The 109808-nt window shown below is 66.7% G+C and carries 88 protein-coding genes and 6 pseudogenes; 43 read left to right on the top strand and 51 right to left on the bottom strand.

Annotated features, from left to right (window positions below; translation table 11 throughout):
- Positions 1–371: 371 nt before the first annotated feature.
- The 6 genes from ASG63_RS11970 to mnhG all read left to right on the top strand — a co-directional run bounded on the left by ASG63_RS11970 (position 372) and on the right by mnhG (position 6467).
- Complete coding sequence (locus ASG63_RS11970; RefSeq protein ID WP_056216343.1) at positions 372–3305, top strand: monovalent cation/H+ antiporter subunit A; 2934 nt, start codon at positions 372–374, stop codon at positions 3303–3305.
- The gene (locus ASG63_RS11965) at positions 3305–3673 is read left to right on the top strand and encodes a Na+/H+ antiporter subunit C (RefSeq protein WP_056216341.1); all 369 of its coding nucleotides are present in this window, start codon (positions 3305–3307) and stop codon (positions 3671–3673) included. The genes ASG63_RS11970 and ASG63_RS11965 overlap by 1 nt, the downstream gene beginning before the upstream one ends.
- Before the next feature lie 82 nt (positions 3674–3755).
- Complete coding sequence (locus tag ASG63_RS11960) at positions 3756–5363, top strand: monovalent cation/H+ antiporter subunit D (protein ID WP_056216339.1); 1608 nt, start codon at positions 3756–3758, stop codon at positions 5361–5363.
- Complete coding sequence (locus tag ASG63_RS11955; RefSeq protein WP_056216337.1) at positions 5360–5848, top strand: Na+/H+ antiporter subunit E; 489 nt, start codon at positions 5360–5362, stop codon at positions 5846–5848. Before ASG63_RS11960 ends, ASG63_RS11955 begins: the two co-directional genes overlap by 4 nt.
- A complete protein-coding gene (locus ASG63_RS11950) occupies positions 5845–6129 on the top strand; it encodes a K+/H+ antiporter subunit F (RefSeq protein WP_056216335.1) in 285 nt (94 codons plus the stop codon). Before ASG63_RS11955 ends, ASG63_RS11950 begins: the two co-directional genes overlap by 4 nt.
- Complete coding sequence (gene mnhG, locus ASG63_RS11945) at positions 6126–6467, top strand: monovalent cation/H(+) antiporter subunit G (RefSeq protein WP_056216333.1); 342 nt, start codon at positions 6126–6128, stop codon at positions 6465–6467. Before ASG63_RS11950 ends, mnhG begins: the two co-directional genes overlap by 4 nt.
- A 196-nt stretch (positions 6468–6663) precedes the next feature.
- Here mnhG and ASG63_RS11940 read toward each other — a convergent pair whose 3' ends face one another.
- The 4 genes from ASG63_RS11940 to ASG63_RS11925 all read right to left on the bottom strand — a co-directional run bounded on the left by ASG63_RS11940 (position 6664) and on the right by ASG63_RS11925 (position 12474).
- Complete coding sequence (locus tag ASG63_RS11940; RefSeq protein ID WP_056216331.1) at positions 6664–6969, bottom strand: hypothetical protein; 306 nt, start codon at positions 6967–6969, stop codon at positions 6664–6666.
- A 7-nt stretch (positions 6970–6976) separates the two neighbouring features.
- Complete coding sequence (locus tag ASG63_RS11935) at positions 6977–8851, bottom strand: methyl-accepting chemotaxis protein (RefSeq protein WP_056216328.1); 1875 nt, start codon at positions 8849–8851, stop codon at positions 6977–6979.
- Positions 8852–9442: 591 nt separating this feature from the next.
- Positions 9443–11950 carry a putative bifunctional diguanylate cyclase/phosphodiesterase gene (locus tag ASG63_RS11930; RefSeq protein ID WP_082559281.1) on the bottom strand — a complete coding sequence of 836 codons (2508 nt, stop codon included), beginning with the start codon at positions 11948–11950 and terminating at the stop codon, positions 9443–9445.
- The gene (locus ASG63_RS11925) at positions 11950–12474 is read right to left on the bottom strand and encodes a methyl-accepting chemotaxis protein (RefSeq protein WP_056216326.1); all 525 of its coding nucleotides are present in this window, start codon (positions 12472–12474) and stop codon (positions 11950–11952) included. The genes ASG63_RS11930 and ASG63_RS11925 overlap by 1 nt, the downstream gene beginning before the upstream one ends.
- Positions 12475–12687: 213 nt before the next feature.
- On the opposite strand from ASG63_RS11925, the gene ASG63_RS11920 reads away from it, so the two are divergent.
- Positions 12688–14064, top strand: coding sequence for a PAS domain-containing protein (locus tag ASG63_RS11920; protein ID WP_244479886.1), 1377 nt, complete (start codon positions 12688–12690; stop codon positions 14062–14064).
- Between the two features lie 42 nt (positions 14065–14106).
- On the opposite strand, the gene ASG63_RS11915 is transcribed toward ASG63_RS11920, so the two are convergent.
- Entirely contained in the window at positions 14107–14289 is a 183-nt protein-coding gene (locus tag ASG63_RS11915; RefSeq protein WP_056216322.1) for a hypothetical protein, read from the bottom strand.
- A 320-nt stretch (positions 14290–14609) separates the two neighbouring features.
- Here ASG63_RS11915 and soxC point away from each other — a divergent pair, with 320 nt between their 5' ends.
- Both soxC and ASG63_RS11905 read left to right on the top strand, forming a co-directional pair.
- The gene (gene soxC, locus ASG63_RS11910) at positions 14610–15914 is read left to right on the top strand and encodes a sulfite dehydrogenase (RefSeq protein ID WP_056216320.1); all 1305 of its coding nucleotides are present in this window, start codon (positions 14610–14612) and stop codon (positions 15912–15914) included.
- A complete protein-coding gene (locus tag ASG63_RS11905; RefSeq protein ID WP_082559279.1) occupies positions 15895–16503 on the top strand; it encodes a c-type cytochrome in 609 nt (202 codons plus the stop codon). The genes soxC and ASG63_RS11905 overlap by 20 nt, the downstream gene beginning before the upstream one ends.
- A 36-nt stretch (positions 16504–16539) precedes the next feature.
- On the opposite strand, the gene ASG63_RS11900 is transcribed toward ASG63_RS11905, so the two are convergent.
- From ASG63_RS11900 to ASG63_RS11860, 9 genes are read right to left on the bottom strand one after another with little or no spacing between them, the layout of a single operon-like run.
- The gene (locus tag ASG63_RS11900; RefSeq protein ID WP_056216316.1) at positions 16540–17556 is read right to left on the bottom strand and encodes an ABC transporter substrate-binding protein; all 1017 of its coding nucleotides are present in this window, start codon (positions 17554–17556) and stop codon (positions 16540–16542) included.
- A gap of 49 nt (positions 17557–17605) precedes the next feature.
- The gene (locus ASG63_RS11895; protein ID WP_056216314.1) at positions 17606–19264 is read right to left on the bottom strand and encodes a thiamine pyrophosphate-binding protein; all 1659 of its coding nucleotides are present in this window, start codon (positions 19262–19264) and stop codon (positions 17606–17608) included.
- Between the two features lie 39 nt (positions 19265–19303).
- On the bottom strand, positions 19304–21034 hold the full coding sequence (locus tag ASG63_RS11890; RefSeq protein WP_056216312.1) for an L-aspartate oxidase: 1731 nt from the start codon (positions 21032–21034) through the stop codon (positions 19304–19306).
- A complete protein-coding gene (locus ASG63_RS11885) occupies positions 21034–21639 on the bottom strand; it encodes a fumarate hydratase C-terminal domain-containing protein (RefSeq protein ID WP_056216309.1) in 606 nt (201 codons plus the stop codon). The genes ASG63_RS11890 and ASG63_RS11885 overlap by 1 nt, the downstream gene beginning before the upstream one ends.
- Before the next feature lie 28 nt (positions 21640–21667).
- Entirely contained in the window at positions 21668–22540 is an 873-nt protein-coding gene (locus tag ASG63_RS11880) for a fumarate hydratase (protein WP_056216307.1), read from the bottom strand.
- Between the two features lie 24 nt (positions 22541–22564).
- Positions 22565–22945 (bottom strand): succinate dehydrogenase, cytochrome b556 subunit, encoded by a 381-nt coding sequence (sdhC, locus tag ASG63_RS11875; protein WP_056216305.1) that lies wholly within the window; start codon positions 22943–22945, stop codon positions 22565–22567.
- Positions 22942–23271 carry a succinate dehydrogenase gene (locus tag ASG63_RS11870; protein WP_056216303.1) on the bottom strand — a complete coding sequence of 110 codons (330 nt, stop codon included), beginning with the start codon at positions 23269–23271 and terminating at the stop codon, positions 22942–22944. The genes sdhC and ASG63_RS11870 overlap by 4 nt, the downstream gene beginning before the upstream one ends.
- Entirely contained in the window at positions 23268–24053 is a 786-nt protein-coding gene (locus ASG63_RS11865) for a succinate dehydrogenase/fumarate reductase iron-sulfur subunit (protein WP_156394175.1), read from the bottom strand. Before ASG63_RS11865 ends, ASG63_RS11870 begins: the two co-directional genes overlap by 4 nt.
- Positions 24054–24056: 3 nt before the next feature.
- A complete protein-coding gene (locus ASG63_RS11860) occupies positions 24057–25088 on the bottom strand; it encodes an ABC transporter substrate-binding protein (protein ID WP_056216300.1) in 1032 nt (343 codons plus the stop codon).
- 106 nt (positions 25089–25194) lie between these two features.
- Between ASG63_RS11860 and ASG63_RS11855 the strand changes: the two genes are divergently transcribed.
- The gene (locus ASG63_RS11855) at positions 25195–26031 is read left to right on the top strand and encodes a GntR family transcriptional regulator (protein ID WP_056216298.1); all 837 of its coding nucleotides are present in this window, start codon (positions 25195–25197) and stop codon (positions 26029–26031) included.
- 30 nt (positions 26032–26061) lie between these two features.
- Here ASG63_RS11855 and ASG63_RS11850 read toward each other — a convergent pair whose 3' ends face one another.
- Both ASG63_RS11850 and ASG63_RS11845 read right to left on the bottom strand, forming a co-directional pair.
- Positions 26062–26961, bottom strand: a complete 900-nt coding sequence (locus ASG63_RS11850) for an ABC transporter permease (RefSeq protein WP_056216296.1) — start codon at positions 26959–26961, stop codon at positions 26062–26064.
- Entirely contained in the window at positions 26954–27748 is a 795-nt protein-coding gene (locus ASG63_RS11845) for an ABC transporter ATP-binding protein (protein ID WP_056216294.1), read from the bottom strand. Before ASG63_RS11845 ends, ASG63_RS11850 begins: the two co-directional genes overlap by 8 nt.
- A gap of 655 nt (positions 27749–28403) precedes the next feature.
- Here ASG63_RS11845 and ASG63_RS11840 point away from each other — a divergent pair.
- The 4 genes from ASG63_RS11840 (at position 28404) to ASG63_RS11825 (ending at position 32494) form a co-directional block, all read left to right on the top strand.
- Positions 28404–29069, top strand: coding sequence for a tripartite tricarboxylate transporter TctB family protein (locus ASG63_RS11840; RefSeq protein WP_056216292.1), 666 nt, complete (start codon positions 28404–28406; stop codon positions 29067–29069).
- 14 nt (positions 29070–29083) lie between these two features.
- Positions 29084–30589 (top strand): tripartite tricarboxylate transporter permease, encoded by a 1506-nt coding sequence (locus tag ASG63_RS11835; protein WP_056216290.1) that lies wholly within the window; start codon positions 29084–29086, stop codon positions 30587–30589.
- A gap of 66 nt (positions 30590–30655) precedes the next feature.
- Positions 30656–31627, top strand: coding sequence for a tripartite tricarboxylate transporter substrate-binding protein (locus ASG63_RS11830; protein ID WP_082501458.1), 972 nt, complete (start codon positions 30656–30658; stop codon positions 31625–31627).
- A 114-nt stretch (positions 31628–31741) separates the two neighbouring features.
- Complete coding sequence (locus tag ASG63_RS11825) at positions 31742–32494, top strand: TerC family protein (RefSeq protein ID WP_056216287.1); 753 nt, start codon at positions 31742–31744, stop codon at positions 32492–32494.
- A 100-nt stretch (positions 32495–32594) separates the two neighbouring features.
- Here the strand turns inward: ASG63_RS11825 and ASG63_RS25955 are convergent, their stop codons facing one another.
- Entirely contained in the window at positions 32595–32762 is a 168-nt protein-coding gene (locus ASG63_RS25955; RefSeq protein WP_200957545.1) for a hypothetical protein, read from the bottom strand.
- 367 nt (positions 32763–33129) lie between these two features.
- Complete coding sequence (locus tag ASG63_RS11820; protein ID WP_056216285.1) at positions 33130–34146, bottom strand: NAD(P)H-binding protein; 1017 nt, start codon at positions 34144–34146, stop codon at positions 33130–33132.
- A 409-nt stretch (positions 34147–34555) separates the two neighbouring features.
- Between ASG63_RS11820 and ASG63_RS11815 the strand changes: the two genes are divergently transcribed.
- Genes ASG63_RS11815 through ASG63_RS11805 form a run of 3 tightly spaced genes read left to right on the top strand, consistent with a single transcriptional unit; the run spans position 34556 to position 37249 of the window.
- Positions 34556–35320: an NUDIX hydrolase gene (locus ASG63_RS11815; RefSeq protein ID WP_056216283.1), complete on the top strand. Its 765-nt coding sequence runs from the start codon at positions 34556–34558 to the stop codon at positions 35318–35320.
- 30 nt (positions 35321–35350) lie between these two features.
- Positions 35351–36346, top strand: a complete 996-nt coding sequence (locus ASG63_RS11810) for an SPFH domain-containing protein (RefSeq protein WP_056216281.1) — start codon at positions 35351–35353, stop codon at positions 36344–36346.
- Positions 36347–36355: 9 nt separating this feature from the next.
- Positions 36356–37249, top strand: a complete 894-nt coding sequence (locus tag ASG63_RS11805) for an NAD(+)/NADH kinase (RefSeq protein WP_056216279.1) — start codon at positions 36356–36358, stop codon at positions 37247–37249.
- An 86-nt stretch (positions 37250–37335) separates the two neighbouring features.
- On the opposite strand, the gene ASG63_RS11800 is transcribed toward ASG63_RS11805, so the two are convergent.
- Positions 37336–38025, bottom strand: coding sequence for a hypothetical protein (locus ASG63_RS11800; protein WP_056216277.1), 690 nt, complete (start codon positions 38023–38025; stop codon positions 37336–37338).
- 28 nt (positions 38026–38053) lie between these two features.
- Entirely contained in the window at positions 38054–38704 is a 651-nt protein-coding gene (locus ASG63_RS11795; RefSeq protein ID WP_156394173.1) for a hypothetical protein, read from the bottom strand.
- 150 nt (positions 38705–38854) lie between these two features.
- Here ASG63_RS11795 and ASG63_RS11790 point away from each other — a divergent pair, with 150 nt between their 5' ends.
- On the top strand, positions 38855–39862 hold the full coding sequence (locus tag ASG63_RS11790; protein ID WP_056216353.1) for a hypothetical protein: 1008 nt from the start codon (positions 38855–38857) through the stop codon (positions 39860–39862).
- Here the strand turns inward: ASG63_RS11790 and ASG63_RS11785 are convergent.
- The gene (locus ASG63_RS11785) at positions 39850–41067 is read right to left on the bottom strand and encodes a glycosyltransferase family 4 protein (protein ID WP_056216275.1); all 1218 of its coding nucleotides are present in this window, start codon (positions 41065–41067) and stop codon (positions 39850–39852) included. The genes ASG63_RS11790 and ASG63_RS11785 overlap by 13 nt on opposite strands.
- A complete protein-coding gene (locus ASG63_RS11780) occupies positions 41067–42107 on the bottom strand; it encodes a glycosyltransferase family 4 protein (protein WP_056216273.1) in 1041 nt (346 codons plus the stop codon). The genes ASG63_RS11785 and ASG63_RS11780 overlap by 1 nt, the downstream gene beginning before the upstream one ends.
- A gap of 75 nt (positions 42108–42182) precedes the next feature.
- Here ASG63_RS11780 and ASG63_RS11775 point away from each other — a divergent pair, with 75 nt between their 5' ends.
- From ASG63_RS11775 to ASG63_RS11745, 7 genes are all read left to right on the top strand, one after another.
- Positions 42183–44237 (top strand): HAD-IIB family hydrolase, encoded by a 2055-nt coding sequence (locus ASG63_RS11775; RefSeq protein ID WP_056216271.1) that lies wholly within the window; start codon positions 42183–42185, stop codon positions 44235–44237.
- On the top strand, positions 44227–45138 hold the full coding sequence (locus ASG63_RS11770) for a glycosyltransferase family 2 protein (protein WP_056216269.1): 912 nt from the start codon (positions 44227–44229) through the stop codon (positions 45136–45138). Before ASG63_RS11775 ends, ASG63_RS11770 begins: the two co-directional genes overlap by 11 nt.
- 21 nt (positions 45139–45159) lie before the next feature.
- Positions 45160–46311: a glycosyltransferase gene (locus tag ASG63_RS11765; protein WP_056216267.1), complete on the top strand. Its 1152-nt coding sequence runs from the start codon at positions 45160–45162 to the stop codon at positions 46309–46311.
- A 46-nt stretch (positions 46312–46357) separates the two neighbouring features.
- On the top strand, positions 46358–47278 hold the full coding sequence (locus ASG63_RS11760) for a glycosyltransferase family 2 protein (protein WP_056216265.1): 921 nt from the start codon (positions 46358–46360) through the stop codon (positions 47276–47278).
- Positions 47275–48339, top strand: a complete 1065-nt coding sequence (locus tag ASG63_RS11755) for a glycosyltransferase (RefSeq protein ID WP_056216263.1) — start codon at positions 47275–47277, stop codon at positions 48337–48339. The genes ASG63_RS11760 and ASG63_RS11755 overlap by 4 nt, the downstream gene beginning before the upstream one ends.
- A 57-nt stretch (positions 48340–48396) precedes the next feature.
- Positions 48397–49080: a class I SAM-dependent methyltransferase gene (locus ASG63_RS11750; RefSeq protein ID WP_056216261.1), complete on the top strand. Its 684-nt coding sequence runs from the start codon at positions 48397–48399 to the stop codon at positions 49078–49080.
- A 286-nt stretch (positions 49081–49366) separates the two neighbouring features.
- Positions 49367–50920 carry an FAD-dependent oxidoreductase gene (locus ASG63_RS11745; protein ID WP_056216259.1) on the top strand — a complete coding sequence of 518 codons (1554 nt, stop codon included), beginning with the start codon at positions 49367–49369 and terminating at the stop codon, positions 50918–50920.
- A 968-nt stretch (positions 50921–51888) separates the two neighbouring features.
- Here ASG63_RS11745 and ASG63_RS26450 read toward each other — a convergent pair.
- From ASG63_RS26450 to ASG63_RS11720, 6 genes and pseudogenes are all read right to left on the bottom strand, one after another.
- Positions 51889–52095, bottom strand: a pseudogene (locus tag ASG63_RS26450) (porin family protein); the annotation flags it as partial.
- A 1-nt stretch (position 52096) separates the two neighbouring features.
- Positions 52097–52862: pseudogene (locus ASG63_RS11740) on the bottom strand (outer membrane protein); the annotation flags it as partial.
- Positions 52863–53243: 381 nt separating this feature from the next.
- Positions 53244–53810: pseudogene (locus ASG63_RS11735) on the bottom strand (response regulator transcription factor); the annotation flags it as partial.
- 156 nt (positions 53811–53966) lie between these two features.
- Positions 53967–54139 (bottom strand): annotated as a pseudogene (locus ASG63_RS27020) (response regulator); the annotation flags it as partial.
- Positions 54140–54627: 488 nt separating this feature from the next.
- Positions 54628–55095: a MucR family transcriptional regulator gene (locus ASG63_RS11725; protein WP_056216256.1), complete on the bottom strand. Its 468-nt coding sequence runs from the start codon at positions 55093–55095 to the stop codon at positions 54628–54630.
- A gap of 272 nt (positions 55096–55367) precedes the next feature.
- Positions 55368–55637: a hypothetical protein gene (locus tag ASG63_RS11720; RefSeq protein ID WP_056216254.1), complete on the bottom strand. Its 270-nt coding sequence runs from the start codon at positions 55635–55637 to the stop codon at positions 55368–55370.
- 153 nt (positions 55638–55790) lie between these two features.
- Between ASG63_RS11720 and ASG63_RS11715 the strand changes: the two genes are divergently transcribed.
- Positions 55791–56132 carry a hypothetical protein gene (locus ASG63_RS11715; protein ID WP_082487243.1) on the top strand — a complete coding sequence of 114 codons (342 nt, stop codon included), beginning with the start codon at positions 55791–55793 and terminating at the stop codon, positions 56130–56132.
- 200 nt (positions 56133–56332) lie between these two features.
- On the opposite strand, the gene ASG63_RS11710 is transcribed toward ASG63_RS11715, so the two are convergent.
- From ASG63_RS11710 to ASG63_RS11695, 4 genes are all read right to left on the bottom strand, one after another.
- Positions 56333–56575: a hypothetical protein gene (locus tag ASG63_RS11710; protein ID WP_056216251.1), complete on the bottom strand. Its 243-nt coding sequence runs from the start codon at positions 56573–56575 to the stop codon at positions 56333–56335.
- A gap of 75 nt (positions 56576–56650) precedes the next feature.
- Entirely contained in the window at positions 56651–57553 is a 903-nt protein-coding gene (locus ASG63_RS11705) for an extracellular catalytic domain type 1 short-chain-length polyhydroxyalkanoate depolymerase (protein ID WP_056216249.1), read from the bottom strand.
- Between the two features lie 46 nt (positions 57554–57599).
- Positions 57600–57950, bottom strand: a complete 351-nt coding sequence (locus ASG63_RS11700; protein ID WP_056216247.1) for a hypothetical protein — start codon at positions 57948–57950, stop codon at positions 57600–57602.
- A 363-nt stretch (positions 57951–58313) separates the two neighbouring features.
- Positions 58314–58499 (bottom strand): hypothetical protein, encoded by a 186-nt coding sequence (locus ASG63_RS11695; RefSeq protein ID WP_056216245.1) that lies wholly within the window; start codon positions 58497–58499, stop codon positions 58314–58316.
- A gap of 563 nt (positions 58500–59062) precedes the next feature.
- Here ASG63_RS11695 and ASG63_RS11690 point away from each other — a divergent pair.
- Both ASG63_RS11690 and ASG63_RS11685 read left to right on the top strand, forming a co-directional pair.
- Entirely contained in the window at positions 59063–60241 is a 1179-nt protein-coding gene (locus tag ASG63_RS11690; RefSeq protein ID WP_056216243.1) for a zinc-dependent alcohol dehydrogenase, read from the top strand.
- A 78-nt stretch (positions 60242–60319) separates the two neighbouring features.
- Entirely contained in the window at positions 60320–60781 is a 462-nt protein-coding gene (locus tag ASG63_RS11685; protein WP_056216240.1) for a hypothetical protein, read from the top strand.
- A 496-nt stretch (positions 60782–61277) separates the two neighbouring features.
- Here the strand turns inward: ASG63_RS11685 and ASG63_RS11680 are convergent, their stop codons facing one another.
- Both ASG63_RS11680 and ASG63_RS11675 read right to left on the bottom strand, forming a co-directional pair.
- Positions 61278–61553 carry a hypothetical protein gene (locus ASG63_RS11680; RefSeq protein ID WP_056494321.1) on the bottom strand — a complete coding sequence of 92 codons (276 nt, stop codon included), beginning with the start codon at positions 61551–61553 and terminating at the stop codon, positions 61278–61280.
- A 521-nt stretch (positions 61554–62074) separates the two neighbouring features.
- On the bottom strand, positions 62075–62341 hold the full coding sequence (locus ASG63_RS11675) for a hypothetical protein (RefSeq protein WP_056216237.1): 267 nt from the start codon (positions 62339–62341) through the stop codon (positions 62075–62077).
- Positions 62342–63052: 711 nt separating this feature from the next.
- Here ASG63_RS11675 and ASG63_RS11670 point away from each other — a divergent pair.
- Complete coding sequence (locus ASG63_RS11670) at positions 63053–63787, top strand: Crp/Fnr family transcriptional regulator (protein ID WP_056216235.1); 735 nt, start codon at positions 63053–63055, stop codon at positions 63785–63787.
- Positions 63788–63912: 125 nt separating this feature from the next.
- Entirely contained in the window at positions 63913–64185 is a 273-nt protein-coding gene (locus ASG63_RS11665) for a DUF6894 family protein (RefSeq protein WP_244479885.1), read from the top strand.
- A gap of 499 nt (positions 64186–64684) precedes the next feature.
- Here ASG63_RS11665 and ASG63_RS11660 read toward each other — a convergent pair whose 3' ends face one another.
- Positions 64685–70069, bottom strand: a complete 5385-nt coding sequence (locus tag ASG63_RS11660) for a beta strand repeat-containing protein (protein WP_056216233.1) — start codon at positions 70067–70069, stop codon at positions 64685–64687.
- Positions 70070–70879: 810 nt separating this feature from the next.
- Between ASG63_RS11660 and ASG63_RS11655 the strand changes: the two genes are divergently transcribed.
- Positions 70880–71605, top strand: coding sequence for a Crp/Fnr family transcriptional regulator (locus tag ASG63_RS11655; protein ID WP_056216231.1), 726 nt, complete (start codon positions 70880–70882; stop codon positions 71603–71605).
- A gap of 158 nt (positions 71606–71763) precedes the next feature.
- A complete protein-coding gene (locus ASG63_RS24195) occupies positions 71764–72003 on the top strand; it encodes a DUF6894 family protein (protein WP_082487324.1) in 240 nt (79 codons plus the stop codon).
- A gap of 174 nt (positions 72004–72177) precedes the next feature.
- Here the strand turns inward: ASG63_RS24195 and ASG63_RS27015 are convergent.
- Positions 72178–72458: pseudogene (locus tag ASG63_RS27015) on the bottom strand (transposase); the annotation flags it as partial.
- Positions 72459–73145: 687 nt separating this feature from the next.
- Between ASG63_RS27015 and ASG63_RS11650 the strand changes: the two are divergent.
- The 3 genes from ASG63_RS11650 (at position 73146) to ASG63_RS11640 (ending at position 77627) form a co-directional block, all read left to right on the top strand.
- Positions 73146–74129 carry a DctP family TRAP transporter solute-binding subunit gene (locus ASG63_RS11650; protein WP_244479884.1) on the top strand — a complete coding sequence of 328 codons (984 nt, stop codon included), beginning with the start codon at positions 73146–73148 and terminating at the stop codon, positions 74127–74129.
- Positions 74130–74149: 20 nt separating this feature from the next.
- Complete coding sequence (locus tag ASG63_RS11645; RefSeq protein ID WP_056216226.1) at positions 74150–76135, top strand: methyl-accepting chemotaxis protein; 1986 nt, start codon at positions 74150–74152, stop codon at positions 76133–76135.
- A 163-nt stretch (positions 76136–76298) separates the two neighbouring features.
- Positions 76299–77627 carry an alpha-amylase family protein gene (locus ASG63_RS11640; protein ID WP_056216347.1) on the top strand — a complete coding sequence of 443 codons (1329 nt, stop codon included), beginning with the start codon at positions 76299–76301 and terminating at the stop codon, positions 77625–77627.
- Between the two features lie 135 nt (positions 77628–77762).
- Here ASG63_RS11640 and ASG63_RS11635 read toward each other — a convergent pair whose 3' ends face one another.
- Positions 77763–77996 (bottom strand): tyrosine-type recombinase/integrase, encoded by a 234-nt coding sequence (locus ASG63_RS11635; protein ID WP_056216224.1) that lies wholly within the window; start codon positions 77994–77996, stop codon positions 77763–77765.
- Between the two features lie 482 nt (positions 77997–78478).
- On the opposite strand from ASG63_RS11635, the gene ASG63_RS24185 reads away from it, so the two are divergent.
- A complete protein-coding gene (locus ASG63_RS24185) occupies positions 78479–78859 on the top strand; it encodes a DUF1476 domain-containing protein (protein ID WP_244476513.1) in 381 nt (126 codons plus the stop codon).
- A 62-nt stretch (positions 78860–78921) separates the two neighbouring features.
- Here ASG63_RS24185 and ASG63_RS11630 read toward each other — a convergent pair whose 3' ends face one another.
- The gene (locus ASG63_RS11630) at positions 78922–79575 is read right to left on the bottom strand and encodes a hypothetical protein (RefSeq protein WP_056216221.1); all 654 of its coding nucleotides are present in this window, start codon (positions 79573–79575) and stop codon (positions 78922–78924) included.
- A 311-nt stretch (positions 79576–79886) separates the two neighbouring features.
- On the opposite strand from ASG63_RS11630, the gene ASG63_RS11625 reads away from it, so the two are divergent.
- From ASG63_RS11625 to ASG63_RS25260, 4 genes are all read left to right on the top strand, one after another.
- Positions 79887–81095 carry a tyrosine-type recombinase/integrase gene (locus ASG63_RS11625; RefSeq protein ID WP_056216219.1) on the top strand — a complete coding sequence of 403 codons (1209 nt, stop codon included), beginning with the start codon at positions 79887–79889 and terminating at the stop codon, positions 81093–81095.
- 39 nt (positions 81096–81134) lie between these two features.
- On the top strand, positions 81135–82127 hold the full coding sequence (locus tag ASG63_RS11620) for a hypothetical protein (protein WP_156394171.1): 993 nt from the start codon (positions 81135–81137) through the stop codon (positions 82125–82127).
- A 356-nt stretch (positions 82128–82483) separates the two neighbouring features.
- Positions 82484–83326 carry a hypothetical protein gene (locus ASG63_RS11615; RefSeq protein ID WP_056216215.1) on the top strand — a complete coding sequence of 281 codons (843 nt, stop codon included), beginning with the start codon at positions 82484–82486 and terminating at the stop codon, positions 83324–83326.
- A gap of 307 nt (positions 83327–83633) precedes the next feature.
- Positions 83634–84497: a hypothetical protein gene (locus tag ASG63_RS25260; RefSeq protein ID WP_156394170.1), complete on the top strand. Its 864-nt coding sequence runs from the start codon at positions 83634–83636 to the stop codon at positions 84495–84497.
- A gap of 155 nt (positions 84498–84652) precedes the next feature.
- Here the strand turns inward: ASG63_RS25260 and ASG63_RS11610 are convergent, their stop codons facing one another.
- Positions 84653–85711, bottom strand: a complete 1059-nt coding sequence (locus tag ASG63_RS11610; RefSeq protein WP_056216345.1) for a hypothetical protein — start codon at positions 85709–85711, stop codon at positions 84653–84655.
- 391 nt (positions 85712–86102) lie between these two features.
- On the opposite strand from ASG63_RS11610, the gene ASG63_RS11605 reads away from it, so the two are divergent.
- Complete coding sequence (locus tag ASG63_RS11605; protein ID WP_056216213.1) at positions 86103–86786, top strand: hypothetical protein; 684 nt, start codon at positions 86103–86105, stop codon at positions 86784–86786.
- A 175-nt stretch (positions 86787–86961) separates the two neighbouring features.
- Here ASG63_RS11605 and ASG63_RS11600 read toward each other — a convergent pair whose 3' ends face one another.
- Complete coding sequence (locus tag ASG63_RS11600; RefSeq protein ID WP_056216212.1) at positions 86962–87249, bottom strand: helix-turn-helix domain-containing protein; 288 nt, start codon at positions 87247–87249, stop codon at positions 86962–86964.
- Between the two features lie 114 nt (positions 87250–87363).
- On the opposite strand from ASG63_RS11600, the gene ASG63_RS25255 reads away from it, so the two are divergent.
- Positions 87364–89760 carry a hypothetical protein gene (locus tag ASG63_RS25255; RefSeq protein WP_156394169.1) on the top strand — a complete coding sequence of 799 codons (2397 nt, stop codon included), beginning with the start codon at positions 87364–87366 and terminating at the stop codon, positions 89758–89760.
- 18 nt (positions 89761–89778) lie between these two features.
- Here ASG63_RS25255 and ASG63_RS24175 read toward each other — a convergent pair.
- From ASG63_RS24175 to ASG63_RS11565, 9 genes and pseudogenes are all read right to left on the bottom strand, one after another.
- Positions 89779–89970: pseudogene (locus ASG63_RS24175) on the bottom strand (transposase); the annotation flags it as partial.
- Positions 89971–90018: 48 nt separating this feature from the next.
- Complete coding sequence (locus ASG63_RS24170; protein ID WP_082559274.1) at positions 90019–91881, bottom strand: DUF262 domain-containing protein; 1863 nt, start codon at positions 91879–91881, stop codon at positions 90019–90021.
- Positions 91882–92270: 389 nt separating this feature from the next.
- Positions 92271–92816, bottom strand: coding sequence for a recombinase family protein (locus ASG63_RS11590; RefSeq protein ID WP_056216209.1), 546 nt, complete (start codon positions 92814–92816; stop codon positions 92271–92273).
- A gap of 215 nt (positions 92817–93031) precedes the next feature.
- Complete coding sequence (locus ASG63_RS11585) at positions 93032–95884, bottom strand: ATP-binding protein (protein ID WP_244479882.1); 2853 nt, start codon at positions 95882–95884, stop codon at positions 93032–93034.
- On the bottom strand, positions 95881–98790 hold the full coding sequence (locus ASG63_RS24165) for a DUF1156 domain-containing protein (RefSeq protein ID WP_082559282.1): 2910 nt from the start codon (positions 98788–98790) through the stop codon (positions 95881–95883). The genes ASG63_RS11585 and ASG63_RS24165 overlap by 4 nt, the downstream gene beginning before the upstream one ends.
- 2 nt (positions 98791–98792) lie before the next feature.
- Positions 98793–99434: a retron system putative HNH endonuclease gene (locus ASG63_RS24160; protein ID WP_082559273.1), complete on the bottom strand. Its 642-nt coding sequence runs from the start codon at positions 99432–99434 to the stop codon at positions 98793–98795.
- Between the two features lies 1 nt (position 99435).
- Positions 99436–100767 carry an AAA family ATPase gene (locus ASG63_RS11575; RefSeq protein ID WP_056216202.1) on the bottom strand — a complete coding sequence of 444 codons (1332 nt, stop codon included), beginning with the start codon at positions 100765–100767 and terminating at the stop codon, positions 99436–99438.
- The gene (locus ASG63_RS11570) at positions 100767–104276 is read right to left on the bottom strand and encodes a helicase-related protein (protein WP_056216200.1); all 3510 of its coding nucleotides are present in this window, start codon (positions 104274–104276) and stop codon (positions 100767–100769) included. Before ASG63_RS11570 ends, ASG63_RS11575 begins: the two co-directional genes overlap by 1 nt.
- Positions 104266–104469, bottom strand: a complete 204-nt coding sequence (locus ASG63_RS11565) for a hypothetical protein (RefSeq protein WP_056216198.1) — start codon at positions 104467–104469, stop codon at positions 104266–104268. The genes ASG63_RS11570 and ASG63_RS11565 overlap by 11 nt, the downstream gene beginning before the upstream one ends.
- 1672 nt (positions 104470–106141) lie before the next feature.
- Between ASG63_RS11565 and ASG63_RS11560 the strand changes: the two genes are divergently transcribed.
- Positions 106142–106999, top strand: a complete 858-nt coding sequence (locus tag ASG63_RS11560) for a hypothetical protein (protein ID WP_056216196.1) — start codon at positions 106142–106144, stop codon at positions 106997–106999.
- Between the two features lie 174 nt (positions 107000–107173).
- Here the strand turns inward: ASG63_RS11560 and ASG63_RS11555 are convergent, their stop codons facing one another.
- Positions 107174–108307 (bottom strand): hypothetical protein, encoded by a 1134-nt coding sequence (locus tag ASG63_RS11555; protein WP_156394168.1) that lies wholly within the window; start codon positions 108305–108307, stop codon positions 107174–107176.
- Between the two features lie 183 nt (positions 108308–108490).
- Entirely contained in the window at positions 108491–109633 is a 1143-nt protein-coding gene (locus tag ASG63_RS25250; protein WP_156394167.1) for a hypothetical protein, read from the bottom strand.
- Positions 109634–109808: the final 175 nt, after the last annotated feature.

Here is a 109808-nt window from a genome sequence, read left to right as displayed (position 1 = left end):
CCGCTGCTGATCGGACACCCCAACCCGACCGGACACCCCGAGGAGACCCCCATGCTGCTGAAAGGCTTCTCCTACGCCATGATCGCCGCCTTCGCCGGTGGACTCGTCTTCACCCTCGTCGGCTCGGCCCAGACCTTTCTCAACCTCTGAGCCGTTCCCGACCGACAAGATCTCACACCGACCCGCCCGGCCTCCGCCGTGGCGGGTCGCGTCGTGGGTTCGGGAAGCTCCCGCCGGGCGGCGCTCGCCACCCGGTCTCCCGGAGGCTATAGCCGTGTGGCGTGCGTCGGCGCGTCCCCGCTCGCGGAGGGGCGCCTCCGGCCGATCGCGAGGCTGCCCGTGTCCGCCCGTTCCTCTCATCGCCCGAGCTGATGCCGCCTCAACTTCTCCTTGCCATCGCGGCGATCCTTCCTTTTCTCGGCAGCGCGGCCGTGATCAGCCTGCCCGGACATGCGCGCAATGCCGCCGCGATCCTGGCCGGGTCGACCCTGGTGGCGTGCCTCGCCTGCATCGGGGTTCTCTACCCAATGGTGTCCGCGCCCGGCGGCAGCCTGGTCTGGGCGGTGGACTGGCTTCCGACGCTCGGCGTCCAGTTCGTCCTGCGGCTCGATGGCCTGGCCTGGCTGTTCGCAGTCCTCGTGCTCGGGATCGGCGCGCTCGTCGTCCTGTACGCGCGCTACTACATGGCCGCCGAAGATCCGGTCCCGCGCCTGTTCAGCTATCTCCTCGCTTTCGTCGGCGCGATGCTGGGGATCGTGCTCTCGGGCAACCTGATCCAGCTAGTCGTGTTCTGGGAACTGACGAGCATCGTGTCCTTCCTGCTGATCGGCTACTGGACCGACAATGCGTCCGCCCGCGACGGGGCTCGGATGGCCCTCACCATCACGGCGGCCGGCGGTCTCTGCCTGTTCGTCGGCATGGTGCTGATCGGGCAGATCGTCGGGAGCTACGACCTGGCGGTGGTCCTGGCCTCGGGTGACACGATCCGCTCCAGCCCGCTCTACCTCCCGGCCCTGGTGCTCGTGCTCGCGGGTGCCCTCACCAAGTCGGCGCAGTTCCCCTTCCATATCTGGCTGCCGCGCGCGATGGCGGCCCCGACGCCGATCAGCGCGTACCTACATTCCGCCACCATGGTGAAGGCCGGCATCTTCCTGATGATCCGGTTCTGGCCCGTGCTGGCCGGCACCGAGACCTGGTACTGGATCGTCGGCACCGCCGGCATGGCGACGATGCTGGTGGGCGCCTGGAGCGCGATCTTCCAGCACGACCTCAAGGGCCTGCTCGCCTACTCCACGATCAGCCATCTCGGGCTGATCACCCTCCTGCTCGGTCTCGACTCGCCCCTCGCCGTCGTGGCGGCGATCTTCCACACCGTGAACCACGCGACCTTCAAGGCCTCGCTCTTCATGGCGGCCGGGATCATCGACCACGAGACGGGCACGCGGGACATGCGCCGCCTCAGCGGGCTGTGGCGGGCGATGCCCTACACGGCGACGCTGGCGATGGTGGCCGCCGCCGCGATGGCGGGCGTGCCCCTCCTCAACGGCTTCCTCTCGAAGGAGATGTTCCTGGCCGAGGCGGTCGACAATGCGGGCGAGCACGGGCTGAACCTCGCCCTGCCGATCCTGGCGACGCTCGCGAGCGCCTTCACCATGCTCTACTCGGTGCGCTTCATCCGCCAGACCTTCTTCGGGCCCGCCCCCCACGACCTGCCGCAGGTGCCCCATGAGCCGGTCCGCTGGATGCGCATCCCGATCGAACTGCTCGTCCTGGTCTGCATCGCCATCGGCCTCGTGCCGAATCTCACCATCGGGCCCGCCCTCGCGGGCGCGGTCCGGTCGGTCCTCGGGGCGCGGACGCCGGACTACGACCTCGCGATCTGGCACGGCTTCAACGCGCCGCTGGCCCTGAGCGTCGTGGCGCTGGTAGGGGGCGTCGCGCTCTACGGCGTGTTCGGGCGGCGGATCAACGCCAATCCCCGCGGCGGCCCCTGGCTGATGGACCGGCTCGACGGCGGCCGGCTGTTCGAACGGGCGATGACCGGGCTCGTGACCGGTGCCCGCCGGTTGGAGGGGCACCTGGGCAGCGAGCGCCTCCAGGTGCAGTTGCGCATCCTCTTCCTGACCGTGCTCCTGGCCGCCATGCTGGCCGGAGCCGTGCGGGGGCTCGACCTCTTCGCACCGGGACGCGCCACGACGTTCGACCCCGCCTTCGCCCTGATGTGGCTGGTCGGTGCGGCCTGCGCCGTGGGGGCGGCCGAACGGGCGAAGTATCATCGCCTCTCGGCCGCCATCTTCGTCGGCGGAGCCGGACTCGTCAGCAGCCTGACCTTCCTCTGGCTCTCGGCGCCCGACCTCGCGGTCACGCAGATCCTCGTGGAGATCGTCACCACGGTGATGCTGCTGCTGGGCTTGCGCTGGCTGCCCAAGCGCGACGCCGCGATTCCGGCTCCGGCCTCCGAGGCGGCGCGGGCCCGGCGGCGGCGCATCGTCGACCTCTGCATCGCGGCCTTCGCGGGCCTCGGCCTCGCCGGCCTGGCCTACGCGGTGATGACCCGGCCGGCGGTCGACGGCATCGCGCGCTGGTTCGTCGAGGAGGCCTACCCGCAGGCGGGCGGGCGCAACGTGGTCAACGTCCTGCTGGTCGATTTCCGTGCGTTCGACACCCTGGGCGAGATCTGCGTGCTCGGCATCGTCGGGCTCACGGTGTTCGCGCTGCTGCGCCGCTTCCGCCCGGCCTCGGACAGTCTCGGACGTCCCAAGCAGCAGGTCAGGCACGATGCCTACGACGCGGCACGGGCCGGCCGCAGCCCCGGCGACACCGCCGCCGATGCCCTGCTGGTTCCCCGCGTGGTGATGACGTGGCTGTTCCCCTTCATCGTCCTGCTCGCCCTGCACCTGTTCCTGCGGGGACACGACCTGCCCGGCGGGGGCTTCGCGGGCGGCATCGCGCTGACCATCGCCTTCGTGCTGCAATACATGGCCCAGGGGGCCGAGTGGGTGGAGGAGCGCCTGCGCATCCGGCCGATCGCCTGGATCGGCGTCGGCCTGCTGGTCGCCGTCCTGGCGGGCGCGGGATCCTGGCTGTTCGGGCGCCCGTTCCTCACCGCCTCCTTCGCCTACTGGGAGCCGCCGCTGCTCGGAAAGGTGCCGGTCGCGAGCGCACTGGTGTTCGATCTCGGGATCATGGTCCTGGTGGTGGGCGCGAGCGCGCTGATGCTCGTCGCCCTGGCGCACCAGTCCGTGCGCCGGACGCGGGCGGCCGAAGCCGAGGCGGAGCGCGCCGCCGAGAGGGAGCCGGCCTGATGGAACTCGTCCTGTCGCTGGGCATCGGCGTCTTCGCCGCCTCGGGCATCTGGCTGATGTTGCGCCCGCGCACCTTCCAGGTCGCCCTCGGCATCTCGCTGCTGAGCTACGCCGTGAACCTCTTCATCTTCGCCATGGGCCGTCTGACGGTCGGGGCGCCGCCGGTGCTCGGGGCCGGCGCTGAGGTGGTCTCCGTCGACGATCCGGTCCCGCAGGCCCTGGTCCTCACCGCCCTGGTGATCGGCTTCGCGCTGACGGCGCTCTTCCTCGTCGTCCTGCTGGCCGCCCGCGGCATCACCGGCAGCGATCACGTGGATGGCCGCGAGCCTGGCGAGGGCGAACCGCAGCCCGGGAATCCGCACCCATGAGACGCTTCCTCAGCGTGACGCCCTTCCCCGGCCGGACGCGCTCCCCCAGCATGAGGCGTTCCTCCGCGATGACCCGTTGCCGATGACCCCATCCGTCCTGACTGCCACCGCCGAGACCACCTGGTCGGACCACCTCGTGGTGCTGCCGATCGTGCTGCCGATCGCCGTGGCCGGGGTGATGTTCCTGTTGGACGAGCGGCGGCGCCGGCTGAAATCGGGGCTCAGCCTCGTCACCGTGCTTCTCCTTCTCGGCATCGCCCTGGTGCTGGCCCTGCGCGCCGAGGCAGCGGCCCAGGTCTATCGCCTCGGCAATTGGGACGCGCCCTACGGCATCGTCCTGGTGGCCGACCGGCTCTCGGCGCTGATGCTGGTGCTGGCGAGCGTGCTCGGCCTGTGCGCCCTCGTCTTCTCCTTCGCCCGCTGGGGCCGGGCGGGACCCCGCTTCCACGGCCTGTTCCTACTGCTCCTGATGGGCGTGAACGGGGCCTTCCTCACCGGCGACCTGTTCAACCTGTTCGTCTTCTTCGAGGTGATGCTGGCCGCCTCCTACGGCCTCGTCCTGCACGGCTCGGGCGAGATGCGGATCCGGGCCGGCCTCGGCTACATCGCCGTGAACCTGGTCGCCTCGCTGTTCTTCCTCGTCGGCGTCAGCCTGATCTACGGAACCATGGGGACGCTCAACATGGCGGACCTCGCGCGGCGGCTCGCGGCGCCGGCGGCCGCCGAACCGGCCCTGTTCGAGATCGGCTGCGCCGTGCTCGGCATCGCCTTCCTGATCAAGTGCAGTGCCTGGCCCCTCGGCTTCTGGCTGCCGACGACCTACGCGGCGGCGAGCGCGCCCGCGGCGGCGATCCTCGCCATCCTGAGCAAGGTCGGCATCTACGTGGTGATCCGCCTCAGTCAGCTCCTGTTCGGTTCGGGCCTGTCCGCCGGCTTCGGCCAGACCTGGATCCTCGCGGCCGGGCTCGCGACCATGGCCTACGGCACCATCGGGATCCTGGCCGCGCGCGAGCTCACCCGGGCGGCGGGCTACGCCGTGATGATCTCGTCCGGCACGATGCTGGCGGTCCTGGGCACCGGCAGCGCCGCAGCGCTCGCGGGCGCCCTGTACTACCTCGTGGGATCGACGCTGGCCGCCGGCGCCCTGTTCCTCCTCGCCGAGATCCTGCAGCGGGGCCGCGCTCCGGGGCAGACCCAGCAGGCGGTCTTCGCCGACGAGTACCGCGACCCCTTCGACGACGCCGACGCGATCGAGATCGGCCGGACGTTTCCGGCGGCGGTCGCGCTCCTGGGAAGCGGCTTTCTCCTCTGCACGCTGATGCTCGCCGGCATTCCGCCGCTGGCCGGGTTCGTCGGCAAGCTCGCGATGTTCACCGCATTGGCCACGGGCCCGATCCCGGCCTCGGCCTGGTGGCTGATCGCCGCCCTGACGCTCTCCAGCTTCGGCACCCTGGCGCCGCTGGTCCGTCTCGGCATCCAGAACCTCTGGGTTCCGAGCGACGACCCGCCCCCGGTGCTCCGCCCGCCCGAGTTCCTGGCTGTGGCCGGATTGCTCGCGGCCTGCCTGGCCCTCGCCCTCTGGGGCGGCCCGGCCCTCGCCTACGCGGACGCCACCGTCCAGTGGCTGGCGCAACCGCAGGATTACGTCCGGGCCGTCCTCGGCGCCGCCCATGGAAGGGCGGGCGCATGAGCCGGTTCCTGCCCTACCCGCTGCTGACGGTCGCCCTCGCCCTGACCTGGCTCCTGCTGAACGCCCCGATCACACCGGGAAGCGCCGCGCTGGCGCTCCTCGTCGGGGTGTCGGTTCCCGCCGTGATGCGGGCGCTGCAGCCCCGCGCCGTCCTCGTGCGCGCGCCGGGCACCCTCGCGCGCCTCGCCGTCGTCGTGCTCTACGACATGGTCCGGTCGAACGTCGACGTCGCCCGGATCATCCTGGGCCTGCGCCGCGGGGAGCGGCGCACCGGGTTCGTGACGATCCCCCTCGACCTGCGCGAGCCCTTCGGCATCACGGTCCTGTCGATCATCCTCACCGGCACCCCCGGCACGCTCTGGGTGCAGTACGATTCGCAGACCGGCTGCCTGCTCCTGCACGTGCTCGACTATACGGGCGGGGACGAATGGGTGCGGCGGGTGAAGGACCGCTACGAGCGCCCCCTGATGGAGGTCTTCGCATGAGCGCCACCGCCGTTCTCGACTGGGGGCTCGGCCTGGCCCAGGGCATGCTCGTGCTGGCGATGGCGCTCGCCGCGTGGCGGATGCTGCGCGGTCCGCGCGCGCAGGACCGCATCCTCGGCCTCGACACCCTCTACCTCAACGGTATGCTGGCGATCGTGGTCCACGGCATGCGCACCGGCAGCGGCCTCTACTTCGAGGCGGCGCTGATCCTCGGCATGATCGGCTTCACCGCCACCGTGGCGCTGGCCAAGTTCCTGATGCAGGGCGAGGTGATCCAATGAGCGGCGCGGAGCTGCCGCTCTGGGCCGCCTGGCTGGTGGTCGCGCTGGCGGTCGTCGGAGCCGCCTTCTCGCTGACCGGAGCCCTCGGCCTCATCCGCCTGCGGACCTTCTACGAGCGCGTCCACGCGCCGACCCTCGGGGCGACGCTGGGCATGGCCCTGATCCTCATCAGTTCCATGCTGCTCCTTTCGCTGCTCGAGGGCCGGCTCGTCCTGCGCGACGCCCTGATCGGCGTGTTCCTCACCGTGTCGACGCCCGTCACGCTCCTGCTCCTCGCGCGGGCCGCGGCACATCGCGACCGCCACGAGGGCACGCCCGACGCGCCGCCGGAGATCTGACGCTCGCGCCGGCCAGCGCCCGGCCGGGACGAACCGAACCGGCCCGGACGGACTTGGCTCGACAGGCTCACGCGCCCCGCCGGAATACGGGTCGCACCGCACCGCGGATCGGTGTTCCCGAGGATGCGTCCTGGGTTCGGGCGACAATCCTGCCGCCCAGGGGCGGGGCGCGTCGACGAGGATCGGCGGCCCCGGCTCAGAGCTCCGGCACGGCGTGAGAGTCGTGGACCGCCCCGTAGGTCAGGACGGCCCGTGCGAGGCGCGTCATGTTCTGCGCGGCCGCGTTGAGCCGGGGGACCATCGGATCGTCGGCCGGCAGCGCGGCGACCAACAGGACGAGTGCGTCCTGAAGGCCCTGCAGCGAGCGCGTGATCGACGCGGAGGTGCCGGCGAGCCGATGGCGGCACCCGCCGGCCTCGAGACCCGCCAGGCCGGCGCGGTTCTCCGCCGGGCCGAAGCGGTGGGCGGACCGGTCGAACGGAAGGCCGGAGGTTTCGCGCATGGCCGCCTCACGCCGTCCGGATCTTGGCGAGGAAGCGGGAGACCTCGCCGTCGAGATGCTCGGACTGGCGCGAGAGGTCCGAGGCGGCGGTGAGGACCTGGGTCGCCGCGCTTCCGGTCTCCTCGGCCGCCCGGGCGACACCGGACATGTTGCTGGTGACCTCGCCGGTCCCGGTGGCGGCCTCGGTCACGTTGCGCACGATCTCCTGGGTCGCCGCCCCCTGCTGCTGCACGGCGGCCGCGATGGACCCCGCGACCGCGTCGATCTCCTTGATGCGCCGACGGATGCCATCGATGGCGCTCACGGCGCCTCCCGTCGCCCCCTGGATCCGCCCGATCTGCCCGGTGATCTCATCGGTCGCCCGGGCCGTCTGGTTGGCGAGTTCCTTGACCTCGGCCGCGACCACCGCGAAGCCGCGTCCGGCCTCGCCGGCCCGGGCCGCCTCGATGGTCGCGTTCAGGGCCAGGAGGTTGGTCTGGCTCGCGATGGCCGAGATCATGGCGACGACGTCGCCGATCCTGCGCACGGCCTCGCTGAGTTCCTGGACCAGGGTCGCCGTCTGTTCCGCCTCGGCGACCGCCTGGCCCGCCAGGTCCTCCGAGCCCGCGACCTGCCGGCTGATCTCGTCGACCGAGGCCCCGAGCTCCTCCGCGGCCGCCGCGACGGTGCCGACATTGGCGGCCGCCTGGCTCGCGGCGGCAGCTACGGCGGTCGATTGCTGTGCGGTCTCCGCCGCGATGCCCGACATGCCGGAGGCGGTCGCCTGCAGCTCAGTCGCCGCGGAGGCGACGGAGGCCAGGACGGCTCCCACCGTCTGCTCGAAGGCGTCGGCCAGTTGCACGCGCTCGGCCCGGTGGCGGGCCTCGGCCTCGACCCGCTCGCGCGCGGAGGCCTCCTCGAGGCGCCGGACCTGTTCCCGCTGCTCGACCTGGGCCGTCACGTCGATGGCGAACTTGGTGATCTGTATGGGTCGTCCGTCGGCGTCGAGCACCGGGTTGTAGCTGGCCTCGATCCAGACCTCGCGCCCCGCCTTGCCGATGCGGCGGAACTGCCCGGCCTGGGACTCGCCGCGGCGCAGGGCTTCCCAGAACCGGGCGTACTCGGCACTCGCGCGGTGGGCAGCGTCGACGAACAGGCCGTGATGCTGGCCGACGACCTCGGCCGCCGTATAGCCGACGGCGGCGAGGAAGTTGGCATTCGCCTCGAGGACGCGGCCGTCGAGGTCGAAGCTGATCACGGCCTGCGACCTGCGGATGGCGTCGACCTGCCCGCGAAGCGCGTTGGTCTCGACGGTCTGCGCCGTGATGTCGGTGGCGTACTTCACCACCCGCGCGACCTGGCCGGCACCGTCGCGGATCGGATTGTACGAGCCCTTGATCCAGACGGCCTTGCCGTCCTTGGCGACCCGCTTGAATTCGGCGACCTCCGCGTGGCCCGCCCGGAGGCCGTCCCAGAAGGCGGCGTAGGCGCGGCTGTCCCGGTAGGCCGCCTCCACGAACAGGCTGTGATGGCGTCCCCGAACCTCGTCGAGGGTGTAGCCCATGACCGCGAGGAAGGCCGCGTTGGCCGACACGATGGTGCCACCCGGGGTGAACTCGATGACGGCCTGGGACGCCTCGATCGCGGCGAGGCGGCGCGCCTGGTCCTCCCGCTCCAGGCGGGGGGTGGCGTCGGTCCATTCCAGGACGTAGCCCGAGATCCTGTGGCCCTCCATCAGCGGCGTGACGGCGACGTCGAAGGGTCGGCCGCCCAGGCGGGCCAGGGCGTCGTGCCGATGGCGCAGCCCGACGGCGACGATGGACTGGCCGGACAGGTCGCGGCAGAGGTCGTCGAGGCGGCGACCCTTATGGTCGGCTCCGCCCGGCCCGAGCAAGTCTTCCATGGCAGGATTCATCGTCGTGACGACCGACAATGCGTCGATCCCAAGAACCGGCATACGCAAGCCGCCAAACACTGCGGCGCCGGACCTCGACTTACGTGACGCTCCCATGAAATCGAACATCGGATATTTCTCCCCTTATGCTGACTTGCTGTTCGAATCTTCGCGATGACCGATCCAGAACATCACATCATTGTGAGACCGCACCACTTGACGATATCTGAATCAGATATTCAGCCCGGCACTGGAAAACTGTCTTTCCGCGGCTCGGACGCCCAAAAAAACCATTCTTTCGTCGTGATACCGACGACCGTGACAGATTTTCTGCCACGCGCGTGCCTTCTTGGCTCTTGGATCAGGCCTGTGCGAAGGGCGTCTGCGAACCGCCGTCACCCCGGCAGAAGGGCCGTCCGACCCGCTCCGGCCCGGCCTGGCTGGGTCCGGCGGGACGACCGAAGGAGGTTCGGGACCGAAGCATCCCTCATCCGCACCAGGTCAGGTCGCTCAGGGCGCGCAGCGGCCGCGTTCCGGGTCGGTCGGCGCCCACGCATCATGGGCGGCCCACGGGGCGACCGCGGTGATCCGCCGCGAGCCTCAGACGATTGCCAGCGCGGTCCGCATCCGTGCCTGATCCGGTACCGGCGAGGACGTCGCCTCGATGCGATCGATCAAGGCCATCACCTCGGAAGCGGGCCGCGCGGGGCTGTAGAGGAAGCCCTGTGCGACGTCGCAGCGCTTGGCGCGGAGGACGTCGAGCTGCGCCTGGGTCTCCACGCCCTCCACCGTCACGTTCATCGAGAGGGCGCGCGCCATCCGGGCGATCGCCTCGACGACGGCGACCTTCTCGGGCCGCCCCTGAAGGTCGCGCACGAAGGAGCGGTCGACCTTCACCTTGTCGAAGGGAAATTCCGTGAGGTAGCTCAGGCTGGAATAGCCCGTGCCGAAATCGTCGAGGGCGATACGCACCCCCTGGGCACGCAGCCGCTTCAGGTTCTCCAGGACCTCGTCGCCGTGGTCGAGCAGGACCGATTCGGTGATCTCGATCTCCAGGCGTTCGGGCGCCAGCCCCGTCTCCCGCAGGATGGCGGCGACCTCCTCGTGGAAGCTCGGCATGCGCATGTGGATGGAGGAGATATTCACCGCGACGCACAGGTCCGGCCATCGGCGCGCGTCGGTGCAGGCGCGGCGCAGGGCCCAGCCGCCGATCTCGACGATGAAGCCGGTGGCTTCCGCGGTGGGGATGATCTCGCCCGGCGAGACCCAGCCGTGCCCGGGCTTGTTCCAGCGCAGGAGCGCCTCGAAGCCCGTGACCCGCCCGCTTCGCATGTCGACCAGCGGCTGGTAGTGCAGTTCCATCGCGTCGGCGGCGAGCGCTTCGCGCATGTCCGTGTCCAGCTGACGCTGACGATGAGCGCGCTCCTCGAGGGACGGATCGAAGCTGTGCCAGCGCCCCTTCCCGGCCGATTTGGCGCTGTAGAGCGCGAGGTCTGCACGGGACAGGAGGCTCGACGGATCGATGGCGTCGTCCGGCACGCAGGCGATGCCGACGCTCACGCCGATCTCCACATGCGCCTCATCGATCCGGAAGGACTGTCGAAGGGTGGATACGATGCCTTTGGCCAGAATCTCGGCCGCAGCCTTGCCGGCCTGTGGGGCGACCACGGCGAACTCGTCGCCGCCGAGGCGGTACGCCGTGGCCTCCGACCCGCAGAGGTCCGTCAGGCGCTGGGCGACCTGCTCGAGAAGACGGTCGCCGATGAGATGCCCGCGGCCGTCGTTCACCGCCTTGAACCCGTCGAGATCGAGGTAGAGCAGTACGCCCCGGCCCGCTCTCGAGGACGCCTCGCCGCAGAGATCCTGAAGGGCCGCCTGGAGCGCCGCGCGGTTGGGCAAGCCGGTCAGATTGTCGTGGCCGGCGAGAAAGGCGATGCGCGCCTGCGCCTCCCGGCTGGCCGTCACGTCCGATCCCACGCCGCGATATCCGACGAAGGTCCCGAGGGCATCGAAGACGGGCCGGCCGTTGAGGGTCAGCCAGCGCCTGCCGTCCCGCGTCCGGAGCCGCACGGTGTGATCGCGGAACGGACTCCGCGCCGCGATGGCGGTCAGGACGGCATCGATCCCGGTCGCGCCCCCGGCCTCGTCGGCGAAGTCCCTCAGGACAGCCTGGAGCGTGCGGTGGCGAAGGGCAACCGGATCGACGCCCAGCAGGCCGGCGATCGGCTCGAGGGAGGGCCTCAGGCGGCCGATGGTGTCGATCTCCCACAGCCAGTCGCTCGTCCCCTCGGCGAAGTCCTTGAGCAGGAGCTCGATCGTCTCGCTCTGGGCCTGCACCACGACGCGGTCCCGGATGCGCTGGTAGGCGTGCCCGCACAAGCGACGCGCGCTGACGAAGACGAAGGTCGCGTAGAGGGTCAGCAGCAGGGCAACGGAGTGGCCGACCGGTCCCTCGCACCCCGCCAGGCCGATGAAGATGCCGGCGACCACCGGGACCACCGCCAGAAGGGCGAGGGAGAAGACGGGGCCGGCGACGTAGGCGTGCGAGATCAGGGCGGCGCAGACGGCGCCGACGACGACCCGATAGGCATTGTCGAGGGTCGGGAGCAGGACGGCCGGCATCGTCGCCCAGGCGAGGCCGCGCCCGAACGCGAGCAGGTGCAGGACCCGGAAGGCGCCGCGGGTGGAGGGGCAGGACGCGCCCCCGCCGATGACACCCCGGTAATGGTGCGTGGCGACGATGGCGGCACCGCAGAGCGTCGTCACCGCCGCGGCCAGCACGGCGAGGTAGGTCTTCGCGGCGATGTCCCAGAAGATGGCGGCGAGCGAAAGCGCCACGGTCGCCTGGGTGAAAGCGGAATAGCGGCCGAGTTGTAGCGTCTCGCCGAGCATCGCCGCGCGGACCGCCGCACCCAGCCGTGCTTCGTCTTGGGAGGGGGAGGCCGGGGTATCGGCCTGCCCCGGAGCGGTCTCGACCCCTTCCGGGCCGGCATCGCCGATCGCACCGGTGGTGCGCCCATCGTCCAGGACCGCGAAGCGATCCCGGGATCCGTCCGGGGATCCGTCCCGTCGACCGGATAGGCCGGGGTGTGCGGAGACGGGCGGCATCAGGCGGCCATGCTGCGAGAGGCTGCGCGGCCTTGCCGGGTCGAGGCGTCGACCTCGCGGGTGGAGACCTTGATCAGACCCCCGTTCTGGCTGAACTCGGTGACGGCGACCGTCATCACCTGCATGCTGGCCGACATCTCCTGGGCCACCGCAGCCTGCTGCTCGACGGCGGTCGAGGAGGCCGCGATGTCGTTCGTCGGCCCGATGGTCTCCCCGATGCGGGCGATCACGGTGGCGGCCCCCCGGGCGGCGGATTGGGTGCCGGTGATCTGGCTTCCGACGCTCGGGGTCGCCTTCGCCGTCTGGGCGGCTAGGCTCTTCACCTCAGCGGCGCCGATGGCGAAGTGCTGCCCCGGCTCCCGGGCCGGCGCCGCCTCGATGGTGGGGTTCCGTGCCAGGCGGCTGGTCCGGCGGGCGATCTCGCCGACGGAGGCAGCGAGGCCGTCGAGGTCGAAATCGATCGACTTTTGGGAAGCATCAAGCGCACCGAGCTTCGATTTCAGTTCATCGCCACCCCAGAACATCGCCATCCCCATGCAACGGACAGGCTGCCGTTACTGGTGCAAACTAGGCATGCGGACATAACGCAAACACAGGCAAATCCCCGAAACTCGGGGGTATCTCCGGGTTTTTGCGTCGCATTTTCTGTCATCCGCGGTCTAACTACCAAGGCCCGCACCCAGCTGAAACGAATTCTGTCATGCTCATCCTCAAGTGCGGCCAACGAGCCGGAACTGATGACCGAGGCGTTGAAGCCGGTCTTCGGGTGGGAAGGCGGGCTCTTCACCGTCGAGGCGCGATTCAATCGTTTGTTTTCGCGCCTGTTTTCGTCCACGCGGAGACGAAGACGCGCATGCCGTCGAATGAGCCGTGCGCCCCTCCCCGCAGCGCATCCCGGGGGGCATCACGGTACGAATGCCAAGCCAGGTGTCTTTTCACCCATTGGCAAGTCGCTTCGGAACTATAAGGACAGCAGGCAGATCGAATCGCTGGAGCCGAAGGGGAAGCCTGTGCCCACGAGAGTTCTCATGCGCCCCCAGACGGCATCCGATGGCAATGGAACCCTGCGGGCGTTCTCCTCCCGGCACTTTCTCAAGCTCATCGAAGACACCGGTAAGGTGGGCTTCTGGTCCGCGGATCTTCGCAAAGAAGAGGTCGACGCGTCGCCGGGACTCTACCGTATTATCGGCCTGGACCCGGCCTCCCGCGTAACCTTCGGGTTCGGCCTGGACATGATCCACCCCGACGACAAGGCCGCCCACGCGGATCAGATCGCGGTGCTGCGGAATGGCCAACCGATCAGCCGCGAGTTCCGGATCATCCGCCCGGACCGCACCCAGCGCTGGCTGTTGCACCATGCCGAGGTGATCCTGGGGCAGGACGGCAAGCCGAACCAGGGCATGGGCGTGGTGTTCGACGTGACGGCGCGTCACGATGCCATGAATGCGGTCATGCAGCGCCACGACCGCCTCAACGCCCTGATCGCCGCGACCGCCGCGGTCTTCTGGCTCAACAAGGCGAACGGCGAACCCAGCGAGATGCCGCAATGGATGGCCCTGACCGGTCAGAGCCACGCGGAGATGGAGGGCATGGGCTGGCTGAACGCCGTCCATCCCGATGATCGCGCCCGGACCCAGGCGGCCTGGATGACGGCGGTCGAGCACACGGCGCCCTACAACACCGACTACCGGGTGCTGTGCGCGGACGGCATCTACCGCTGGTTCAACGCCCGCGGCGCTCCGGTCCTGAACCGCGACGGCTCGGTGCGGGAGTGGGTCGGCGTCTGCCTCAACGTCCCGGGCCGGAATCGATACGGCGCCTCCGGCACCGAGGCGTCGCCGCCGCCCTCCCCGCAGGCGACGGCCACGGCTTCGGCCGAGGCGGGACTGACCTCGGGACAGGTGCGGGCCGCCCGCGGCCTGACCGGCCTGTCGAAGGAGGAACTGGCCAAGCTGGCCAACGTCTCCGTCTCGACCTTGAACCGCCTGGAGGATTCTAATTCCGCCATCCAGCCGCGACCCGACACGATCCTGGCCGTGCGCCGGGCTCTCGAGGGGGTCGGCGTCGAGTTCATCTTCGAGGCGGGGAAGAAGCCGGGCGTTCGCGAGGCGTGAGCATCGCGGGGCGACGGGATCGGGCCGCCCCGGACGGATCGCTCAGTTGGCCGTCCGATGCGACGCGGCCGGCGCGAAGGTCCACCCGTTCAGGGAGCGGGGGATCGGCAAGCGCGCCAGGTCCAGCCCGCACGCGGCTTTGTAGGCGTGCTCCTCGGTCAGCATCCGGAGCCCCTGCTCCGCCGTCTCGCAGGTTCCGAGAACGTCGTGGTCCAGCAGAACCACGTAACAATCCTTCTGCCCCAGGAGCGTTCGCTGGATGCGGAATGCTCCCTGAGGCGTATCACAGAGCCAACAACCACCCATGGCGCGCACCTCCGCCTGAGATCCGGGAGCGAGATCATGCGGCGCGCACCCGATCCCTGTCCAGAACCTTAATGCATACCTTTTGATCTGACATGCAAAATTCCGCTTCCGCTCCCGGCGAGGCCTGCCCGTCGCGACGCTGTGCCGGCGGAGACCCGAAAGGGGATGACGGAATCGGGTGAGCGGTCCTACACTCCGCGCTGCCGACGACGGCCCCGACCCGGTGAAGGAGACGCAGCGTGAGCGGACCAGAATCCGACGAAGACCGCGTCCGGAATACCACGGAGGTCGCGTCGAGGTCGCGCCGATCCTTCCTCGCGCGGGGCACTGCCCTCGTCGGCGGCGGCCTCGTCGCCGCACGCGCAGCGGAACCGGCCGCGGCGGCGTCCCCGGCCGGCGGTCCGCCGGGCGTGCCGCCCTGGATGACGACCCCCGGCGCGGAGACCGGGGCGCAACCCTACGGGACGCCGTCACCGTTCGAGAAGACCGTCGTCAAGAACATTCCGAAGACCCTCAAGCAATACACCTCAGCATCGGTGCGCACGCCGCTGCAGGAGCTCGACGGGATCATCACGCCCAACGGGCTGTTCTACGAGCGCCACCATGGCGGCGTCCCCGCGATCGACCCGGCCCAGCACCGCCTGATGATCCACGGCCTGGTGGAGCGGCCCCTGGTCCTGACCATGGACGACGTCCGGCGCTTCCCGAGCGTGTCGCAGATCCACTTCATCGAGTGCTCGGGCAACCCCGACTTCAAGGCGATCCGGGCGGGCCGCACCGCCTCCGACCTGGTGGGGCTGGTGAGCTGCGCCGAATGGACGGGCGTGCGCCTCAGGACGGTGCTGGAGGAGGCCGGCCTCCAGCCGGGCGCCAAGTGGGTGATCGCCGAGGGCGCGGATGCGGCCGCGCTGACCCGCAGCCTCCCGATCGAGAAGTGTCTCGACGACGCGCTGCTCGTCTACAGCCAGAACGGCGAGCGCCTGCGCCCGCAGCAGGGCTACCCCCTGCGCGTGCTCCTGCCCGGCTACGAGGGCAACATGAGCGTGAAGTGGCTGCGCCGGCTCAACGTGACGGACGCGCCGGCCTATTCCCGCGAGGAGACGGCCAAGTACACCGACCTGATGCCGGACGGGACCGCGCGGCAGTTCACCTTCACCATGGAGGCGAAGTCGGTGATCACGCGGCCGTCGGGGACGCAGCGGATCGTGCCCGGCTTCAACGAGATCACCGGGATCGCCTGGAGCGGGCGGGGCACGATCGCCCGTGTCGAGGTCTCGGTGGACGACGGCCGGAGCTGGCAGGAAGCGCAGCTCCAGGCGCCCGTCCTCGACAAGGCGCTGACCCGGTTCCGCCTGGCCTGGACCTGGAACGGAGAGCCCGCCGTGATCCAGAGCCGGGCCACCGACGAGACCGGCTACGTGCAACCGCTCTTCTCCGAACTGGCCGGGGCCCGGGGCCTGAACTCGTTCTACCACAACAACGCCGTCATCCCCTGGCGCATCGCGAAGAGCGGAGAGGTGTCGAATGGCTATCCCAAGGCGTGACGGCACTGCCCTCCGGATGGGCGCAAGTCCCACGACCGCCCTGGCCGCCATCGCCCTAGCGGCGACAGGGTTGGCCGCGATCGGCTTGGCCGCGATCGCTTCGGCCGGCCCGGCCTCGGCCGAGACCCGCTACGGGATCGGGCGCCCCGCCACCGCGGCGGAGGTCGCCGCCTGGAACATCGACATCGACCGGGACGGCCGGAAGCTTCCCGCCGGCCGCGGCAGCGTCGCCCAGGGCGGCGCCCTCTTCGCCGAGCGCTGCGCGTCCTGCCACGGCGCGAAGGGCGAGGGCGGCCTCGGCGACCGGCTCGTGGGCGGCCAGGGCACCCTCGCCTCGGCCCAGCCGGTGAAGACGGTGGGCAGCTTCTGGCCCTATGCCCCGACGCTGTTCGACTACGTTCGCCGGGCCATGCCGATGGACGCGCCGCAATCGCTCACGGACGACGAGGTCTACGCCGTCGTCGGCTACCTGCTGAACCTGAACGGCCTCCTGCCGGACGACGCCGTCCTGGAGGCGAGGAGCCTCGCCGCCGTGCGGATGCCCAACCGCGACGGCTTCGTGCCGGATCCGCGCCCCGACGTGCCCTGAGGCGCGGTGGACGAGGCCTCGGCTGCCAAGCTGGACTCAGCTGCCGGGTTTGGCGTGGACGTTGGCGAAGAACAGCTCCCGCCAGTCCTGGGCGCCGCGGCGGATCGTTTTCGTGCGGGCCATGAAGGTGACGACGGGCAGGATCGCCTGGGGCGTGGTGGTGAAGCTGACCTGGGGCGAGGCCAGGATCGACGCGATGAGGCCGACGTCGGAGCCGTCGCGGGCGAGGCGCACATAGGCCTGGGCGGCGGCCCGGGGGTCGCCCGCGATGGAGGCGACCGCCTCCTCCAGGGCCGCCGTGAACGCGGCGTGGAGGGTGGGATTGGCCTCCACGAAGGCGGCGGAGGCCCAGACCACGTTGAAGGTCGAGGGTCCGCCGAGCACGTCGAAGGAGTTGAGGATCGTCCGGATGCCGGGCCTGCGCAGCTCCAGCTCCTGGATCGGCGCGGCGGTGAAATGCGCGGTCACCTCCTGGCCGGCCAGGAGGGCGGCCATGCCGTCCGGGTGCGACAGGGTCACGGTCAGGCGGTCGAGGTCGTTGCGCCGCGCCTCCCCGAGCGCCTTCTCGGCCGCCATCTGCAGGAACATGGCCTGAACTGAGACCTTCACGGCCGGCAGGGCGATCTTGTCCCGGTCGGTGAAGTCGGCGAGCGAGCGGATGCGCTCCGCATTGGTGTTCATGAGGAGCGGCATGGCGTTCATCGCCGCCACGCCCTTCACCGCCATGGCGGTGCCCTCGGTCTTGGACCAGAGCAGGACGAGGGGCGGCACGCCGCCGGCCACGAACTGGATCGAGCCGGACAGGAGCGCGTCGTTCATCGCGGCCCCGCCCGCCAGGGTGACGTAGCGGACGCCGAGCCCCGACAGGCCCCGGGCCGCGGCGTGGGTCTGGAGCAGCCCCTGCTCCTCCATGAGCATCAGCGGCAGGTGTCCCAGGCTCGGCTGGCGCGCGATGGTGACCGCCTGCACCTCGGCCCGGGCCGGGCGCAGGCCCCCGAGGAGGGGCAGTCCCGCGCCGAGCAGTCCCCGGGCCAGTACGTCGCGTCGGCGCATGTGAACCTCCCTGGACCGGACTCGCGATGGGGGATGCGGTCGGCCCGCCTTACGGAACGGAAATTTTCGGCCTGCGGATCACCGGGGCGGGCACGCTCTCGATCAGCACGTTGAGGCAGGCCGGCAGGCCGCTGGCCTGCGCCTCCTCCAGGGCCCCGGGCAGGTCCTCGGCCCGAGTGACGAGGGCCCCGTGGCCGCCCAGAGCCGTCACGACGCGGTCGTAGCGGGAACTCAGGAGGTCGCAGTGGCGCGCCCGCGCCGCGCCGTACTGGCGCAGTTGGATCTGGTACTCGGCGTTCCAGCGGGCATCGTTGCCCACCACGGCGATGAAGGGCAGGCCGTAGCGCACGGCGGTGTCGAACTCGGCCATGTGGAAGCCGAAGGTGCCGTCCCCCAGGACCGCCACCACGGGCCCCGCCGGGTCGTGGAGGCGGGCCGCCAGGGCGAAGGGCAGCGACGCGCCGATGGTGCCCGAGACCCCGTTGATGAGGCGCCGGGGGGCCTGCACCAGGGCCTGGGGCCATTGCCCGATCTCGCCCCCGTCGCAGATCAGGGTGCCGCCGGGATGCCGGTCGAGGAAGGCGGCGACGCCGCGGCACAGCTCCACTGGATGGAGGCGGCCCTCGGGGCCGCGCCGGTCGTCCCAGTCCGGGGGCCGGTACGCCACAGCCGCCCGCACGGTGGCCGGCCAGTCCGTCCCCGCGTGCGGGCGCCCCCCGGCGCAGGAGCCGGCCAGGGCCGCGAGGGTCGGCAGCGCATCGGCCGTGCCCGAGACGGCGAGGCGGGCCGGATCGACCCGCGCGACGAGGGCGGGGTCGGGGTCGACGACGACGAAGCGGCAGGCCGGCGCCACCGCGGGCGCCTCGCCGAACTTCAGGGTGAAGTCGAGGGGCTTGCCCACGAGCACGAGGCAGTCGGCCTGGGCCAGCACCTCGGCGAAGGCGCCCAGACTCGGATCGTTGAGGCCGCGCGGGCTCTCCATCCCGAGGACGGGCACGCCCGAGGCCGCCTCCAGCGCCGCCATCCGGGCGCGCCCCTCGGCGCCGCAGGCGACCGGGCCGCACAGGATCAGGGGGCGCTGCGCCCGGCCGAGCTCCGCCGCCACCGCCGCGACGAGGTCGGCGCCGGGCGCGCCGACCCGGATCGCGGCCTCGGCGGGTGCCGGGGGAGCGGCCGAGAGAGCGACCGGGGCCTGCGCTTCCAGGAGGTCGACCGGCAGGCTGAGATGCACGGGCCCCGGCCGGCCCGCGCGGGCGATCCGCAGGGCCCGGGCGACGTCGTCGGCCAGGGTGTCGACGGCAGCCGCCGTCCACGAGGCCTTGGTCATCGGCCGGGCGATGTCGGCCTGGGCGAGTTCCTGGAAGGCGCCGCGCCCGAGCTCCGACAGGCCGGCATGGCCCGAGAGCAGGAGGACGGGGCTCTCCGCAGCCAGCGCCGTGAACAGGGCGGCGGCGCCGTTGGTCTGCCCCTGGCCGCCGGTGACCAGGGCGACCCCGACCTCCCCGGTCAGGCGGCCCCAGGCATCGGCCATGTGCACGCAGGCGGCCTCCTGGCGGACATGCACCACCGCGATGTCCGTGCCCAGCAGGGCATCGAAGATCGGCATGATGTGGTTGCCCGACAGGGTGAAGATGCGGCGCACGCCGAGGCGCTCCAGCGTCTCGACGACGATGTCGGCTCCGCGCGGCCGGCCCCGGGACTGGTCCATGGCGTCTCTCTCGGCGATCCGTCGGGTGGGGGCGCGGCCTCAGGCCGCCGCGTCGAGGAGGGAGGCGCCCGGGCGCACATGGGTGAAGGCGACGGGCTCCAGGGTGACGTCGAGCCCCTCCCCGGCCTGGCGCACCACGGTGTAGTGCGAGGTGGCGAGATCGGAGGCGTCGGGGAAGTCCTCGCGAAAGTGCGCCCCGCGGCTGTCGGTGCGGGCCAGGGCCGCGGCCCGGATCGCCTGGCTGACGCGGACGAGGTTCTCGAGGTTGAGCCGGTCCATCCAGGTCAGGTTGTAGCGGCGGTCGCCGTCGGGGATGCCGGCCTCCGCCACCGCGGCCGCGAGGGCGTCGAGGCGCTCCCCGGCCCGGGCCAGCCCGGCCGCGTCGCGCAGGATGCCGACATCGTCCCACATGGTGGCGTAGAGGGCCTCCCGGATCGCCTCCAGGTCGCCGGCCGGGCGCCCGAGAGGGCCGTAGGCGCGAGCGAGCCCCGCCTCGATCGCGTGAGGATCGGGCTCGGCGAGGCGTCGCACGCCCCGGACGTCGCGGGCCATGGCGGAACCGGCCAGGCCCCCGAACACCGTCGAGTTGGCGACGCCGTTGCCGCCGAGGCGGTTGGCCCCGTGCACCCCGCCGGTATCCTCCCCGGCCGCGTAGAGGCGCGGCAGCTCGGTGCCGCAGCCGGGGCGGAAGGCGACCCCGCCCATCATGTAGTGGGCGGTGGGGATGACCTCGACCAGGCCCCCGGCGAGGTCGAAGCCGCAATCGGCGCAGCGCTCCACCATGCCCTTGAACTTGGCGGCCACGTCCGCGGGCCCGAGATGGCTCATCTGGAGGTAGACGCCGCCATGGGGGGTGGCGTGGCCGTCGCGGATGCGCCGCATGATCGAGCGGCTGACGACGTCGCGGGTCGCCCGCTCCGCCCGCGGGTCGTAGTGCTGCATGAAGCGCTCGCGGGAGGCGTCGAGCAGGTAGCCGCCCGCGCCCCGCAGCCCCTCCTCCAGCACCGTGCCGGTCATCCGCGTGCCCGCGCCCGCCAGCAGGCCGGTGGGATGGAACTGGACCATCTCCATGTCGCGCAAGGGCAGGCCGGCGCGGAGCGCCATGGCGAGGCCGTCGCAGGTCTTGTCGCCGGAGGGCGTGTGGAACTTGTACATGGTCGGGCCGCCGCCCGTGGCGAGCAGGGTCGCCCGGGCGCGGACCAGGACCGGGATTCCGGTCCGCATGTCGAGCATCAGCACGCCGGCGAGGCCGGAGCCGTCGGCGGCCGGGATCAACTCGAGGGCGCGGTGATCCTCCAGGCGCCGGACGTCCCGGCGCCAGACCTGTTCGGACAGGCGGTTGATGATCTCGATGCCGGTGAGGTCGCCCTTGTGCACGGTGCGGTCGAAGGTCTGACCGGCGAAGGCCTTCTGGTGGACGCTGCCGTCGGGGTTGCGGTCGAAGAAGCAGCCGAGCTCGGTCTCCAGTTCGCGGATGCGGACCTGCGCCTCCGTGACCAGGGTCCAGGCCAGCTCCTGGTTGTTCAGCCACTTGCCGCCCTCGATCGTGTCCATGAAGTGGCGCTCGACCGAATCGCCCGGGGCGAGGGCGACGTTGTAGCCGCCCTGGACCATGCGGGTGCAGCCGCACTTGCCGAGCAGGCCCTTCACCGCGACGGTGACCTGGAGGTCGGGGGCGGCCTTCTTGGCGTGGAGGGCGGCGAACAGGCCGGCGCCCCCCGAGCCCAGGATGAGGATGTCGGTCTCGACGGTGGTCGGCACGGCGCGCATCAGGCGGCTCCCAGGCTCTCGATGACGGCATCCCGCCGGCTGGCGACGTCGCGCTGGACGTCGGCGAAGAGCGAGCCGCCGTGGGAATCCATGCCGACCAGGAGGGGGCCGAAGTCGCGGATCGCGAACTTCCACAGGCTCTCGGGGTGGAGATCGTCGAGGTCGATGTCGTCGATCCGCTCGATCCAGGTCGTCTCCAGGGCGGCGGCGCCCCCGACGATGGCGAGGTAGGCGCCGCCGTGTTCGGCGAAGGCCGCGAGGGTCTGGGGGCCCATGCCGCCCTTGCCGACGATGAGGCGCACGCCCTCGCGCCGCATCAGGGCGTCGGTGAAGCGCTCCATCCGCATGGAGGTGGTGGTGCCGATGCAGAACGGCGCGTAGCCCACGGGCGCCTCGGGGGAGACCGGTACGCGGTGGACGTTGGGCGCGGTGTGGATCACCGCGTGGCCGGTGAGATCGAGATGGGTCCGGCGCCCCCGGTCGAACATGTGGATCAGGGTGGCGTCCCGGATGCCGAACAGGGTCTTTCGCAGGGTGACGGTGTCGCCGACCTTCAGGGCGCGGACCTGGGCCGCGTCGACCGGCATGTCGAGAACGTGGTGCATGGCGCAGGCCCTCCCGGAGGCGGCGATTTCAGTCGAAGGCGATACCGCCCGGCGTGAAGGTCGCCCTCGCCCGGCGGGCCGAGTGGCACTGGATGTTCACCGCCACCGGGTTCTGGGTGATGTGGGTGGCGGCGATTTCCACATGCACGGCGAAGCTGGTGGAGCGCCCGCCGAGCCCCTGGGGGCCGATGCCGAGTTCGTTGACGGCGCGCGACAGCTCCGCCTCGATCCGGGCGCCGTCGGGATCGGAACAGGCGGTCCGCAGCTTGCGGGTGGCCGCCACCTTGGCCAGATGCATGCACAGGTCCGAGGTGCCGCCGATGCCGACGCCCACGATGGTGGGCGGGCAGACGCGGCCGCCGAGCTCGATCACGCGGTCGATGACGAAGCGCTTGACCGCGTTGATGCCGTCCGAGGGCAGCAGCATCTGCAGGAACGAGCCGTTCTCCGAGCCCGAGCCCTTCGGGATCATCTCCACCGAGACGGTCTCGGGCCGGTCGTCGAAATCCACATGGATGATCGGCACGCGGATGCCGCAGGAGGTCTGCTCGTTCACGCGGGTGATCGGGTGGACCACGGAGGAGCGTAAGGAATGCTCGGTGGTCGCGCGTTCGCAGCCGCGCCGGATCGCGGCCTTGAGGTCGGCGCCCTCGACGCGCACGTCGCGCCCGATCACCACGTTGTAGATCGGGATGCCGGTGTCCTGGCAGAGGATGTTCTTGGTGCGCTCGGCCACCGCGATGTTCTCCACCATGGTGCCGAGGATCGCCCGGCCGGTGGCGCTGGTCTCGTCGCGGGCAAGATCCGCGAAGCCCGCCTTGATGTCCGGCGGCAGCAGCTTCAGGGCGCGGACGTAGAGGTCCTTGCACACCGCTTCGACTTCGGTGAGGTCGAGATCCATGCCGGTCTCCTTCGAAGGGTTGGCTCAGGCGCCGCCGAGCAGGAACAGGAGCCCCACCGCGAGCCCCGCCGCCACGCAGGCGGAGACGACGAGGGCCGTCCGCTCCCGGGTGACGAACCACTCGAGGGCCAGCACGCGCAGGCCCAGGACCATGTGCAGGGCCAGCGCGCTGACGAGGCCCCATTCGGCCGCGCGCACGAAGCCGTTGTGGGTCAGCCCGAGGAAGCTCTCGAGGCGGTCGGCCCCCTGCAGGGCGGTGCCGAGGGCGATGAAGTGCATCGGCAGGAACAGCGCCAGGGCGATCCCCGAGAGGCGGTGCAGCAGGGCGGCGGCGAAGCCCGCGCGCGGACGGGCGGCGCGGAGGCTCCTTGGCCGCGGGGCGGCGGTCTGCGTCCCGGCGCTCATGCGACGTAGACCGCGAGCGCCGCGCGCAGGCCGAGGACGACGAGGAGCGCCGCGACGGCGAGCATCGCCCCGTCGAGGGAGCGTCCGCGCCAGGGCGTCCACTCCCGCAGGATGCTGCGCAGGCCGATGGGCGCGTGGATCGCCGCCGCCACCACGAAGACGCCGTAGAACACGAGGAAGGCCAGGTTGCCCTGCGTCCGGCCCAGGATCTCCCCGGCGGTGAGCCCGCCGCGCACGGCGTACAGGATCGTGCCGAGATGGACCGCCACCGCCACCGCCAGGATCCCGGCGGTGCCGCGCTGCGCCACGTAGAGGAGCGGGCTCATGCCGACCTCCGGAAATGCCGGGCGCTGAGCCGCTTCAGGGCCGACCGGGCGGTGGCGCGCTTCAGGCCCGCGATGGCGAAGGTCGGCGCCAGGGCCTTGGGGCAGTGCTCGGTGCAGCTCATGTGGGTGTGGCAGGACTGGCAGCCGGCATCCCCGGACACGGCCTCCAGCCGCGCCGCCTGGCCCCGGTCGCGGACGTCGTTCACCAGGGTCCAGGCCCGGTTGAGGGCGGCCGGACCGAGATAGTCCGGGTTCCACGTGACCACGTCGCAGGCGGCGTAGCAGACGCCGCAATTGATGCACTCGATGCCGGCATCCACCGCCCGGCGCGCGGGCGAATCCGGCGCCACCACGGCGAAGTCCGCGGGCGGCGCGTCGCCGGGCTCGAAGGCGCCGTGGGCGGCCGTCCACTTCTCGAAGAACGGCTCCATGTCGACGGCCAGGTCCTTGACCACCGGCAGGTTGCGCAGGGGCTCGAGGGTCAGGCCGTCGTCCTCCGCCACCGCCGCGACCCGCGTGCGGCAGGTCCAGCGCGGGCGCCCGTTCACCGTCATGGCGCAGGAGCCGCACATGCCGACCCGGCAGGCGAAGCGGTAGGCGAGCGTCGGGTCCTGCTCGCGCTGGATCTCGGTGACCACGTCGAGGATGGTCTGGGCCGGGCGCCGCGCCACGGTGAAGGCCTGGAAGCCGCCGTCCCGCCGGATGCGCACTCTCAGCGTCGCGCCGGGCACGGCCTCGACCGTGGGATCGGCCGGGGCGGGGACGGGAACGGACACGCTCATGCCTCAGCGCTCCGCCTTGGCGGCGGCGCCGGGAAAGAACAGCTCGCCCTGGTCGGCGGCCTTGGCGGCCACGAGGCCGGCGCGGTTCATGTAATCGAGATAGGCCAGCATGTTCAGGGGCGCGCTGGTCCACTGGGTCTGCGGCGCGCGGATGATCTCCACCGCCTCCGCCTCGGTGAGCCGGGCGTTCTCGGCCTTGATCCAGAGCGCGGCGACCCGGGCGGGCTCGGCCTTGATCAGCGCCAGGCTCTCCTCCAGGGCGGCCCGGAAGGCGGCCACGATCTTCGGGTTGGCGGTGACGAAGCGGCTGCTCGCCCAGACGAGGTTGAAGGTGTGCGGCCCGCCGAGGACGTCGTAGCTGTCCAGCACCTTGCGGGCCTTGGGGTCCTTCAGCTCCACCTCCTGGAACGGCGGGGCGCCGAAATGCGCCGTGATCTCGGAGCGGCCGCCGAGCATCGCCGTCTGGGCGTCGGGATGGCCCATCGAGACCGTGAGGGGGTCGAGCTTGCCCTGCTGGCCCGGCCCGAAGGCCTTCTCGGCGGCCATCTGCAGGGTGATCGCCTGGATCGAGCTCTTCACCGTGGGCAGGGCGATCTTGTCCTTCTCGGTGAAGTCCTTGATCGAGGAAACGGCCGGGTTCACGGTCACCAGCCAGAGCGGCATCGCGTTGAGGGCCGCCACACCCTTGATCATCAGATTGCCGCGGGTGCGGCCCCAGATCGTCAGCATCGGCCCGACGCCGCCGGCGGCGAAGTCGAGGTTCCCCGAGAGCAGGGCCTCGTTCATGCCCGAGCCGCCGGTGAAGCGCAGCCACTCCGTCTTGAGCTCCAGGCCCTGCTGGCGGGCCTGCTTCTCGAGGAGGTGCTCCTCCTCCATCACCGTGAGGGGCAGGTAGGAGATGCCGAACTGCTTGGCGAGGCGCACCACGGAGGCCTCCGCCCGGGCGGACCCCGCGCCGACCAGAAGGCTCGCCGAGAGCCCCACCGAGATCAGGGCCGCGGCGCCGCAGAGCCGGATGAGACGGCCGAGTGCCATGTGTTCCTCCTGCCTTGAGCCCGAATTCTCTGGTCCGGTGCCGAGGGCCACGATAGCCTCGTGCCGACCGCTGTCAACGGTCATATGTCATATACATGAGTTGCCGATGTCGAACCGCATGCGCGGCGCCCCCACCCCCCAGGCGCATCCCGAAGTCCCGTCGCCGGCCGCGCCCGAGATCGCGCCCGTGACCGGACCTACGAGCGCGCCCACGACCGCCCCCATGACCGCGCCTTTGGCGAGCCATCCACTCTACCTGCAGGCCCGCGACCTGCTGCTGCGCCGGATCGTGGACGGCACCTGGAAGCCGGGCGGCTACCTGCCGAGCGAGCCGCAGCTCGCCCTCGACCTCGGCGTCTCCATCGGGACGATCCGCAAGGCCATGGAGGACCTCGTCGGGCAGGGCCTGCTGGAGCGCCAGCACGGGCGCGGCACGCAGGTGGTGCCCCATTCGAGCGACCGCTCGCGCTTCCGCTTCCTGCGCTTCGTCCACGGCGACGGGCGGCCGTTCCGCCCGGTGGCCCGCGTCCTCGCCGCCGGGACCGCGCGGCCCGACGCGCAGGACCGGGCCGCCCTCGGGCTGGGGGCGGGCGCCAAGGTGCTGGTCCTGCTGCGGACCCGCAGCGAGGACGGCGTGCCGCTGATCTACGAGCGCATCGCGCTGCCGGCCGAGCCCTTCGCCGCGCTGAAGCCGGAGCCCGGCGCCGAGATGCTGGAGGAGATCTACGTGCTCTACCAGGCGCGCTGCGGCCAGACCGTGGCGCGGGCCCGGGACACGATCGCCACCGACCGGGCGAGCCCGGCCATGGCGGACGCCCTCGGCTGTGCGCCGGGGGCGCCCCTGCTGCTGGTGCGCCGGGTCGCCGTCGCCCTCACGGGCGACCCCATCGAGTATCGCCAGAGCTGGACGGCCATGCTCCACTACCGCTCCGACCTCGACTGACGGAGCGGAGGTCCTTCGGGCTGACCCGCCTCAGGCCTGCATGCCCCAACGCTGCAGGGTGTGGCGCTCGATGGTCTGGAAGATCAGGTTCTCGACGCAGAGGCCGATGAGGATCACCGTCAAGAGCCCCGCGAAGACGTTGGGGATGTCGAGCATGTTCTTGTTCTCGAAGATGAACCAGCCCAGCCCCCCCGAGCCCGAGCTGACGCCGAAGACGAGCTCCGCCGCGATCAGGGTGCGCCAGGCGAAGGCCCAGCCGACCTTGAGGCCGGTGAGGATGCTGGGGAAGGCCGCCGGGATCAGGATCTTGGTGATCAGCCGGCTGCCGCGCAGGCCGTAGTTGCGCCCGACCATCTTCAGGGTCCGGCTGACCGAGAGGAAGCCCGAATGGGTGTTGAGGGCGATGGCCCAGGTTACCGAATGGACCAGCACGAAGATCAGGCTGCCGTTGCCCAGCCCGAACCAGATCAGCGCCAGGGGCAGAAGCGCGATGGCCGGCAGGGGATTGAACATCGACGTCATCGTCTCGAGGAAGTCGGTGCCGATGCGCGAGCTGATCGCGATGCCGGTGAGCAGGGTCGCCAGCAGGATCCCGAGGCCGTAGCCGATCAGCAGGACCTTGATCGAGCCCCAGGCCCGCAGCACCAGGGTGCCGTCCGCCACGCCCCGGGCGAAGGCCGTCACGGTGGCGGAGAAGGTCGGGAACAGGAGGTCGTTGTCGAGGTAGCGCCCGTAGGCCTCCCAGATCAGGGCCAGCACCGCCAGGATCACGAGCTTGCGCAGCCAGCCCTGGTTGTAGAGGCGCTCGACGGCCGAGAGCGGCTTCTCGACGACGGCGCCCCCATAGGCGCCGCCGGTCTCGCGGACGATCTCGGGACGGGCGGGCCGGAGGAGGACGGGTGACACGAGCGCCTTCGCGGTCCTAGACATTCTCCGCCTCCTTGATCTCTTCGGAAAACAGCATCCGATGGATGCGCTGCTCCAGGAGCAGGGTCTCCTGCGGCGAGCCGGCCGTGTTGAGCTCGGCCTTGACCTCGCCGGGATGCGGCGAGAGCAGCAGGATGCGCGAGCCGATCTTGATCGCCTCCGGAATCGAGTGCGTGACGAACAGCACCGTGAAGCGCGTCTCCTCCCACAGGGCCAGGAGTTCGTCCTGCATCCGCCGGCGGGTGAGCGCGTCCAGGGCCGCGAAGGGCTCGTCCATGAGCAGGATGTCGGGCTCCATCGCCATGCCGCGGGCGATGGCCACCCGCTGCTTCATGCCGCCCGACAGCATGTGCGGATAGCTGTCGGCGAAGGCCGAGAGGTTGACCTTGTCGATATAGTGCATGGCCCGTTCGTCGGCGGCCCGCCCCGACAGGCGCCCCGACGCCTCGAGGGCGAAGGCGACGTTCTGGCGGACGGTCTTCCAGGGCAGCAGCTGGTCGAATTCCTGGAACACCATCATCCGGTCCGGGCCGGGCTCGGTGATGGCCTGGCCCTTCAGGCGGATCTGGCCCTCCGTCGGCGCCATGTAGCCGCCCACCGACTTCAGAAGGGTGGATTTCCCGCAGCCCGAGGGTCCGAGCAGGACGAACCGATCGCTCGGGAAGACCTGGAAGCCGACCCGGTAGGTCGCCGTGACGAGGTGGTCGGGGGTCTTGTACTGCAGCGTGACGCCGTCGACCTCGAGCAGCGGCCCCGTGACGTTCGAGGGCAAGCCTGTCGCCAAGCTCATCGCATCCTCCCTTTGGCCACGCGCATGGCGGCACTGCTGGTTTTCAGGGGCGGTCTGGAGCCGCTTTGCCTTCGGACGACCGGCTGCCCGAGCCCCGATCCGTCGGCCCTGGCACAATCGTTCGTCCGACCCCTGGATACCAAGCACGATCCTTCCTGTAAATATAATAGCTATCTATTATAAGACAGGTTTTTATTCTTGTTTGGCGGGCCTTTTCGGCTTGGGCCGGGGGCGGCCCGGGGGTGGCCTCGGTCCCGGCCCGCCCCATCGGGGCGCTCTCCGCGGGCGGCGCGTCACCGGCCCGATCCTCATGCCGGAACGCGGTCGCCCCGCAGCACAGCGCGCCCGGACAGGATCCGTCATCGGCGAAGGATTAAAAAGAGGCCGGCAACGTAATCAGGTCTCATGCGACGAGACCTTCGAATCGGTTGATGACGCCGTTACGGGCTCTTGTGGAGACTTGGATTTACGGCATAGGTTCTTATCAGAACCATCTCGGGCGACCCCGCTCCTTCAGGGCGCAGCGTCCAGCGTCAGGGGACGCGCCGACCGCCGCGGGCGTCCTCCCGGCCACGGCCCGGGGGACGAACGGACATCCGACGATCGCCGTGCCACCCGCCCGAGACACGAAGGCGGGGCTCGTAGGGGAGAAACGATGAGCGACGCATCCGACGGTGCGCGGCGGGCGGGGTCCGTGGTCCGCGCGCCGCAGAGCTTCGTGGCCGGCCTCGTGCTGGTCCTGCTCGGGATGTTCGGCGTCTGGGCCGCGAGCGACCTGCCGCGGGGCACCCTCGGCGCCATGGGACCGGGCATGCTGCCGCACTGGGTGGCGATTGGCGTCGCCCTCTGCGGCGGCGTGCTCGCCGCGACGGGCCTGGTCCGCACGGGGGCGGGCCTCCAGACCTTCGGCCTGCGCGGCCCCCTCGTCGTCGTGCTGGCCATCCTCGCCTTCGCGGTCACGATCCGGCCCTTCGCCCTCGGCCCCGTCGCCGGCCCGGGCCTCGGCCTCATCGTCGCGGGCCCGCTGGCGGTGATCGTCGGGGGCTACGCCACACCGGAGGCGCGCTTCCGCGAACTCCTGATCCTGGCCCTGCTCCTCACCGCCGGCTGCATGCTGCTGTTCGGGGACCTCCTGAACCTGCCCATCCCCATCTTCCCCACCGCCGTCATCGAGGCGGCGAGCGGCCGGATTCCGTCGCGGGTGCTGCTGCGACTCGCGGCCGGCGCCCTCGCCCTGGCGGGCCTCGGCCTGCTCGCCCTGGAACGCCGCGCCACCCGCCGGACCCGGACCGACGTCGCCCCGCACGCCATGACGACCTGATCGGGAGCGCGCACGTGACGGATCTCCTCGCCAATCTCGGCCTCGGCTTCGCCGTCGCCCTGAGCCTGCAGAACGTGACGCTCTGCTTCCTGGGCTGCCTCGTCGGCACCCTGATCGGCGTGCTGCCCGGCGTCGGGCCGATCGCCACCATCGCCATGCTCCTGCCGATCACCTTCGGGCTCGATCCCGTGGGCGCCCTCATCATGCTCGCGGGGATCTATTACGGGGCGCAGTACGGCGGCTCCACCACCGCCATCCTGGTGAACATCCCCGGCGAGGCGACCTCGGTCGTCACCACCCTCGACGGCCACCAGATGGCGCGCCAGGGCCGGGCCGGGGTCGCGCTCGGCATCGCCGCCATCGGCTCCTTCTTCGCCGGCACCGTCGCCACCCTGCTGATCGCGGCCCTCGGCACGCCGCTGACCCGCCTCGCGCTGATCTTTGGACCGGCGGAGTACTTCGCCCTGATGGTGATGGGGCTCGCCTTCGCGGTCGTCCTCGCGCACGGCTCGGTGCTCAAGGCCGTGGCGATGATCCTCGTGGGCGTCCTGCTCGCCGCGGTGGGCACGGACCTCGAGACCGGCCAGGAGCGGATGACCTTCGGCCTCGCGTTCCTCACCGACGGCGTCGACTTCTCCGTCCTGGCGATGGGCCTGTTCGGGGTGGCCGAGATCCTGCGCAACCTCGACCAGACCGAGACCCGCGAGATCGCCCGGGCCCGGATCGGCCGCCTCCTGCCCAGCCTCGCGGATCTGCGCCAGGCGGCGCCCGCGACGCTCCGCGGGACCGCGATCGGGGCGATCCTGGGCATCCTGCCCGGCAACGGCGCCGTGCTCGGCCCCTTCGCCGCCTACACGGTGGAGAAGCGCCTCGCGCGCGATCCGAGCCGCTTCGGCCGCGGGGCCATCGAGGGGGTCGCCGGCCCGGAGAGCGCCAACAATGCCGGCGCGCAGACGGCCTTCATCCCGCTCCTCACCCTCGGCATCCCGCCGAACGCCGTGATGGCGCTGATGGTCGGCGCCATGACGATCCACGGCATCGTTCCGGGCCCCGGCGTGATGACCAAGAACCCCAACCTGTTCTGGGGCATGATCGCGTCGATGTGGATCGGCAACCTGATGCTGCTCGTCATCAACCTGCCGCTCGTGGGCCTCTGGGTGCGCCTGCTGCAGGTGCCCTACCGGCTGATGTTCCCCGCGATCCTGATGTTCTGCGCGATCGGCATCTACTCCATCAACGCGCTGCCCACCGACGTCATGCTGATCGCGGCCTTCGGGGTGTTCGGATACGGGCTGATCAAGTTCGGCTTCGAGCCCGCGCCGCTGCTGCTCGGCTTCGTGCTGGGCAAGCTGATGGAGGAATACCTGCGCCGCGCCCTGACCCTGTCGCGGGGCGACGTCCTGGTGTTCCTCGAGCGCCCGGTCTGCGCGGTGCTGTTCCTCGTCGCCGTCACCATCCTGGCGGCGGCGCTGCTGCCGTCGCTGCGGCGCGGCCGCGACGCGGTGTTCACGGAAGCCTGACGGCGGGGGCGCCCGGGCGCCCTCCGGGGACGGACACGACAACCCACAACGAGAAGGATGCGGACCATGAGAACGGCACTCGCCATCGGCCTCCTGTCGGCGCTCGCCGCCTTCGGCGCCGCGGCCGACACCTACCCCCAGCGCCCGATCACCCTGGTGGTGCCCTTCGCGGCCGGCGGACCCACCGACGTGGTGGCGCGGATCGTCGCCGAGCCGATGTCGCGGGCGCTCGGCCAGCAGGTCGTCATCGAGAACGTCACCGGCGCCGGCGGCACCACCGGCATCACGCGCGCGTCCCAGGCCGCGCCCGACGGCTACACCATCATGATGGGCCACATGGGCACGCACGGCGCCGCGCCGGCCCTGTTCAAGGGCCTGAAATACGATCCGGCCAAGAGCTTCGATCCGATCGGCCTCGCCGCCGGCACGCCGATCGTCATCGTCGCCAAGAAGGGCTTCCCGGCCCAGGACCTCAAGGGGTTCGTCGAGGTCCTGAAGGCGCGCGGACCGGCGATCAACCAGGCCCATGCGGGCGTCGGCTCCGTCTCGCATTCCACCGGCGTGCTGTTCGATGCGCTGACCGGCGCCAAGCCGACGCTCGTCGTCTATCGCGGCACGGGGCCTGCGCTGAACGACCTGATGGCCGACCAGGTCGACTTCATGACGGACCAGATCGTCAACGTGGCGCCGCAGATCGCCGGCGGCACGATCAAGGCCTACGCCATCGCGACGCCCGAGCGCTCCCCGAGCCTGCCCGACGTGCCGACCACGAAGGAGGCCGGCCTGCCCGGCTACGAGGTCAGCGCCTGGAACGCGGTGTTCGCGCCCAAGGGCCTGCCGCCGGAGGTCCGGGCCCGGCTCGTGGCCGCCCTCGACGCGGCGCTCAAGGATCCGGGCACGACCAAGCGCATCCTGGAATTGGGTGGTACAGTGCCCAAGGAGGCCGAAGCCGGTCCGGCCGCCCTGCAGGCCCTCGTCGAGCGCGAGGTCGCACGGTGGACGCCCGTGCTCCGCTCCGCCGTCGAAGCCAATCCCTAGGTCCTGTCCGGGGACGGCCCGTCCCGCGAGGGCGGGCCGGTCCCTTCCCCATCCCGACCCGTTGCCGGGTACTCCATCGCTTCGCTGTGTCGGAGCAGCAGAGGCGTCTTCCGCGTGGATTCCTACCTCACCTCCTCCTTCCTGCTGTCGCTCCTCCAGATCGTCTGGATCGACATCATCCTGTCGGGCGACAACGCGGTGGTCATCGCCATGGCCTGCCGGGGCCTGCCCGAGCGGCAGCGGCGGATCGGCGTCTTCGCGGGCGCCCTCGCGGCGGCCCTGCTGCGGATCCTCTTCGCCGTCATCGTCTCGCAACTGCTGGCGGTGCCGCTCCTGAAGGTCGCCGGCGGCCTCATCCTGCTGCACATCGCCGTCAAGCTCGTCTGCGGCGAGGAGGAGGACGAGAGCGCCATCAAGGAGCATTCCAGCCTGCCCAAGGCGATCTGGACCATCGTGGTGGCGGATGCCGTCATGAGCTTCGACAACGTCGTGGCGGTGGCGGGGGCCGCCAAGGGACACGACGAACTCTTCATCATCGGCCTCGCCCTGTCGGTGCCGCTCCTCGTGGTCGGCGCCAGCCTGATCACCCGGCTGATCGACCGGTTCCCGATCCTGATCTGGTTCGGCGGCGGGCTGCTGGGCTGGGTGGCCGGCGAGATGATCGCCACGGACCGGCTGGTTCACCAGCAGATGGTCGAGGTGCTGCCCGCGACCCTGCAGGGCGCCGTCCCGCACGCGATGGGCGCCCTCGGCGCCGCCCTCGTCGTCGGCCTGGGCTTCGCGCTCAAGCGCCGGTCCGACCGGGCGATCGCGCAGCAGCAGGCCGCCGCCGTGGGCCGGGCCGAGGTGGACGTCCTCGGCGGCTGATCCGCGGCGCCCGCGGCAGCGCCGGACCCGGACATGGAAAAGCCCCGCCTCGATGAGGCGGGGCCGATGGGTTCGGACGTCCGAGGGGGCTGAGGGGCCGTCAGGCGGCCAGCTTCACCGCCGAAGCCGGGGCGTTGTCGTTCACGATGGCGAGCTCGCCCGCCGAGATGATGGGGGCCGCGTCCTGCGGGGTCAGCCGGTCGGCCATGAAGGCCACGAGCGCCACGTTGGCGGCACCGGCGAGAGCGACGAGAAGCAGAACGGTCATGTGGGGCGGTCCCGAGTGATTGTTGCGTTGCAACGCATATGACCCGTCCCGCCGCCCTTTGGTATGCCAGATACGATATGCCAGATATACCAGTCTTGCATGGATGACCGCCTCGGCGAGACTGACGCCACGCGTCCCTGCATTATGCTGCGCGACGTCAATGCGACGATAAGGTACTATTCTTCAACAGAACGGGCCGGCCTGTGCTGGTTCCGGGCCGCGCGCCCGCAACGCCGGGCGACCCCGCACCGCCCTGTCGTTCGCGGGCACACGGAGGCCATCCGGGCGCGTCTCACCGACGCTCCACGGACCCTGCCCCGCGGGAGATGGCGCTGCGCGTCGGCCCGCCCCGCGGATTCGCGACGCCTCAGAACACCGCGTGGTCGCCGCGCTCGGCGACCGCTTCGCCGCGGATCAGCTGGGCGTAATAGTCGAACAGCGTCTCCGACCCCGTCGAGGGGGTCATGGCGGCCTCGTATCGGCCGGTCGCGGGGTCGCGCACGAGCATCGACTCGGTGGCGTAGTAGCGGCCGATCCGCGCAAGCTCGGCCTTGGCCGCCAGCCCCGGCACCCACCGCCCGAGGGTCGCCAGGACGGCGACGATCCCGTCGAGCAGGACGACCGGGACGTGCCGGAAACGCGGCTCGCGCCCGAGCAGCGCGAAGAGGCGCTCGCCCTGCGCCAGGGGCGTGATGGCCTCGCCCGGTCCGCCGATCGGCAGCACGCGATTGCGCCGCGCCGGGTCATCGAGGCATGCGGCGAGGTAGCGGCCGAGGTCCCCGTCGCTGATCGGCTTGCAGGCCGTCAGGGTTCCGTCGCCGAAGACCAGGAACGGCTTGCCGCGCTTCAGGCGCTCCACCTGCCCCGAGAGGGATTTGAAGAAGGCCGTCGGCCGAACGATCGTGTAGTCGAGCCCCGAGGCGGTCAGGACCGCTTCGAAGGCCAGCTTGGCCTGCTGGAAGGCGAGGATCGGCTTCTGGACACAGATCGCCGAGAGCAGGACCACATGGGTCACGCCGGCCGCCCGGCTCGCCTGCAGGGCGCGCACCGACACGCCGTAATCGATCGCCCAGGCGTCGTCGGGCAGTCCGGTCCGCGAGGCGAGGCACGAGACCAGGACGTCGAACGGTTCACCGCGGATCCCGTCGCGCGCCAGCGACGCGGGATCCGTGAAGTCCACGATCCGTTCGGTGACGCCCGGGGGCGCTCCGGGCGGGTCCCCCGCACCGGCCGGGGGCGCGGGGCCGGCCGAGCGCCGGACGAGGCAGACGACCGCGTGCCCGCGGGCCGCAAGCGCCCGCGCGGTGGCCCGCCCGATCGTGCCGGTCGCCCCCAGGAGGAGCACGCGGCGCGGTCCCGCGCCGTCCGGTCGATCCAGGCTCATGATCGTTCCCTCCCGACGCGCGGACCTCCTCGGACGACGGCGCGGCCGGCGCCGTCCCGTCGGAGGGAGCCTGGGGGCTGCTTGGCCCCGTGCGCGATCGGGGGCTCGCTCCTCGTCTCCGCCAAGATCCGCACGAATCCGTGCGGGCTGGCAAGAGTACGGGCCGGCAGGAGCACGAACCGGCAAGACCTGCGGCCGCCGAAGGTGCGGGCGCAGACAAGATCCTCTGGACGGATCGCCGGCACGAGCGGACGCGGGCAGCCCGGGACCAACCGATCCAGGGGACCGACGACCACGGGGGCGACGTTGCGACCCGGTGCGGCCGGCCACGCCCGGACCCGGCATCGGGCACTTGACTTATATTCATCTTGCGTCTTAGTTAGATGCAAGTTGGATATAAGGTTGCGCCGTGACCGAGGATGACTTTCTCCGCGCCTACGACCCCGCCGCCTTCGCGCGGCCGGCGCTCACCGTCGATCTCGTCCTGATGGGGCTGCGCGCGGGCCGTCCGGCCGTGCTCTTGGTTCAGCGGACCCAGCATCCCCATGCCGGCCGCTGGGCGCTGCCCGGCAGCTTCGTGCGCCTCGACGAAACCCTGGACGGCGCGGCCGAGCGCGTGCTGCGCGACAAGGCGGGCTTCGCCCCGGCGGAGGTGGCGGAGACCCACCGGGAGCAGCTCTACACCTTCGGCGCCCTCGACCGGGACCCGCGCATGCGCATCGTCACCGTCGCCTACCTCGCGCTGATGCCGGAGGCCGCCTTCGCGGCGGCGCTTGCGCGCGCGGCGGCGGTGGCGGCGGGGCCGTCGGCCGCGCTCCTCGACGTGCCCTGGTCCGGCGAGGCGGAGGGGCCGGTCGCGGCCTTCGCGCCGGGCGACCCCGACCGGAGGACGCCGCTGCGCCTCGCCTTCGACCACGCCGCGATCCTCACCCTGGCGGTGCAGCGGCTGCGGGGAAAGCTCGACTATTCCGACGTCGCCTTCGCGCTGCTGCCCGAGGCCTTCACCCTGCGCCAGCTGCAGGACGTGCACGAGGCGATCCTGGGCACGTCCCTCAACAAGCCCGCCTTCCGCCGCCGGATGCTCGACCGCGGCTGGCTCGCCCCCACGGGCGCGCGGGAGGCCGGCACGTCGTTCCGTCCCGCCGAGCTCTACCGTTTCCAGAAGCCGCTCTGAATCCCAGCGCGCCCCCAACAGGAGGGTCCCATGGCTACGATCCGCAACCTCGGTCCGCTCGCCCAGCTCAGGAGCGAGGCGAGCAGCCACGTCATCCGCTACCGCAACGGTCGCATCCGGCAAAGCGGACGGGGCCTCGTCTTCTGGTTCCGGCCGGAAACCGCGAGCATCAGCGAGGTGCCGATGGACGACCGGGAGATGACCCTGTTCGTGCGCGGCCGCAGCCGGGACTTCCAGACCGTGGTGGTGCAGGGGACGATCGGCTGGCGCGTCGTCGACCCGGAGCTGCTGGCCAGCCGCGTCGACTTCTCGCTCGGGCTTCGCACCGGCCGGCCGCAGGGCGAACCGATCGAGCGGATCGAGGCGCGTCTCGGCGGCATCGCCGGCCAGGCCGTCCTGGAGGTGATCGGCGCCAGCCCGGTGGGCGCGCTCCTCGATGCCGGGCCCGAGCCCCTGCGCCTGAGCCTCGACGCGGCGCTGGGGGCGGCCCCGGCCCTGGTGGAGATCGGCCTCGCGGTGGTCTCGGTGCGACTCACCAACCTCGCGCCGTCGAGCGAGCTGGAGCGCGCCCTGCAGACGCCCACCTTCGAGGCCCTGCAGCAGAAGGCGGATGCGGCGACCTTCGCCCGGCGCGCCCTGGCGGTGGAGAAGGAGCGGGCCATCGCGGAGAACGAGCTGGAGACGCGGACGGAGCTGGCCCGCCAGGAGGCGCTGCTCATCGCGCGGGAGGCGGAGAACGCCCGCGACCGCGCGGTGGGCCTCGCCGAGGCGAGCGGGCTGGAGGCGGCGGCGGAGGCCGAGCGCATCCGCCTCGTGGAGGGCGCCCAGGCCGAGGCCGAGCAGCGCCGCGCCGCCATCTACCGCGACCTTCCGCCGGCCGTGCTCCTGGGCCTCGCCGCCCGCGAGCTCGCGGGCAAGCTCGAGACCATCGAGCACGTCAACGTCACGCCGGACCTGCTGGCGAGTGCCCTCGGCGCGTTCCGCGGGGCGGCCCCGCCGGTCGCTTCCCCCGGCCCGCTGCGCTGAGGACGGGCCATGGCGGTCATCACCCCGCGCGCCGTGTTCGTCGTCCGCGAGACCGATTACGAGGCCCTGCTCGCCCGGCACGCCACCCGCGGCCAGGCCCGGTTCTTCCTGGAGAGCCGCGGCCAGAGCCTCGCGGAGGTCGAGGACCGGCACGCCCGCTTCCACGCCGTGCTCGGCCAGGCGCGGGCCGCGGTGCCGGGGGACTGGCGGCAGGCGCTGGCCCGGCGCGTCGACCTCGACCGCTTCCTGTTCGCCCCCGAGGACGTCGTCGTCACGGTGGGCCAGGACGGCCTCGTCGCCAACGTGGCGAAGTACCTGCGCGCGCAGCCGGTGATCGGCGTCAATCCGGCCCCCGACCTCTACGACGGCGCCCTCGCGCGGGTCGCGGTGGCGGGCCTGCGCGCCCTGCTCCCGGCCAGCGCCGCAGGAGCGGCTCCGGTGGAGCGGCGCACCATGGTGCAGGCCGCCCTCGACGGCGGCCAGCGGCTCGTGGCCCTGAACGAGATCTTCGTCGGCCACCGCAGCCATCAATCCGCACGCTACCGCATCGCGGTCGACGGCACCGCCGAGGACCAGTCGTCGAGCGGCCTCATCGTCGCCTCGGGCACCGGCCTGACCGGCTGGGCCCGCTCGATCGGCGAGGCGACGCATCTCACCGTCGGGATCGGCGCGGAAGAAGCGGCGGTGGGCTACTGGGTGCGCGAGCCGTTTCCGAGCGTGGCCACCGGCACGACCCTTCGGGCGGGCCGGCTCGCCGGGGCCGCCCTCGCGGTCACGTCACGGATGAACGAGGGCGGCGTGGTCTTCGCCGACGGGATCGAGCAGGACTTCCTCGCCTTCGACTGGGGCCGCCGGGTGGACCTCGGGCCCGCGGACCGGACCCTGACCCTGGTGGTCGGCTAAAGCTGCGGCCCGGACGAAGCCGACGCGGAAGCCGCAGGGGCCGGACCGGTTCCGGCACCGTCGCGCGGACGCGCGGTGCCCCCCCGTCAGCGGCGGTCGCGTCCCTGCGCGCCAACGTCGTCCCTCTGCGGCCACGCCCCGTCCCACGCCGTCCGGACCGGACCGGTGGCGGTGTCGGGCTTCGAGGCGCCGATGAAGACGACCACCGGGCCATGCTCGGCCCGCCGGGGGTCGTAGAAGTCGAGCAGGGCCGGGTATCGGTGCTGGAAGAAATCCGGAGCCAGGCCATCCCGGCGCAGCAGGTGGTCGATGACGACTTGGTCCCCGTGCACGGCGTTCGGCACGGGCCCGCAGGAGTCGGGCGCCATCCAGCGCTCCGGCTCGGCCGCGAAGGCGGCGTAGAGGGCATCCAGTTCGCCGCCCTGCCAGCGCAGCAGGGCGCTGGAGAGGCGGCCCTTGTGGAAGTAATCCTCCATGGAGGCGAGGCCCGGCTCGGCCAGGGCGTCCGCCGGCCCGGTCAGGACGGTGTCGAGGTCGCAGAGCAGCGTCGGTCCCTCGGTAAGCCCGGGGCGGAAGGCCTCCATCTTCGACCACCAGGCCGGCCAGTCGTGCCGGAGCGGCACGCGCTCGACGCCCGCCACCGCGAGGGGAAGGTCCGTAAGGCAGAGGATCCGGTCGAAGGCCGGAGCGTGGCGGCGCACGCCCCGGGCGAGGCGCTCGACCCAGGCCGCGTCGTAGCGCCCGCCGCTCTTCAGGACGGTGATGAGAGTCGTCATTGGCGGGGCCTGATTCCGGTCGAAAGGGTCACGGGCGGCACGGATGGAGGCGGAGCTGCCCGGCCGCCTCGGCCTGCCGGAACCAGGCCCGCTCCGCCGCCCAGGGATGCCCGGGCCAGCCGTCGAAGCCGAAGCCGTGCGCCTCGACCGGGCCGCACCGGAGGGGACGGCCGAGGAGGAAGGCCAGCGTCACGAGGAAGCCGGTGCTCGGGTTCGGCCGCCCGCTCGGACCGGATTCATCCGTGCCGGGTTCGGCCGCGCCGGTATCGGCCATGACGGCGGCGAGACGGAGCCGCGCCGCCCGGTGCAGGTCCTCGGGCAGGATGTGGACGGGTTTGCCCAGGGGGGCCAGCAAATCCATCGCCTCGCGGGTCCAGCACACCGGTTCGGGCCGGTTCTGCTCGGCCGGCAGCATCGGGAACGGCAGGATGAAGGCCTGCGCGCACCGGACCACCGGGCGCTCGAGGAAGCGGGGGTCGGCGAGCCATTCGCGCATCTGCCCGCCCCGATTGACCAGGGCGAGATGGGTGACCCGCGCGCCGGCGCGGCCGCCGAAGCCCGGCGCGTTGTTGAAGCGCACGACGCAGGGCGCCGCGTCGATCGCGGCGGCGGCATCGAGCCCCGGGGCGTTGCCGACGAGGGCGAGGGGTCCCGATGCGGAGGGGAACAGGTCGAGCATACGCGGGGAGTCGACCTCGATGTCCAACTGCGGCAGGGGTTCGCGGAGCAGCGGAGGTATGGCGCCGGCCCGGCGCGGCAAGGTCCGTTCGGATCCTTGCGGTGCCGGCGGGATTTCTGCGGCGAGGGACAACGAGGGCCGGGACCGATGATGCGCCGATGCTTCGTCTGCGCGGCCGACATGCTTGGGCCGAGCCGCCGTCACCTCGCCTATCCGAACGGGCGGGTCAGGGCGTTTCCGATCGCCTGCGGCGCCTGCGGCCTCCTGCTGGAGGCGGGGGCCGATCCGGCAGCCTGCCGGGCGCACCTGGCCGAACAGCTCGCCGGCCCGGTCTTCGACCCCGACCCGGACGCGCCCTACGGCCTCGACCTCTACACCCTGCGCAGCGCCGCCACCGGCCACGCCCTCGGCGTCCGGCCCTGCGACGCCGCCGGGCATACGGCCCTGCGCCGACCCCACGACCGGCACGCCGCGCGCGGGGAACTCTACGCGCTCGACGGGGCGGCGGGGCGGCCCGTCTCCCTCGGCCTGCTCTGCCGCCCCGCCGCGCTGGAGGCGGTCCTGGCGGGGCTCGCGGTCCATGCGGACTGGACCGACGACGTCGTGATCCTCCTCGATGCCGAGACACGACCGGCCGCTGCGGTGCCGGCCGCCGGCTTTCCGCGCGGGACCCTGCGGGTGGGGGCCCGGCCCCTGGGGCAGGATCTCGAGCGGGATCTGGGACAGGACTTCGCCGCCCAGCGCAACGCCCTCCAGGACCTCGCCCGCCATCCCTGGATGCTGCAGCTCGACGCCGACGAGACCCTGGCCGTGGACGCCGGCCGGCGGCTGCCGTCCCTGGCGGCCCTGGCGGAAGCGGGGGACGTCGTCTCGATCGGATTGGCGCGCCGGAACCACGTCGACGGCATCCGCTCGGACGTCTACCCGGACGTCCAGTACCGCCTGAACCGCCGGTCCGTGCGCTATGCCGGCCGCGTGCACGAGCGGCCGGTGCTCGACGGCGGCTGGCCGCGCAGCCTCATCGCCCTGCACGGGGCGATCGAGCACCATCTCGACCGGGCCCACGTCCTGGCGCGCTCCCGGCACTACGAGCGCCTCGCGCCCGGGCACGGGCGACCCGAGGAAGAGGCCGCTTTGCTGCGCCCCTACCGGGACTGAGGCGCGGACGCGCGCCGCTTCGGACGGGTCCGGGCCGCCGCGATGGCCCGGGCGTAGAGGGCGAGCGTCTCGCGCCCCAGGACCGCCCGGGTGAAGCGGCCGGACGCCGCCAGCGCCCGGCTCCGGTAAGCTTCGCGCAGCGCCGGATCGGCCAGCAGCGGGCGCAGGGCCTCCGCCAGGGCCGCGCCGGTGGCCTCCCGCGCCAGGGGCCCCGCATCCGGCGCCCCCACGAAGGCGCGGGCGCTGGCGTCCTCGGCGCAGGCCACCACCGGCCGGCCATAGGCGAGGGCCTCCTGGTAGACGAGCCCGAAGCTCTCGTAGCGCGAGGGGGCGAGCACCGCGTGGGCCGCCCCGTAGGCCTGCGCCAGGGCCTCGGCCGGCACCCGGCCGCGGGCGTGGATGCGGGCGCGGGCCGCCTCGGGCAGGTCCCCCGGCAGGTCCTCCGGGGGCACGCCGATCAGGTCCAGGCGGAAGGTGGGACCGGCGCCCCGCTCCGCCGCGTCGGCCAGGATCGCGACCGCGCCGAGGAGCGCGTCGAAGCCCTTGCGCGCCTCCGCCCGGCCCACGAAGAGCAGGCGCACCGGCCCGGTCGCGTCCGGGTAGGCGGCGCCGCGGGCCGCCGCCGTGATCTCCGGCGGAAGGCTGAGGCCGATCACCGCCTCCGGCTGCCGGCCGGACAGGCCGTAGGCCCGGGCGATCACCGCCCCGTGCGCGGCGGTGTTGGCGATGAGCCCGGCGCTGCCCCGGGCCTGGGCGCGTTCCAGGGCGTCGGCGGCCCACCCGTCGAGGCGGTCGCGCAGGGTTTCGGGGGCGTCCCGGGTGAAGGCCGCGGGCGTCGAGCTGCGCGTGACCAGCGGGAGATCCCGGCGCCCGGCCAGCAGGGCGCCGGGGGCGTACCAGTTCGTGGCTTCTGCGACGTCGAAGGGCTGGCGGGCATGGGCCGCCAGGACGGCGCGCCGGAAGGCGAGCGGCGCGGCGAGGTGCCCCGCCGCCCCCCAGCGGCGCAGGCGCGCCAGCCCACCGCCGGGCGGCAGGGCGAAGCCCGCCACCGTGACGCCGCCGCGGCGCTCGCGCCCCGTCCGGTCGAGGCTGAAGACCGTGACGTCGGCGCCGCCCTCGGCGAGGCTCTCGGCGATCTCGCGGGCCGCCGTCGAGAGGCCGCTCGGGGCCGGCGGGTAGTCCCAGGCGAGGAGGGCGACGCGCATCAGGCGGCCAGCAGGCGCTGGTAGAGGGCGAGGTAGTCGGCCGCCATGCGCGCGGCGGTGAAGCGCGCCTCGAAGCGCCGGCGGATCAGGGCCCGGTCGAGCTGATCGATCCGTGCCAGGGCCGCCACCGCCTCCGCCTCGGAGGCGACGATGAAGCCGGTCACGCCCTCCTCGACGATCTCCGGCACGGAGCCGCGGTTCCAGGCCACCACGGGCGTGCCGCAGGCCATCGCCTCGATCATCACCAAGCCGAAGGGCTCCGGCCAGTCGATGGGGAAGAGGAGCGCCCGCGCGCTCCCCAGGAGCTCGGCCTTGCGGGCATCGTCCACGGGGCCGAGATAGACGGCGTCCGCCCCCAGGAGCGGGCGCACCCGGTGCTCGAAATAATCGGGATTGCCGACATCGATCGTGCCGCCGAGGCGGATCGGCAGGCCGGCGGCGCGCGCGACCCGGATCGCGGTGTCCGGCCGCTTCTGGTCGGTCATCCGGCCCACGAAGGCGACGTGCGGGCCGGGCTGCGGGCTCAGGGCGTAGCGGTCCCGCGCGAGGCCGTGATGCACGATCCCGGCCCGGTTCGCCGGCGGGATGCCGGCCGCCTGCGCCGCCGAGATCGCCGCCACCGGCAGGTCGGGGAAGCCCGCGAAGAACAGCGCCCGGTCGAGTTCGTCCACCCGCCAGTGCACCGTCGTGAGGCTGTGGCGCCGGCGCGCGCCGAGGAGCGCCGCATGGGCGAACTCCCCGTGGCCATGCACGATGTCGAACTGGTCCAGCCGGCAGCGCAGCGCTTCCAGCTGCAGGGCGTCCAGGGCTGCCGGGACCCCCGGCGCGACCCGCCCGTGGCGCCGCTCCAGGGCCGCGAGGCTCGGCTGGTCGCCGATGCGCGGCAAGTCTGTCGCACTGTCCGAAGGCGCGAAGAGCGTTACCTCCACACCTAGGTTAACCAGTGCCGTGCTGAGGTCATGTATGACCCTCTCCGTACCGCCGTGGTGCTCAGGGGGAACGGGGAATATGTTGGGGGCGATTTGGGCGACACGAATCACGGTATGTACCTCCCCGGTAACGTTTCTTTGCCTGAATTCTGTTTGTCGGAAGACGCTTGAGCTGCAAGCGGCCTGATGTTTGTCTTGCATGTCGCCCTGCAAGGCTGCCTGCGCGGCGGCGGGGTCGTGTTCGGGCTCACCGCCGATACGGGTGGCCACATCCGCTACCTGCTCGATCTGGTGGCTGCCTCGTCCCAGGATGCCGGGATCGCGCGGATCGTGATCGCGACGCGCCTGTTTCACGGCGCGCTCGGCCCGGATTACGCCGTGCCCGAAGAGCGCATCTCCGACAAGGTCACGCTCGTGCGGCTCCCGAGCGCGTCACCGGATTACCGCGTGAAGGAGGCGATGCACGCGGAGGTCGACAGCTTCGCGCGCAACCTCATGGGCTGGATCGCGGCGCAGCCTCAGCCGCCCGACCTCATCCACGCCCACTACGCCGATGCCGCTTCGGTGGCGACGCTCATCGAGGATGCCCTCGGCATTCCCTTCGTGTTCACGGCCCATTCCCTCGGGCGGGTCAAGGCCGCGATGCTCGGCCACGGCGCCGAAGCCTGCCCTGATCTCGCGCGCCGCATCGCCGCCGAGGAGGGCGCACTCGCGCGCGCGCGTCTCGTCGTCGCCTCGTCCCGCGACGAGGCGGAGGTGCAGTATGCCGGGTATGCGGCCTACGATCCGGGACGCATCCGCGTCCTGCCGCCGGGCAGCGACCTGGCCCGGTTCGCGGCGGCCGAACCCCTGCCGCGCGTGGACGCCACCATCGACCGCTTCCTGCACGAGCCGGGCAAGCCGGCGCTGCTGGCCCTCGCCCGCCCGGTGGCGCGCAAGAACCTCGGCGCCCTGGTGCGGGCCTACGGCGAGAGCCCCGCCCTGCAGGCGCGGGCCAACCTCGTCCTGATGGCCGGGACCCGCGAGGACATCGACGCCCTCGACGGCGACATGGCAGGCACCATGCGGGAGATCCTGGTGTTGATCGACCGCTACGACCTCTACGGGCGGGTGGCCTATCCCAAGACCCACGGGCCGGAGGACGTTCCGGCCCTCTACGCCTATGCCCGCACGCGGGGCGGCCTCTTCGTCAATCCCGCCCTCAACGAGCCCTTCGGCCTGACCCTCCTGGAGGCTTCGGCCGCGGGCCTGCCGCTGGTGGCCACCGACAGCGGCGGCCCCAACGACATCGTGGAGACCTGCGGCAACGGGCTCCTCGTCGATCCGCGCACCCCCGACGCCATCGCGGCGGCGTGCCTGCGCATCCTGGACGATCCCACCCTCTATGCCCGCTGCGTGGCGGGGGGCGCCCGCGCGGCCGCCGCCTATGACTGGGACCGGCACGCCGCGCGCTACCACGACCTGCTGCGGGCGCTGTGCGTCCCGACCCCGCCGCTGGCGGATGCGCGGCAACTCCTCGTCTGCGACATCGACAACACGCTGGTGGGCTGCGAGGCGGCCCTCGGCATCTTCCGGCGCTGGCGCAGCCGGCAGGCGGGTCTCGCCTTCGGAGTCGCCACCGGCCGCTCGTTCCACAGCGCCATGGCGATCCTGGAGCAGCAGGCCAGCCCGCGCCCGCAGGTGATGATCACCTCGGTGGGATCGGAAATCTACCACCTCGACCCCAACGGCGTGACCTACACGGCCGATGCCGCCTGGCGCGCCACCGTGTCGGCGGGCTGGGACCGGGCGGGCGTGCACGCGGCGCTCTCCGATCTCGACGGTCTGGTGCCCCAGGGGCCCCTGGAGCAGCGCGGGCACAAGCTCAGCTATTTCGGGGATGCGGCGACCGCCCAGAGGGTCCGCGCGGCCCTCGTGCGGGCGGGACTCGCCGCGAACGTGATCCACAGCCACGGCCTCTACCTCGACGTCCTGCCGGAGGCGGCCTCGAAGGGCACGGCGGTGGGCCATGTCCGGGCCCTCTACGGCCTGCCGGAGCGGGCCGTGTTCGTGGCCGGCGATTCGGGCAACGACGTCGAGATGCTGCGCGCCCAGGCGCAGGCGATCATCGTGGCCAACTACTCCGACGATCTCGCCAGCAACGCCGCCCTGCAGCACTCCTACGTGGCCCGGGCCTCGCACGCCCGCGGCATCATCGAGGGCGTCGGCCATTTCCGCCGGATGCTGGCCGATGCCGGCTGATCCGTCCGCCGGGTCCTCCGCCGGACCCTCCGCAGATCCTGGCGCCAGCGTCCTCACCCTGGTGCGCGGCCGGGCCGACCGCCTGCGCAACCTCATGGCCGGGCTGGCGCGTCAGTCCGTGCGCCCGCGCGAACTGGTGATCGCCTGGATGCAGCCGGACCGCGCGCCCGACCTGCCGGATCCGGGCTGTCCCGTGCGCCACCGCCACGTGGCGGGGGAACCGATGCCCCTCGCCGCCGCCCGCAACCGCGCGGCCGAGGCCGCCACGGGCGATCTCCTGATCTTCCTCGACGTGGACTGCATCCCCTCCCCCACCGTCGTGGAGGCCTACCGGCATGCGGCCCGGGAAACCGACGGCCTGTTCCTCGGCGAAGTCCTGTACCTGCCCACGGGGCTGAGCCCGGAGGCGGCCGCCGACGAAGCGGCCCTCGCCCGGCTCGGCCGGGCCCATCCGGCCCGCCCCGCGATCCCGCCGGACGCCTTGCGCCGGGAGGCCGATCCCGGCCAGCTCTGGGGGCTGTCCTTCGCGCTCCCGGCCCGGTCCTGGCGCGCCGTCGGCGGCATGGACGAGGCCTATCGCGGCTATGGCGGCGAGGAGACGGACCTCGCCGCGCGCCTGGCCGCCTCCGGGCTGCCGACCTACTGGGTCGGGGGCGCCCGGGCCTACCACCAGCATCATCCCGTCCACGTGCCGCCGCTGCAGCACTTCGACGCCATCCTGGCCAACGCCGCCCGCTTCCGGAACACGCACGGGCGCTGGTGCATGACCTACTGGCTCGGCCAGTTCCGGGACGCCGGGCTGATCGACTGGGCCGACGACGCCCCCGCGATCCGGGTCCTGCGCCGGCCGGGGGGTCCCGAGATCGCCGCCGCCCTGAAGCCCGACGCCCTGTTCTCCTGACGGATCGCGAACCCGACAGCCATGACGAAACCCATTGCGTTCTTCGTCCATCACCAGGGACGGGGCCACGCCAACCGCACGATGGCGGTGGCCGCCGCGTTCGCCCGGGACCGGCCCGTCTCCGTGCTCACCGCGGGCCCGCAGCTCTTCGACGGGTTCTCCCGCGACATCGAGATCGTGCCGCTGCCCGACATGATCGGCGCCGAGGTGCCGACGCCGCGCCTCTACGCGGAGCCGACGCCCCAGGTCATGCACTGCGTGCCGCTGGGCCTCACCCCGATGCGCCGGACCATGCGGCGCATCCTCGACCATCTCGACGAGCGCGACGTCGGCCTGTTCGTGGTTGACGTCTCGGCGGAGATCGCGCTGCTGGCGCGCATCGCCAGCGTGCCGGCGGTGCAGATCCGGATGCATGGCGACCGCGCCGACATCGGCCATGTGGGCGCCTACGAGGCCTGCGTCGGCATGCTGGCCCCCTTCGACGCCCGCCTGGAGCAGGACGACTACCCGGCCGCCCTGCGGGCCAAGACCTTCTACAGCGGCGGCCTCTGCACCAGCGTCGACCGGGTGCCGGATCGAACCGAGGCCCGTGAGCGGCTCGGCCTCGACCCGGACCGCGAGATCGTCGTCGCGGTGACCGGGGGCGGGGGCAGCGGCACGCCCTACGCGCCCCTGACGGTGGCCGCCCGGGCCGCCCCCGAGGCCCTGTGGCTGACCCTGGGGCCGACCCATCGCGAGGGCCACGAGACCGATTTTTCCAACCTGCGCGAACTCGGCTGGGTGCCCTCGGTGACCGACTACCTCGCCGCCGCCGACATCGTGGTGGCCTCCGCCGGCGACAACACCGTCCACGAGGTCGCCCGCGTGGGTGGACGCCTGATCGTGATGCCCGAATGGCGCTATTTCGGCGAGCAGACCCGCAAGGCCGAGGCCCTGGTCCGCCTCGGCGCCGCCGTCCAGGCCCCCGTCTGGCCCGGCGATCTCCAGGGCTGGCGCGACCTCCTCGCCCGGGCCCGCGCCCTCGACACCGCCCCCCTGCGCAGCCTCTACGCGCCGGACGCCGCCGCCCGCGCCGCGGGCTGGCTCGAGGGCCTGACCGACGAACTCTGGCACGGCGCGGCGGAGCCCGTCCCCCTCACGCCCGCCGCCCGCACGGTCGCCGCCGCCGGCTGACCGCCCGCTTCCCCCGCGCTCGAACCTCCCGGAGCCAGACCGCCCCATGTCCACCGTTTCCGTCGTGACCCTGGCCAAGGGACGGCCGGCGCACCTGCGCAACGTACTCCTCGGCCTGGAGCGCCAGACGCAGGTCCCCGCCGAGTTCATCGTGGCGGTGATGCAGGACGCGCCCTACGACCTGCCCGAGGTCGCCTTCCCGGTCCGCCAGATCCGGGTGCCGGGCACCGACTTGCCGCTGGCGGCGGCGCGGAACCGCGGGGTGGCGGCGGCCGGCGGCGACGCCGTCGTCTTCCTCGACGTCGACTGCATCCCGGCCCCCGACCTCGTGGCCGACTACGCGCGCGGCCTCGACGCACTCGACGGCCTGCTGATGGGCGAGGTCCTCCACCTGCCCGAGCGCGCCACCGCGGGGGGCTGGACCTGCGAGGACTTCGCGAAGGTCGCCGAGCGCCATTCCGACCGCCGCGGTCCCCCGGCCTCCGGTCTCGAGATCTGCCCGGATTACCGCTGCTTCTGGTCCCTGAACTTCGCCATCCGGCGCGCCACCTTCCTGGCCACGGGCGGCTTCGACGAGCGCTACACCGGCTATGGCGGCGAGGACACGGATTTCGGCAAGGTCCTCGACCAGGCCGGCATCCCCATCGCCTGGATGAAGGGCGGGCTGGCCTATCACCAGTACCACCCCCATCACATGCCGCCGGTCCACCACCTCGACAGCGTGGTGCGCAACGCTGAGCTGTTCGAGGCCAAGTGGGGCTACCGCACGATGGGCCACTGGCTCTACGCCTTCAAGGTGATGGGGCTGATCGACGACACCCCCGACCGACCGATCCGCATCCTGCGTCGCCCGGAGGCCGGCGACTTCGCGCTCACCGGCCAGCAGAGCCACCAGCCCTACAGCAATTCGGCCTCCGTCATCCGCCACCTCGAGGCCCAGGCGGCCGCCGCGGCGGCGACGGCGTGAGGATCGCGCTCCTCGCCCATCTGCGCCATCCGGTGGCGCGGCCCTTCGCGGGCGGCATGGAGGCCCAGTGCTGGGCGCTGGCCGATGGGTTGACGGCGCGGGGACACGACGTCGTCCTCTTCGCCGCCGGGGACAGCGACCCGCGCTTCCCCGTCGATCCGGTGATCCCGGTCCACCACGAGCGCAGCTTCCCGGGCCTGGAACATCGGGGCGATGCCGGGCTCAAGGCCCACGTGGATGGCGGATACGCCGCCGCCTGCGACCGGATCGCGGCCGGGGGCTTCGACGTGCTGCACAACAATTCCCTGAGCCGCCTGCCCCTGGAGCGCCGGCGTCTCGCGGAGGTGCCCACCGTCACGTCGCTGCACGTGCCGCCCTACGACGCCCTGCGCTGGTTCGTGGCGGACAGCCTGGTGCCCGGGCACCGGATCACCGTGACCTCGGAGGCCCAGCGCGGAACCTGGTGGCCCGAGGGCGCGCCGCCGGAGGTGTCCGTGCTCCACAACGGCGTCGATCCCGCGGCCTGGCCCTTTCGGGACCGGGGCGACGGCGGCGCCGTCTGGTCCGGGCGCATCGCACCCATCAAGGGCACGCATTGCGCCGTCGCGGCAGCCCGGCAGGCCGGTCTTCCCCTCACCCTCTTCGGCCCGATCGAGGACCGGGCCTACTGGGAGGCACGGATCGCCCCGCAGCTCGGCGGGGCGATCCGCTACGGCGGCCATCTCTCCGGCGAGGCCCTGGCGGACGAGATCGGCCGCGCCTCCGTCTTCCTGTTCACGCCCTGCTGGGACGAGCCCTTCGGCCTCGTGGCCATCGAGGCGATGGCCTGCGGCGTGCCGGTGGCGGGCCTTGCCAGGGGGGCGGCCGCGGAGGTGGTCGGCGAGGCCGGACATCTCGCGCCGCCGGACGACGGGCCGGCCCTCGCCCGGGCGATCGGCGAGGCCCTCGCGATTCCGCGCACGGTCCCGCACGCGCGGGTCCTGCGCCTGTTCACCCGCGATCGCTGGCTGACGCGCTGCGAGGAGCTCTACGCGCATGCGCACCGCGCCGCCCATGACTGACGTCCCCAGACGCACCCGATCCCCGGGCGGGCGCGACCCGCAGCGCGAGCCGACACCATGAGCCGTCCCCCGACGACCCGCCGCGCCCTCCTCGAGGCCCTCTGGCACGGCCGCGATCCCTTCGCGAACCCGCCGGCCACCCTGCGTCCCCTGGACCTCCAGCGCTGGCGCAGCGTCCACCCCTATCTCGACGACGCCGTCAGGGCGTTCCGCCCCGAGGTGGTCGTGGAGATCGGCGCCTGGAAGGGCGCCAGCACCCTGCACCTGGCCCGCTCCCTGGCGGCGCACGGCGTCGACGGGACCGTCATCGCGGTCGATACCTGGCTCGGGGCCGTCGACCACTGGGCCGACGCGGACCTGTTCGCCGAACTCGCCACCGAGCACGGCTACCCGAGCCTGTACCGCACCTTCCTGGCCAACGTGCTGCGCGAGGGGCTCGCGGACCGGGTCCTGCCCCTTCCGCTGGACTCGGTGAACGCCGCCGAACTGTTGCGCCTGCGCGGCGTGACCGCGGATGTCATCCATCTCGACGCGGGTCACGAGGAGGCCTCCGTGGCGGCGGATCTCCGGGCCTGGTGGCCGGTCCTGCGCCCGGGCGGCCTCCTCATCGCCGACGATTACGACAGCCTGGGAGGCCGCTTCCCCGGTGTGACCCGCGCGGTCGACGCGTTCTGCGCCGAGGCACGGGTGCAGGGTCCCTGGGCCCAAGGGGGGAAGTGCAAGTTTCTCAAGCCGATCTGAGGCCCCGCCGAGCGGCGTCCGAAAGCGCCGCTCGGCGGGACGCGCCGGTCGGAGACCCGGACAGATCGGCCGGATCGCGTTCGCCCCGATGGCCGCGATCCCCTGGCCGCGATTCCCTGGCCGCGATCTCTTCGCGGGGTCCACGCCCGGTCCGGCCCCGCGCGGCGTGACGGGCGACGCGCCGGCCGACGCAGCCCAAGCCCGCGATGTCGCACGCTGCAACCGGAACGGGTTCGGCGACTTGTCCGGCCGGGCGCGACGACGCCTGCCAGGAGAGACGCCAGCCATGCCCGGAACCGAGATCCGCCTCGCCCTCGACGCGATCCCGATGGGAGGCATGACGGAGGGCGCGGCCGGGGACGAGAAGGTGCTGTTCGTGCGCGACGCCTCCGGCGTGCGGGCGTTCCAGGCCAAGTGCCCGCATCTCGGGGCGCCGCTCGCCAAGGGCGAGATCTGCGGCGGACGCCTCTACTGCCCCTGGCACAAGGCCGCCTTCGCGCTGGCCGACGGGAGCCTGGAGGAGCCGCCGGCCCTCGAGTCCCTGACGCGCTACCCCGTCCGCATCGAGGGGTCCGACGCCGTCGCGACCCTAACGCCGGAGCCGGCGCCGATGCAGACGGCGCACACGCCCGTGGCGCGCGTGCTCATCGTGGGCGCGGGCGCGGCGGCCGTTGCCTGCGTGAAGACCCTGCGCCGCGAAGGCTATGACGGCCACATCACCCTGGTCGGCCGCGAGGCCCACCCGCCCTACGACCGGACCAAGCTCTCGAAGCAGTTCCTGGCCAAGCCGACCCCGCCGGAGAAGGTGCTGATCGAGCCCGACTTCGCGCAGGCCAACAGGGTCGAGCGTGTCACCGGGGACGTCACCCGGGTCGATCCCGCCCGGCGCGCCGTCACCCTGGCGGACGGCCGGACCTTGGAGGCCGACGCGATCCTGGTCGCCACCGGGAGCCGGGCGGTGATGCCGGACTTCCCCGGCAAGGACCTCGGCGGGGTCTTCACCCTGCGCAGCCTCGACGACGCAGTCCGGGTGAGCGAGGCGGCAGGCGAGGCCAAATCCGTCGTCGTCGTGGGCGCCGGGTTCATCGGCCTGGAGGCCGCCGCGTTTCTCACCAAGCGCGGGCTGTCCGTCACCGTGCTGGCGCGCGAGGACATCCCCTTCGCCAAGCGCTTCGGCGAGGCGGTGGGCGCGACGCTGAAGCAGTACCATGCCGGCAACGGCGTCACCTTCGAGACCGGCTCCGTCGCCAGGATCACCGGCACCGACCGCGTCGAAGCGGTCGAGACGGAGGACGGACGACGCCTTCCGGCCGACATCGTCCTCGTCGGCGCGGGCGCCAGGCCGGAGACCGGCCTGATCGGGGGCGTCACCCCCGACGAGGATGGCGGCCTCGCGGTCGGCGGCGACCTCAAGCTCGCGGAGGGCGTCTGGATCGCGGGCGACATCGCCGCGTTCCCGGAGACGGCGAGCGGCGAGACCGCGCGGATCGAGCATTGGCGCCTCGCGCAGCAACACGGCACGCATGTGGCCCATGCCATCCTCGGCCGGGGTGGCGCGTTCGCGGGCGTGCCGTTCTTCTGGAGCAACCAGGGCGACAAGCGGCTCGATTACGGCGGCTATGCCAAGGGTTTCGACCGGATCGTCCTGCAGGGCGACCCCGCCGCCCTCGATTTCATTGCCTACTACGTCAAGGGCGATCGGGTGACCGCCGCCTGCAGCATCGGCCGCAACAAGGCCTTCACCGCCTTCCTGCATCTGCTCGGCCTCGGGCGCCTGCCCTCGGCGGCCGAGATCGAGGCCGGGGCGGACCTGCCCGCCCTTGCGACATCGAGCCCCTAGGCGCGGGACTCCGTCCGCGAGGACGGCGGGTCTGCGCCGTTCTCCAGGACCACGAAGGGGCGTCAGGACCGCGAAGGGGCGTGTCGCACTTCATGGGGGAGATCGCAGACGGCGAACGGCGGGTCCGGCGCGCGACGGGGCGCCGACGAGACCGAAGCTCTTGCCCAGCCGAAGCTCTTGCAGAGCCGGAACTCTCGCACACCCGGAACTCTCGAACACCCGGAACTCTTGCGCAGCCGCACCCGGGCTCGAAGCCCGCGATGGTCCGCCTGGCCGTGCGGAAGGGCGGAAAGCCGCCGAAGCGGCGCTTGGTCGCCGCGACCCGGACCTGTTCGTTTTCGATCCCCGGCTGCAGGTGCGCGATCCCACAGGCGGTGGGGCACCGGCCAAGAGACCGGCGCGCTTGGTGGCGACGATGGCGGGCGGATGGGGGCTGGCACCATCCGGGCCGATCCGGTCAGGCGCGAGCAGCGGCGGCTCGGCGCTCAGCTTCCGGACGACGCGCTGGGCCGCGCCGCGGTCACGGTGATCCGTCGGCAGGGAGTCGACACGTCCGGCACTTCGTCCACGTGCCAAGGCTCGCGATGCCGCCAAACGAAAGCGCCCCGAGGATCTCTCCTCGAGGCGCGTGACGACGAAAGCGGCCAGATGATCGGGGCTGGGGACGCTCAGGCCGAACCGAAAAGTCCCGTCGATCCTACGACGGGCTCTCGACCTTGCCGGCCCGCCCGCAACCCTTCGCCGGCGGGAGATTCATCTTCTNAAACGAAAGCGCCCCGAGGATCTCTCCTCGAGGCGCGTGACGACGAAAGCGGCCAGATGATCGGGGCTGGGGACGCTCAGGCCGAACCGAAAAGTCCCGTCGATCCTAGTAGGAGCCGAACTTGTAGTTCAGGCCGGCGCGGACGACGGCGAACTCGGTGTCGCGCACCTGGCGGCCGCCGCTGACGAGCACGACGCCCNCGATCCTAGTAGGAGCCGAACTTGTAGTTCAGGCCGGCGCGGACGACGGCGAACTCGGTGTCGCGCACCTGGCGGCCGCCGCTGACGAGCACGACGCCCGGGCTGGTGGTGGTGATGACGGTGCCGACGTTGTTGACCGCGAAGGCGCCGTTGTTGCGGTTGCCCTGGTCGAGGTTCACGTACAGACCTTCGACCTTCAGCGTCACGGCCGANATGACGGTGCCGACGTTGTTGACCGCGAAGGCGCCGTTGTTGCGGTTGCCCTGGTCGAGGTTCACGTACAGACCTTCGACCTTCAGCGTCACGGCCGAAGAGCGGAAGAAGTTCAGGAASGAGTCGGTGGGGAGCGCGTACTCGATACCGCCGCCGGCAGCCCAGCCGGTCTGGAAGTCGTCACGGCTGGAGTTGGTCAGACCGAAGTCGCGACCGCCGCCCGAACCGTAGGCGAAGCCGCCGGTGCCGTACACGAGGGTGCGGTCGAAGGCGTAGCCGAGGCGACCGCGGACGGTGCCGAAGTAGTCGAGGAGTCGAGGCCCGAGACGCCGGCCGGGTTGAAGACCTGCTGGGCGGCCAGCGGGCCGGTGGCCGAGAAGCGGTTCCGCTCACGACCGAAGTCGACGTACTGGGCATCGGCCTCGACACCGATCACGACACCGGAGCCCGGGGTGAACTGGTAGTTGTAGCCAATCTGGCCACCGCCGACGAAGCCGTCGTTGCTGCGGCCGTTGCCGAAGGCGATGGCAGCGGTGGTGCCCGGCAGGACCAGGGTGCTGGCGCCGTTCACGCCGATGACGGTCGCCTGGTTGTTGCTGGAGGCGTCGAAGCCGTAACCGGCGTTGAAACCGGCGTAGAAGCCGGTCCAGGTGAACACGGGCACCGGCACGAACACCGGGGGGGCCGCGCGGCGCGGAAGGTCGGCGGCAGAGGCGGTACCGGCGAGAAGGGCCGTGGCGGCGCTGGCGAGGATGAGGGTCTTGATCATGTCTGGTCTACCGGGGGAAAGCTGCCGCGCACTCTCGGTGCGGTGTGAAGAGACCTTACCGACAGGGCAGGTCTGGCCACTAGTGCAGACGCGCAACACCTAGATCAGAATGATGAAGCCCGGATTGGTCAAAGAATGGATTAAGGTTTTACTTACCATAGTATTGGCGGTGGCCCTAACGCCCAGCACGGCTCTTGGTTCCCGGAAAAACAGCCCGCGGGCCGTTAGGCCGCGGGCTGTGCGTGGGCATCGTGCGATCCGAGGATCCCTCGGGGCGGATCTGCCGTCCGAGGCCCTCCCCGGACGGGTTCTGTCGGCCGAAGGAAACGACGCGCCGGGTTGGACATGGATCGACCGGCCGGTGCGCAGCGGGGTCCGTCAACCGGCCAAGGCGCGCATCTCCGAGACACCATCGTGGAGCACGTAACCGCGACCCCAGACGGTCTCGATGTAGTTCTTGCCCGACGAGGCGTTCGCCAGCTTCTTGCGCAGCTTGCAGATGAAGACGTCGATGATCTTCAGCTCGGGCTCGTCCATGCCGCCGTAGAGATGGTTGAGGAACATCTCCTTGGTCAGCGTCGTGCCCTTCCGCAGGGCGAGCAGCTCCAGGATCTGGTACTCCTTGCCCGTGAGCTTCACGTAGCTGCCCGCGATCGCCACCGTCTTCTCGTCGAGGTTCACGATCAGGTCGCCGGTGGTGATCACCGACTGGGCGTGCCCCTTCGAGCGGCGCACGATCGCCTGGATGCGGGCGACGAGCTCGTCCTTGTGGAAGGGCTTGGTCAGGTAGTCGTCGGCGCCGAAGCCGAGGCCCTTCACCTTGTCCTCGATGCCGGCCATGCCGGAGAGGATCAGGATCGGCGTCTTGATCTTCGCGGCCCGCAGCGTGCGCAGCACCTCGTAGCCCGAGATGTCCGGCAGGGTCAGATCCAGCAAGATGATGTCNCGACGAGCTCGTCCTTGTGGAAGGGCTTGGTSAGGTAGTCGTCGGCGCCGAAGCCGAGGCCCTTCACCTTGTCCTCGATGCCGGCCATGCCGGAGAGGATCAGGATCGGCGTCTTGATCTTCGCGGCCCGCAGCGTGCGCAGCACCTCGTAGCCCGAGATGTCCGGCAGGGTCAGATCCAGCAAGATGATGTCGTAGTCGTAGAGCTTGCCGAGATCGATTCCCTCCTCACCCAAATCCGTGGTGTAGGTGTTGAAGCTCTCGGACTTGAGCATCAACTCGATGCTCTGCGCGACAGAGGCGTCGTCCTCAATCAGCAGCACACGCATGGGCCAGGATCCTCCAAAGGTTGAGGCATCCTGAACGCGCATCGGCAACAAACCGTTAAGGTTGCACCGCCGCTCCACAAAACACCGGCTTTGAAGCCCCGATCGGTCGGGTCGTCAGAGGAGGATCGTCCGGATCGTGGTTCATGACGCAGCCCCGCCGCCCGATCTGTTCACGGGCTGGCGGGGAGGATCGTCCATCTCACGGGCGAGCCGGTACGCAACGTGGCTCGCCGTCAGGATGCCGGCCTTCGGTTACCCGAAGGCTCACGGCCAATCCTCGTCCCGCGTGTCGATGTGGGACCGCCAATCGGGGATGCGCGTCCGTCCCGCGCTGCGGGTGCCGTGGCGGCCGAACCCTGCGCCGTTCCCTGAGCGTAGAACGTCGCAGAGCGTCTGATTCCGCCGTCGCCGGCCCGTCTCGGCTGTCGCCGACCGTCGTGAAGCGACCGGCGACCGCGCTGGCGGGCCGCCTTGCAGGCGATTCAGGGCTACGCGGCCTTGCCACGCCCCTTGGCCGTTGGCTGTGGCGCCTCGCTGCGATCGCCGACCCGGCCGAGGCCGATCGACTTTGCCAGGGCTGAACGCTGGGCGGCATAGTCCGGCGCGACCATCGGATAGTCCGCCGGCAGGCCGTAGCGCTGACGGTAGCTGTGCGGATCGAGGCCATGGCCGGTCAGGTGACGCTTGAGCGTCTTGTACGTCTTGCCGTCGAGGAAGCTGACGATACCGGCCGGCGTCACCGATTTGCGGATCTGTGCGGGCGTCGCCTTCTCAGGGGCCTCCTCCGGAACGGGCTCGGCCACCCCGGTGGTGAGCCGCGCGAGCGCCGCATGGACACTCCGAATCAGCCCCGCCAGCTCGGATGTCGGAAGCGAATTGTTCGCGACATAGGCGGAGACGATGTCACCGGCGAGGTCGACAAGATCGGAGTTCTGGTTGTCTGCGCTGTCCGTCATGCTACCATCTGGTTGTAATAAGCTCAGATAAAGGCATGATAGATCTAGGACTGATATTCAAGAGGGATGTGGTCTGCTTGCCCCGTTCGTACACACGCTATGACCTATAGCCTTTCCGAACGCGCTCAAGCTGTGCCATTAGGATCGAGGTACGAAAGGCCTTGGATCAAATATCCGAGACGCGATTCTGCGATGGTCGCTATCGGCCGATCCTTGAAACAAAAACGGCGGGGCTTTCGCCTCGCCGCTGGTCGCATCACAGAGGTGGAGGCTCAGCGAGCCGGGCCGCCCGAGGTCTGACCGTACTGCTGGACGGGGAAGCTCGGCTGGTTGGCGTTGCCCTCCTGGGCCGAGTCGTGGCCACGCACGGTGCGGATCGATCCGGTCGTGATCGCGTCGTAGCTGCGGCCCTCGAGTCCACCGGGCGCCGTCACGGTGGGGATGCCGGCGGGAGCGGTGTAACTCTGGGCCAGGGCGGGCGAAGCCATCGCGCCGACGCTCAGGACGACAGCAGCAACGGCAGAAGCAAGACGCATGTTCATGGCACAATCCACTTGGGTTTGCGCGGTCTCCGTCAAATGGCGGCGGGCCGTGACTTGTTCGGTGACCTTGATTTAGGCCTGCCTCGTCTGGAATGTCGTGCCGTTTGGCACTCAGGTATCGGACCCACCCCTCGGCCTCGGGAGTACGCCGTCATGATCCGCCCACGAACGACCGTGCCGTCCTCCGCCGCACCGCACAGTCCGGCGGCGCCGCCTGCGCCCCCATGGCAGGAGGCCATCGTACCGATCGCGAAGGCCTTGCTGGATCTCGTCGCAGCGGTCGAGAGCGGCCCGACGGCCGGACCCGCGGTGAAGGCCTTCCAGGCCGCGATCCGGCGGAAGGGCGAGGACGCCTCGGCAGCCGGCGGCCCCGAAGCCATGGAGGCCGCGCTGCGCTGCGTCGCCGATGCCGCTCGGGACCGTGCCGCGCGACGCGAGCACATCATCGACGAGGCCTGGGCGGGCTTGACCGGCTGGCGGCCCGACGGTCGCTAGCGCGGAGGCCCGCAGTCGCCGTCGGAGAATCGCCACGGGCGGTCGTCCGGGTCGCCTCCACGGCGGACATAGCCTGCTCCGTCGCCGTACGGCCGTCCCTCCTCGAACCGGCGAGATCCGCATGCCGGGACGCTCGGCGCCGACTCCCTCGTGGGCCGGACAGGCCACCGGCACCGGCCGGCGTCATCCGGCGTGAACCGTCAGAACGACTGAAGCCCGGCGGAGGGGTCGCGGGTTCTCTCGATCGCGGCCTGGATGAGATCCCGGAGCAGGTCGGGCGCGAGCTCCGGATCGTCCTGCGGGATGTCGGCCGCTTCCGAGGCCGACGTCAGACGCTTCAGGACGAGCCCGACGCGTTCTTCGACATGCCCGTTGAAGAAGGGATCGCTCCGGACGTGCTCGCTGATCCAGTCGCGAACGAAATTCGATGGGTTCTCAGCCATGATATGCCTTTGCTGGGCCGAGGGCGGCCCATGAGAGATCGAGGCCGGGCTCGGCGGAGCGTGCACGACCTCCGCTCAGACCGTCGACATTGCGTGGGATTGGAAGAACCGGAGCATCTCACGGCTGGCATCCGGTCCGGCCGGGTCCGTGTAGGAGCCCGCAGGGTTGCCACCCGCCCAGGCGTGACCGCCTCCGTGGAGGACCCATTGTTCCGAGGTCCAGGGGCCGTCGGGCGCCGTCAGGATCGTCCGTGTGTAGGCCATGCCGCCCTCCGATCGCCCCGTGATGGTGCTGGTCTTGAACGGGACGTCCGGCCGAGCCTGCGCCATGGCCTGATCGCCGTTGACGGGCGACACGGTCCTGTCGTTGTCCCCATGGAAGACGATGGTCGGCACTTCATGCGCGAGACGGTGCAGCGCAGGCAGGGCTCCCCGGCGCATCGTCGAGAATGCGGTCGCCATCGACCCCGCCGATCCGCCTGCCAGACCGGAATGAATACCGACCGCCGCGTAAAGGTCCGGATAGGCGAGAGCCATCACGGCCGCCGCGGCGCCCCCCGAAGAGAGACCCGCGACGTAGACCCGTCCGGGGTCGACGCTGAATTCGCTCATGATCTGATGGGTCAGTCCCGCCAGAATGGAGGGCTCACCCCGGTCGCGCTGCTGGTCGCCGTCCCTGAACCAGTTCCAGCTCTTGGCCATGTTGGCGGATCTGGGCTGATCCGGATAGGCGACGAGGAAGCCGTGTTCCTCGGCGAGATGGTCCATCCGTGTTCCGATGGCGAAGTCGCGCGACGTCTGCGAGCAGCCATGCAGCATCACCACGAGGGGAAGGGCCGCTTCGCCATAGCTCGATGGCACGAACAGGTCATAGGCCCGGCTGCCGGCCTCGTTGCCGAACCGCCGCTGCAGCGCTTGCGGCCAGTCGATGGCCCGCTCACGGGTCATCGTTGGGGCCGTGCCGAGATATCCGGTCATGAGAACGCTTTCGCCGGCCAGGCCGCGTGAGGTGGTTCCGGTTCGACTACGGCAGGGCGCCGATCATGCCCTTGGCCTCGCTCATGGTGTTCTCGCAGGCGCGTTGCTGGCCCTGGCGATCCTCGCCGGATGCGCGCGCGATCAGGATGCGGGCTTCAGCGATGTGAGAGGCTGTCGAGAGGGTCTCGGGATCGGTCGGTGCATCGAGACGAACGGCACTGATGCCGCGCGGCGAACCCGTGCGAAGGGTGTGACCTTCCTGGAGGCCCGTAATCTGGATGGCTCCGGCACTGTCGAGCCGACGCTCGATCGTGCCGATCTGCTCCCCGCATGAAGAAGCGAGCGCCGGAAGCGGTGCGAGGGCAACGAAGGAAGCGAGGAGGGCGATCACGCGCATCGGGAGGACCTTTCGGGGTCGGCGCAGCATCGTGGGCGTCGCTCGGCGAGCGAACCGTCGATGCCGTCCCTCACCCGTCGATGCGAGGGTAGCGCCCCATCAACGAGCCACAACAACGTATGTTGCGGCGCAACAGGAAACGCAGGTCAGATGCGCGTTTGCCCGTGTGACGTCGAGGGAACGGCCGGAATCCACCCTGAGCAGGTCCCGGCCCCCTGCCTGGCAACGAAAGACCTTTTTCGATCTTCGGCATGACGCGCACGGGACTGACCGACGACGCGCCGTCTCCCGATCGATGTCGCGCCCTCCGAAGGGCCATCTCGCCCGTCGGTTCTGCGGCTCCTCCGGACCCGGAGGACCAAATCAGCCTTCCCTCTCGGCTTTCTCCTTGGCCAGCCGCAACGCCTTGAGGCGTACCGTTTTGTCCTCGGTGGCCTGCTGGGTCGCGTCGTAGTCAGCGCGGGCCTCGCCCCCGGCGCGCGCCTTTTCCAGGTGCTTCGCAACCTTCGTTTCGCGACGATCCCGGGCGCCGCTGTCGTCGCTCGTCATGATGCTCTGCCTTCCAGCTGGTTCTCGATCGGGACGGGGCTACCGGTGACTGAACCCCGCCGGGCACGCGACCCGGCATGCCTGGCTGCGCTTGCCCTTCGGGACGAGGCGTTCGCCGGCATCAGGGCAGATCACCGCCGCAAGATAGACCCTGAAACCACGACGGCCCCCCAGTCGCCGAACTGGAGGGCCGTGAAAATCGCGTGGCTGTGAGGCAAGGTCACGACCTTCGACAAGGCATACCGCGCCCTCGAGTGTCAAGGGAGAACACCGAGCCTCCCGTCGGGACATCGCGCCTGGACCCGATGGCGGCCCGCGAGGGACCGAGGCGGCCGCGCGAACGCTCGCGCAGCTGGAAGAGGCGTCGCGTCAGGTCCGGCAGAGGCACGGGGTCACGCCCCTTGAGCGTCCCCGAGGCCCGGATCCTGGCCGAAACGCCCCCACGGGCCTGAAGCGGGCACATCCGGCCGGGCGATGAAGCAAACGAGATCCGGCCGGATCATTCGGGAGATTCGGAGGTTGGCTGAGTGAGACCCTTTTCAAAATCTGCGGAGAAACCCCCGATGAAAGCCCTCACATGGCAGAGCAGGGGTAAAATCTCCTGCGAGACCGTCCCCGATCCCAAGATCGAGCATGGCCGCGACGTCATCATCAAGGTGACCGCTTGCGCGATCTGCGGCTCCGACCTCCACCTCATGGGCGGCTTCATGCCCACGATGGAGTGTGGCGACGTCCTCGGCCACGAGACCATGGGCGAGGTCATCGAGGTCGGACGCGACAACCAGAAGCTCAAGGTCGGCGACCGCATCGTGGTGCCCTTCACCATCTGCTGCGGCGAGTGTCGGCAGTGCAAATGGGGCAACTGGAGCTGCTGCGAGCGCACCAACCCGAACGGCAAGCTGCAGGCGGAGACCTACGGCTATCCGCTCGCCGGCCTGTTCGGGTTCTCGCACATCACGGGGGGCTTCGCCGGTGGGCAGGCCGAGTACCTGCGGGTGCCCTACGCCGATGTCGGCCCCATCGTGGTGCCGGAGGGGCTCACCGACGAGCAGGTGCTGTTCCTCAGCGACATCTTCCCGACGGCCTACCAGGCCGCCGAGCACTGCGACATCGGCCCGGAAGACACGGTGGCGATCTGGGGCTGCGGTCCGGTCGGCGTGCTCGCAGTCAAGTGCTGCCTGATGCTGGGCGCCAAGCGCGTCATTGCCATCGACAGCGTCCCCGAGCGCCTGGCTCTCGCGCGGCAGGCGGGTGCCGAGACCATCGATCTGGCCACCGAGAACATCCAGGACACGCTCATGGAGATGACCCACGGCCTGGGTCCCGACTCGGTCATCGAGGCGGTCGGCATGGAGTCCCACGGCGCCGACACGACGCTGCAGAAGGTCTCCTCCGCCATCATGGAGCACACCGTCAGCCTGGAGCGCCCCTTCGCGCTGAACCAGGCGATCCTGGCCTGCCGTCCCGGCGGCAACGTCTCGATGCCGGGCGTCTTCGCCGGTCCGGTCGGTCCCGTCGCCCTGGGCGTCCTGATGAACAAGGGGCTGACCCTGAAGACAGGCCAGACCCACATGGTGCGCTACATGAAACCGCTGATGGAGCGCATCCAGAACGGTGACATCGATCCGTCCTTCATCATCAGCCATCGCTCCAGCAACCTGGAGGACGGCCCGGCCCTGTACGAGATGTTCCGGGACAAGAAGGACAACTGCACCAAGGTCGTGTTCAAGCCGCACGGTTGAGCAGCCAGCGACGGGGCCGGAGCGCCGACGCCATGCGTGCCGGTCCCGAACCAATAAGAACAAGCGGAAGGAAACCGAATGCCGAACTCCACCTTCGATGAGCGCAACATCACGTGGCGGACGTTGGATTGGCTCCCGCACATCGCGTTTTTCGTCTACAAAGTCGACGAGGAGAACCGCATCGTCGACGTCGTGTTCAAGTTCGCGGCGAACCAGCGGGTGATGCTCCATCGGCACAAGTGCCCCTACGTCACCCTGGTGATGCAGGGCGAGCTTCGGTTCTACGGTGAGACTGGCGAGCCGAAAGAAGTTCGCCCCACCGGCAGCTTCGTCTCCGGCGCGGCGAACGGCGAACCGCACATGGAAGGCGGCGGCGATCAGGACGCCATCGTGTTCTTCAGCAACCGCAACATCGAGGACGCGCTCTACGAGTTCCTCGATGAGAGCGGAAACCCGGTCCAGGTCCTTGGTATCGCGGACTTCAAGGCTCAGCTCGAAGACCAGATTGCGACGGGAACGTTCGCGAAGGTCGCGGCCTGAGCGGCGTAGATGTCTCCCCCGTGAAGGGTCCGGCGCTGCGGTCGAGGGGCCAGCGGACAGGCTGCCCATATGGATGGCGTGGCCTGTCCTGCAGCGGGCCGAGAAATCATGCGGGCGAGCGGCCGGCCCGAGGTGTCGGCCTTGCGCGCCTCGGTGCCAACCAGGGTGCGCCTGGTGTTTGGCCGAGCGGGGCTATCGGCTGAGAACGTCGAAGCGTGGGGCCGCAGCGTTCGCGAGGCAGGTCCACCGCATCCCCATCGGAGGGGCCGATCCGGGAATCCCGTAGCGCCTGCGCGCTCGGAAGGCCGGTGCGGTGACGGACCTGTTCAGCGATGCGGCCGACCTGCTTCGGGCCCCAGGCGATGCGGCGGTGGATTGCGGCGGAGGGACCGACACGCCGCGGAGGCCTTCGCTGTGCGGATGGCACATTCCGACGGTCGGCAACGGACGGGGCAGACCTCTATCGACGAGGCCTTTTTCGACCAGGCCATCATCGTCATGGCATGGGCGGGGCTGCCGCAATGGAGCCGGTGACCGCAGGCCGCCAGGCACCTTTCACGAGGGGGATCGGCGCCGGCACGCCAGGAAGACACGCGCGCCGGATGCGAAGCTCGAACAGCTTCGCGGTCAGCTCGAAGAATTCCTTCTCTTCCTGCACCACATCGCAGGAAACCTCGATCGCATCCAAGATATCGCGGATAAGCTGGGAAATTTCTCCTTCGCTTTTTTCAATTTGGCGATCCAAGTCCCAGGCCCGATCTGCGTTGTTCATGCTGATCTCCCATGCCTCGCCAATCGATCAACGTCGAGCCAAATCACCCCACTGTTCGCGTGAGCGTTTCACAGTTTTTGGACGGAAGGAACTGCAATTTTTGCAGATCAGCAAAGTGGGTGAACAGCGACTGACACTGAAACATAGATCAATTTTGAGGCGCAGAGATGATCTGCCGTGGATAGTGCCTCAAGATGCAGCCGACGAGCACTTGCTCAACTCGGTGATGTATCGTTCGCGACATACACCTGACACGTAAGCGGCGCGGCTTTCGCCCCGCCACTGACCGTCGGAAATCCTGCGAGGGGCCGCTCGAGCCGACAGGCCATTCGGGAAAGAAGACCCGCTCCGGTCAAGAGTCGGCGCGGATCACCGAAGGCAGATCGGTGGGTTCGAGCCGTTACAGGCCCAAGAAGGCGTTGGCCGAGCCGACGATGGTGAAGACGAGCCCACCCGCGAAGACGGCGATCATGGCGTAGGAGAAGCCTCTCAGCAGCATGCCGGTGCCCCCCCTCCCGCGCTCAGCAGCGGTTCCCGCCCGAGGTCTGGCCGTATTGCTGGGTAGGGAAGTTCTGCTGGTTGGCATTGCCCTCGGCGGCCGAGCTCATCGGACAACGATCGGGATCGCGCAGCGGCGCGAGGCGGCGGCCGTCCAGAGATCCGGTGGTATCAACGTCGTAGGGCGCGAACGTGGTGTAACGAGAGGTGCTGTCGTAAGCCATCGCGGACGAAATCGAGGCAACGCCAAGGACAAGAGCGGTGGCGAGGGCGGCGATACGGATTTTCATTGAGGCCGACGCGCTCCTTTACAGAACGAACCAAGTCACCGGCTCGTTTCTATTTGTCCGAAAGGAATGTAGGGAGCCCTTGTCATTCTCGACGTGCCAGGAGACACGTGATGCGCCGGATTAAACACGGATGAGGGACATCTGGTCTCGGCTCTTGTGGTACGGACCGCGAAGAAGATTGTCTAAAGGCCTGTTTTCGAACAAGGTATACCAGCGTCGGTGTTCGGGCCGATCGTGGTTCAGGTGGCAGGGCTGGTGGAAGTCCGCGAGGTTTCCAGGTCCTTGTTTCGCCGTGTCGTGATCGCGATGCCCGGTGGCCAAGACCCCGCGCGTGGTTCGGACGGTATCCGACGCGCATGTGGGATCGCGATCCCGGTCCATCTCATCCACCATGAGACTGCGGTTCTAATTTCCCGACAGAAACGAGGCGTCTCGACGTTGCTCGAACCACGCCTCGCGAGGATGCCGGGAAAACGACGGAATCCGAGACACGTCAATAAATAAGACCAATGCCTGACTCGGACGGCTTGCAAACGCTCGCTGGCTGCAGACGGAACGTCAGGACCTAGCATTCCCGAAATCGACCGGCATGCTGTGCGACGATCACATTGCAATGATGTCGGGGATTGTGTTCTAAGCTACGGCGCAACCTTTCCGGTCGAGGCTGCTTAGGTCGACATACTGAGCGCGGGGCATGGCCCAGGAGGGCACATGCTCAATCCGTTCATCCAGAAGCTCGGACGTCGCTTTGCACTCTCCGAGTCTGACGAGCAGGCCCTCAGGAGCGCGAGTGCACACCTTCGTGGGGTTCACGCCCGCACCACCCTCATCTCGGAGGGGGACGTGCCGGATCACGTCCACCTCATCCAGAGAGGGTTTGCCTGCCGCTACAAGGTTCTTCCCGGCGGCGGACGGTCGATCGTCGCCTTTCTGATCCCCGGAGACTTCTGCGACCTGAACGTCTCGATCCTCGGCGCGATGGACCACTGCATCGGAACGATCAGTTCCTGCGACGTGGTGCGGATCCCTCGCTCGGTCGTGAACGATCTCACCGCACGTCACCCGGCCTTGAACCGCGCCCTGCAGTGGGCTGGCCTGGTCGACGAGGCGATCCTCCGGGAGTGGCTGGTTTGCATGGGTCGGCGTTCGGCCGACCGGCAAGTCGCGCATCTGTTCTGTGAGCTCCTGATCCGTCTGCAGACGGTCGGGCTCGCCACGGACAACAGCTACCCGTTCCCTCTCACCCAGCTCGACCTCGGTGATGCCATGGGGCTCTCGAACGTGCACATCAACCGTGTGCTGCAGGAGTTGCGGGGCCTGGGGCTGGTCATCATCAAGGAGCGGCGGGTGACCCTACCGAACGTTGCCGCCATCCAGGGCTATGCGGGCTTCAATCCGAACTACCTTCACCTGCACCCGAAGGCCCCCCCGCACCCGGTGTTGTAGGGCGTCAGCGGCATCCTCAGGGACAAGACGTCACACCCATTTGTTAAATCTTTGGTCGGGCGCGTGGCCTATGCTGCACCGTATCGCGGCCACGTTGTCCCGGCCTTCCGCGCCTGTGAGACCCCGTGTGCTCCCGCCTGCTGCGCGTGGAGAACGCCGTGCCTCGCTACTTCTTCGATATTCACGACGGCAAGACGACGCGCGATGACGAGGGCATGGACCTTCGCGGTCCCGAGGAGGCGGCTCAGTATGCCAAATCGGTCCTGCCGGGGATCGTCGCACACGAGGTCCCCAAGGATGGCGAACACCAGGCCTTCTCGGTGCTCGTGACGGACGAGGACGGGCATCCGATCTACTCGGCCGCCATGACCTACACGGGCACCTGGCTGATCCGATGAACAGGGTCTCGCACGCCGAGTGAAACGCCGTGCCACGCCGCAGCGGTGTACGACGCCCACGGCGATCCGGTGCTGAAGGAGCCCGTTTTCGCCTCCAGGCGACGCGGAACAAGGCATGAGCCCTTGCCGAGGTCGGCCGCCGACCTGGGGGACAGCCTGCGGCGCGTTCATCCGATCGGATCGCTCCATCCCTCTCGATCTGCGCCGAGGGACAGTCGCGGCCGCGCATCCTGTCGCAGAAACATCAGTCGATCATCCAGCCTCCCCGACAGAGAAATTTGAAACAAACAACACCGGCATCGTATCGCGTTCGTCATGCATGACCTTGCACGCGAAACGCCGCCCGTCCGCCTGTGTTGGTGGAGTGAAGCGCTGCGGTCTCGCGCATCGGGTGCTGAGACGAAGCATTGATTGAACCACGCAGCAAACGCCGGCGTCGATTTGATCTTTCGTTTGGCAGCGTCTCTATTTCTTCTTACAGCCCGCGCTGGCAATCGCTTTAGAACTCTCCGGCCAACCCCGCGCGGACGCCCTGCTGATTGGCTTGGCTGTAGCTGTAGCCGGCCGTCAGCGCGATCGGGATCGTGGTATCCAGCCGATGCGCCAGCCCGACTCCTCCGGCCCACTCGCCCCGGAACGTGGCGCCGTTGAGCGTCCAGCTTGTCTTGCCGGGCTGCGACGGCATGGAGGCCGAGGTCATCGCCATGGCGGCAGCGATGCCTTGGCGCGCTTCGCGCCGCGTTGCCGTGGCGTACTGGCCGATGCCGTTGATCTGCGCCCCCAGGGTCTCAACCTGGTTCGCCAAGCCTGCGATATGGCCAGGTCCATAGTCGGAGGTCGCCAGGTTGCCGGCGGCATCGGCGGTCACGAACGCGGTGGCGCCCGTCTGGACCGCCCTACTCTGCGAAGAGCCGACCCCGGCCAAGGTGTAGCTGCTGCGCTGCGAGCCGATGGCGATCTGATTGACCCGAGCCGTGGCGACACCCGCACCGATCGCGATGGCATTGTCCTGCTTCGCCACGGCCCCCCGTCCCAGGGCGATCGCGTCGGAGCCTTGCGCGCTCGCATTCATCCCGACGGCCGTGGCGCCCGCGCCAGCGGCATTTGCCGAGCGGCCAAGGGCCGTGCTGTTCTCCGCCGTCGCGCTGGCGAAGGCACCGAAGGCCGAGGCTTCGTTCCCGCTGGCCAGCGTGTTGTAGCCGACGGCCGTGGTCGGGTCCGCGATCGCCCGTGCCCCGTAGCCGATGGCCGTCGATCCATCCCAGGTCGCCTGAGCCGCCGTGCCGATGGCGGTGGTCGCGGCAGCCATCGCCTGGCTGCCTTGTCCGAAGGCTGCGCTGTCGGCGCCGCTGGCGAGGCTGCTCGCACCGACGGCCGTCGTCCGGTCCCCTGCCGCCGCGCTGTCATGGCCGATGCTGGTCGTGCCTTCGCCCCGTGAGGTGGTCATGGAGCCCACGGCAACGCTCGCGACCCCCACGGCCATGGCCCCGTAACCGCTGGCATAGGCATCGGCGCCGGAGGCGACCGGCTTGACCGCGCCACGGGTGTTGTTCGACCGGACCGGGAAGTCCTGAAGCTTGGCTTCGACGGCCTGCGCCGTCGTGTTGAGCTGGCCAAGGTTGACCGCATCACCCGCGGCCTTGCCGTCGGCGACGCCGCTGACCTGCCGCGGCCCCTCCGTGCCGGACACGCTGACGACGGTTCCACCGGCCTGTGCCGCGACGGTGACGGCTCCTCCCGAGCCCGTCGGCGACAGGCTCACCGAACCGCCGGAGGTGCTGGATTGGAGAGAAGCCATCTGCTGCGCCACCGCCCCGATGTCCGTGGCGTTGCGGGCCAAAGCCGTATCAACGGCGCTGAGGGCGCTGCCGACATCGGTGTAGGTGCTGCCGCGAATGCTGTAGCTCGGCCGGGTCCAGCCACCGACGGCATCGAAGCGCGCCCCGCCCCCCAGCATGCCGGCAAGCTGGGTGTTCGTGGCAAAGAGCTGCCCGCCGTTGATCGCATCGGTGGAACCGCTGCCGAGGCCGCCCCCGGCGACATTGACGATGCGCCGCTCGGCGCCGACGCGTCCGATCGAGAGCGTGTCCGCCTGATCCGCAAGCGCGCCGTTGCCCAGAGCAACGGCGCGCGCTGCCGTGACCGTCGCCCCCTGGCCGAGCGCCAGGGCATCACGGGCCGTCACGGACGGCGCCGCGAGGCCGGACGGGTTGCTCGTGGCCAGCGGCAGATCGCCGATGCGGGCGCCGACCCCCGTCACCGCCGCATCCAGCTGGGCGAGCGTGACGGCATCGTTGCCGGCGGTTCCCGCGGCCAGCCCCCTCAGCGTCCGGGTGCCCTGCGAACCCGTGAGATCGACGACGTTGCCGCCCGTCCGTGCGGCCACCGTGATGCCGCCGCTGGCCCCGTGCTGTTGCACGAGACCGATCGCGCCATCGTCCAGGCTGCCGCGCAGGGCGGTCAGCGACGTCGAGAGCGCACTCACCTGCTGGTTCGTGCTGTAGAGCTGGCCGCCATTGACCGCGTCGGTCGACCCCGAGGCGAGCGTGCCGCCGGCCAGGTTCACGATGCGGCGCTCGGCTCCGGGAGCACCGACCGAGACCGTATCCGCCTGCGTCGCGACCGAGCCGCTGCCGAGCGCCACCGAGCGCGCCGCGCCCGCCGCGGCACCGTAGCCCAGGGCAACCGCATCGCCCCCGGTCGCCGCGGCGATCGGCAGACCGGACTGGCCGTTGATGGCGACGCCTGGGGAACTTCCCGTGCTCACGTTCGTCAGGGCCGCGCTGAGCTGGCCGACATTGACGGCATCGTTGGCGCTCAGGCCGGCGGCCACACCGGTGACGCGCCGATCGCCCGCACGCCCCGACAGGCTGATCTGGGTCCCGTTCGTGGTCGCACCGACGCTGAGATCACGGCTCGCCGGATCCTGCTGAACGAGTCCGAGGGTGCCGTCGGCGAGGCCGGTCTGCAGGCTGGAGAGCCCCGCCGACACGCCCGTCAGATGGGTCGTGTTCGCGGTCACCTGCCCCTGGAGGTTCGTGACCGTGAAGGCATTGGCCGCGCCGGCGCGCTGGAGGGCCGCGATCCCGGTGCTGTTTCCCTCCGTTCGGGCATCGAGGGCGCCGATGGCGCCCGAGACGGTGCCATAGCCGAGCCCGGCCACCGTGAAGGTCGGACCCGTGAAGGTTCCGGTGGCCGGATCGAAGACCGCGCCCCCACCCAGAGCTTGACCGACGCCCGTCAGGCCTCCCTGCACGCCCGTGAGCCGTCCGGTGGTCGCCGCCAGGGCTTCGTTCGTGGCATGGAGCTGCCGTCCGGTGACGGCGTCGCTCGAGGCGGCCGTCAACGCCCCATCGCTGACGTTGACGATGCGGCGGGTCGCTCCGGCCGCGCCGACGGACAGGGTATCGGCGCCATCGGCGATCGAGCCGGCGCCGAGGGCGATGCTGCGCGCGCCCGTGGCCTGTGCGCCGTAGCCGACACCGACCGCGTCACGGCCCGTCGCCAGCGGCAGGGCGCCACCCGAGAGATTGTCGCTCGCGAGCGCCGGCGCTCCACCCCCACCGAGGCCGGCCACGAGGGTATTGAGCTGAGCCAGATTGACGGCGTCATTGGCGCCCGTTGCAGCGGCCACGCCGGTCACACGGCGATCGCCCCCCCGCCCCCCGACGCTGACGAGGCTCCCACCGGTATCGCCGGCAACCGTCACGGTTCCTGCGGCACCATTTTGCTGGACGAGGCCGACGCTGCCGTTGGCCAGCCCGATCTGCAGGTTGGCGAGACTGTTCGCGGTGCCGGCAAGGCCGTTCGCGTTCGTCGTGGTTTGGCCCTGTAGCGTGCTCAGGCTCGCGGTGGTGTTGGCGATCTCGCTCGTGTGGGCACTCACCTGGCCCTGGAGACTGGCGAGGCCGACGGCGTTGCCCGCAACCGCCTGGTTCGTGGCGTGGAGTTGCCCACCGTTGATGGCGTCCGTCGAGTTGGTCGCGACCGTGCCGGCCGCCATGCCCGAGACCTGACGGGGCCCCGCGGTCCCGGCCACGCTGATCCGGCCCCCATCGGTGCCACTGCCGACCGAGAGGTCGCGGGTGATCGCGTTCTGCTGCACGAGACCGATCGTTCCGCTCTGGACACCGGCGCGCAGGCTGGTGAGGTCGCCGGTCGTGCTCGCAAGGGACGTCGCCGTCGTGCCCAGCTGCCCCTGCAGGGTCCCCAGCGAGGCATTGAGGGTGGTGGTCGTACTCGTGAGCTGGCCCTGCACGCTGGTGATGGCCGCGGTGTTGCCCGCAAGGGCCTGGTTCGTGGCGTTGAGCTGCGCGCCGTTCACCGCATCGGTCGAGCCCGCACTCACGGATCCCGACGCGACACCGCTGAGCTGGCGCGCGCCGAGGGTTCCGGCGATGCTCACGCGCGTGCCATCCGTCGCGGCGCCCAGGGTCAGGGTGCGGCTGGTCGGATCCTGGCTGAGGAGCCCGAGGGAACTGCTGCCGACGACGGTCTGCAGGCTGGCGAGGCCAGCGCTGTTCGATGCCAGTTGCTGGTTCGTGGCGTAGAGTTGCGCCCCGTTGACGGCGTCCGTCGAACCACCGGCGACGAGACCGGGCGCCAAGCCATGGATCCCGACGGCGCCGAGCATGCCGCCCTTGCTGAGATCGATCGAGGCGGTCGCCGCACCGCCGCTTCCCGGGACGTACTGGACCGAAAGGGTGTCGAGCGCCCCGAGAGCACCGCCGATTGACGCGTACGCGGTCCCGCCGATGCTGTAGCTCGGAGCCTGATAGCCCCCCGTGACGGCATCGAAGCCGGCGCCGCCGCCCAGGGACGACGCGAGGGCCTGGCCGGACGTGCGCAGCTGCGTGAGAGTGACGGCATCGTTGCCATTGATCCCGGCACTCACACCCGTCACACGCCGGTCTCCACTCAGCCCCGAGAGGCTCAGCAGCGTTCCGTCGGTCCCCTTGCCGATCGTCAGCGTGCGCGCGACGGCATCCTGCTGGACATGGTTGGGCAGGCTCGTGACCTGGTTCTGCAGGGTCTGCAGACCGGCAGCCGTGCTCGTGATCGCCGCGGTGTTGCCGGTAACGCGAAGGTCGAGAGCGCCGAGGGCCTCGCCGACGTTGGTGAAGGAACTGCCCTGGACGGCGAAGCTCGGCGCCGTGAAGAGCCCGGTGGTGGCGTCGAACTTGGCGCCCCCTCCGAGTCCGCTGGCGAGATTGCCGCCGACACTGGAGAGCTGCCGCAGATTGACGGCGTCGGTGGGCTTCGTCCCGCCGGCGACGTTGATGATCTGCCGCTCCGCGCCGGCATCGCCGACCGAGACGGCACCGCTGGTGGAGGCGACCGTGGTCCCGCTGAAGCTCTCGACGGCGCCGCCGAGTCCGGGTCGGTTGGCGACGGATCCGCTGCCGAGGGCGACCGCGCCTGCCGCGCCGACGGTCGTCCGCGCACCCAGAGCGAGGGCGGCGACCGCTGCGCTGTGCGCGTCGGTGCCGAGGGCGATGCCATCGTCGGCGCTGACGCTCCCACGCAACCCGATCGCGAGGGCTTGATTGGCCGTGACGGTGGCGCTCGATCCCAGCGCGATCGCGTTGGCCTTGCCTGCGGCCGTGACGGAGCCGCTCCCCAGGGCGATGGAGGTGACGTCGCCCGCGCTCGCCACGGTCCCGGTCAGGCTGCCGAGACCGGTGATGCGGCCGCCACCGATCGCCAGGCCCTTGCTGGCGTCGAGGGTCAGGCTGGAGGCGCTGAGATTGCAGCCGGCGGGACTGTTGACGCTGACGAGGTTGCCGTTGGCGTCGAAGACGCCGACGCGCAAGGTCACATCCGACAGGGGCGCAATGATCCCCTGATTGATGTTGTCGACCAAGCCCGTCAGCGTCGTGCTCACCGCGCCCAGCAGCCCCCCCGACGCAATCGGCGTGGGAGACGTCAGATGGGGTAATCGTACGCCAAGTCCTGCACACACATCGACCAGAGACGTCGACTGCGCCTGCGCCTGCGCGGCGGTGGCGCACAACACAGCCGCCAAGCTTGTCGACGAGAGGCTTAAACCGCGAAATGCGCAGGTTGCTCCGGCCCGTCGATCACGCTCCGGGCCCACACCGCGCGCACTGATTGATCCGATCCACATCATCGCCTGAACCACCGACCCTGATATGATCGATGTTAATAACCCAGCTGGTTAATAGATTTATAATTCTAGGGACGGCCCGAAAATATTCGTTCGGGTCTCAATCGCCCCGATAAGTTTGCAACAGGTACTCGTTCGCCAATAGCAAATTTTTACCAGAAAGGCCTGCGCGGCCTACCAGTTAAATCAGAACTAACCATGCCGACTGAGTAATCTAAATAGAAATCTGCGTAAAGCGATATATTACCGCGTGAGTAGAACGAATCTTCGGTCTAGAGGATCGCTCTTCTGCAGTCTCGCACGAATAGTATGTATTATAATAACGTGAATCTATTTCCGGTATTCTATGGTATCACTGGCACAACTTTCATACACTATGATGAAACACGAGGTCTGGCATTAAAAGCAAATTTTCACTTATGATTATTTTGAAATATATATCAATTTATCAAAAGCATGCGATCATAACAATTTGTAATAGTAAGCCGCCGTTGATCGTTGTCTTGCTGTTTCGCAATAAAATGTATTTATGACTCCGACCCTACCGGGACCCTCGCTTCCAGTCGCATGTCCAACCCTCTGATCCAAAAGCTCGAACGCCGCTTTGACCTCTCCGGGGCCGACAGGGCCTGCCTCGAGGGGCTGAAAGCCCACCTCGTCCCGGTCCGCGCGCGCAGCGCCATCATCCGACAGGGCGATGCGCCGGATCATGTTCATCTGATCCACAGTGGGTTTGCGTGCCGCTACAAAGCCCTGCCGGATGGCAGTCGGTTGATCTTGAGCTTCCTGATTCCGGGAGACATTTGCGATTTCAACGCGCATTTTTTGGGGTCTATGGATTATTCGGTCCGCACCCTGAGCGACTGTGAAATCATAAAGGTCCCGCTCAAAGAATTGAGCGACCTTACCGCGCGCAGCCCGACCCTAGATTATGGCTTTCGCTGGATCAGTCTCATCGACGAGAGCATCCTGCGAGAGTGGCTTGTGCTGGCGAAGCGTCGCTCAGCGGAAAAACAGGTCGCACATTTGTTTTGTGAATTTCTCGCGCGCCTCGAAGCCGTTGGTCTCACGGAGGGCGATCGGTATGGCCTTCCTTTGACCCAAGCCGATATTGGTGACGCAACCGGTCTTTCGACCGTCCATGTCAATCGCATGCTGCAGCGGCTGAGGGTCGAAAAACTCGTCGAGTTCAAGAATAAGCACGTCACGATCCTGAATTCGAAAGCATTGAGAGATTTTTCGGAGTTTGACGAGCACTATCTTCACCTTCGACCAAAATTAGCACTCACGTAAATTCGTGCAGGCACATCGAAGCGCGTCCATTGTTTGGACGATGCCTGTTCCGGAGGTTTTCTCCGGTTCTTCCAGGGGGGTGGAAAATCTTGCACCCGTCCCTGGCGTAGGCCCCGACGAGACCTATGTGCTCCTACCGGATACATCCGGAGGTCGCAGTGCCCCGCTACTTCTTTGACACGCATGATCGTGTGATGACGCGCGATGAAGACGGGACGGAGCTTGCTGGTCCTGACGAAGCAGCCCAGGAGGCGAAGAAGTTACTGCCTCTCATCGCAGCCGGTGCGGTGCCGGCAGATGGAGAACGTCAAGCCTTCACGGTGATGGTGACGGATGAGGAAGGTCGTCCGATCTACTCGGCCGCCTTATCGTATGTCGGAACGTGGCTTGTTCGGTGAGGGATCGCAGCCTGCAGGGCCGAGAAGCGCACCGCAGCGGGCAGTCGCGAGGCGGGTGCCGAACCGAAAGCCAAGGAGCGCAGCACGGCCGCCGAGGAGCCCGTCCGCGTGAGGGGTTGGCGCTTCAGGATTGAGGTCGGGATCCGGGATGCCTGTCGGCCAGGCTGAGCAGGTCGCCTTCGCCAATGGGAGGAGGTTGCGGGCGCTGGAGATCATGGCCCATTCGCCCCGAACCTGGGCGAACCCGCGCAGCAGGAACTGCCGGACGCTTCTGGCTTGCTGGATTGGTCCGAAAACCGGCTCGACGACCTGCCTTCTCGGGCGGTCGCGGCTCCGGCGGCCAGCGCGCTTCAGGCGTGCGGCCATGGCGCGGACAGGTTCGACCCGTCGGCAAAGCCGGCATCGCCCGAGACCTCGCGCGGCTTCCGACCGAGATGAGCGCGGACCGCATCGACGGCGATCCCGCCGTCGTGGTCCTGAAAGCGTACGGGCCTCGGCGATCGCCGTCGAGCAGGAGCGCCACCATCGTGCCGGGATGGTCGGGCGGGTCGCCGCGCTCCTCGGTATGGGTGTCGCGGATGGTCGAGAGGTCGAGGGCTTCTCGCCCCGTGTCGCGCTCGAAATGCGCCCTCGGCCCAGGCGGCACGAACTCAATGCGGCGACGGCGGCAGAAGCCGGCCCTGATCGACATTCCACGCCCGAAGCATCTTGGCCTTGGGCCCAGTGAATCACCGCAAAGCGCAGCCATCGAGAGGATTACTCGGGCAGGCTTCCAGGTGGCAAAACTGTCCGCCTTTGGCCTCTGCCAAGTTATCCATCGATGAATGGTCCGAATGCATTTGAGGATCGCCTTTTTCCAAGAACAGGCATCCGCGCGCCCCGATCGTCTGGGTCGATGACATCCGTGTTGATGGTCGGATTCATGGCGGGCACTTCCCCGGGCGAAAGTTCCGCTGCCTGCCGCATGTAAGCCGCGTGTCGATCAGAGCAATCGCACTTCGAATGAGCAGGGCATAGAGCTTGCTGATGACATTTTGAGATGATTTCGAGTGTAGGGTGGGCTGGCTCGCTAACCTACGCTGTCAATGTTCTTTTAAGCGCAGGCGTTTAAGCGATGGGCGACTATCGCATAGGATACGCCGGTGCTTGGACGTCTCAGAGTTGCAGCGACGATCGTCGGGCTCTGCTCGATTATGACCATCACGCAGGCGCAGGCGGAGGAGCGCGTCCTCAGGCTCGGCTTCCTCTTCGCCCAGAGTTCGCAGCTCGGAGCAGGTGCCGAGCGCTTCTCCAAGGAAGTCGCCAAGCGCACCGGCAACGCGTATCGCGTCGAGCTGTATCCGAACGGCGCGGTCGGTGGCGAAGTCGAGATGGCGGAGGAGCTCCGTCTCGGGCACCTCGATATGGCCTTCATCACGAGTGCGCCCTTCTCCAGCATCATCCCGGAATTCGGGATCTTCGACATCCCGTTCCTGTTTCGCGATGCGGGCCATGCCCACGCCGTCTTCGACGGCGCGGTCGGGCAGGATTACCTGAAGAGGTTCCAGCAAAAGGGCATGATCGCGCTCGCCTGGGGCGAGAACGGCATGCGCCACATCACCAACTCCAAGCACCCGGTCACCAATCCCGAGGACCTGAAAGGCCTTTCGATGCGGGTGCCGCAGTCGGACATCATGCTCACGGGCTTTCGAAGCCTCGGCGTGAAGGCGGAGCCGCTGGCCTTCCCGGCCCTCTACGGCGCCCTGCAATCCGGGCAGTTCGACGGGCAGGAGAACCCGATCGCGGTGATCTCGGCCTCCCATTTCAACAAGGTTCAGAAGCACCTGACCCTGAGCGGCCACGTTTACTCCTGGGCCGTCATGGTCATGTCGAAGACGGCCTGGGATTCCCTGGACCCTGCCGAACAGAAGGCCTTCACCGAGGCGGCCCGGGCCGCCGGCCAGGTGTCCCGCGAGGCGGCCGGGCGCGCCGAACGGGAGGGCGTGGACGAACTGCGCAAGGCCGGGATGAACGTGGTCGCCTCGGTCGATCGCGCCGCCTTCGAACAGAGCCTGCAATCCGTGACCGCCGGATTCAGCGCCAAGTTCGGCGCCGAGACGATCCGCCAGATCAAGTCCATCCGCTGACGCTTTCGAGGCTCCCGCTCATGTTCACGCTCCGCCTCGACCGCCTCTCGGTCTCTCAGCGCATCCTGGCCGGCTTCGCCGTGGTGCTGCTGCTCCTCACCATCTCCGCCCTGACGACCTTCCGCAGCGTCAGCGTGCTCAACGCGGAGATCGAGAGCACCCGCTCCCGCATGCAGGCCGCCGAGGAGGCCAGCGCTTTCGAACTGCTCCTCAACGGGGTGCGGCGCCTGGTGCTCAACTACATGCGCACGGAACAGGGCGACATGCTGAGCGACCTGAAGACCGGTCTCGGCGCCCTGAGGGCTGACAGCGGCGGCCAACCCTCGGGCAGCCAGGATGCGGCGATCAGAAGTCGGGCCCTCGACTACGTCACCGGCACCGACGCACTCGTCGGCGCGATGCAGAAGCGGAAAGCCGCCCTCGGGGATCTGGTCAAGCTCGGTGCAGCGCTCTCCAACGCCGGTTACGCGATGGCGCAGCTTGCCGCGCAGGAACCGGGTCTCGCCGCCGCGACCTTCCGCGCCGACCGGGCCCTTCAGGCCGGCATGAGCGCGGTCTATCTTTTCCGCTCCAGCAACAATCCGGCGGATGCCAGCACGGCCACGGTCGAGTTCGGCCGCTACACCCGGGAACTTCTGGCCCTGTCCCGGCTCGACGAAGCCGGCCTGCTTCAAGCCTCGCTCAAAGTCGCGAACGGGAAGGTCGCAGCCTTCAAGGCGGCCCTCGACGGTGTCCTGCAGGGCGCCGGCGAGGTCGAGGTGGCGTATCAGAACCTGAAGCAGACGGGCGACGCGTTGATCGGCCTGGGCAAGGAGACCCGTGAGCGGGCGGTCCGGGAACAGCAGCAGATCATGGCGGTGATGACCGCGGATGCCAGCCAGCTGAGCCAGCTTGTCATCGGGATCGGTGGCGTGGCCCTGGTGATCGGCGGGCTTCTCGCATGGCGTGTCGGCCGCGGCGTGTCCGGGCCGGTGGCGGCCATGACCGGCGCGATGCAGCGCTTGGCCGCCGGAGACCATGGCGTGGCTGTTCCGGGTTCCCACCGGTCCGACGAGCTCGGTGCCATGGCGCGGGCCGTCCAGGTCTTCAAGGACGCACTCATCGCCAAGGAGCAGGCTGACGTCGCGGCAGCCGAGGAGGCGGATGCGAAGATGCGACGCGCCGACCATCTCGACGCCCTGACGAAGGCGTTCGAGGCGAATGTCTCCGTTCTCACGCAGGGTCTGGCCGGTGCTTCCACCGAGATGGAGGCCACGGCCCAGGGCATGGCAGGCACCGCGGAGCAGACGACCCGGCAATCCGGCACGGCGATGCGGGCCGCCGAACACACCTCGGCGAATGTGCAGACCGTCGCTGCGGCCACGGAGGAAATGTCCGCATCCATCCAGGAAATCACGCAGCAGGCCGGTCAGTCGGCCCGCATCGCGCAGCAGGCAGCTGATGAGGCTCGCCGCACGGACGGACTGGTCCGGCAACTCGCCAGTGCCGCCGAGCGGATCGAGACCGTCATCGCGATGATCAACAAGATCGCAGGGCACACGAACCTCCTGGCCCTGAATGCCACCATCGAGGCGGCTCGGGCAGGCGAGGCCGGACGGGGCTTTGCCGTGGTCGCGTCCGAGGTGAAGGAACTTGCCGGTCAAACCACGCGCGCGACGGAGGAGATCGCGGGGCAGATTGCGTCCATCCAGGGCGTCACCCAGGCCTCCGTCGCGGCCATCCAGGCCATCGGCAGCACGATCGGGCAGATGGCGGCGGCCTCGAACGCCATCGCGGCTGCCATGGAGCAGCAGGGCGCCGCGACCCAGGAGATTGCCCGAAACGTGCAGCAGGCGGCGAACGGGACCGGCCAGGTCGTCGGTAGCATCAACGATGTGCGCCTGGGCGCCGACTCGACGGGCAGTGCCGCGGCGCAGGTGCTCGGCGCCGCGCAGGAACTCTCCCATCATTCGGAGAGCCTCCGTCACGAGGTCGGAACGTTCCTGATGGCGGTGAAGGCGGCCTGAGGGCCCCCGAAGGCGTCGAACGTTCGAAAGCGTCACATCCGACCGGCTCTTTCGAATGCGACGATCGGTTCAACGCGAACTTGTGAAGGGCGAACACCGCTCGGATGTGGACCGCCGACCCGAGCGGCGGGTTTCCCTGCAACTCCTGAAACAAGGCGGTGCCGTGCCCGATTGGCTGGAACACACGATCTGGTGGCAGGTCTTCCCGCTCGGCTTCGTCGGTGCCGAATCCGAGACCGTCGAGGGCGCTCCCGTCGTGCATCGCCTGGGCCATGTCCAGGCCTGGCTCGACTATGCCGTCGACCTCGGCGCCACGGGGCTGGCCCTCGGACCGGTCTTCGCCGCCTCGACCCATGGCTACGACACGATCGACCCCTTCCGGGTCGATCCGCGGCTCGGCGACGAGGCGGATCTCGTCGCCTTGATCGAGGCCGCCCATGCGCGGGGCCTGCGCGTGCTTCTCGACGGCGTCTTCAACCATGTCGGCCGCGACCATCCCGCCTTCGCCGAGGTTCTGGCGCAAGGGCCACAGGCGCCCAGGGCCGCGTGGTTCCGGCTGTCCTGGCCCCGGGGCACCGATCCGGGCACGGAGCCGGACTACGCCTGCTTCGAGGGACACCGGCAGCTCGTGACGTTGAACCACGACGCACCCGCCGTAGCCGATTACGTCGTCTCCGTCATGACGCATTGGCTCGCCCTGGGGGTGGATGGCTGGCGCCTCGATGCGGCCTACGCCGTACCCCGGCGCTTCTGGTCCGACGTCCTGGCGCGTGTGCGGTCGGTCCATCCGGACGCCTACCTCGTCGGCGAGGTCATCCACGGGGATTACGCCGCCATCGTGCGCGACACTGGCCTGGATGCGGTGACCCAGTACGAGCTCTGGAAAGCCATCTGGAGCGCCCTCAACGACCGCAACCTGTTCGAACTGGCCCATGCGCTCGACCGCCACAACGGCTTCCTCGACGCCTTCGTGCCGCTGACCTTCGTGGGCAACCACGACGTCACGCGGATCGCGAGCCGCCTCGCCGACGAGCGCCACCTCCCCCAGGCCCTCGCGATCCTGCTGGTCTGCGGCGGCACACCCTCGATCTATGCGGGCGACGAGCAGGCCTTCCGCGGCGTGAAGGAGGAGCGTGTCGGCGGGGACGATGCGATCCGGCCGGCTTTCCCGGACACGCTTGAGGGGCTCGCCCCCTATGGCTGGCCGATCTACCGTCTGCACCAGACCCTGATCGCCCTGCGGCGCCGGCATCCCTGGCTGCACCGCGCCCGCACGCGGACGCTCCACCTGACCAACGAACAGCTCGTGCTCGCGGTGGGTGACGGAACCCAGCACCTCCTCCTCGCCCTGAACCTCGCCGAGGCCGGCCTGCTCCTGCCGGCGCCGAATGCGCGCATCGTCGAGGCCGGGGAGGCGTCGCTGGCAGCGCCCGGAACGCCGGATGCGCGGGTGAGCCTCGGCCCCCAGGGCTGGGCCGTCCTGGCGATTTGATCTTTGCCGTTCGGCAGCCTGGCGTCGCCAAGGACCGGGGGGAACGTGTCGTGAGCACAAAAGGAATCCCTCTCGACCCAGAGGGATTCCCGAGGACATCGCGTCCTTCGCGAGGATGACGGTTCGCTGCCAGCGTCAGCGTTCGGCGCGGTCAGCCGCTCGAAGGCGCGTGTCGCGCGACACCATGCGAAGCTCCCTGTGCCCGCTGGTCGCCCCGACGTCAGCCATGCCGCGTCCGCCCTCGAACAGGCCCGTGACGGCCGCGTGTCGGAGTTCGTGGAGGCGATGGTCGTTGCTGCCCGCGCGCTCGCGCAGGCGCATCCAGGTCTGGTCAGGGCCACCCGCGCGCATCGGGAAGAGGCGTTCCATCGGAAGGGAACGTTCGGCTCGGAGTGTCAGTTAGGCGCTCACGGCACGCGGCGCCAGCGGAACGTGACGCGTGTCGCCGTCCTTGGTCAGAGCGCGGTGTGCAACGCGCTGAACCAGGCCTACGTCGCACCAACGGAGCGACAGACGTTCACCTCGGCGCTTCGCCGTCGCGATGGCGACGATGCTCAGCGACTGGAAGCCGGGTGCGCGTAAGACAACGGCACAGAGGCGCCGAAGAGCAATCCATCGGACGAAGACGGATCGGTTCAGGGCAGCGGTTTTGCCTGATCGGACCTTCGTAGCGGCGTTCGATAGGAAGACGACGTGCTTCGCTGCAGCCAAGCTCAGGCCAGCAGGCCTCGGTGCGAGCGAGTGCCCCTGCTGAATAAACCCGTTGTACGCAAGAGGCTTCGGAGTAGGATTGGGAGAAGATCGGTTCTGCGATAGCCTCAATCAGCCACTCGATAATCTGGAGACGCCCCGTGTCCAAGTTGTTTGAAGAACGGGAACGCGCAGCAGAAATGCTTTTTGTTCGCGCGGAAGAAGCGCGATTTATGATGCACTGCCAAGGGGTTAGATCTCTGGCAGCCTATGCGGCACAAAAGCTTGGTATCGATGGGCAGGGTGCAGGCGCATATGCCCAAGAGTTACTGGGCGCATCGGTGCAGGGCCTGCGAGGCGACGCCTTGGTGGAGCGCGTGCAGGCGGACTTAGCGTCGAATGGCATCATCGTGGACCTTGCTGAGCTCCGCCGAGAACTTGCGCGGTCGACCGCCCAAGGCATCTACGACGTTGGTCCTGCAGCCAGAGGAGAGGCACCACCGCATTCATCCAGAGCAGGGGTTGACCCCTCACCGAGATAAGTCACAGCCAAGCCGGAGCTGGATACAGAACGATCGCTGCTTCGCTGCCGTGGAAGAGTGAGTCAGACGCCGGCAATATCGTCGGGGTCATTTAGAGCAGCACGCGCGATTGCCTCACCGTAGAACGCCGCTGCCAGAGAACGGCGGACCGGAAGAGGCTGCCCTCTTGATGCAGCACCAGCGCAGAACTCAATGAGTTCAGGGTCGGGCATGACCACGATCCCGAAGCCGGCGTGGAACGGGCCGGCGTCGAACACGCGCATGGCTATAGCGAGCCCCTCAGGAGCCGACGCTTCGAGACCTTCATCGACCAACCAGAGCCGACGCTCCGCGACGAGTAAGTCGTCTAACCAAACCCCTGCAGCGTCGTGCCAGCCCGTAACCTGGAAGATCGAGAACGAAGCCGCAGCCATTCGTCGAGCGATCTCGTGGTCGCCGAGATCCAGATGGACAGCCCCGTCCTGGAGGAACCAGTCGTAGACGCGCTTACCGCGCTGATTCCGCTCCATGAGGGCGATGTCACACAGCATGTCGAACACTGTGCGATCGTCGCGCTGCTTTTGGTCCCACAGATCGAGGTGCTTGGCCGCCCGATCGAAGTCAGGCTTGCGGCAGCAGCTCACGGCCTGGCGGAGCACACACCGGATCGAAGCTCGGATGGGGTAATACTGCGCGAGGACGGCCTCGCGGGATGCAACCGACTGCGTTCCGTCCACACGGGTTCTCCACGCGCCTGACGGCAGCGTGCCGTGAGCGTGGCCTGACGTCTACCGGCAGCGGGTGCAGCGAAAAGCGGAGACATCAGCCGCTCAGCGATCGTGCTTCCGTCACTGAGATTGTTGATTGAAATGGCGGAGAGGGGGGCCGCCCAACTTACGTCCGACAAGATGCAGAGCCGTGCGATAGCTACAGCGTCAACAATGGCTTAGCCTAATTCGACTGTCCGGCCTGGTCCATTGCAATCTGCCCACAGCCCACATTTAATGAGGGCGAAAATGTGGGTGGCTTGAGTGAGGCGGACACTTCGATGGGCGGTTGGGGACGGCATCCAGACAAGGCCCTCACGGCGGTGCAGGTACGCGGCCTGAAGGTGCCCGGCCGCTACGCCGATGGCAACGGTCTCTACCTCGTGGTCGAGCCCTCAGGTTCAAAGCGCTGGCTCCTGCGTACCGTCGTCCAGGGCCGCCGCCGCGACATCGGCCTGGGCGGAGTCAGCCTCGTCACCCTGGCCGAGGCGCGTGATAAGGCGCTCGCCTATCGCAAGCTCGCCCGTGACGGGGGCGACCCGCTCGCCGAGCGGCGCAAGGCGCGCGCGACCGTTCCTACCTTCGCCGACGCGGCCGAGCAGGTCCACGAGGAGCACAAAGCCTCTTGGAAGAACCCGAAGCACGCAGCCCAATGGATCACGACGCTGCGCACCTACGCCAATCCACACCTGGGCACCCGGCGCGTCGATCAGATCGAGACGCCCGATGTACTACGCGCCCTGTCGCCGATCTGGCTGACGAAGGGGGAGACGGCCCGGCGGGTGCGCCAGCGTATCGGCACCGTGCTCGATTGGGCGAAGGCCGCTGGTCATCGCACTGGCGACAATCCGGTCGAGGGCGTTGCCAAGGGACTGCCGAAGCAGGGTGAGCGTGACGAGCATCACGCCGCGCTGCCCTACGCCGAGGTCCCCGCCTTCGTTGCCCGACTGCAATCGTCCGATCAGGGCGAGGCTGCCCGGCTCGCCTTCGAGTTCCTAATTTTGACGGCCGCGCGCACCAGTGAGGTACTCCGGGCCGAGTGGCGGGAGATCGATGAGGCCGAGGCGCTGTGGACCGTGCCCGCCGCGCGCATGAAGGCCGGGCGCGAGCACCGGGTGCCGCTCAGCAAGCGCTCCTTGGAGATCCTGCGGCGGGCCAAGCTACTCGCCGGGGACAGCGCCTTCATCTTCCCTGGCCGCTCGACCGGCAAGCCGATGTCGACCATGATCTTCCTTATGGCGTTGCGGCGCATGAAGCTGACGATCACCGCGCACGGCTTTCGCTCGTCGTTCCGTGACTGGGCAGCGGAAGCCACGAACCTGCCGCGTGAGGTCGCAGAGATGGCCTTGGCGCACACCATTGAGAACCGCGTCGAGGCCGCCTATCGGCGCGGCGACCTGCTGGCGAAGCGGCGCGAGATGATGGAGCAGTGGTCCACGTTCGTCGCGAGCAAGCCGAAGAGCGACAAGCCTCACGAGAGTTCAGCATGAGGAGGTTTCGTGCGAGCCCCACGCCGTCGAACACGTCGGATGGTCCCCAAACGTCATTCATTGGCCGAGCAGGACAGGATCATCGCTCGGTTCGAGGAGGCACGGAGTCTTGACGTTCGACCGGCCGAGGCTATCGCTGGCCTTGGAGCATCCCTGGCGTCAGTTTACCGATGGCAGCGTGCCCGCAACCCGTCAAAGGGCATGCCGGCGGCGACCTTCGCGCAGGAGCTGAGCATCGATACTGCCATCGCCCGTCTCTGCGACGAGCGAAACGATGACCGGCATACATTCCTCGATGCCCTGTTCAAGTTCATCGCATGGCTTCGCTGGCCTACGACCCCTGGCGACCATCCCGCTGCAATGATGGTCTGCGCAGTTTCGTATTTATCGGCCGGACGCTCTGCACGAACCCTTAACGAGCTTCCACCAGATGCCCTCGCGCTCGCCTTGAGGCATGTCAGCATCGATACGTTGAAGCGCATCTGCTCCGACGATTTGTTCGCGATGCCTTCCTTCGAGCTCTGGAAGCTTGACGACCAACCCTACACGAAACTGGACTACCTCGCCCAGGTAACCCACTTTATTTTGGCGTACTGCCCTCCTTCTGCCGATCCGCGCGACGCAGCCAGCCTCTCCAAGGCTTACGCGGCAATGGACAGCGGCCTATTCAAGTACAAATGGTCCATCTCGCGCCGGACCTTTAGCACCTTCTGGAAAGAATCGGCTGCATCCGCGCCCTTTCATTACGTTGAGAGGTTGCACCCCGGTCTGGAATTTTCCCTCGACCCCTCGAAGAATGATTTTGCCGAGAACATCGACGAGGCATACTCCCGTCGCGGCGAACTGCGTCGCCACCTCGCGCGCTGTCGGGCGGCAATCGAGCTTCTTCAGAACAAGCTCGACCGGCGCAGCCTAGAGGTCATACGCTTCCCGCGCTTTCCGTTGTCCTTGAGCGCCGAGGTCATCGAACCACCCGAGCTGCCCAAAATCACCGACGCGATCAGAGCCAAGTTTCGAAAGTGGCGTAACTAGCTATATCTGAAGCCTTTTTCATCACGCAACTTGTTACTTTTCTTCTCACGGCAGCCTGCCAGAGGCACCTTCCCCCCCGTTCCGAGCGCCTTCTGCGTTCGGCCGATAGGAGCAGGGAAAGTGACTGATTCATCATCGATTTCGCAGAACGGGCTAGCCGCTGATGGCCTGCCTACCGCCGGGTTTGTACGGCTTTCGCGCCTTCTCGCGCCCCTTGGGCCGCTGCCGATCAGCAGGTCGTGCTGGTGGGAGGGCGTGCGGACCCAGCGCTATCCGCAACCGGTGAAGCTCGGCCCGCGCATCACGGCGTGGCGGTGTGAGGACATCCGCGTCCTTCTCCAGCAGGGAGCCGCGTAATGGCCAAGCGACGCACCGCGCAGAAGGAGGCGGCTACGAACATAGAAGCTCAGCGGCATCGCCGGGACGTCATGAAGTGGGTACGGGAACGCGAGCAGCGTTGCCAACCCACCCTAACCTTCGACGAGCCGCTCACGTCGGACCTGCTGAAGCAGCCCGGCGAACTGGAACGGGTCTTGACTGGCATCAAGCAAGGCTTCGTGCAGGCGGACCAGCGGCATCGCACGGCCATCGATCACGAGGTCATGCGGTGCGTGCGCGTCGCGCGCTTCCTGAACGCGCATTTCCGGAAGCCAAATAACGTTCTCGGAGGCAAGTGGCTGGAACATTGGCGCAAGCACAAAAAGGTCAAAACGGAAGCACTACGGTTTGTTTTTCTCCAAACCCACGCCGACGCTAAGAAGGCCAGCCTGTATTACCGCGCGATTTACACAATTTTTGACGAGAACGTTCTCATCGAAGACATTCCTGCTCGAGTAACGGCGGGCGGTGGCTACCAAGCGTTGGCGGATGCGAATGTGCGCTTCCCTCGCAAAGCACCCGTCGAAGAGGTGGGTAACGACAAAAAACCGAAGCCAAGTAAGCTGAAGCTGAGCGACAGCGAGGGGGACGACGGCGATGACGAGCAGTCGGAGCGCATCGACGGAAACGACACCTCCGACGAGGGTGACGAAACTGAGGAGCCCGCGCCGAAAGTGACCTTGCTCGCAACGTTCGACCAGGATGGCCGGTCGTTCCTCGACCTGCCGCTACCCTGCTACGTTACTGTCGTCATGCACGTCACCGCAGGCCCCGGTAAATCGCGGAGAGTAAGAATTTCTCACACCGAACTAGCTGAGTAAAACGCGGCATTACACTGAGGCGAGACACAAAAGTCCGCCTCAGTAATCCTCAGGAATGAACGAATATTCTTGCACACAGAACCGTAAAGTCACGGTGATGGCGACTATTCGTATAACACACCCCGCCACCTTCAGGACGTTCGTCATGCCCAGCTTTGCTCGCCTCAGCGCGCCAATACGTATTTTGACGCCTCAACAACGAATTTTCCAATATCGACCCCCTCACCCCTGGCCGGGCAGTACCACTCCCCCAAACATCGTTGACTTTCAGACTTTCAACGACGTTCACCGATGGGCTGACATTAAGATGGGCAACTACATCGCTCGTCCCCGGGATGACCATGCTGTTTCGCCCGGCAGCCCTTTTGTGCTCGATACGTTGCGGCCGGAACATGCCTTCTGGCTGCCAGCTAACAACGTCGAGGCGCGCATCGCCTTCGCTGAGATCGCGGTTGAGCACGTGCTTGCGCACGAGGGCATTCAGATTGGACCGGTGTGCTTCGTCACCATCACTCCCGCCGTGTGCGCACTGCCTGTTGGTGACGTTGGGCCTGTGACTCGGGAAGTGAAAGCGTTCCGCCGGACTATCGGACCGGCAGCCCGCTTCAATGTTCGCGAGCTTCAGCAGATTGCGCGGCAGGGCATGGGAGATGTGCCCTTTATCGGTATAATTGAAGCCGCCCTCTACCACCGCTGGAGTCCAGCCGGCCGTTGCTGGGGCGATTGGATTAGCTGGCACTGCCACCTGCTTGCCTGGGGAGCACATCAGTGGGAACTCACGGCAGCGCTTGCGCCTCTCCGTGCCCGGCATCGCAGCATGCGAGAGGGGCTTGCCTCGGTGCATGTGCAGGCGGTGCCTGAGGATGACGTCGCCCGCCAGTTTCTCTACGCGCTGAAGGCCCCACAGAAGCTATATCGCGTCGAATATTTCAAACGGCCCTGGAGGAATCCGAGCACCGGCGAAGTGAAGCAGCCGGGTTGGCACACTCAGAAGGACTGGCTGCGAACTGGTCAGCGCATTCGCTTACTCGACATCATCGGCGAACGGCTGCTGAATAATCTGCTTTTTGGCAATCGCGAGGGCACCGACCTCGCTCACGCGATCTGCAACGAAGCGCTTGGGCCTTTTCATGCCTGGGAGAGGCAGCAATCTTACGCGCAGCGACGTTGATGCGCTCGTTTTCGCGTCCCGCGAAAAGCAGCGCTGGGGTTAGACGTGCAGCTAGCAGTCAACCAGCGGCAGTCGGGCAAGGATAATCGCCGAATAATACTCGACAGCGCGGTGATACAGAAGCTTTCTCACCTCGCAAAATAGCCTATCCGTGCTCAGAGAGCAGCATTCGGAAGCGCAAAGCCAAACTGTTGCTGCAGGAACTCCACCGTAGCAGGATCGCGCAACCGGCAGACGACGTGCTGGTTTGCAAATGCACCTGGGAAGGAGCGCGCCTCGGGAACGGAGAACGTCCTTTGCCAGTCCACCGCTACAACGTATTCTGCGCGCTCAGGATCGTCCAGGTCACGACTTAAGCCGGGTTCCACGAGTTCTTGTTCGAGTAGGGGACCTGTTTCCGTGACGAAGTCGCGTGCCATCACCGGTCCGGCCGTAACGATGCCGTAGCCTACGTAGCCCGCCCCCTTCTGGTATGCGGCAATCGGAAGACCAGGAGCCAGATTCGTGAGGGGACCTGACCACCGCGTCCCACCGCCTGCGGCCACGAAGCCGTAGCGTTGCATATCCTGCCAGTTGCGATGTTCGGACTGACCGACATTCACGTACCAGAGGCCCTGCCACGGTGCTCTGACCTTGCTCTCAGTGCGTGCGACAACCTCTTCCTGGTCCAGCAGCCAGTCGGTTGTGAGGAGCCTCTCACCACAGTGCTCAAAAATGGTGAAGAAGGCGGTGTTGATGCCGACGCCATGCACCTGAGATAGGTATCGGACGATCCGCTGGGACGAGGGATCGAGCGCGCTGGCAACGATCACCATCGTATGCGAGGCGTTCAGACGTTCCGGTACTGCATCGCCGAAGCGTTCGGCAAAGGCGAGTTCGAGTGGACGCTTTAGGTACTTCAGGGCGAGGGCATGTACGTCTGAGGTTGAAAGAGCCGCGACCCAACTCGCGTAGTCCAGAACTTGTGCCACAATCTCGCGCGGAGTGAGCCCCCGCTTTAGTTCCACTACCGCGAGGTTGCCATCGCCATCGATGCCGAGGAGATCGATGCGTCCATTGTGGTCCGTGATGACCTGCCGTCCGATGACGAGGACATCAAGGCCGAGGAGGCCAGGGTTTGCAGCGACCCAGCCCTCAATCAGATCTTCGGACGTAAGTTTGCCGGGGGAAATAGCGACAAGACCCGAATCAGTTTGCTTATAAAGTTTAGTCATAACCATTGCCTTCGTTTCGTTTCGTTTCGTTTCGTTTCGGGATGATTTGACCTATCCGAAACCATTCCACCGTCTAAGTACGCCGCTCATGTCGCTGCACTCGCCAGCCTGAACAGAACATGCGCCGCTAACAGTACTGAATAGCGTCCCGGGGGAGAAATCCAAAACGCGAGCGAAAAGAAACGCTTGCAAATAGGAATTTTATCCTTTATGCTCGGCATTCCGCAAACTGCGGCCTAAGCCCGCGAAAAGCCCCATGAGCTCGAACTGTACGCAACTGCAAGCCCCATCCGCTACGTTGCTGCCTCGGTCTCAGTTGGTCCCCTTGCATCACCACCAACTTCTTAGGTCGGCCAGTGTGGGCCGCCCTCTTCGTTTCCGGAGGTTTTCCTTGCGCACTGACATCACCCTCGCCAACGCAGCCCCAACCTTGCCGCCCGGCCTGCTGACGTTGCCTTCAATCGGTCTCACCCCGCCCCCGGCCATCATCCTGTACGGTCGCGACGAAAAGGGTCGCCCCCATTCTTCGAAGTTCGCTGGTGATATGACGGATGAAGCCGAAGCGGCTGCCCGGCTCATGGGTTTCCGCTTCGCCGCCGCCGACACAGATGCGCTGCGCGACCTCGCCACCTGCTTGCCTGCCGGACGTTTATTTTCGAGCGGGAAGGGCTTCGTACCGTTCGTGAAGACCAGCTTGTACGAGCGCCTGCTGGCCGCGACTGGTACGGCCGACAAGCCGATGCCCATGAAGGCCCACACCAAGCCCGCTGACGGTGGAGGCGCGCCTGGGGCGGGTCAGGGGCGCGGCGGGGGCGGAGCGGGCGCTGGCGACCCACCTGCAACGCGAGCCGGTGCGAAAGCTCCCGCTAGCCTTTCGGAGGTTGGACTCGGCAGTTTCGTCTTGGCTCAGGGCGACGAAGGCGACGAGGGCTACTACGCCGCCAAAGTGCTCGCGACCAAAACGCCTGACAGCTTCGTTCTGCAATGGGCGGGCTACTCGGATCTGCCGGAGTTCGTGCGGCCGCGTGGGGCTTTGGGCCTGCTCCCCCCCGAGGCGGCTGTTGGGTTGGCCTAAGCGCAATGTCCGACGCCCGCGCCCTGACTGCACTGGCACGGGTATGCGACCTTAACGATGCTTTCCGCCGGAGCTCTTCCGGCGGGCGGGTTGCCGTGCCGGCCAGCAGTTCGACACTGGCCGAAGTTCGCCGCGCGGCTATCAAGACAGTGGTGTGGGCCTTGGCCCGCACTGCTCACCCCTCCGAGGTCGACGAACGCTCATTCTTCGCGCGTCGGCCCGCCCGCAGCGCCGGAGGCGGAGCTGCGCCCGCCTCCGGCGCGGTCAGCAGGGCGGCTACCGGCACGGCGAGCGCCATCGCCATCGCTTCGAGAGTAGTGATGGTCACGTTCTCCGAGCCGCGTTCGACCCGGCCGACATAGGCCCGGTCGATGCCGGCCGCGAGCGCGAGCCGCTCCTGGGACAGCCCGCGTGCAACCCGCAGCACCCGCAGATTCCAGCCGATGATCGCCCGCGCTTCCATGGCGCGAGAAGGCCCGAAGCACGGCCTGGCAATCGACGGACCAACAGTCCCGCATTATGCATTCTGATGATCATCTGTAGGGGTGCCACATTGCTCGACGCATCACGTGTTCGATTGAGCTACGCCATCTGTACCGCCGTACTCACACTCACTCTGATTCTTCTCGCCGCTGAACGAAGCTCGGCGCTCGCGCAGGCGCAAAGCGACCCGCTTAGAACCAGCGCTCTGGCGATTGCAGCTTTCGAGAAAAGCAAGGCTCGATGCGTCTATTCAGCCGGGGTTGGCGACGCCCTCGCCAAAATTGATGCCATCCTAACCCGCCGCCGTCCGGCCGAATGGGAGCAAATCAAACCATCGGGCGAGGAGGCGCTTGCCGGCTTACGCAATCGAGCACGTCTTCTTGGAGCCAAGTCAGATTGTGCCACCTACGGCACCGCAGTCGGCTACACCCTGCCCGTAGCCTTCGGCTCGGTCGATCTCGACAACGCTGTTGTTGAGGAACTCAGTCGGCTCCTCAGTGGGGCAGGCCGAAGCATATCAGGCGAGGCCGAGGCACGCCCGCCGCAGCTCCCCGCGCCCGGCAGCGCAGCCGATACGATTGCTCGGATGGACCAGGATGGCAGCCTGAACAACGATCCTGCTGCTCAACCCAGCCAAGGCTTTACATTGAAGAGGCTTCCGGCAGATGATCCGCCACCCATGGTGTCGCGCTCGCAACCGCCCTCGCGCAAGCCAGCCACTCCTTCTCCCGAACGCGACCGCAACACGTCGCCGCCCCTGGTACAAGCTGCACCTTCGTCTTTGCCGCCAAGCCTTGCTGCGCCGAACGCTGCAACGCAGTCCCAGCCTCTGACTGCTTCATCGTCATCAGACTGCCGTGAAGCAGGTGATTGCCGGCTCGCGCAGCCGACCTTCGCCTGCAACCTCGATGACGCCGCGCGCATAGCCGGCGCCGGCCCGGACGCAGGGTGGCAGGTAGGACTCGCGGCGGTTCGGGCGGGCACCTGCGAGATCGTCGCCGCCGGCCATCCCCTCAGGATCGAGGCGACTAAGACCTCAAACGTCGTCTACGCTACAGAGAAGGGCCAGCACGTCGGTTACCTGCCGGTCGGCGTGTTCGTACCAGCCGATCAAGCAGCATTCACCGTTTGCATTACCCCTGGGTTCTGCGCCGTTCGGCCAGGTGCGTTGGCTTGGACCTGCCCACAGCCGAGCGGACTAGACCGATCCACGACGGAGGCGAAGCGAGCGGAGGGGTGTCTCCGAATTAGCAGCAACGTCGCAGCCGAAGTAGCACCGGCTGAAGATAACACGGTCGTGCTAATGAACATGGTTGGGGGTTCACCGTTCGTGCCGACACGCTACTACCTAATGCGCAGTGAACTCATTGGCCTCGACATGAAGCCATACCCGACGCCGACAACACGAGGTTGGTGCCGGCCCGGCGACTGGTGCATCATCACCGTCGGCACCTTGTTCTGCTCAAGCCGCACCGCTCACGAACAGGTAATGAGTCTTCCGGCCGGTGAAATGCGCCGGGCTGGAATGATGGAGACGCCGGATTGTCGGGTGCTAGTCCCAGGTACCCTATTGAAGCCAAAGGCGCTGCCAGCCGTAGACGATGCCCGCAAGCTCATCGAGGTTGAGCATCCCGTGCTGAAAGCCGGGTGGGCGAGTGCGAGTGCCTTCAAAGTCGTCGCCTATAATCCTCCCGTCCGGTATACTCAGCAGCTCTCCGACTTCCTTATAAGCGTTGCGAAATCTCCCTCTCTCACGGCGATTAAGCTCGCTGCACAAGGCACCGACCAAGCATCGGGCACGTTCCGGGCGGGACAAAGGGAGCGTCTGACGTATTGCAAGGACTTCTGGGGCGAGGATGATGCCAATGCTTTCCGAACCTGCCTTGGCGAGTCCGCCACAGCACAGACCATTAAAGCTAACTGCTACGCCAAACGTATCTTGCTTGAGGGCCGGCAGTACGAGTTACGCGAGCGCCCCAGCGATATGGCCCCAGACAACCATATCGATCCGAGCCGGCGTTGGCTCTTCCGCGATCTCGCGACCGCGGATTGGCTCGACGGCTCGACCAGGTCCGCTGAGGCAGCCGTTGGTACAGCTTTCAACGCCCTCTGTCCCGGAGTTAATCCGGAAGCAACAGCGAGCATTATCTATCGCGCCAGCGGTGCTGAGTTCCCGCGCGAACTTCAGGGCCGATGGTTCGACAACAGGCGGGCCTGCGCCGACCCCAACCGCAACAAGCCCGACTACGACGATCATTCCTGGATGGAGATCTCGGCCGAAAGTCGCGTCGGGTCACGGGAGTTCGAGTTCACGCAACGCATCAACGCGGTCAGGGCGCTGGGGCGTGGGGTATGGGAGATCGACGGCACGCACCGCATCGACGATGCCACCGTGCCCGAAATCTTCCAGTCGAGCACTTACCGACTTACACTCGACGGCTTTGAGCTGGGTCAGCGAGGGCAGGCGTCCAAGTGGGTGCGCTGCCGGTAGGGCCTGCATTCGCTTAAGTCAGTCGAGGGTTGCGGAGAGACAAAGGACACCCCTGAAGCTGACTGCCGTCTTCTCGTAGCGGATAGCGATTACGCGCCATTCCTTGAGCCTAGCCCATTGGCGCTCCACCCGGTTGCAATTGTTGTAGATCCAGCTCGGGCAGCCGAAGGGCGACGCGCGGCGTTGAGCTGGGACTGCAGGCTGCGCACCCACGCTAAGTTGACGAGATGAGGCTTAACTCAACATTGCTCAACTGACTCAGGACGGTTCCTGCCCTTGCTTACTTGCCATAGAAACCGGCGCGGGCCAAATTTTGACTGCCGTGTTGAACAAATTGACGCCGCGCTGCAGTATCGTATCCTCATTCCAAAAATCATAATTGTGGAGTTCGCGATTCAATGTCAGCGCTGTTTGTGCTCGCACCTCCGGCATCTTCGTAGCGAAGGCTCCGTTTGAAATTTTGGAGTTGAGCTTACGTGTCAGTAGCGTCAAGTTTCCGAGCTTATTAACCGCTTCAGCTCGGGCAGTTTCACGGGTTAGCCTTTCTAAATCTAGTTCTCCGGCAGGCACATGGTCAAAACCTGGAACAGGCCAATTCTGGTGCCATCCCTGCGGCATTATATGTTCGAGAGTGAGATCGCTCTTGATGGCTACAAGCTCATCGTCGTCAGCGCGTTTACGATGCTCGATGGCCTCGAATAGATAGCGAAGCTTCGGCTGGCGGCTCGATTTGTACTGATCGTGGCCAAGCCATGCTTCCTGCCAATCGGCATCGCTTGGAAACACCATGGTAGCCGCATCGCTCGCTGAAAGAGCTTCATGCAGCGTTTTCACGTCGACTATGGGGGCATCCCGAAGGCGAGCTATCATCAGCTCCGCGAAGAAACGATTGTAATTCGCCGTTGTCAGACCGCAAATGTCACGGCGAACGATGTATGATTCGATCAGCGTGAGTGCTTCTGGTAAATGTACGCCTAGATCAACCTCTGTTGTTAGATATAATATTAACGGTATCGCTGTCGATACATCGAATGCTTTCGAGAATTTACCGAAGCGACCGAGTGGATCGTCTACTGACTGCTCCGCAATCCGTCGGGCTATCTTGGAGGTGCTCTGAACGGACTGTAATTCCGCTTCGACTGACGGAAATGGACCGTTTTCAAGGATCCACTCACGATATCTGTCAAACAGGTCATCCGCTGAAATGAGCTTTGCAAGCCGCATAGTGAGATGATCAACTAGCATCCAGTCTAAACGGGGCTTCGTTAGTCGGCCGCGCGTCTCTTCTTCCCGCCAGAACCAACCATCAAGCGGCAACCAGTATTTTTCGTATAGCACGTCGATGTTCAGCAAGCCGCCGCTCTGCCCCATGCCTTTGGCGCGCTGAAAGATAAAGTTACGTAGGAGGTCTCCGGAGGACAGATCGACACCTCGGCTGTTCAAAGTCTCGAAGATGGTCTGCGCCTCGTCCCCGCCTTCGAGTTCGATCGAAACAACCGCTAGCCCAGATCGGAGCGTCTCAAATAACTGCTCGAGCAAGAGTGCGTCGAATTTGCCTCCTGGACAGACATGTTCCTGAATCTTTTGCCGAAAGAACTCGTATGCGGCAACCGATCGTTGGACTGCGGTGCCGCCATCTGATTTCGCAGTTGTCAGAAGCGCTCCCTTTAAAGATTGATCAACAAGCGAGAGGAAGTAAGGACGATCAACTTGCGATGGCCATAGCTTGAACCTCTCAATGTCGGGCGTTTCCATGACGTCGAAGTTGAACAGGTAAGGAGATATTTTCTCTGCAAATTCCGGCAGCAGTGCCGACGAGACATCGCGTAATGCGGCTAGTAGAAGCTGTAGCGTTGTAAGTCGTTGCTGCCCGTCTATGACTTCAAACGACTGAACTTGCTTGCCGAAGGTGCTTATCTTAGAAATGACAATCGCGCCCATGAAATGCGGTGCTTGCGCTTCTCCACCGCTGTGAAGCCGAGCCGCAATGCGTCGAATGTCTCCCCATAACAAATCTAGCTGAGGCGTAACCTTCCAAGCATATTGCCTTTGGTACAGAGGAATTAAATACCGCCTCTCACCCTTAAAAAGTTCGATGATCGTTCGCGTAAAAGGTTTCATAGATCCTGCACTCCGCCACCAGAATCAAACCTAGTTGGAAACGGGGTAAGAATCTATTGCAAGTTGACGGCAATTGGAACGTCTGTTCACAGATTCGATGGCGGAGCAGGAACGCCTCAAGCATCTACAATGAAAATCGTAGATGGGCAGACAGAGCGGTTGTTATTAAATTCGACGAAATGAACTATTTCAACGATATCAATATAGGTTTGTTCTTTTGAGTGCATAATTCGGAAGTCAGAAGTGCTGAATATCGCGAGCTACAAAGCCCATCTGTATACGAAACCGTCAAGCATGCCGTTTCGAGCGACTGGTCGGTTTCAAGGAGTTCAGTCCACGGGCATGCGAACAGACCCCCAGCCTACGGATCGTTTTGCAATGCTCGCTTGTCAGTTCTCTCTCAGCACGCGGTAAACCTGCATACGCGAACAGCCAAGCGCTTGTGCAATGGCTGCCGGGCCACTGCCGGCCATATGCATAGTCTTGACCCTTTCGCGGTCGAGGCGGCGCTTGCCGCCTGCGTAGACGCCGGTCGTCTTTGCCCGCTCGATGCCCTCGCGCTGGCGTTCCTTGATGAAGCGCCGTTCCATCTGCGCCACCATGCCGAGGACGGTGAGCACCAAGTGGCCCATCTCACCGCGCGTCGAGACATGTGGGTCGAGCACGGTGACGAAGGCCCCGCGCTGCTCGGCCTCGTGAATCAGGTTGAGCACATCGCGGGTGTCACGACCGAGCCGATCAAGGCGAGTGACCACCAGTTCGTCGCCCGGGCGCAGGAACTCCATCACAGTCGCCAGCTCAGTTCGACCCTGGCGCGCCCCCCCCGAAACCTTTTCGGCGCGAACAATGCCGCACCCTTCGGCTTTGAGGCGGGTGAGTTGGGTATCGAGATCCTGGTCGAGGGTGCTGACGCGGGCATAACCGATACGGGCCATTTTTTCACCTCAGGGTTTAGGCCCAGGGTGAGTAGCGTAACGCCGAATAGTCCTGTCAACCTCGATGTGACGCCTGCCGACCCCGAGGAGTGACGTCACGCGGGGGTATACCCCGCCGTGACCAGTATTTGCTCGCGCGGCTTAAGAAATCCACAGTACCGCCAGAAGACATATCTTCGTAACTAGCATGCGGTGCGCAGATGTACAATGCGCTCTCATTCCCAAGAGGCTAATTTTAGGCCAAGACTGCTAGCGTTTTCCAAAATAGCGCGTTTCATGCCATCGCCCACCCCGCCTGGAAACTCCGCCGAAATTTCCACTACAACGCGCACGGTCGCATTAGGGTCGGACACAAGGACAGATATTATTTCCTCGGCGATCTGCACAAGACGGATCTTTGCGGTCGCGGATGGAACCTCAGCCGAACCGTAGAAGGCTTTCGCCTTTGCAGTAGCCGACGGAGGCGCGATCGGCACCGGCCCAAGCGATACGCTTACGCGCTCGGGAACATCGGCACTCGGCACCTCCGCCACACCGCCAAAGATCGTGGGAGAAGCCTTAGAAGCCGGAGGCTGTGCTTGTCGATTTGCGTCTTCATAGGCTTGAGCCGCTTGGGGCTCGATCAAAAGCAATGCGTCGTCGAAAACGACATTGCCACCGCCAAAGGCAAAGCCCTCGAACTTCCCATCAGTCTGACCGTAGGCAATGCCGAAAAAGTCCTTGCTAGCTACTCCGACGCGGATCGCCTGCGCAAGAACATCCCGTGATTTGAGGCGCGGCATATAGAGATAGCGCAGAGTGTCCTCAAAAAATTCGGTCGATCTTGCGACGTTCTGCCCATTTTTCCAGTAAAATTCTTTGAGCTTGGCGCGGAGGTGGATCGGGGACCAAGTGGTGATAAACAACTCATTGTCGGAGCATACCCGCTCAATCTCACTGCTGACGGAGCCGCCACTCGTGCTCAGGGCGAAAGCCTCGACGGTGGGTTTTGGATCGGTCGCCGCATCCTGCATTGGGCAAAGCAGCCATTTGTAGCATTCGCGAACAATGCGCGGCAGAGATTCTTCGGTGCTCCTCAGTTCCTTTTCTGCTTGGTTCTTCTGCAAGAGATCGATGTTGAGCCGCCCCTCTTTGACGTCCTCTATAATCGAATCCCAAGCGAGTGTTACGCGCGCCGCGTCATTGAGTCGGGACATAATTCCGTGATCTGGGGCAAGAAAGATAAGCCGATTACTGCGATAACGCGGCTTCGCGCCATTCTTGCTTATGATCTCAAGCACCGCTTCGAAAGCGAGCTTATGCTCCTCACGGGCGTACCAAGTCTCAGGTGGAAGGACGATCAGGCGCAAGGCGGTGTCGTCCGGGACATCGCCATGCGGAACGAAGACATGCACACCGTCGAAGAAGGTAGAATTGCCGACCGTCTTTTTCAGGACTTCCGCGATCTTGCTTCGCACCTCTGTCCGGTCGTCAAAGCGGCGCTTCCGATCTTCCATCTCACGCCGCAAATTGGCGCGGGTATCGAACCAAAAGCGGGTTGCATCCTGTCCCTTGTCACCGGAGGCGTTAAGGTAGTGAAGCCGATCGGCGAGCCGGCCGAGCGCGTCGGCATAGACGGACGCGGTCTGCCCCGGCTGAAGGCAGCCGAGAATGATACGCGCGCGGTCGAGGCCGCGCGCGGTCACCTTCGAGGCGACCGAGGACGGGGCGCTGCCGAGAAAGACGGTGCGTGCAATACGGCGAGCCGCGCCAACTTGACCGAAGCGTGGCTCCTTGCTCTCCAAAGCGGTTGTCTCGGCGCGATCACCGTCGATGTCGCGCTCGATAACTGCATCCCAGCCTGCGGGCAGGTAGTAGGTCAATTCATTTCGGCTGCTGCCGTCATGAAGCGGCAGGCTGCCCGGCATGATAAGCAGGTCCTTGTTTTCGTCCTTCCACAGCCGGTAAATGATTTTCGCCATAAGTTTCAGGACGCCGCGCGTCCGTTGAAACCCGTCGATGGTTGTCCAGTCTTCATAGAGACGGTCGAATACCTCCGGATGAATCGGATAGGCGTGCACGAGTCGGTCGTAGTAGTGCCGTTCTTGTGTGTCGGCTGGAAGCTTCACACCCTCGGCGACATAGGCGTTAGCGAAGGCGCGACACACAGCCTCCAGGGTCTTCTCGTCGTGCACCGGCTCGAAAAGCCGGCGGCGTACTATCTCGAAGGCTTCCTCAGTCGCCACCGGCTTCCAAAGCGCCTGTACGCGCCCGAAAGTCTTTTCGAGGGCGCGCAACGCTCCGACACCGCGCTGACTGCCCGCCTCAAGGTCGGACTCAGGCAACGATGCGAGCACGATGGCGCGCGGTACCAGCTTTACGGCTTCGGTGAGAGCCTGCACGAAGGAAAGATTGGAGTCGTAGCTGCCGCCGCTAATCGCCTGCGACTCAGCGAACTGGCGGATATAGGCTACCAGCTCATCAATCAGCACGACACATGGGGAGTAGCACTCCAGAAGTTCGCGCAGCACGTCCTTGCCGGGGGAGGTGCCAGTAGCGTCGGCCTCGGCTACAAGCGCGAACGCCTCCGCACCACCAAGCTGCCATGCAATCTCACCCCATAGGGTCTTGATCGTTTGGCTCCCACGTTTCCACGGTTGGCCCGGCGCGTGCGCGGTGCCATCCAGCACCGCGACGCGGGCCTGCGGCACCTCCATCAAGCCGGCTCGGTCAACCAGCGCCGAGATGCCAGCGAGGTCGGACAGCGCGCATTTGCGGGTGGCAAGGTGATAAACGGCAAGCATAGTATGCGTCTTACCACCGCCGAAGGCAGTCTGAAGCTGCACCACCGGCTCACCGCCCTGGCCGGAGAGGCGCTGAGCAACCTGCGTCAGTAGGAGCGCCATGCCTTCGGTGATGAACGTCCGGTCGTAGAACGCACTGGCATCCTGATACTCGCGGCTGGCTTTCCCAGTGTTGACCGCCGTGATGTCGGCTGCAAACTCGGATTGCTGGAACGTGCCCTCGAGCACATCCTGATGGGGTATGGCCACTTCTCGCCAAGGCTTCATCGTCGGACGTTCCTTCATCCAAATAGGTCGCCTTGATGCGCCTTCGACGCCGCTGCGGCGGCCATCTCAATAGCGCTCCAGCTCGTTATGATCTCATTATAGGCACGAGCGTCCTCGGCCCAGCCCGCCCGCTCACAGAGCGTATAGAGTCGATAGGAAAGCTGCCGTGTCGCCTCGGCTTTGGCCAAGACGGCTGCAAGCACCTTGCCAGCGCCACTCTCACCATCGGCTTTGAAGATGCGGATGAGATGATGAAGGGCTTCCCACACCGGCAGACGATCATCGCCGAGCGGATTCCAATCAGACGGGTATTCAGCCCATTTCAGAAGCCGGACAACACCACCGGTAGCAAAGAGGACACCCGACTGCTTTACGCCGTCAACGCTCGTCCCCTTGGCACGGGCAAGCGTGTCAGCCTCACCGAACCGCCCCTCTTTCCACCCGTTTTGTTCGAACCAGTGAAGACAAAATTGCGTGTCGTGATCGAAATCATCTTCGGCGATAAAGCGATTGATAAGTTGTAGGGCTGTCCGCACTGTCATTGGCGTTCCATCCGCCTCGAGAACTGAGGCGTATTTTGAGAACACCGCCATGCCCGGGCCAATAATCGCTTGGGAGAGGTCTACCGGGGCGACAGGTGAACGATCCTCCCCCGATCCTTTCGTCATCTCGTCCAAGGCTTGAGGGAGAGTTTGATTCAGCTCTCTCAAGAAAACGCGACGCGATACAGAGACAGCATCTTCAGATCGACGTTGGCATACAAGTATAATACTTGAAGCAAGGGCATTTGAGCCCATGCCGCGCATACGATATTCTTGTTCGCTTCGCATCGGCCAGGTGCCAGTGATCGCAAATCCAGCGCGCATAACGGCTTCGAGAAACGTATCCCAGCCTGTACTTGACGTACCTGCTGCATCATCAGTCTCGGATTGCTTGAACGCATAATAGATGGTCAATGGGAATGCAGGATGCGCTTGCTCGGCGAGCTGGCGCATAGCTTGAGTCATTCCCTTCAAAAAGAAATGCTCCGCTTTGATTTGGCCACCGTGTCGCTCAGGGGTTGCTACAAGTTCATCGGATTTTGGCGTCGTCAATGTCGCAAACAGATTTGGGTAGATGTCCCGGCACGTTGCACGCAGCCAGACATAAAAGAAATCTGAAAGATCCGCATATCCGACGTTGTCGTAATAAGGGGGATCGGTAGATACGACTTTATTATTTGATATCTCCTGGTTCATTGCATTTGCCTGGAGAGCAGCGCCATGCATGCGTGGCTCTACAACCGATCCAGCAATCAATGCTTCGTGTGCGTATTTGACAGCATTATCCCAACAGATGGAGGAATTTCCGAGAAAATTGGACTCCGGAAAATCCCACGTCATCGGTATTGCTTGGCGTGTGAATAAGTGCATGACTTGTTGCCCGGAAGGCTTCCAAGTCGCAAGGGCACAACCAAAATCTGCCAAGCGGCTGATTGCGAAAGATAAGTAAACTACTACTGCATTTGCATATGCTAGCGGCCCCGAGCCGCCAGCTTCAAGGTGGCCAGATCGGCCGGAGACACCGGCAGCAATGGCATCAGCCTGAATCTTATCCGCCACTTCTTTTACCAGATCGCTGAGAGTTGTAAGGGCAACGAGCTGCCTGCTAGTGAATAGATCGCTCCATTTTCTCATTCCGTAATTGCCAACACGGAAACCTAAAGCGCCCTGGAAAAACTCGACATCAGGCTTCCAAGGCGGCTCAGCGGATAGGGCCACAGATTCATGCATTGCCGTCGGCGACAGATAGGCCCGACCACGCATGCCCTCAGCTATCACCGCCAGTAAGCGTATTCCCATGCGTCCTGCCTGAGCCTCGGCTCTTGCATATTCTGCACTGATTGGGGCGCCGGAGAGCAGGCATCGAAAGTTGCCTCGCGTGAGTTTTGTACCCGCCTTGATCTCCACTGGAGGCGTGCCCGTCCGAACAACGAAGCGGTAGCTATCGCCCTCGATGACGGGTTCGACGTACGATTGCTTGCCATCTTTACTGGACAGGACGAATGTAGACGCAAGCGGGACGTCGACATGGCGGAAAGCAGGATTAGGGCTTTTCACCGTTCTTGCCCACATCCACGCTATTACTGTAAGTTTCTGGCCGACGAGGGGCTTGAGATCGGAACGTCCTTCAGCCAGCTCAGCGGTGATCGCGGCAGTCGGATACAGATGACCGATGCGTCTTCTAGCTTCGTCTCGAATCCATCGGCCATAGAAGCGCACGTCTTCAGCCAGCCCTTGCGGCCCTTTCCACTCCCGGCCCAACAGATCTCTATCGCTGCGTATTTCTGAGTTTACCGGCGGACATCCCGCAAATTTGGCCGGGATCTCAATCATTGCTTTGTTAATCAGAACAGCAACGGGGTTGAGATCGGAGGCGTAGGCTTCAAGGCCCAGACGCTGAGCTTCAAGTGGTAGCGCACCGCCACCAGCGAATGGATCGTGGAAAGCAGGAAGCACTTCGGGGTCAAATAGCTCTCTAGCTTGTGGATGATCCTTATTTAACTCGCACGTCTCTCGCCATGATTTGAATATCTCAAGCGTCGCTTTCTCGAATACGGAATGGTTTCTCGTATTTTCCCACTTTATGAGTTCCACAATGATTGAGAAAAGCCTTTTGCGGCTGGCTGCCCAACTAGCCTTTAAGTTGCTTGGCGGAATCTTGTCGGGATTGCTCAATTCCCATTTCCAAGACGGATCATTGACCAGTTGACCAAAAAGCACGGCCCGAGCAGCGGCCAACGGCCGTCGCGCCCACCACAGATGAAGACCGCGCGGGTGAGCACCAATTCCAGGCATTTTTTCGTAAGCGCATGCCTCATTGATCGCGTCCAGCGGCAACGCAACTTCAATCAACTTCTTTGGAATCCTGACGGTAGCCGTCATTTTCATTCTCTTTCCGTCAGTACATGCCTGATTGCGGTGCAGAACGGCAGATCTTGCGCGATCTCCAGCTCCATTTGAAAGAAAGCTCGAATTTCATCGAGTGACCAACCTTCGTTGAAGGCGGCATCCGCGTCGTCTAGGTACCCAGATACGGCCGCCTTCCGCATTGCGCGAAGGCGGCCCCACTTGGCATCAAGCGAAAATACCCGCAGCGTCTCGGCCGCTCGTCGTTGATCAAGTAGAGATAATCCCTTGCGGATGCTGATTGTCCCATCGGCGCGAAAGATAAAAAAGGTGTCGGGATCCTCATCGCATGGATTTATTAGGTCAGAAATGTCGTATGCCTCTGCACCACGATCCTTGAAATGGCCGCACGAACTCCTCTGATCACATGACGAAAAAAGATTTTTCCAATCAAAGGAGAGTGCAGGATGTAGGCTTTTCCGTCGGAAATGTTCTATGTGCTGACCGAGAGATACTACATCACCTTCGCAATAAGCGCAGCAATGGCCTTGCATAGCTATAAGCTGCGCTCTGATTTCCCTTTTGTGATCGGAAGACACATCACCCCATGTATGCGCCCCGTGTGTGTAAGTGCCAAGGCAAGCAGGCGCTGGGCAGGTGGCGCGATCGAGTTTCCGCATGTCAAGTGCCGTCCGGCCTACTTTTAACGAGGCGGAACCGTTGGAAGCGGATAAGGCGATCGGCCTCCAGCATGACCGAATGGCTTTCCCCATAATGCTCGATCAGGCGTTGCCGCAAGGCGGATGCTTCCTTCCCTTCGGCTTCGCCCGCCTCGATGAGCTTGCCATAGGCGCTCAGGGCGGCCGATTCCTCAATCTGTGGAACCGGGTCTACGTCCATCACGGTTGCCAGGACATCTGCGCTCTCGACGCCTCTGGTCTGAATCATTGGTGTCTCAATCATCGACACACCGTCGGTGATATGGAGGACGCGGATCGACGACTTTTCGACCGTTGAAAGCACATGCGGGCTGTGCGTGCTGGCAATAATTTGTAGCGCCGGGAAGGCGCTTTGCAGCGAGCCAAGCACTTGCTGCTGCCAACGTGGATGCAGGTGCATATCCACCTCATCCACTATGAGGACGCCGGGGGTGTCGATCGCCGCCCGATCGCTCAGTTGCGGATTGAGGCTGGCGCAGCGTCTCGCCACATCGGCTACAAGCGCAAGCATGGTGCGGACACCATCGCTCAGCATGGACACCGGCAGCTCGCCTCGTGTCTCGTGCTTGGCCATCAAGGTATGAAGCTCGCTATCCCAACGGAGGCTTGACCAGCCAGTCGGTTGTAGAACCGTGTCGGTGGCAGACTTCACGCCTTCGATCATCGCAAGATTGGCTTGGAGGCTCTCCCGGAATGAGGGTGATGCCGTCTGCCTAAAGCGATGCTCAAACCATGCTGAAATGCCCTTGAACGATGATGAAGACGTGAGGCATTCGGTATAGCCGGTGACGCGCTCCTCCACATTGGCAATGGAGGAACGACGATACTCGGTCTGCCGCTGTTCGCTCCAAAGGCGACCTGTCCCGTAATATGCGATGAGCGGCAGGACTGCGTCGTTAGATTGAAACTGCCTTGCCGCGTCCTTCATGGAGGCGAGGTGTTGCCAGCTAGGGCTGACCCGCTTCGCATAAGACTTGACCGCACTGCTCCAGGTAACGGCTGTGTCCCGAACGGTAGCTTGCGCTTCATATCCAGTTGGCAGGCTAGGGGACATCCCGCGCTCAAGACCGGGGATCAGGCGAACGTCGCTCCGCTCAATGCGCCGGACCCTCTCCGGCGGATAGATTGCGTTAACAAGAACCGAGAGCGCAGCTCCAGCGGCGTCGAGTACGGCGGTCTTGCCGTTGCCGTTCTCCGCGATCAACACAGTCAGCCGATCGTGGAACGTGATGTTGCAATGGGCGAAGCAGCGAAAATTCGTCAGCGATAGCTCATTGAGGCGCATCGCGATCATTAAGCCGCTGCTTTGGCGAGCAGATCGCTCATATGAAAGTTGATTGATGCGACCCCCCACCCCGGTTCGCGATCGAACGGGCTGAGAATATAGTGCGGACCATCAACGGCGTCGTCTTCGCCGACTATGACGATCGCCAGCACGAACTTGTCGCCCTGATTGAAAGCGTAAAGCATTTCGTTGCGGGTGATCGTGATTGTACTTGCACCTTTAACTCGGCCCTTAACCTCGATGTGCCTGGGATTGGGCTGCTTGCCATCGACAGGTGGAGGATAGGAAGTCAAATCCCAGCCACACTTTGCAGCTGAAACATCGATGACGCGGCAGCCGCGCGCTTCCTCAGCCTGCCGGACGGCGGACATGGCAAGATACTCGATGCGCGAGCGTGCCGCAGCGTCGGCCGCGAAGGTGGCCGCCACCGGATCAATGGGCTCGTCGCCGCGCAGCTTGTTCATCAAGCCCGCTGGCACAATGAGGGCTGCGCCCAGCACGACCGGCGTCCCGTTCACAACATGGCGCATGGCCTGGAGCTCTTTCTTCCGAGTATCTAAGCGGCTCTGAAGTTCACCAAGCGTGCGCTCAACGTTCTGGAGGTTGAGCCGCACATCTCTTCCGGCATCAGCGTCGTCCTTCAGCTTCATCCAACGGTCCTGCCAGAATGCGATTTCCTTGCTCAGCCGCTCATGGACGGCGTTCAAGGTCTTCTCCACGTGGTCGATACGCCGCTGCGCGACCTCGCCATAGTGCTCCGGTACCAGCGTCGTAGCAGCGAGGGACAAGGCACGCGCCTCCTGGCCGGAGGACAGCCAAAGCGCGTCGAGCACGTCCTTGAGGGAGGAGCGATCGGTCTCCGGCAAAGGCTCAAGGTCGAGGTGAGGTGCCCATCCGGCGAAGCTCGCCTGCCCGTTCGGGCCGACCCTCACAAATTGCAGGCGCTTGGACAGCACGGTGTTGTCGCCGGACTTGATCTCATGTGTCAGCAGGTACAGCAGCGCCGGATCGAGCCCTTCATCGGACGGATCAACCAGGATTGAACCCTGCCGGAGAAGGTTGGTGTGCTGTTGCATGATCATATCTGACATGGCGAGCATAAGCGGATGGCCGGGGTGCATGAGAACGGCGCGCTCTAGCCCTGCCTTATCAAGCGGTTGGATGGCCTGACGTTCAAAGCAAATGCGGCTGTAGCGCCGCAAGACGGGCTCATGGTCGCGACGGTTCCGGCCGGTGAGGCGGCGATCACGATCCCGGATTGCCGATGGAACATGGCTTATTTCATACCGGTCAGCTTCGCGCTGATGCGCCGTGCCGCCGAGCGCGTTGAGGGCCTTAGAGAAGAAGGCCCGGACGAAGTAGGGTTGAAGCCGCCGGGCCTGCGCCCTGTCCATTTCCTCCTTCACTGCAAACAGGCGCTCAGGACTCATGGTCTCCTGAGCCAGCGCGTTGCGGTTCAGGAGGGACTTCAGATGGTCCTGATCGAGCGCTTTGTCGATCTTTTGGGTGAGACGAGCGCGGACATCCGGGCGATCACCGTAGCGGATCGCTTCGACTAGCAGTTGCTTCAAGCTGGTTTCCTCGAAGACTTCGCCGAGAATGTCGAACACACGCCCATGCAACGCTTGGCTTTCAACCTCTAGCTTGAGAAGTAGACGGTGATAAACATCACCCTCGCGGGTTTCTTTTGCGACGAGATTCCATAGGTGGCAGACCTCGGTCTGCCCTATGCGGTGGATGCGGCCAAACCTTTGCTCTAAGCGATTTGGGTTCCAAGGCAGGTCATAATTGACCATGAGGTTCGCGCTTTGAAGGTTAACGCCTTCGCCCGCAGCATCAGTTGCTACCAGCACGCGGACATCCTGGTCGGAGCGGAAGAGCGTCTGTAGACGGCGGCGCTCGTCCCGATGAGTGCCGCCATGAATAGTCACGATGGCATCAGGATTACCGAGCACGCCTGCAATCCGCGCTTGAAGATAGTTAAGGGTATCGCGATGCTCTGAGAAAATAATGATCTTGCGCTGACGGCCGGAGGCGTCGCGCATTGCGGGATTGTTCTGAAGTATTCTGGATAGCTCATCCCATTTTCGATCCTGCCCGGAGGCGACGACGGCCTTCGCCTGTTCCTCCAGTCCTTTCAGGATAATAATCTCAGCTTCCAGCTCAGCGGAAGTCTTTGCGGCGGTCGCGTCGTCAATCAGGTTTTCTTCCAGCGACTCCTGATCCCCCGCGCTGAGGTCGTCTTCGTCCTCCGGTGCGGCGGCATAGGTCTCGACGTGAGCATGCCGGCCCTTTATGCCGAGCTTCTGGTCGCGCAACCGGTTCCCTAGCCGCTCGCGACGGCGCTTCAGAGATTGGAAGATCGCTTCGGGGCTTGAGGCAAGCCGCCTTTGGAGCGCGGTGAGGGCGAAACCGACCGAACCTTTGCGCGCACCTTCGAGTTGGTCCGCCTTGCCCATTTCCGTCTGAACATAGTTGGTGACGGCCTCGTACAAGGCTGCTTCGATGCGGGAAAGTTCGTAGTTAACCGTGTACGCCCTGCGCTCTGGAAAAAGCGGTGTACCGTCGAATTTGATTAGCTCCTCCTTCACCATGCGACGCATGAGGTCGGACGCATCGACCTTGTGAACGCCGTCACGGAACTTGCCGTAGAAGCGGTCGGAATCGAGCAAGGAAAGGAAGAGCTGGAAGTCCTCTTCCTTGCCGTTGTGAGGCGTCGCCGTCATCAGCAAAAGGTGTCGGACATGCGCGCCCAGCTTCTCGGCGAAGCGGAAGCGGCCGGTTTTTTCAAGTTTAGAACCGAAGTAATGAGCTGAAAGTTTGTGTGCTTCGTCGAAGACAGCGAGATCCCAGCCGGGGGCGCAGAGCTTTTCCTGAAGCTCCTCGTTTCGAGAGAGCTGGTCGAGCCTGACAATAAGTCGCGGATAGTCGTCGAACGGGTTGCCGCTCGGCGAAGTTTGGTCCATGACCGAAGAATAAATGTAAAATTCCAATCCGAATTTTTCGTAAAGTTCGTCCCGCCATTGCTCAACAAGGCTGCCGGGCGCGACGATCAGAATGCGATGCGAATCCGCACGCATAATGAGTTCGCGGATGTAGAGGCCAGCCATGATTGTCTTGCCCGCACCTGGATCATCAGCCAAGACGAATCGCAAGGGCTGCCGGGGCAACAGCGCCTCATAGACGGCGGTGATTTGATGAGGCAGTGGCTCTACGTTCGAGCTGTGGACTGCCATCATAGGATCGAACAAGAAGGCGAGGTCAATGCGCTTCGCCTCACAAGCTAGCTGGAACGCCGCGCCGTCACCGTCGAAGGAAAAAGGGCGTTCGGCCGTGGCGACATCGACCGAAGGCTCGTCTCCCCTGTTTAGAAGCCGTTCCCTCATCACGCCGTCCGGCGTCCGGTAAATGAGCTGGACGGAGCTTTCTCCGAGGGGGAGGACTGCAACGGCCGTTACGATCTGGGACGGCTCGATTCCGGATAGGCTCAGCCCAGACTTAATTTCTTCAAGCTTCATATTGGGAGACGGCTTTCGTTTGAGTGCGAGAGTCCCACGTCACGCGCGCACCTTGCGCGCAGGGCATGATGCAGTGCGTCGCCAGGATGCACAGGGCCACGGCACGGCCGAGCTTTGCTTCGTGACCGAGGAAGTCCTTCTGGAACAGGGTCGCAAGCTGCTCCTTCGTGATGGCATTCAGCGTGTTCGTCATGAACGAGATGGCGGCGGTCGCATCTAGTGGGCAGCGGGTAAGCGCGCACTAATCGGCTCGCGCGTTCTCAAGTTGAGCTGTAGCTATTTCGCGCTGGTCGCCAAGCCGAATTTTGTCAGCATACGGCACTGCCAGTAGGAGACGGAGCTCCGGCTGTGAAGATCTGCTGCGAGAGCCACCCGCCCGCCTCCTGTGCCCCTTCCACAATCCGGCTCAAGACACTGAACGTGCAATCGAACTGCAGATGAGATGCAGTCACGATCGGCATAGCCGTGCGGTGACCTATGGAACCTGTTTTCGGCCTCGCTCAGAGTCAACTAGCCCGAAGAGCGCGACCGGCTACCTTCGGCTGTGGCGCTGGCTCTGGCTCTGGCGTTCGAGCGTATCCCGACACGGCGCAGCCGGGGAAGCCGACGGGGCGCTAGCCGAGCGGTTCTGGGCCGAGGCTGGGTCAGCGCCGCAGATTGCGGCAGACACCTCCGACAAAGCCGCGTTCTCCGACCGAGAGTGATGCCGTCTGCGCACCAGCCAGAAGCAGCGATCGACGCAGCAGTCAGGCCGCATTGTACCTGCTCCACAGCAAGCGTGATTCGATTGGCAGATTACCCACTACAGGCGGAGCTTCGTATGTTTCAGGTCACCCAGCGCTCGAGTAAGAAGCTGGGTAGTCCGTCATCATCGAGTACAAACCAGTACAAGCAAATTCAAAATGTGGGTTAAAACGTGGGCCTACCGCCCCAGTCGTTCCAAATTTGCGAGGTATAACAGCCGATTAAGTCCCATGAGTGGCGGAGAGGGGGGGACTCTCGCGACCGATCCATAAAAACTTATGATAGCAACGGCTTACACGATCCGCCAAGAAACGTGTGTACCACCGAAGTGCCCGATTGAATGCCTCCTGGCAAGGGCTGTTTTGACCATCCTACAGATCGAGGAGCTCTATCCTTGAATGGCTTACCGGCAGCCTTCCCTGGCCGCGCAGAAGGTCCGCCGCCGCTGGGGGTGTCATCAGGTCGCCAAGGGCTGGGACACCGTTGAGGTTGTGGATCCCCACGAGGAGACCCTGCAGTCCCGAAAGGACCTGTCGACGTCTATCGTTCTCCCGCGGGTGCGGCGCAACCACAGGCGTTCGTTGACTGGGCGTTCGGTGAGGCAGCCTCTCCGTCGAGGGAAGCCAACGATGTCGCGCAGGAGCCCTGGCGCCTCCTGAAAGCGGACGAGCAACCACGATGGACGCCGCCCTATTATCGGGCGGCGTTCCTGTTTCGCGTCCTCGCGCCTTCCTGCAGGGCGCATGCAGAACCGGGTGCGGCCTTGGCCTTTGCGTGAGGCTGGATCAGCCATAGAGAAGCGGTGCTGAAACTCTCGCTTCGGCTCGATCACGAGGAATCGGTTTCCCATGAGCACGACCCGACCCCTCTGGGGAAACCTCGCAGGTCCGCCGGTCCGGTACTCCCCAATTGTAGGCGGGCAACAGGGAACCAAATTCGAAGGCTGGATCAAGGTCCGTCTATGCCACGCTCCCCGCCGGTCCTACTTACTTCCGGACGTCCTCATCGGGTTTGGGGGAACCCGCTTTTTCGTCCCGAGCTTCTTCGGACCACCACGTCTTGCATTCGGTTTACCGGCTCGATCCAGATCAAGCGCTCGGGTTCATGAGGCGAAACTCAGCTTGGACGTCGCCGCGCCACGAGGCCAGACCGCAGTGCGCCTGGAAGTCACTTTCCAGTCTGATGGACACGTGCACTCCTATGAGGATGGAGCGCAGCTATATCGCTGCACCTACACCGGCCCGGCCAGCACGCGCCTCGCGCCGCACATCTCCGGACGATGTGCCCGGCTTCCAGACGGCGATTTCACCATCGAGGTCTTTCACCACACCACCGAACCAACGGTAGACAAGATCCTAGCGAGCGGCGAACTCTGGTCCGGACCGTACAACCTGGCCGGTACGGCCAAGCTCGACAACGTCTCGCACACCTATTTTACGACGTTGCCAAAGATCATTGATGAGGACGACCTCCGCCGGATTGCGATGAGTTCCGGGGGCCAGATCGCGTTTCAGACCACGTCGGACAGGTCACACGAGGAAGCATTGGACCTTCCGGTCTACCGCAGCTTCACGGCCGACCGCACGGCGACATTGGCGTTTCATGTGCCTTGCGGGATCGCGGCGCCCGCCCACCTCCTGTTCCATCCCTACGTGGATCCAAATCCCGCCTATTACGAAGTCGTTGGCTCCGAGATCGTGCGGGTAGCGATGAGCCCAGGCGCGACGCTGCGGTTCGTCGACATGAGCATCTCGCCGCTCCAGTCCGCCTTGAAGCGTTTCGACTACGTTGTGGAGGGTAACGCCTCTACAGTCGCGGGGCTGGAAGCACCCATGCGGGAGGACACTACCTCCCAGGTCGCCCACCTTGAAAAGCTCGACCAAGGTCTGGACCTGTTCGAATTTTGGCGCAAGAATCAGAACAGCGACCAGCATTCCGGCCGGTCGTTTGAGGCGCGGCAGATGCAGCCGCCGGCTTGAAGGCTGAGGCGGCCATGAGCACGACCGACCTCTCCCAGGGAAGCAGATTTGATGGTTCGGTTAAGGGCTGGCAGTGCCACGCCTCCAGTCGGTCCCATGGTAACCTGGGGTGATTAGATATTGGGTCGTAAGTCGAAGCCCCTTGATCCTCGAACGGCTAGCTGACGACCCTCTTCACGGAGTATCCTTCACCTGCTCTACCATCCAATCTAAGGCCGAAATTAGCTTGGCCGGCCCATTCACGTCGGCAGCCACCCGGGCCAACGGCACTGCCGCCCAACCGCTTAACGATGTCTCCTTTAAGTCCGTACCTTCTATCTCGGCGAAACGTCGTAGCAACTCGCGCCGCCGATCCATTTCGCCGAACACTGGCTTGCCCTCCAGCGACTTGAACTGGAGCCAAATCTTGCCCTCTGTTGAGAGATAAGCCGGATTGATCGCTACGCCCTGTGGCTTCAGGAGCGGGTAAGCCGATCCATTTTCGCGACCGGTACCAAAAACGATCGGAAGTCCGGTGCCCCTCATCCAATCCATTACCGCCGCTGCGACCGAGCATACTTCTGGGGGAAACTTGTCGCCGAAGGCTGTCATAATGCGCTCCTCAGTCCAGCGGCTTCCCTTGACCGCCTCCTTGCGGCCGACTGCTTCCCGGGTTTGGCCGAAGACAACGGGCACGATGGTTCGAAGTCCCTGACCGGCGAATTGTCGGAGTTCGAGGGCCAGGACCTCCGCCGGGCTCATCTGCTCGTTCAGGAACTCAACGATGCGTCGCAGCTCCGAGGGAATGTGGTCGGCCACGAACAACAGCCGCAGCTTGCCCGCACGAATGTTCGTATCTACAGCAGTCCAGAACCATTCAGATGTTACTTCGGTGCCCAGGAATTCAGCGAGTACAACGTCGCTTTCCGTTCCTGCCTCACGGCAGGTGGCCTCGAAGGTGGATGAGATCCTATCTGCACTCCAGAAAGACTGAAAATTTGAGGCATAGTCGAGCATCTGACCGACGACCTCGCGACGTAGGCGACTATCCGTCTGTCGCTTGACCTCAACCAGGGTCGGTACGCCATCCTGATCCAAGAACAGATGGTCAAGAGACCAGCGAACGGTTTCCTGCTCATGGCCAATGGAAAGCTCTGGCTTCACGAGGATGAAGCGTCTCGGATTTTCAGGGTCAATCTGGTCGCCCACCAGCAAGGATGGGAACCTAGAGAGCAGCCTCTGGAAGTCGACCTCCTTCTCGAAGTGCGCCGGCAGCATGGGGACGAGGGCTTCATCACCCTGCAACACGAACACTCCAGATGGCAACATGAAAGCTCCTCATTTTGGAAAGCTAAGGACCTTCTAAGGTCTTAGGATCTATCCTAGGTCTGAAAGAAAAAAGCTAGATTGGCCTGAAGCGATCCCGTCCCTGATCTCGTATCCGTAGTCTGACCCATACTGCAATGTTTTGGGAGGGCGGCCAGATATGACCTTCTACCTCAACGCAAGATATCAGAGCTTAAACGTTTCGAACGATTCAAGATTATCGACCTCATCAAATAATCCAAAAAATGAACCGTCTGGAAAAATGCTGTAATCCTGGCGCGCAGGTCGATCGCTCGTACTGTCTTCTAATTCTTCTCTACCATATTCCAAGAGGCTGCCTTCGTTTCCAGCGAGGGCTTCAACGATTGCCTTCATTGCACGCACATCCAATCCGACGCATAGCCAGCGCTTTGATGTTACCTGCGGAAAGAGGCTGGAGACCGCAAAGCGACGTCCGGCAATCTGAATGATAGGTAGCGTGATGGGAATTGCATCTCGCAATTCGTTTCTACGAAGGCTGGACGCAGCTAGGTCAAACCCCATGACGTATAACCAAGACGCGTAATTGTGCCTTCGTACCCAAGCTTCGGGAACATCTATAGGCTCTGATCCCACCTGCGCAGGTGGGTCGACATAAATTAACGTTGAGGTATCACCCGCCCCACTCTCACGAAAACAGCTATATACAGCGAAACCCTTCGTCGCCGCGGGGACAATACGGGCCATCCAATAATCAACCTGATCGACTAGAGCCGACTTCAAAACGGACTTTACTTTTGTAGGATCATTACTCGCCAGTGAAAAGGAACCTTTAGACTCCAAAATCATCCGCTCCATTTTCATCGTTTCAAAAATGAAGTCAGCAGCTTTCTTCGATTTTTTAGGAAGAGAAGCGATATGATTTGAAACGATTGGATCCGATGCCAAGTGCCCAACAAAGGAATAGCCTTTTTCCTGGGCAAACAAGAGGGACATGCCCTGGGCCAGCCGCCCACTTAGACTGGAACGAACGAAGTCGTTGAGGGTATCTACACTTCCAGCGAAAAGACTAAAGGTTGCTTTTCCTTTGAAATTTACGATCTGATCAACCTGAAGAAGGAACCCTATCCCCGGCAATAAAAAATTACGCTGGATGAGATAATCTGCTTTTACAACTGCGTGCGCAAGTTGCCAGCCAGTAAACTGAAGGTCTGGCCGCGGTTGAGCAAATTCCAACCAGACTGGGCCATTCGGAAGGCGCTTACTGCGGATATCTGTTTCTAGCCATTCGTACACATTCAATCTCTGCGTTCCAAACGCAGCCAACAACTGCCCCAATCCCCCGAGCATAGTCCGCCTTCTCCGTTTCAAGAAAGGTCATTCGAACATTGATACCCCCTTGTCATTAAATAATCTGTGACGTTATACCAAGCCTCGCTGAGCAGGACTCACGCGGGGTAGCGTCGGCATCTCGGTCGTGATTCATTCCTGGGTTTGGAGCCTGAGGAGGATGCGATGGCTGCTC

It is taken from the genome of Methylobacterium sp. Leaf94 (assembly GCF_001426045.1).
Taxonomy (GTDB): Bacteria; Pseudomonadota; Alphaproteobacteria; order Rhizobiales; family Beijerinckiaceae; genus Methylobacterium.
The sequence above is the reverse complement of the archived record's forward strand: the minus strand, read 5'-3'. Positions and strand labels throughout refer to the sequence as shown.

Bases quoted from the DNA above. Each gene is read 5' to 3' on its own strand.
- ASG63_RS11715 (WP_082487243.1), top strand. From the start codon at position 55,791: ATGATCCGCCCACGAACGACCGTGCCGTCCTCCGCCGCACCGCACAGT.
- ASG63_RS11960 (WP_056216339.1), top strand. From the start codon at position 3,756: ATGACCCCATCCGTCCTGACTGCCACCGCCGAGACCACCTGGTCGGAC.
- ASG63_RS11565 (WP_056216198.1), bottom strand. From the start codon at position 104,469: ATGACGAACACGCTGAATGCCATCACGAAGGAGCAGCTTGCGACCCTG.
- ASG63_RS24165 (WP_082559282.1), bottom strand. From the start codon at position 98,790: ATGACGGCTACCGTCAGGATTCCAAAGAAGTTGATTGAAGTTGCGTTG.
- ASG63_RS11930 (WP_082559281.1), bottom strand. From the start codon at position 11,950: ATGCCGCCCGTCTCCGCACACCCCGGCCTATCCGGTCGACGGGACGGA.
- ASG63_RS11570 (WP_056216200.1), bottom strand. From the start codon at position 104,276: ATGAAGCTTGAAGAAATTAAGTCTGGGCTGAGCCTATCCGGAATCGAG.
- ASG63_RS11685 (WP_056216240.1), top strand. From the start codon at position 60,320: ATGCCGAACTCCACCTTCGATGAGCGCAACATCACGTGGCGGACGTTG.
- ASG63_RS11830 (WP_082501458.1), top strand. From the start codon at position 30,656: ATGAGAACGGCACTCGCCATCGGCCTCCTGTCGGCGCTCGCCGCCTTC.
- ASG63_RS11705 (WP_056216249.1), bottom strand. From the start codon at position 57,553: ATGACCGGATATCTCGGCACGGCCCCAACGATGACCCGTGAGCGGGCC.
- ASG63_RS11950 (WP_056216335.1), top strand. From the start codon at position 5,845: ATGAGCGCCACCGCCGTTCTCGACTGGGGGCTCGGCCTGGCCCAGGGC.
- ASG63_RS11760 (WP_056216265.1), top strand. From the start codon at position 46,358: ATGTCCACCGTTTCCGTCGTGACCCTGGCCAAGGGACGGCCGGCGCAC.
- ASG63_RS11670 (WP_056216235.1), top strand. From the start codon at position 63,053: ATGCTCAATCCGTTCATCCAGAAGCTCGGACGTCGCTTTGCACTCTCC.
- ASG63_RS11745 (WP_056216259.1), top strand. From the start codon at position 49,367: ATGCCCGGAACCGAGATCCGCCTCGCCCTCGACGCGATCCCGATGGGA.
- ASG63_RS11865 (WP_156394175.1), bottom strand. From the start codon at position 24,053: ATGAGCGTGTCCGTTCCCGTCCCCGCCCCGGCCGATCCCACGGTCGAG.
- ASG63_RS11805 (WP_056216279.1), top strand. From the start codon at position 36,356: ATGGCGGTCATCACCCCGCGCGCCGTGTTCGTCGTCCGCGAGACCGAT.
- ASG63_RS24160 (WP_082559273.1), bottom strand. From the start codon at position 99,434: ATGCGGAAACTCGATCGCGCCACCTGCCCAGCGCCTGCTTGCCTTGGC.
- sdhC (WP_056216305.1), bottom strand. From the start codon at position 22,945: ATGAGCGCCGGGACGCAGACCGCCGCCCCGCGGCCAAGGAGCCTCCGC.
- ASG63_RS11870 (WP_056216303.1), bottom strand. From the start codon at position 23,271: ATGAGCCCGCTCCTCTACGTGGCGCAGCGCGGCACCGCCGGGATCCTG.
- ASG63_RS11955 (WP_056216337.1), top strand. From the start codon at position 5,360: ATGAGCCGGTTCCTGCCCTACCCGCTGCTGACGGTCGCCCTCGCCCTG.
- ASG63_RS11620 (WP_156394171.1), top strand. From the start codon at position 81,135: ATGGTCCCCAAACGTCATTCATTGGCCGAGCAGGACAGGATCATCGCT.
- ASG63_RS11905 (WP_082559279.1), top strand. From the start codon at position 15,895: ATGGCTATCCCAAGGCGTGACGGCACTGCCCTCCGGATGGGCGCAAGT.
- ASG63_RS11890 (WP_056216312.1), bottom strand. From the start codon at position 21,034: ATGCGCGCCGTGCCGACCACCGTCGAGACCGACATCCTCATCCTGGGC.
- ASG63_RS11900 (WP_056216316.1), bottom strand. From the start codon at position 17,556: ATGCGCCGACGCGACGTACTGGCCCGGGGACTGCTCGGCGCGGGACTG.
- ASG63_RS11675 (WP_056216237.1), bottom strand. From the start codon at position 62,341: ATGAAAATCCGTATCGCCGCCCTCGCCACCGCTCTTGTCCTTGGCGTT.
- ASG63_RS11585 (WP_244479882.1), bottom strand. From the start codon at position 95,884: ATGAAGGAACGTCCGACGATGAAGCCTTGGCGAGAAGTGGCCATACCC.
- ASG63_RS11725 (WP_056216256.1), bottom strand. From the start codon at position 55,095: ATGACGGACAGCGCAGACAACCAGAACTCCGATCTTGTCGACCTCGCC.
- ASG63_RS11770 (WP_056216269.1), top strand. From the start codon at position 44,227: ATGCCGGCTGATCCGTCCGCCGGGTCCTCCGCCGGACCCTCCGCAGAT.
- ASG63_RS11790 (WP_056216353.1), top strand. From the start codon at position 38,855: ATGCGCCGATGCTTCGTCTGCGCGGCCGACATGCTTGGGCCGAGCCGC.
- mnhG (WP_056216333.1), top strand. From the start codon at position 6,126: ATGAGCGGCGCGGAGCTGCCGCTCTGGGCCGCCTGGCTGGTGGTCGCG.
- ASG63_RS11885 (WP_056216309.1), bottom strand. From the start codon at position 21,639: ATGCACCACGTTCTCGACATGCCGGTCGACGCGGCCCAGGTCCGCGCC.
- ASG63_RS11855 (WP_056216298.1), top strand. From the start codon at position 25,195: ATGTCGAACCGCATGCGCGGCGCCCCCACCCCCCAGGCGCATCCCGAA.
- ASG63_RS11925 (WP_056216326.1), bottom strand. From the start codon at position 12,474: ATGTTCTGGGGTGGCGATGAACTGAAATCGAAGCTCGGTGCGCTTGAT.
- ASG63_RS11710 (WP_056216251.1), bottom strand. From the start codon at position 56,575: ATGGCTGAGAACCCATCGAATTTCGTTCGCGACTGGATCAGCGAGCAC.
- ASG63_RS11690 (WP_056216243.1), top strand. From the start codon at position 59,063: ATGAAAGCCCTCACATGGCAGAGCAGGGGTAAAATCTCCTGCGAGACC.
- ASG63_RS11860 (WP_056216300.1), bottom strand. From the start codon at position 25,088: ATGGCACTCGGCCGTCTCATCCGGCTCTGCGGCGCCGCGGCCCTGATC.
- ASG63_RS11800 (WP_056216277.1), bottom strand. From the start codon at position 38,025: ATGACGACTCTCATCACCGTCCTGAAGAGCGGCGGGCGCTACGACGCG.
- ASG63_RS11810 (WP_056216281.1), top strand. From the start codon at position 35,351: ATGGCTACGATCCGCAACCTCGGTCCGCTCGCCCAGCTCAGGAGCGAG.
- ASG63_RS11820 (WP_056216285.1), bottom strand. From the start codon at position 34,146: ATGAGCCTGGATCGACCGGACGGCGCGGGACCGCGCCGCGTGCTCCTC.
- ASG63_RS11940 (WP_056216331.1), bottom strand. From the start codon at position 6,969: ATGCGCGAAACCTCCGGCCTTCCGTTCGACCGGTCCGCCCACCGCTTC.
- ASG63_RS11615 (WP_056216215.1), top strand. From the start codon at position 82,484: ATGGCCAAGCGACGCACCGCGCAGAAGGAGGCGGCTACGAACATAGAA.
- ASG63_RS11655 (WP_056216231.1), top strand. From the start codon at position 70,880: ATGTCCAACCCTCTGATCCAAAAGCTCGAACGCCGCTTTGACCTCTCC.
- ASG63_RS11795 (WP_156394173.1), bottom strand. From the start codon at position 38,704: ATGCTCGACCTGTTCCCCTCCGCATCGGGACCCCTCGCCCTCGTCGGC.
- ASG63_RS11610 (WP_056216345.1), bottom strand. From the start codon at position 85,711: ATGACTAAACTTTATAAGCAAACTGATTCGGGTCTTGTCGCTATTTCC.
- ASG63_RS11840 (WP_056216292.1), top strand. From the start codon at position 28,404: ATGAGCGACGCATCCGACGGTGCGCGGCGGGCGGGGTCCGTGGTCCGC.
- ASG63_RS11720 (WP_056216254.1), bottom strand. From the start codon at position 55,637: ATGAACATGCGTCTTGCTTCTGCCGTTGCTGCTGTCGTCCTGAGCGTC.
- ASG63_RS11750 (WP_056216261.1), top strand. From the start codon at position 48,397: ATGAGCCGTCCCCCGACGACCCGCCGCGCCCTCCTCGAGGCCCTCTGG.
- ASG63_RS11765 (WP_056216267.1), top strand. From the start codon at position 45,160: ATGACGAAACCCATTGCGTTCTTCGTCCATCACCAGGGACGGGGCCAC.
- ASG63_RS11700 (WP_056216247.1), bottom strand. From the start codon at position 57,950: ATGCGCGTGATCGCCCTCCTCGCTTCCTTCGTTGCCCTCGCACCGCTT.
- ASG63_RS25250 (WP_156394167.1), bottom strand. From the start codon at position 109,633: ATGCTCGGGGGATTGGGGCAGTTGTTGGCTGCGTTTGGAACGCAGAGA.
- ASG63_RS11965 (WP_056216341.1), top strand. From the start codon at position 3,305: ATGGAACTCGTCCTGTCGCTGGGCATCGGCGTCTTCGCCGCCTCGGGC.
- ASG63_RS11935 (WP_056216328.1), bottom strand. From the start codon at position 8,851: ATGGAAGACTTGCTCGGGCCGGGCGGAGCCGACCATAAGGGTCGCCGC.
- ASG63_RS24170 (WP_082559274.1), bottom strand. From the start codon at position 91,881: ATGAAACCTTTTACGCGAACGATCATCGAACTTTTTAAGGGTGAGAGG.
- ASG63_RS11845 (WP_056216294.1), bottom strand. From the start codon at position 27,748: ATGAGCTTGGCGACAGGCTTGCCCTCGAACGTCACGGGGCCGCTGCTC.
- ASG63_RS11880 (WP_056216307.1), bottom strand. From the start codon at position 22,540: ATGGATCTCGACCTCACCGAAGTCGAAGCGGTGTGCAAGGACCTCTAC.
- ASG63_RS11970 (WP_056216343.1), top strand. From the start codon at position 372: ATGCCGCCTCAACTTCTCCTTGCCATCGCGGCGATCCTTCCTTTTCTC.
- ASG63_RS11680 (WP_056494321.1), bottom strand. From the start codon at position 61,553: ATGAACAACGCAGATCGGGCCTGGGACTTGGATCGCCAAATTGAAAAA.
- ASG63_RS11590 (WP_056216209.1), bottom strand. From the start codon at position 92,816: ATGGCCCGTATCGGTTATGCCCGCGTCAGCACCCTCGACCAGGATCTC.
- ASG63_RS11645 (WP_056216226.1), top strand. From the start codon at position 74,150: ATGTTCACGCTCCGCCTCGACCGCCTCTCGGTCTCTCAGCGCATCCTG.
- ASG63_RS11695 (WP_056216245.1), bottom strand. From the start codon at position 58,499: ATGACGAGCGACGACAGCGGCGCCCGGGATCGTCGCGAAACGAAGGTT.
- ASG63_RS25955 (WP_200957545.1), bottom strand. From the start codon at position 32,762: ATGACCGTTCTGCTTCTCGTCGCTCTCGCCGGTGCCGCCAACGTGGCG.
- ASG63_RS11785 (WP_056216275.1), bottom strand. From the start codon at position 41,067: ATGCGCGTCGCCCTCCTCGCCTGGGACTACCCGCCGGCCCCGAGCGGC.
- ASG63_RS11625 (WP_056216219.1), top strand. From the start codon at position 79,887: ATGGGCGGTTGGGGACGGCATCCAGACAAGGCCCTCACGGCGGTGCAG.
- ASG63_RS11575 (WP_056216202.1), bottom strand. From the start codon at position 100,767: ATGATCGCGATGCGCCTCAATGAGCTATCGCTGACGAATTTTCGCTGC.
- ASG63_RS11920 (WP_244479886.1), top strand. From the start codon at position 12,688: ATGACCGAGGCGTTGAAGCCGGTCTTCGGGTGGGAAGGCGGGCTCTTC.
- ASG63_RS11895 (WP_056216314.1), bottom strand. From the start codon at position 19,264: ATGGACCAGTCCCGGGGCCGGCCGCGCGGAGCCGACATCGTCGTCGAG.
- ASG63_RS11555 (WP_156394168.1), bottom strand. From the start codon at position 108,307: ATGTTGCCATCTGGAGTGTTCGTGTTGCAGGGTGATGAAGCCCTCGTC.
- ASG63_RS11635 (WP_056216224.1), bottom strand. From the start codon at position 77,996: ATGGAACGCCTCTTCCCGATGCGCGCGGGTGGCCCTGACCAGACCTGG.
- ASG63_RS11600 (WP_056216212.1), bottom strand. From the start codon at position 87,249: ATGGAAGCGCGGGCGATCATCGGCTGGAATCTGCGGGTGCTGCGGGTT.
- ASG63_RS11850 (WP_056216296.1), bottom strand. From the start codon at position 26,961: ATGTCTAGGACCGCGAAGGCGCTCGTGTCACCCGTCCTCCTCCGGCCC.
- ASG63_RS25260 (WP_156394170.1), top strand. From the start codon at position 83,634: ATGGGCAACTACATCGCTCGTCCCCGGGATGACCATGCTGTTTCGCCC.
- ASG63_RS11775 (WP_056216271.1), top strand. From the start codon at position 42,183: ATGTTTGTCTTGCATGTCGCCCTGCAAGGCTGCCTGCGCGGCGGCGGG.